The 111,817-nt window shown below is 62.3% G+C and carries 103 protein-coding genes, 6 pseudogenes and 1 riboswitch (1 of these 110 cut by a window edge); of the genes and pseudogenes, 62 read left to right on the forward strand and 47 right to left on the reverse strand.

Features of this window, described 5'->3' with window-relative positions:
• The 4 genes from E8F20_RS08770 to E8F20_RS08785 all read left to right on the forward strand — a co-directional run.
• On the forward strand, positions 1-1,159 hold a 1,159-nt coding region (locus E8F20_RS08770), incomplete at its 5' end, for an LLM class flavin-dependent oxidoreductase (RefSeq protein WP_218649258.1).
• 68 nt (positions 1,160-1,227) lie between these two features.
• Positions 1,228-2,319: an LLM class flavin-dependent oxidoreductase gene (locus tag E8F20_RS08775; protein WP_179060129.1), complete on the forward strand. Its 1,092-nt coding sequence runs from the start codon at positions 1,228-1,230 to the stop codon at positions 2,317-2,319.
• Positions 2,320-2,493: 174 nt separating this feature from the next.
• The gene (locus tag E8F20_RS08780) at positions 2,494-3,288 is read left to right on the forward strand and encodes an SDR family oxidoreductase (protein ID WP_280283409.1); all 795 of its coding nucleotides are present in this window, start codon (positions 2,494-2,496) and stop codon (positions 3,286-3,288) included.
• A 306-nt stretch (positions 3,289-3,594) separates the two neighbouring features.
• The gene (locus E8F20_RS08785; protein ID WP_280283410.1) at positions 3,595-4,545 is read left to right on the forward strand and encodes a LysR family transcriptional regulator; all 951 of its coding nucleotides are present in this window, start codon (positions 3,595-3,597) and stop codon (positions 4,543-4,545) included.
• Here E8F20_RS08785 and E8F20_RS08790 read toward each other — a convergent pair.
• From E8F20_RS08790 to E8F20_RS08830, 9 genes are all read right to left on the reverse strand, one after another.
• The gene (locus E8F20_RS08790; RefSeq protein ID WP_280283512.1) at positions 4,527-5,192 is read right to left on the reverse strand and encodes a TetR/AcrR family transcriptional regulator; all 666 of its coding nucleotides are present in this window, start codon (positions 5,190-5,192) and stop codon (positions 4,527-4,529) included. The genes E8F20_RS08785 and E8F20_RS08790 overlap by 19 nt on opposite strands.
• Positions 5,193-5,352: 160 nt before the next feature.
• A complete protein-coding gene (locus tag E8F20_RS08795; RefSeq protein ID WP_280283411.1) occupies positions 5,353-6,504 on the reverse strand; it encodes an acyl-CoA dehydrogenase family protein in 1,152 nt (383 codons plus the stop codon).
• A gap of 36 nt (positions 6,505-6,540) precedes the next feature.
• Positions 6,541-7,641, reverse strand: coding sequence for an enoyl-CoA hydratase/isomerase family protein (locus tag E8F20_RS08800; RefSeq protein ID WP_280283412.1), 1,101 nt, complete (start codon positions 7,639-7,641; stop codon positions 6,541-6,543).
• Between the two features lie 2 nt (positions 7,642-7,643).
• Positions 7,644-8,534, reverse strand: a complete 891-nt coding sequence (mmsB, locus tag E8F20_RS08805) for a 3-hydroxyisobutyrate dehydrogenase (RefSeq protein ID WP_280283413.1) — start codon at positions 8,532-8,534, stop codon at positions 7,644-7,646.
• Positions 8,535-8,566: 32 nt separating this feature from the next.
• Positions 8,567-9,340, reverse strand: coding sequence for an enoyl-CoA hydratase (locus E8F20_RS08810; protein ID WP_280283414.1), 774 nt, complete (start codon positions 9,338-9,340; stop codon positions 8,567-8,569).
• 48 nt (positions 9,341-9,388) lie between these two features.
• A complete protein-coding gene (locus tag E8F20_RS08815) occupies positions 9,389-10,894 on the reverse strand; it encodes a CoA-acylating methylmalonate-semialdehyde dehydrogenase (protein ID WP_280283415.1) in 1,506 nt (501 codons plus the stop codon).
• A 46-nt stretch (positions 10,895-10,940) separates the two neighbouring features.
• Positions 10,941-11,441 carry a hypothetical protein gene (locus E8F20_RS08820; RefSeq protein WP_280283416.1) on the reverse strand — a complete coding sequence of 167 codons (501 nt, stop codon included), beginning with the start codon at positions 11,439-11,441 and terminating at the stop codon, positions 10,941-10,943.
• Between the two features lie 439 nt (positions 11,442-11,880).
• The gene (locus E8F20_RS08825; RefSeq protein ID WP_280283417.1) at positions 11,881-13,212 is read right to left on the reverse strand and encodes a PAS domain-containing protein; all 1,332 of its coding nucleotides are present in this window, start codon (positions 13,210-13,212) and stop codon (positions 11,881-11,883) included.
• Between the two features lie 66 nt (positions 13,213-13,278).
• Positions 13,279-14,022 (reverse strand): dienelactone hydrolase family protein, encoded by a 744-nt coding sequence (locus tag E8F20_RS08830; RefSeq protein WP_280283418.1) that lies wholly within the window; start codon positions 14,020-14,022, stop codon positions 13,279-13,281.
• A 367-nt stretch (positions 14,023-14,389) separates the two neighbouring features.
• Between E8F20_RS08830 and E8F20_RS08835 the strand changes: the two are divergent.
• Positions 14,390-14,647, forward strand: a pseudogene (locus tag E8F20_RS08835) (transposase); the annotation flags it as partial.
• 529 nt (positions 14,648-15,176) lie between these two features.
• Here the strand turns inward: E8F20_RS08835 and E8F20_RS08840 are convergent.
• Positions 15,177-15,785, reverse strand: a complete 609-nt coding sequence (locus E8F20_RS08840) for a TetR/AcrR family transcriptional regulator (protein WP_280283419.1) — start codon at positions 15,783-15,785, stop codon at positions 15,177-15,179.
• Positions 15,786-16,090: 305 nt separating this feature from the next.
• Here E8F20_RS08840 and E8F20_RS08845 point away from each other — a divergent pair, with 305 nt between their 5' ends.
• Positions 16,091-17,227: an LLM class flavin-dependent oxidoreductase gene (locus tag E8F20_RS08845; protein WP_280283420.1), complete on the forward strand. Its 1,137-nt coding sequence runs from the start codon at positions 16,091-16,093 to the stop codon at positions 17,225-17,227.
• Between the two features lie 238 nt (positions 17,228-17,465).
• Here E8F20_RS08845 and E8F20_RS08850 read toward each other — a convergent pair whose 3' ends face one another.
• The 7 genes and pseudogenes from E8F20_RS08850 to E8F20_RS08880 form a co-directional block, all read right to left on the reverse strand.
• Positions 17,466-19,277 carry a GGDEF domain-containing protein gene (locus tag E8F20_RS08850; RefSeq protein ID WP_280283421.1) on the reverse strand — a complete coding sequence of 604 codons (1,812 nt, stop codon included), beginning with the start codon at positions 19,275-19,277 and terminating at the stop codon, positions 17,466-17,468.
• 431 nt (positions 19,278-19,708) lie between these two features.
• Positions 19,709-19,912, reverse strand: a pseudogene (locus E8F20_RS08855) (methyl-accepting chemotaxis protein); the annotation flags it as partial.
• A gap of 311 nt (positions 19,913-20,223) precedes the next feature.
• Positions 20,224-20,865, reverse strand: a complete 642-nt coding sequence (locus E8F20_RS08860; protein WP_280283422.1) for a hypothetical protein — start codon at positions 20,863-20,865, stop codon at positions 20,224-20,226.
• A gap of 1 nt (position 20,866) precedes the next feature.
• Positions 20,867-22,102: a nucleotidyltransferase gene (locus E8F20_RS08865; RefSeq protein WP_280283423.1), complete on the reverse strand. Its 1,236-nt coding sequence runs from the start codon at positions 22,100-22,102 to the stop codon at positions 20,867-20,869.
• Positions 22,093-23,277 (reverse strand): SAVED domain-containing protein, encoded by a 1,185-nt coding sequence (locus E8F20_RS08870; protein ID WP_280283424.1) that lies wholly within the window; start codon positions 23,275-23,277, stop codon positions 22,093-22,095. The genes E8F20_RS08865 and E8F20_RS08870 overlap by 10 nt, the downstream gene beginning before the upstream one ends.
• 344 nt (positions 23,278-23,621) lie before the next feature.
• Positions 23,622-24,869 carry a ribonucleotide-diphosphate reductase subunit beta gene (locus tag E8F20_RS08875; protein ID WP_280283425.1) on the reverse strand — a complete coding sequence of 416 codons (1,248 nt, stop codon included), beginning with the start codon at positions 24,867-24,869 and terminating at the stop codon, positions 23,622-23,624.
• Positions 24,870-25,068: 199 nt separating this feature from the next.
• Positions 25,069-27,960, reverse strand: a complete 2,892-nt coding sequence (locus E8F20_RS08880) for a ribonucleoside-diphosphate reductase subunit alpha (RefSeq protein ID WP_280283426.1) — start codon at positions 27,958-27,960, stop codon at positions 25,069-25,071.
• A gap of 711 nt (positions 27,961-28,671) precedes the next feature.
• On the opposite strand from E8F20_RS08880, the gene E8F20_RS08885 reads away from it, so the two are divergent.
• Together E8F20_RS08885 and E8F20_RS08890 are read left to right on the forward strand one after the other, a co-directional pair.
• Positions 28,672-29,394 (forward strand): response regulator, encoded by a 723-nt coding sequence (locus tag E8F20_RS08885; RefSeq protein ID WP_280283427.1) that lies wholly within the window; start codon positions 28,672-28,674, stop codon positions 29,392-29,394.
• A 39-nt stretch (positions 29,395-29,433) separates the two neighbouring features.
• Positions 29,434-31,050 (forward strand): ATP-binding protein, encoded by a 1,617-nt coding sequence (locus tag E8F20_RS08890; protein ID WP_280283428.1) that lies wholly within the window; start codon positions 29,434-29,436, stop codon positions 31,048-31,050.
• Between the two features lie 109 nt (positions 31,051-31,159).
• On the opposite strand, the gene E8F20_RS08895 is transcribed toward E8F20_RS08890, so the two are convergent.
• Positions 31,160-31,876, reverse strand: coding sequence for a 4'-phosphopantetheinyl transferase superfamily protein (locus E8F20_RS08895; RefSeq protein WP_280283429.1), 717 nt, complete (start codon positions 31,874-31,876; stop codon positions 31,160-31,162).
• Between the two features lie 410 nt (positions 31,877-32,286).
• Between E8F20_RS08895 and E8F20_RS08900 the strand changes: the two genes are divergently transcribed.
• The 3 genes from E8F20_RS08900 (at position 32,287) to E8F20_RS08910 (ending at position 34,995) form a co-directional block, all read left to right on the forward strand.
• Positions 32,287-32,892: a hypothetical protein gene (locus tag E8F20_RS08900; RefSeq protein ID WP_280283430.1), complete on the forward strand. Its 606-nt coding sequence runs from the start codon at positions 32,287-32,289 to the stop codon at positions 32,890-32,892.
• 61 nt (positions 32,893-32,953) lie between these two features.
• Positions 32,954-33,631 carry a response regulator gene (locus E8F20_RS08905; RefSeq protein WP_280283431.1) on the forward strand — a complete coding sequence of 226 codons (678 nt, stop codon included), beginning with the start codon at positions 32,954-32,956 and terminating at the stop codon, positions 33,629-33,631.
• A 17-nt stretch (positions 33,632-33,648) separates the two neighbouring features.
• Complete coding sequence (locus E8F20_RS08910; RefSeq protein WP_280283513.1) at positions 33,649-34,995, forward strand: ATP-binding protein; 1,347 nt, start codon at positions 33,649-33,651, stop codon at positions 34,993-34,995.
• A 105-nt stretch (positions 34,996-35,100) separates the two neighbouring features.
• On the opposite strand, the gene E8F20_RS08915 is transcribed toward E8F20_RS08910, so the two are convergent.
• Positions 35,101-36,099 (reverse strand): AraC family transcriptional regulator, encoded by a 999-nt coding sequence (locus tag E8F20_RS08915; RefSeq protein ID WP_280283432.1) that lies wholly within the window; start codon positions 36,097-36,099, stop codon positions 35,101-35,103.
• Between the two features lie 324 nt (positions 36,100-36,423).
• Here E8F20_RS08915 and E8F20_RS08920 point away from each other — a divergent pair, with 324 nt between their 5' ends.
• From E8F20_RS08920 to E8F20_RS08940, 5 genes are all read left to right on the forward strand, one after another.
• Positions 36,424-37,719: a dicarboxylate/amino acid:cation symporter gene (locus E8F20_RS08920; RefSeq protein WP_280283433.1), complete on the forward strand. Its 1,296-nt coding sequence runs from the start codon at positions 36,424-36,426 to the stop codon at positions 37,717-37,719.
• A 311-nt stretch (positions 37,720-38,030) separates the two neighbouring features.
• Positions 38,031-39,170, forward strand: a complete 1,140-nt coding sequence (locus E8F20_RS08925) for an acyl-CoA dehydrogenase family protein (RefSeq protein ID WP_280283434.1) — start codon at positions 38,031-38,033, stop codon at positions 39,168-39,170.
• Positions 39,171-39,261: 91 nt separating this feature from the next.
• A complete protein-coding gene (locus tag E8F20_RS08930) occupies positions 39,262-40,089 on the forward strand; it encodes an amidohydrolase family protein (protein WP_280283435.1) in 828 nt (275 codons plus the stop codon).
• Between the two features lie 52 nt (positions 40,090-40,141).
• Positions 40,142-41,779 (forward strand): AMP-binding protein, encoded by a 1,638-nt coding sequence (locus E8F20_RS08935; RefSeq protein WP_280283436.1) that lies wholly within the window; start codon positions 40,142-40,144, stop codon positions 41,777-41,779.
• A 29-nt stretch (positions 41,780-41,808) separates the two neighbouring features.
• Positions 41,809-42,990 carry a CaiB/BaiF CoA-transferase family protein gene (locus E8F20_RS08940; protein ID WP_280283437.1) on the forward strand — a complete coding sequence of 394 codons (1,182 nt, stop codon included), beginning with the start codon at positions 41,809-41,811 and terminating at the stop codon, positions 42,988-42,990.
• Positions 42,991-43,125: 135 nt separating this feature from the next.
• Here E8F20_RS08940 and E8F20_RS08945 read toward each other — a convergent pair whose 3' ends face one another.
• The 3 genes from E8F20_RS08945 to E8F20_RS08955 form a co-directional block, all read right to left on the reverse strand.
• Positions 43,126-43,617, reverse strand: a complete 492-nt coding sequence (locus E8F20_RS08945; protein ID WP_280283438.1) for a SprT family zinc-dependent metalloprotease — start codon at positions 43,615-43,617, stop codon at positions 43,126-43,128.
• 127 nt (positions 43,618-43,744) lie between these two features.
• Entirely contained in the window at positions 43,745-44,344 is a 600-nt protein-coding gene (locus E8F20_RS08950) for a Yip1 family protein (RefSeq protein WP_028628964.1), read from the reverse strand.
• Positions 44,345-44,499: 155 nt separating this feature from the next.
• Positions 44,500-45,099: a DNA-J related domain-containing protein gene (locus tag E8F20_RS08955; RefSeq protein ID WP_280283439.1), complete on the reverse strand. Its 600-nt coding sequence runs from the start codon at positions 45,097-45,099 to the stop codon at positions 44,500-44,502.
• Positions 45,100-45,199: 100 nt separating this feature from the next.
• Between E8F20_RS08955 and ttcA the strand changes: the two genes are divergently transcribed.
• From ttcA to E8F20_RS09045, 18 genes are all read left to right on the forward strand, one after another.
• Entirely contained in the window at positions 45,200-46,024 is an 825-nt protein-coding gene (gene ttcA, locus E8F20_RS08960) for a tRNA 2-thiocytidine(32) synthetase TtcA (RefSeq protein ID WP_028628966.1), read from the forward strand.
• 81 nt (positions 46,025-46,105) lie between these two features.
• The gene (locus E8F20_RS08965; protein WP_280283440.1) at positions 46,106-46,777 is read left to right on the forward strand and encodes a DNA-3-methyladenine glycosylase I; all 672 of its coding nucleotides are present in this window, start codon (positions 46,106-46,108) and stop codon (positions 46,775-46,777) included.
• Between the two features lie 42 nt (positions 46,778-46,819).
• Complete coding sequence (locus tag E8F20_RS08970) at positions 46,820-47,584, forward strand: NAD-dependent deacylase (RefSeq protein WP_280283441.1); 765 nt, start codon at positions 46,820-46,822, stop codon at positions 47,582-47,584.
• 69 nt (positions 47,585-47,653) lie between these two features.
• Complete coding sequence (locus tag E8F20_RS08975) at positions 47,654-48,274, forward strand: C40 family peptidase (RefSeq protein WP_280283442.1); 621 nt, start codon at positions 47,654-47,656, stop codon at positions 48,272-48,274.
• A gap of 143 nt (positions 48,275-48,417) precedes the next feature.
• Positions 48,418-48,945 carry a C40 family peptidase gene (locus tag E8F20_RS08980; protein WP_280283443.1) on the forward strand — a complete coding sequence of 176 codons (528 nt, stop codon included), beginning with the start codon at positions 48,418-48,420 and terminating at the stop codon, positions 48,943-48,945.
• Between the two features lie 7 nt (positions 48,946-48,952).
• Positions 48,953-49,603 (forward strand): O-methyltransferase, encoded by a 651-nt coding sequence (locus tag E8F20_RS08985; protein ID WP_280283444.1) that lies wholly within the window; start codon positions 48,953-48,955, stop codon positions 49,601-49,603.
• A 5-nt stretch (positions 49,604-49,608) separates the two neighbouring features.
• Positions 49,609-49,929 (forward strand): hypothetical protein, encoded by a 321-nt coding sequence (locus E8F20_RS08990; protein ID WP_280283445.1) that lies wholly within the window; start codon positions 49,609-49,611, stop codon positions 49,927-49,929.
• Between the two features lie 46 nt (positions 49,930-49,975).
• A riboswitch (cobalamin riboswitch) is annotated at positions 49,976-50,189 on the forward strand.
• A 68-nt stretch (positions 50,190-50,257) separates the two neighbouring features.
• Positions 50,258-52,126, forward strand: a complete 1,869-nt coding sequence (gene btuB, locus E8F20_RS08995; protein WP_280283514.1) for a TonB-dependent vitamin B12 receptor — start codon at positions 50,258-50,260, stop codon at positions 52,124-52,126.
• Positions 52,127-52,136: 10 nt separating this feature from the next.
• Positions 52,137-52,748 (forward strand): cob(I)yrinic acid a,c-diamide adenosyltransferase, encoded by a 612-nt coding sequence (gene cobO, locus E8F20_RS09000; RefSeq protein ID WP_280283446.1) that lies wholly within the window; start codon positions 52,137-52,139, stop codon positions 52,746-52,748.
• 66 nt (positions 52,749-52,814) lie between these two features.
• Complete coding sequence (locus E8F20_RS09005; RefSeq protein ID WP_280283447.1) at positions 52,815-54,143, forward strand: cobyrinate a,c-diamide synthase; 1,329 nt, start codon at positions 52,815-52,817, stop codon at positions 54,141-54,143.
• Positions 54,140-54,790 carry a 5,6-dimethylbenzimidazole synthase gene (bluB, locus tag E8F20_RS09010; protein WP_280283448.1) on the forward strand — a complete coding sequence of 217 codons (651 nt, stop codon included), beginning with the start codon at positions 54,140-54,142 and terminating at the stop codon, positions 54,788-54,790. Before E8F20_RS09005 ends, bluB begins: the two co-directional genes overlap by 4 nt.
• Positions 54,787-55,695, forward strand: a complete 909-nt coding sequence (cbiB, locus tag E8F20_RS09015; RefSeq protein WP_280283449.1) for an adenosylcobinamide-phosphate synthase CbiB — start codon at positions 54,787-54,789, stop codon at positions 55,693-55,695. The genes bluB and cbiB overlap by 4 nt, the downstream gene beginning before the upstream one ends.
• A complete protein-coding gene (gene cobD, locus E8F20_RS09020; RefSeq protein WP_280283450.1) occupies positions 55,688-56,680 on the forward strand; it encodes a threonine-phosphate decarboxylase CobD in 993 nt (330 codons plus the stop codon). Before cbiB ends, cobD begins: the two co-directional genes overlap by 8 nt.
• A complete protein-coding gene (locus E8F20_RS09025; protein ID WP_280283451.1) occupies positions 56,677-58,173 on the forward strand; it encodes a cobyric acid synthase in 1,497 nt (498 codons plus the stop codon). Before cobD ends, E8F20_RS09025 begins: the two co-directional genes overlap by 4 nt.
• A gap of 12 nt (positions 58,174-58,185) precedes the next feature.
• A complete protein-coding gene (gene cobU, locus E8F20_RS09030; protein ID WP_280283452.1) occupies positions 58,186-58,707 on the forward strand; it encodes a bifunctional adenosylcobinamide kinase/adenosylcobinamide-phosphate guanylyltransferase in 522 nt (173 codons plus the stop codon).
• Positions 58,704-59,759 carry a nicotinate-nucleotide--dimethylbenzimidazole phosphoribosyltransferase gene (gene cobT / locus E8F20_RS09035; protein ID WP_280283453.1) on the forward strand — a complete coding sequence of 352 codons (1,056 nt, stop codon included), beginning with the start codon at positions 58,704-58,706 and terminating at the stop codon, positions 59,757-59,759. Before cobU ends, cobT begins: the two co-directional genes overlap by 4 nt.
• Positions 59,756-60,322, forward strand: coding sequence for an alpha-ribazole phosphatase family protein (cobC, locus tag E8F20_RS09040; RefSeq protein ID WP_280283454.1), 567 nt, complete (start codon positions 59,756-59,758; stop codon positions 60,320-60,322). Before cobT ends, cobC begins: the two co-directional genes overlap by 4 nt.
• Positions 60,319-61,050, forward strand: a complete 732-nt coding sequence (locus E8F20_RS09045; protein WP_280283515.1) for an adenosylcobinamide-GDP ribazoletransferase — start codon at positions 60,319-60,321, stop codon at positions 61,048-61,050. Before cobC ends, E8F20_RS09045 begins: the two co-directional genes overlap by 4 nt.
• A gap of 48 nt (positions 61,051-61,098) precedes the next feature.
• On the opposite strand, the pseudogene E8F20_RS09050 reads toward E8F20_RS09045, so the two are convergent.
• Positions 61,099-61,215, reverse strand: a pseudogene (locus E8F20_RS09050) (DUF559 domain-containing protein); the annotation flags it as partial.
• A pseudogene (locus E8F20_RS09055) lies at positions 61,213-61,893 on the reverse strand (acyl-CoA dehydrogenase family protein); the annotation flags it as partial. The pseudogenes E8F20_RS09055 and E8F20_RS09050, both read right to left, overlap by 3 nt.
• Positions 61,894-62,064: 171 nt before the next feature.
• Between E8F20_RS09055 and E8F20_RS09060 the strand changes: the two are divergent.
• The 3 genes from E8F20_RS09060 to E8F20_RS09070 all read left to right on the forward strand — a co-directional run bounded on the left by E8F20_RS09060 (position 62,065) and on the right by E8F20_RS09070 (position 64,453).
• The gene (locus tag E8F20_RS09060; RefSeq protein WP_028628987.1) at positions 62,065-62,478 is read left to right on the forward strand and encodes a MarR family winged helix-turn-helix transcriptional regulator; all 414 of its coding nucleotides are present in this window, start codon (positions 62,065-62,067) and stop codon (positions 62,476-62,478) included.
• 44 nt (positions 62,479-62,522) lie between these two features.
• A complete protein-coding gene (locus E8F20_RS09065; RefSeq protein ID WP_280283455.1) occupies positions 62,523-63,728 on the forward strand; it encodes an MFS transporter in 1,206 nt (401 codons plus the stop codon).
• Between the two features lie 170 nt (positions 63,729-63,898).
• Complete coding sequence (locus tag E8F20_RS09070; protein ID WP_280283456.1) at positions 63,899-64,453, forward strand: redoxin domain-containing protein; 555 nt, start codon at positions 63,899-63,901, stop codon at positions 64,451-64,453.
• A 57-nt stretch (positions 64,454-64,510) separates the two neighbouring features.
• Here E8F20_RS09070 and E8F20_RS09075 read toward each other — a convergent pair whose 3' ends face one another.
• From E8F20_RS09075 to E8F20_RS09095, 5 genes are all read right to left on the reverse strand, one after another.
• Positions 64,511-65,779 carry a TonB-dependent receptor gene (locus E8F20_RS09075; RefSeq protein WP_280283457.1) on the reverse strand — a complete coding sequence of 423 codons (1,269 nt, stop codon included), beginning with the start codon at positions 65,777-65,779 and terminating at the stop codon, positions 64,511-64,513.
• Between the two features lie 181 nt (positions 65,780-65,960).
• Positions 65,961-66,440 (reverse strand): hypothetical protein, encoded by a 480-nt coding sequence (locus E8F20_RS09080; RefSeq protein WP_280283458.1) that lies wholly within the window; start codon positions 66,438-66,440, stop codon positions 65,961-65,963.
• A 241-nt stretch (positions 66,441-66,681) separates the two neighbouring features.
• Complete coding sequence (locus E8F20_RS09085) at positions 66,682-67,536, reverse strand: sulfurtransferase (RefSeq protein WP_280283459.1); 855 nt, start codon at positions 67,534-67,536, stop codon at positions 66,682-66,684.
• A gap of 105 nt (positions 67,537-67,641) precedes the next feature.
• Positions 67,642-68,817, reverse strand: a complete 1,176-nt coding sequence (gene metC / locus E8F20_RS09090) for a cystathionine beta-lyase (protein WP_280283460.1) — start codon at positions 68,815-68,817, stop codon at positions 67,642-67,644.
• 203 nt (positions 68,818-69,020) lie between these two features.
• Positions 69,021-69,497: an Lrp/AsnC family transcriptional regulator gene (locus tag E8F20_RS09095; RefSeq protein WP_028628994.1), complete on the reverse strand. Its 477-nt coding sequence runs from the start codon at positions 69,495-69,497 to the stop codon at positions 69,021-69,023.
• Between the two features lie 126 nt (positions 69,498-69,623).
• Here E8F20_RS09095 and E8F20_RS09100 point away from each other — a divergent pair, with 126 nt between their 5' ends.
• Positions 69,624-70,433 (forward strand): lysophospholipid acyltransferase family protein, encoded by an 810-nt coding sequence (locus tag E8F20_RS09100; protein WP_280283461.1) that lies wholly within the window; start codon positions 69,624-69,626, stop codon positions 70,431-70,433.
• 130 nt (positions 70,434-70,563) lie between these two features.
• On the opposite strand, the gene E8F20_RS09105 is transcribed toward E8F20_RS09100, so the two are convergent.
• The gene (locus E8F20_RS09105) at positions 70,564-71,625 is read right to left on the reverse strand and encodes an SMP-30/gluconolactonase/LRE family protein (protein WP_280283462.1); all 1,062 of its coding nucleotides are present in this window, start codon (positions 71,623-71,625) and stop codon (positions 70,564-70,566) included.
• Positions 71,626-72,040: 415 nt separating this feature from the next.
• Between E8F20_RS09105 and dapA the strand changes: the two genes are divergently transcribed.
• The 6 genes from dapA (at position 72,041) to E8F20_RS09135 (ending at position 77,246) form a co-directional block, all read left to right on the forward strand.
• A complete protein-coding gene (gene dapA, locus E8F20_RS09110; protein WP_280283463.1) occupies positions 72,041-72,895 on the forward strand; it encodes a 4-hydroxy-tetrahydrodipicolinate synthase in 855 nt (284 codons plus the stop codon).
• Positions 72,896-73,006: 111 nt separating this feature from the next.
• Entirely contained in the window at positions 73,007-74,134 is a 1,128-nt protein-coding gene (gene rnd / locus E8F20_RS09115; protein WP_280283464.1) for a ribonuclease D, read from the forward strand.
• Positions 74,135-74,181: 47 nt separating this feature from the next.
• Positions 74,182-74,475: a YcgL domain-containing protein gene (locus E8F20_RS09120; protein ID WP_137820839.1), complete on the forward strand. Its 294-nt coding sequence runs from the start codon at positions 74,182-74,184 to the stop codon at positions 74,473-74,475.
• A complete protein-coding gene (locus tag E8F20_RS09125; protein WP_280283465.1) occupies positions 74,475-75,404 on the forward strand; it encodes a D-2-hydroxyacid dehydrogenase in 930 nt (309 codons plus the stop codon). Before E8F20_RS09120 ends, E8F20_RS09125 begins: the two co-directional genes overlap by 1 nt.
• Positions 75,405-75,496: 92 nt before the next feature.
• Complete coding sequence (locus E8F20_RS09130) at positions 75,497-75,946, forward strand: YcgN family cysteine cluster protein (protein ID WP_280283466.1); 450 nt, start codon at positions 75,497-75,499, stop codon at positions 75,944-75,946.
• A gap of 76 nt (positions 75,947-76,022) precedes the next feature.
• On the forward strand, positions 76,023-77,246 hold the full coding sequence (locus E8F20_RS09135; protein ID WP_280283467.1) for a hypothetical protein: 1,224 nt from the start codon (positions 76,023-76,025) through the stop codon (positions 77,244-77,246).
• 142 nt (positions 77,247-77,388) lie between these two features.
• Here E8F20_RS09135 and E8F20_RS09140 read toward each other — a convergent pair whose 3' ends face one another.
• Complete coding sequence (locus E8F20_RS09140; RefSeq protein ID WP_280283468.1) at positions 77,389-78,084, reverse strand: type 1 glutamine amidotransferase domain-containing protein; 696 nt, start codon at positions 78,082-78,084, stop codon at positions 77,389-77,391.
• A 41-nt stretch (positions 78,085-78,125) separates the two neighbouring features.
• Positions 78,126-78,500, reverse strand: a complete 375-nt coding sequence (locus tag E8F20_RS09145) for a YajD family HNH nuclease (RefSeq protein ID WP_280283469.1) — start codon at positions 78,498-78,500, stop codon at positions 78,126-78,128.
• A gap of 133 nt (positions 78,501-78,633) precedes the next feature.
• On the opposite strand from E8F20_RS09145, the gene E8F20_RS09150 reads away from it, so the two are divergent.
• Positions 78,634-78,960 (forward strand): hypothetical protein, encoded by a 327-nt coding sequence (locus E8F20_RS09150; RefSeq protein WP_280283470.1) that lies wholly within the window; start codon positions 78,634-78,636, stop codon positions 78,958-78,960.
• Positions 78,961-78,963: 3 nt separating this feature from the next.
• Here the strand turns inward: E8F20_RS09150 and E8F20_RS09155 are convergent, their stop codons facing one another.
• Positions 78,964-81,003, reverse strand: a complete 2,040-nt coding sequence (locus E8F20_RS09155) for a S9 family peptidase (RefSeq protein ID WP_280283471.1) — start codon at positions 81,001-81,003, stop codon at positions 78,964-78,966.
• A gap of 95 nt (positions 81,004-81,098) precedes the next feature.
• On the opposite strand from E8F20_RS09155, the gene E8F20_RS09160 reads away from it, so the two are divergent.
• From E8F20_RS09160 to E8F20_RS09175, 4 genes are all read left to right on the forward strand, one after another.
• The gene (locus tag E8F20_RS09160; protein WP_280283472.1) at positions 81,099-81,578 is read left to right on the forward strand and encodes an MFS transporter; all 480 of its coding nucleotides are present in this window, start codon (positions 81,099-81,101) and stop codon (positions 81,576-81,578) included.
• A gap of 128 nt (positions 81,579-81,706) precedes the next feature.
• Entirely contained in the window at positions 81,707-82,480 is a 774-nt protein-coding gene (locus tag E8F20_RS09165; protein ID WP_280283473.1) for a class II glutamine amidotransferase, read from the forward strand.
• 18 nt (positions 82,481-82,498) lie between these two features.
• Positions 82,499-83,023, forward strand: coding sequence for a DUF2937 family protein (locus E8F20_RS09170; RefSeq protein WP_280283474.1), 525 nt, complete (start codon positions 82,499-82,501; stop codon positions 83,021-83,023).
• Positions 83,024-83,060: 37 nt separating this feature from the next.
• The gene (locus tag E8F20_RS09175; RefSeq protein ID WP_280283475.1) at positions 83,061-83,369 is read left to right on the forward strand and encodes an NIPSNAP family protein; all 309 of its coding nucleotides are present in this window, start codon (positions 83,061-83,063) and stop codon (positions 83,367-83,369) included.
• Positions 83,370-83,471: 102 nt separating this feature from the next.
• Here the strand turns inward: E8F20_RS09175 and E8F20_RS09180 are convergent.
• Positions 83,472-83,633 (reverse strand): annotated as a pseudogene (locus E8F20_RS09180) (PLP-dependent aminotransferase family protein); the annotation flags it as partial.
• A 62-nt stretch (positions 83,634-83,695) separates the two neighbouring features.
• Here E8F20_RS09180 and E8F20_RS09185 point away from each other — a divergent pair.
• Positions 83,696-83,836: a hypothetical protein gene (locus E8F20_RS09185; protein ID WP_280283476.1), complete on the forward strand. Its 141-nt coding sequence runs from the start codon at positions 83,696-83,698 to the stop codon at positions 83,834-83,836.
• A gap of 465 nt (positions 83,837-84,301) precedes the next feature.
• On the opposite strand, the gene E8F20_RS09190 is transcribed toward E8F20_RS09185, so the two are convergent.
• Entirely contained in the window at positions 84,302-85,336 is a 1,035-nt protein-coding gene (locus E8F20_RS09190) for an aldo/keto reductase (protein ID WP_280283477.1), read from the reverse strand.
• Positions 85,337-85,383: 47 nt separating this feature from the next.
• Positions 85,384-86,256 (reverse strand): alpha/beta hydrolase, encoded by an 873-nt coding sequence (locus E8F20_RS09195; RefSeq protein WP_280283478.1) that lies wholly within the window; start codon positions 86,254-86,256, stop codon positions 85,384-85,386.
• A 206-nt stretch (positions 86,257-86,462) separates the two neighbouring features.
• On the opposite strand from E8F20_RS09195, the gene E8F20_RS09200 reads away from it, so the two are divergent.
• Positions 86,463-87,341 (forward strand): LysR family transcriptional regulator, encoded by an 879-nt coding sequence (locus tag E8F20_RS09200; protein ID WP_280283479.1) that lies wholly within the window; start codon positions 86,463-86,465, stop codon positions 87,339-87,341.
• Between the two features lie 47 nt (positions 87,342-87,388).
• Here E8F20_RS09200 and E8F20_RS09205 read toward each other — a convergent pair.
• Both E8F20_RS09205 and E8F20_RS09210 read right to left on the reverse strand, forming a co-directional pair.
• A pseudogene (locus E8F20_RS09205) lies at positions 87,389-87,523 on the reverse strand (GrpB family protein); the annotation flags it as partial.
• A gap of 141 nt (positions 87,524-87,664) precedes the next feature.
• The gene (locus E8F20_RS09210) at positions 87,665-88,327 is read right to left on the reverse strand and encodes a hypothetical protein (protein WP_280283480.1); all 663 of its coding nucleotides are present in this window, start codon (positions 88,325-88,327) and stop codon (positions 87,665-87,667) included.
• Positions 88,328-88,646: 319 nt separating this feature from the next.
• Between E8F20_RS09210 and E8F20_RS09215 the strand changes: the two genes are divergently transcribed.
• Together E8F20_RS09215 and E8F20_RS09220 are read left to right on the forward strand one after the other, a co-directional pair.
• On the forward strand, positions 88,647-89,318 hold the full coding sequence (locus E8F20_RS09215; protein ID WP_280283481.1) for a DUF3313 domain-containing protein: 672 nt from the start codon (positions 88,647-88,649) through the stop codon (positions 89,316-89,318).
• 330 nt (positions 89,319-89,648) lie between these two features.
• Complete coding sequence (locus E8F20_RS09220) at positions 89,649-90,674, forward strand: sterol desaturase family protein (protein WP_280283482.1); 1,026 nt, start codon at positions 89,649-89,651, stop codon at positions 90,672-90,674.
• A 37-nt stretch (positions 90,675-90,711) separates the two neighbouring features.
• Here E8F20_RS09220 and E8F20_RS09225 read toward each other — a convergent pair whose 3' ends face one another.
• The 3 genes from E8F20_RS09225 to E8F20_RS09235 form a co-directional block, all read right to left on the reverse strand.
• On the reverse strand, positions 90,712-91,206 hold the full coding sequence (locus E8F20_RS09225; protein WP_280283483.1) for a PaaI family thioesterase: 495 nt from the start codon (positions 91,204-91,206) through the stop codon (positions 90,712-90,714).
• Positions 91,207-91,287: 81 nt separating this feature from the next.
• Entirely contained in the window at positions 91,288-92,466 is a 1,179-nt protein-coding gene (locus tag E8F20_RS09230; RefSeq protein ID WP_028629021.1) for a VWA domain-containing protein, read from the reverse strand.
• Between the two features lie 140 nt (positions 92,467-92,606).
• Entirely contained in the window at positions 92,607-93,452 is an 846-nt protein-coding gene (locus E8F20_RS09235; protein ID WP_280283484.1) for a MoxR family ATPase, read from the reverse strand.
• A gap of 220 nt (positions 93,453-93,672) precedes the next feature.
• On the opposite strand from E8F20_RS09235, the gene cysK reads away from it, so the two are divergent.
• Entirely contained in the window at positions 93,673-94,647 is a 975-nt protein-coding gene (gene cysK / locus E8F20_RS09240; RefSeq protein ID WP_280283485.1) for a cysteine synthase A, read from the forward strand.
• A 282-nt stretch (positions 94,648-94,929) separates the two neighbouring features.
• On the forward strand, positions 94,930-96,015 hold the full coding sequence (locus tag E8F20_RS09245; protein ID WP_280283486.1) for a polyamine ABC transporter substrate-binding protein: 1,086 nt from the start codon (positions 94,930-94,932) through the stop codon (positions 96,013-96,015).
• A gap of 149 nt (positions 96,016-96,164) precedes the next feature.
• Here E8F20_RS09245 and E8F20_RS09250 read toward each other — a convergent pair whose 3' ends face one another.
• From E8F20_RS09250 to E8F20_RS09260, 3 genes are all read right to left on the reverse strand, one after another.
• On the reverse strand, positions 96,165-97,073 hold the full coding sequence (locus E8F20_RS09250) for a DMT family transporter (protein ID WP_280283487.1): 909 nt from the start codon (positions 97,071-97,073) through the stop codon (positions 96,165-96,167).
• A gap of 233 nt (positions 97,074-97,306) precedes the next feature.
• Positions 97,307-98,038: a TorF family putative porin gene (locus tag E8F20_RS09255; protein ID WP_280283488.1), complete on the reverse strand. Its 732-nt coding sequence runs from the start codon at positions 98,036-98,038 to the stop codon at positions 97,307-97,309.
• 102 nt (positions 98,039-98,140) lie between these two features.
• Positions 98,141-99,883, reverse strand: coding sequence for an amidohydrolase (locus E8F20_RS09260; RefSeq protein WP_280283489.1), 1,743 nt, complete (start codon positions 99,881-99,883; stop codon positions 98,141-98,143).
• A 105-nt stretch (positions 99,884-99,988) separates the two neighbouring features.
• Here E8F20_RS09260 and E8F20_RS09265 point away from each other — a divergent pair, with 105 nt between their 5' ends.
• Entirely contained in the window at positions 99,989-100,906 is a 918-nt protein-coding gene (locus tag E8F20_RS09265; protein WP_280283490.1) for a LysR family transcriptional regulator, read from the forward strand.
• Between the two features lie 156 nt (positions 100,907-101,062).
• On the opposite strand, the gene E8F20_RS09270 is transcribed toward E8F20_RS09265, so the two are convergent.
• On the reverse strand, positions 101,063-101,794 hold the full coding sequence (locus E8F20_RS09270; protein ID WP_280283491.1) for a TorF family putative porin: 732 nt from the start codon (positions 101,792-101,794) through the stop codon (positions 101,063-101,065).
• 104 nt (positions 101,795-101,898) lie between these two features.
• Positions 101,899-103,641, reverse strand: coding sequence for an amidohydrolase (locus E8F20_RS09275; RefSeq protein ID WP_280283492.1), 1,743 nt, complete (start codon positions 103,639-103,641; stop codon positions 101,899-101,901).
• Positions 103,642-103,748: 107 nt separating this feature from the next.
• On the opposite strand from E8F20_RS09275, the gene E8F20_RS09280 reads away from it, so the two are divergent.
• From E8F20_RS09280 to E8F20_RS09300, 5 genes are all read left to right on the forward strand, one after another.
• Positions 103,749-104,663, forward strand: a complete 915-nt coding sequence (locus E8F20_RS09280; protein ID WP_280283493.1) for a LysR family transcriptional regulator — start codon at positions 103,749-103,751, stop codon at positions 104,661-104,663.
• Positions 104,664-104,741: 78 nt separating this feature from the next.
• Positions 104,742-106,478 (forward strand): bifunctional isocitrate dehydrogenase kinase/phosphatase, encoded by a 1,737-nt coding sequence (aceK, locus tag E8F20_RS09285; protein ID WP_280283494.1) that lies wholly within the window; start codon positions 104,742-104,744, stop codon positions 106,476-106,478.
• Between the two features lie 5 nt (positions 106,479-106,483).
• Positions 106,484-107,503: an AraC family transcriptional regulator gene (locus E8F20_RS09290; RefSeq protein ID WP_280283495.1), complete on the forward strand. Its 1,020-nt coding sequence runs from the start codon at positions 106,484-106,486 to the stop codon at positions 107,501-107,503.
• A 347-nt stretch (positions 107,504-107,850) separates the two neighbouring features.
• Positions 107,851-108,891, forward strand: a complete 1,041-nt coding sequence (locus E8F20_RS09295) for a histone deacetylase family protein (protein WP_280283496.1) — start codon at positions 107,851-107,853, stop codon at positions 108,889-108,891.
• Positions 108,888-109,973, forward strand: coding sequence for an extracellular solute-binding protein (locus E8F20_RS09300; RefSeq protein ID WP_280283497.1), 1,086 nt, complete (start codon positions 108,888-108,890; stop codon positions 109,971-109,973). Before E8F20_RS09295 ends, E8F20_RS09300 begins: the two co-directional genes overlap by 4 nt.
• Positions 109,974-110,089: 116 nt before the next feature.
• Here E8F20_RS09300 and E8F20_RS09305 read toward each other — a convergent pair whose 3' ends face one another.
• Positions 110,090-111,280, reverse strand: a complete 1,191-nt coding sequence (locus E8F20_RS09305; protein ID WP_280283498.1) for a YbfB/YjiJ family MFS transporter — start codon at positions 111,278-111,280, stop codon at positions 110,090-110,092.
• Between the two features lie 109 nt (positions 111,281-111,389).
• On the opposite strand from E8F20_RS09305, the gene E8F20_RS09310 reads away from it, so the two are divergent.
• Positions 111,390-111,817 carry the start of a LysR family transcriptional regulator gene (locus E8F20_RS09310; RefSeq protein ID WP_028630404.1) on the forward strand. 442 nt of this gene lie beyond the right edge of the window, so 428 of the gene's 870 nt are visible here — the first part of the coding sequence; it begins with the start codon at positions 111,390-111,392; the stop codon falls past the right edge of the window.

Raw genomic sequence — 111,817 nt, forward strand, 5'->3', positions numbered from 1 at the left:
CGCAATGAAGTTTCATTTGATGCAAACAGGTGTGATCGGTCGTCGTTATGAGCTGGAAGCGGGTATGGCTGGGCAGCGTCCTGAGTTGTATCAGCGCTTTCTATCCGAAGTGCGTGATTACGTTCGTCTGGCGGATGAGCTTGGTTATGCAGGCTATTGCCAGCCTGAGCATCACCTGCAGATCGAAGGTTTTGAGATCAACAACCATCCCGGCATGTTCAGTCTCTATGTGGGCCTGCATTCCAAGCGGATGAAGGCCGGCATCATGGGGTACACCCTGCCGACCCATAACCCGGTGCGTATCGCTGAAGAAATCGCCACCCTTGACCACATGCTCCAAGGGCGCCTGATGGTTGGTTTCACCCGTGGCTACCATGCGCGCTGGGTCGACTCCTATGCTGCGCGTCCGGGTGTCAGCGCCACTACGCCGGACAACGCCAAGGCCCGCGACGAGCAAGATGCGCTGAACCGCGAAGTCTTCGAGGAATCGCTGCAGGTCATCAAGAAGGCCTGGGCCAACGACGTGTTCAGCCACAAGGGCAAACACTGGGAGTTTCCGCCAAATGGCGGCTCTGCCGGTCACCCGGCCTATGCCAGCATGGGCAAGGGCATGGATGCAGATGGCATCGTGCGCCAGATCGGCATTGCGCCGAAGTGCTACCAGAGTCCCCACCCGAAAATTTACGGCGGCTTTGCCGGCAGCATGCGCACCGTCGACATGTGGGCCCGGGAAGGCGGCAAGCCAATCGTGCTGGCTTCCGACCTGGACTTCTGTGATGCCCTGTGGACCCGCTATGCCGATACCGCACGCCAGCACGAGCGGGAGGTTGCCCGTGAGGATGTTGCTGCCTGGGGTGGTTTCCTGATGCTGACCGATGACAAGGACAAGGCCAAGCAGTTGATGGCCGAGCACAAGTGGTTCTGGGACAAGTGGTTCATCCCGTTCGGCCAGAAAATGCCGAACGTGCTGATCGGCTCGGCTGACGAGATCGCCGATCAGATCGGCCGCGCCCATGACCGCCTGGGCTTCAACGAGCTGTTCCTGATGTTCGGTCAGGGTCACCTGGACCCGGAGCAGAACAACGAGGAACTGGAAAAGTTTGCCAGCCTGGTGGCTCCTCGCTTCGCGACCAAGGATGCCGAAGGCACGTTGGTTTAAGTGATTGCATGGCTGGTTTGCCTGGCAAGCCAGTCTGACAGGCTAAACAATAACAAGAGGTAATGACTATGCAATGCGGATTTTTCCATACTCCCTATAATCTTCCTCACCGCACTGCGCGGGAGATGTTCGATTGGTCTCTCAAGCTGGCACAAGTCTGTGATGAGGCGGGTTTTGCCGATTTCATGATCGGTGAGCATGCGACTCTGGCTTGGGAAAACATTCCCTGTCCGGAGATCATCATCGGTGCCGCAGCGCCGATCACCAAAAACATCCGTTTTGCGCCGATGGCGCACCTGCTGCCCTATCACAACCCGGCTAGTCTGGCGATTCAGGTTGGTTGGCTGTCACAGATTCTTGAAGGTCGCTATTTCCTTGGTGTGGCGCCCGGTGGACATCACACCGATGCCATCCTGCACGGTTTCGAAGGCATTGGCCCGCTGCAAGAGCAGATGTTTGAGGCGCTGGATCTTATGGAGAAGGTCTGGGCGCGCAAACCTTTCATGGAGAAGGGCAAGTTCTTCCAGGCCGGCTTCCCTGGGCCGGATACCATGCCCGAATATGATGTGGAGATCGCGGACAACAGCCCCTGGGGTGGCCGCGAGGCACTGGAAATTGCCGTTACCGGTCTGACCAAAAACTCCTCGTCGCTGAAGTGGGCCGGTGAGCGCAACTACAGCCCGATCTCCTTCTTCGGTGGTCATGAGGTTATGCGTTCTCATTACGACACTTGGGCCACAGCTATGCAGTCCAAGGGCTTTACTCCGGAAACGTCGCGCTTCCGTGTGACGCGGGAGATCTTCATTGCCGACTCCGATGCCGAGGCCCGCCGGCGCGCCAAGGCCAGTGGCATGGCCAAGACTTGGGAGCACTATCTGTTCCCGATCTACAAGAAGTTCAATCTGTTCCCAGGCATCATCGCGGATGCTGGTGTGGATATTGATCCCAGTCAGATAGATATGGACTTCCTTGCCGACCATGTCTGGCTCTGTGGTTCGCCGGAAACCGTGACGCGAAAGATCGAGGCAATGATCGAGCGCACTGGGGGTTGCGGTCAGGTCATCGTCAACTCGCATGACAATATCGACAACCCGGAACCCTATTTCGAGTCGCTGCAGCGACTGGCGCAAGAAGTGATACCCCGCGTCAAAACATCGTAAGAACGAAAGGCTAGGTGGTGGTCTCCTCCGCCTAGCTTTGCCAGTTCTAATCAAAGCAGGTCGCACTAAGGATCAAGTTGCGTTGTTTTTGCTGTATTGATCCGGCCGCAAATGGCTGCTGTTTGGCAGCCATTTCACATCTTGTAGTACTCAACTGACAAGGAGCTCAGATTTATGTCTTGGAATGACATATCTGGATTGTTTTCCGTCGCCGGAAAAACAGTATTGGTTACAGGTGGGGCCAAGGGCATCGGTGCAATGATTACCCGCTGTCTGGTAGCGGCAGGCTGCCGGGTGATGGTCGCTGGGCGCGACCGTGCTGCGGCAGACAGTCTGAACAATGAACTGGCAGAGTACGGGGGGTTCGAATTCATTGAGTGTGACCTTGTGCGCGATGATCATCTGGCCGATTTGTTTCGCACCGTGCAGGCCCGCTGCTCCCTGCTGGACGCGCTGGTTAACAATGCCGGTGTATTTCATGCGCCGCCACTGGGCTCTGTCACAGAGAAAAACTGGTCTGCGGTGATGAGCCTCAACCTGCAATCGCCGTTTCTCCTGATCCAGGCACTGTGTCCCCTGCTGGAGAAGGCCGGCACAGCTGACGATCCGGCGCGCATAATCAATATCGGTTCAGTGGGTGGCATTCTCGGAAAAAGTTTCGGGGGCGCCTATGCCTATGGTTGCAGCAAGGCTGCCATTCATCAGCTTAGCCGTACGCTGGCATCAGATTTACGTTCGCGGAACATCAACGTTAACGCCATTGCCCCGGGTTTTTTTCCAAGCGACCTGACCGCCGGGGTCATCGCTGATGCTGAAGTTGAGCGCGCAGTGTTGGATGGTATACCTGCTCATCGGTTTGGCAGTGCAACTGATATTGGCGGCACTGCCATCTATTTAATCTCCCGTGCAAGCGCCTATCTTACTGGGACGGTTATTCCCCTTGACGGTGGTCTGATAGTGGCCCCGTGAACCTTATACGGGGCGGTCAAGCGTTCGGATGGTCGAGCCCTAGTTCGGTAATGTGTGAGGGGGCGAGTCCCTGGCCTTGCCAAGAATACGGCGCAGCTAGTGATGCTGTTCAACGCCCTCAGAACATCTCAATCTGTTTGAACTCGCGTGTAGGTTCCCGCTGCGGCTGCCGCCGTTCGGTCGGACTTGATTTTTTGGTCTATATGGTGTAAAGGTTCTCTCTAGTCAACATAAGTGTTGATAAGGGAGGCGCGACTGCTGTCGGTCGTGCTAGCTAAGCCCCGATCGTGCGAACTGGAGGAAAATATGCCAAATCGCGCCAGCCTTGAGCGTCTAAATTGGGATGACCTGCGCTTTTTCTTAGAAGTGGCGCGCACCGGTACCGCCAGTGCTGCTTCTCGAAGGCTGGGCGTTGACTACACCACAGTCTCGCGTCGAATCCGTGTTCTGGAGCAGAACCTGGGTGCACTGCTATTCGAGAAATCTAGGTCTGCGGGTTTTGTGCTCACGCTCGAAGGGCAGCGCATGCTGAGTTACGCCGAGACTCTTGAAAGCACCCTACAGGCAGCCTGCGAGCAAGTTTCAGGCGCTGGCTTGGAACTGTCTGGGCATGTGCGTATCGGTTGCACTGAGGGATTCGGCTCCAGTTTCATTACTCAACATATGAGTCGATTCCAGGACCGCCATCCACACATCTCATTGGATATTCTCCCGGTGCCACACTTCGTGAGCTTGTCTAGGCGCGAGGCTGATATCGCTATCACGCTGGAGCGTCCGCAACGGGGGCCGTATGTCTGTTCTAAGCTTTGCGACTACCGTCTTCGCTTGTATGCCACTCCTGGGTACTTGGCCAATCATGCGCCGATTCTCAGCCTCGAAAGCTTGGCCGGGCACACGTTCATCTCCTACGTTGAAGACTTAGCCTTCAGCCCCAAGCTTCTCTACTTGAATGACCTTGTACCCGGAGCGGTACGCCAACTGCGTAGTACTAGTGTGATTGCTCATTACCATGCAGCGCTGGAGGGAAGAGCGCTTGCAATTCTTCCCTGCTTTCTAGCAGGACAGAATCAGGGTCTGTGCGAAGTTCTTCCGGGTGAGATCGAGGTAGTGCGGCAGTTCTGGATCTATTATAGCGAGGATCTACGTAAACTCCGCCGTATTACTCAGGTAGCCGAATATCTGCGGGGCTGCGTCGAGCTTAACCAGCCGCTACTGATGGGCGAGTCAACATCGATGAGCTATCTGCCACCGGTTTGAGCTACCGAGTTAGCTATACGCTGGGTGGCCTGGAGCACGCCTCGTATGGATCCAATAATCATTTCGCGTAGCATCTCAAACTTTGCCGTATTGCCAGTTGGTGCCTCTCCGAACCAAGCCGGTAACTGGTTAAGCTGTGAAACGATGCTAGCTAGGCCGGCACGTCGGAGCATGCATGCTGGCTCTCCAGTTAGTTGCTCCACGGTTTCTATTAGCACTGCCTCATAGAGTTGGCGCAACTTTAGGATCCGCTCCTGGTGATCGTTATTGAGGTAGTGTACGTCGTACTCCGCCAGACGGAAGTGTGCGCCCATACCGTTGTGTAGTTGGAGATGGGTTTCAGTGAGGAGAAGCAGTCGTGCTGTGGGGGAGACGTCCCGGTGGGTCAATTCCAGCGCGCCATCTAGCAACTGCTCATATAGTTCCTCGATTAGCTCGAACAGCAAGGCTTCTTTGCTTTCGATGTGGTTGTAGAGAGAGCCGGCACGAATGCCCATGAACTCTGCCAAATCGCGCATGCTAACTCGGCTATAGCCACGCTTAGCGAATAACTCCAGAGCTTTCTCACGTGTTTGGTGATAGCGTTTTGGGGAGCCAGTAGTACTTATAGTTTGGCTGAGAGTGGATGGCTGCAGCTCGTCAAACAAAGTAATGGACATGGACATTAGATCTTCATCGATGTGGCTACAGCTAACGTTGTTATTCGCCGCCAGAGGTACTGCTTCTAGCGACTCTTGGATATTTGTCATAATCGTGGGTGCATAGTTGGGGCGCTTGTGGGCACCGCTGAGGCGCCCACAAGAGGTTCTATAAAGTGTAATTAGCCATTTCCCGAGCGATCAGCAGCCGCTGCACTTCACTGGAGCCTTCGTAGATCTGGGTGATGCGCGCATCGCGGTAGTACTTCTCCACCGGGTAGTCCTCCAGGTAGCCGTAGCCGCCGTGGATCTGGATAGCGCTGGAGCACACCTGCTCGGCGATTTCCGAGGCGAACAGCTTGGCCTGGGACGCCTCCGAGAGGCAGGGCAGGCCGGCGCTCTTCAGGCGGGCGGCGTGGAGAATCATCAGCCGCGCGGCGTTGAGGCGGGTGTGCATGTCCGCCAACAGGTTGCCGATGCTCTGGTGCTCGATGATCGGCTTGCCGAACTGAACCCGCTCCCGCGCGTAGCCCAGCGCCGCCTCGAAGGCCGCACGGGCGATGCCGAGGGCCTGGGCGGCGATGCCGATGCGCCCGCCTTCGAGGTTGGACAGGGCGATGGCCAGGCCTTTGCCGCGCAGGCCCAGCAGGTTCTCTTCGGGGATGCGACAATCGCTCAGGGTGACGGCGCAGGTATCGGAGGCCTTGATCCCCATCTTGTGCTCGCTACGGTCCACCACGAAGCCGGGGGTGTCGGTGGGGACCAGGAAGGCGGAGAGGCCCTTCTTGCCCAGCTCCGGATCGGTCACGGCGAAGACGATGGCGAGCTTGGCACGCTTGCCATTGCTGACAAACTGTTTGGCGCCGTTCAGCACCCACTGGCCGTCCTTGAGCTCGGCGCGGGTGCGCAGGTTGTGCGCTTCCGAACCCGCCTGGGGTTCGGTGAGGCAGAAGCAACCGATGGCGGTTCCGCTGGCCAGCTGCGGCAGCCACAAGTCCTTCTGCGTCTGGCTTCCGTAGTTGAGGATGGGCCCGCAGCCCACGGAGTTGTGGATACTCATCAGGGCGCCGAGAGCACCGTCGCCGGCGGAGATTTCCTCCACCGCCAGGGCATAGGCCACATAGTCGATGTAGGTGCCGCCCCAGGTCTCGGGCACCACCATGCCGAGCAGGCCCAGTTCGCCCATCTGCCGCACCAGGTCGTCGTCGATCCAGCCGGCCTTTTCCCAGGCCTGCGCCTGAGGCGCGACTTCGGCGCGGGCGAAGTCCCGCGCCATGTCGCGGATCATGCGTTGTTCTTCGGTGAGTTCGATATCGTGCATTAAAGGTCTCCAGCGGATCGGTCGTGCCTGGCGCTATTAAGTTTCTGGCCGTTTAGCAGCTATTGCAGGGGTTCGACGGGTATGGAAGCCTGCAAAAAAGGCTTTCACCCGTTCATCCTGTAACTCCTCAAGGTTCGGTGGGTTCCAGCGTGGGTTTTTGTCCTTGTCGATGATCAGGGCGCGAATACCCTCTATCAGGTCGCCCTTGTCGAACCACTGGCGGTCAAGATGCAGCTCAAGATCGAAACAGTCAGCCAGACTAAGGCATCGACCGCAGCGCAGTAGCTTGAGGGTCACAGCCATGGCGAGGGGGGAATTTTTGTTGAGCAGGCGAAGCGTTTCCTCTGCCCAATCTTGTACACCGGGCCGGGTGTCGGACTGCAGCGCCGTGCGGATCTCCTTGAGATTGGGAAGTGAAAAAATTTCGTCGATAACTTGGCGATAGGCCTTCAGCTCCGATCCGGGAATGCGCTCGGTGGCTAGGCCGGCCAGCAGCTGGTGGAGGTTTTCCTGCGGCGCGTAGCTCCAGTGCAAGTTATCCAGCGCCCGGTCTAGTTCGACAATGCGCTCGCTCGGCAGACAGTAGTCGGCCAGTCCGGTGTAGAGGGCATCGGCGGCGCGCACCTGGCGGCCGGTGACGCCCAGGTAGACGCCCAGTTCACCGGGCAGGCGCGGCAGGAAGTAGCTGCCGCCTACATCCGGGAAGAAGCCGATGCCGACTTCCGGCATGCCCATCCGCGTGCGCTCGGTGATGACCCGCAACGAGGCGGACTGGGCCAGGCCCATGCCGCCGCCGAGGACGAAACCGTCCATCAGCGCCAGCACCGGCTTGGCGTAACCGTGCAGGTACTCGTCCAGGGCGTATTCCTCCTCGAGGAACAGCTCGTGCTGGTTGTCGCCGGCCGCATGGCTCTCGTAGAGCATGCGGATGTCGCCACCGGCACAGAAGGCCTTCTCGCCGGCACCACGGATCACCACTGCGGCTATTTCCGGGTCCAGTTCCCAGGCCCAGAGGTGCCGATGAAGCAGGCGCACCATGGGCAGGGTCAGGGCGTTCAGCCCGTCCGGGCGGTTGAGGGTGAGGTGGCCGACGCGGTTGCGCACGCTGGCCAGGACCGGTGCCTCGTGCTCGCTCATGCTCAGGCTTCCCGACGGAACAGGTTGATGATCGCGGAGAAGTCCAGGCCGCCATGCCCCTGCAGGCTGAAGGTCTGGTAGAGCTGCTGGGCCGCGGCGCCGAGCACCACCGGCTGCTTCGCGTGGCGGGCAGCCTCGGTGGCCAGGCCCAGGTCCTTGAGCATCAGGTCGGTGCCGAAGCCGCCGCTGTAGCCGCGGGAGGCCGGTGCATTCTCCAGCACGCCGGGGAAGGGGTTGTTGATCTCCGAGCTCCAGCAGCGGCCGCTGGAGGTGTTGATGATGCCGGCCAGCACTTTAGCGTCCATGCCGAGGGAGACGCCCAGGGCCATGGCTTCGGCGACGCCGACCATGGAGATGCCCAGCAGCATGTTGTTGGCGATCTTGGCCACCTGGCCGTTGCCGGTGTCACCGCAGTGGACGATGTTCTTACCCATGGCGGCGAGCAGCAGGTGGGCCTGGTCGAAGGCGCTGACGGTGCCGCCGACCATGAAGGTCAGGGTGCCGGCTGCGGCGCCGCCAGTGCCACCGGAAACCGGCGCGTCGAGCATGGGATTGCCCTGGGCGGCAGCGGCCTTGGCCACTTCGCGGGCGCTGAGCGGGTCGATGGTGGAGCTGTCGATCAGCAGCACCCCCTGGCTGACGTTGGCCAGCAGGCCCTTGGCGCCCAGGTAGACATCCTTCACGTGGGCCGCGGTGGGCAGCATGGTGATGATTGCGGCGACGCCATCGCGGGCCAGCTCCGCCGGGCCGTTGGCGCTGCGGGCGCCGAGCTCCACGAGAGCGGCGGTGGCGATCGGCGAGGGATCAAACACGGTGAGGCTGTGGCCGGCCTTGAGCAGGTTGCGGGCCATGGGGCCGCCCATGTTGCCGAGGCCAAGGAATCCGATATGCATGTTGGCGTCCTCCAGAGGTCGGGCCAGAAATTTCAGCGGTGAATAAAGCGGGGAGCACGCTTTTCAACGAAGGCACTCATGCCTTCCCTTTGATCCGCGTTGGCAAAAGTGGAGTGGAATACTCGGCGCTCGAACCGGATACCTTCCGCCAAGCTGCCTTCGAAGGCGCGATTAACCGACTCCTTGATCAACATGGCTGCCGGCATAGATTTCTCTGCTATGGCTGCAGCGCTTTTCAGCGTTTCCTCGAGGAGGAGCTCAACCGGTAGTACGCGTGCAACCAAGCCAGCGCGCTCTGCCTCTTGGGCATCCATTTGTCGACCACTTAGGCACATCTCCATGGCCTTGGCCTTGCCAATGGCACGAGCCAAGCGTTGGGTTCCGCCGATCCCGGGTAAAACACCAAGGGTGATCTCTGGCAGGGCAAAACGAGCGTTGTCAGCTGCGTAGATGAAGTCGCACATCAGCGCCAGCTCGCAGCCGCCGCCCAGCGCATAGCCAGCAACAGCGGCGATCAGGGGTTTGCGCCGGGCTGCAATGCGATCTGCTGCAGAGAAGAAGTCATCAAGGAAAACTTGCGGATAGGCCATGTCGACCATTTCCTTGATGTCGGCGCCGGCCGCGAAGGCCTTGGAAGAACCGGTAATCACCATGCAACCGATGTTGGGATCGCTATCCAGGCCGTCTAATGCTCGGTTGATTTCGTCTATCAGATTGACGTTTAACGCATTGAGCGCTTTGGGTCGGTTTAGTGTAATCAGGCCAACGCGGCCATGGACTTCAACAAGTAGAGATTCGAATGCCATCTAGAGGTCTCCTGAATCAGGGGCGGTTCATAGCCCGCCCCTGAAGCCTCACTTGAGGGTAATGGTGGTGTTCACTGCGCCGCCGACATCGCTTTCGTCGAACCAGCGCTGGGTGATGGTCTTGGTCTGGGTGTAGAACAGCACGACCTGCTTGCCGTAGGGACCGAGGTCGCCCAGCTTGGAAGCGCGCGAACCGCTGAAGGAGAACAGCGGTACCGGCACCGGAATCGGTACGTTGATACCGACCTGGCCAACGTCGATTTCTTCCTGGAAGTGCCGTGCGGCGGCGCCGGAACGGGTGAACAGGGCGGTACCATTGCCGTTCGGGTTGGCATTGATGAAGGCGATGGCCTCGTCCAGGGTGGCGGCGTTCACCACGCAGAGCACCGGCCCGAAGATCTCTTCGCGGTAGATGGTCATCGAGGGGGTTACGCCGGAGAAGATGGTCGGGCCGACGAAGTTGCCTTCCTGGTAGCCGGGCACACTCGGGTTGCGGCCGTCCAGGACCAGCTTGGCGCCTTCCTCGATGCCGGTGGCGATCAGGCCGCTGATGCGGTCCAGCGCCGCGCAGGACACCACCGGGCCGATATCGGTACCCGGCTCGACGCCGGCATTGACCTTGAGGGTCTTGGCCTTTTCCACCAGCTCCGGCAGCCAGGTCTGCGCCTCGCCCACCAGGATCACCACCGGCAGGGCCATGCAGCGCTGGCCGGCGGCGCCGAAGGAAGCGCCTAGCAGGTTGTTCAGGGTCTGCTGCTTGTGGGCGTCGGGCAGGACGATGGCGTGGTTCTTGGCGCCCATCATGCATTGGGCGCGCTTGCCGTTCAGGGTGGCGCGGTTGTAGACGTGGGTGCCCACCTTGGTGGAGCCGACGAAGGACACGGCTTTGATGTCCGGGTGGTCGCAGATCAGGTTCACCGCATCGACGCCACCGTGGATCACGTTCAGCACGCCTTTCGGAATGCCGGCTTCCAGGGCCAGTTCGGCGAGGCGCATGGTCACCAGCGGGTCCTGCTCGGAGGGCTTGAGGACGAAGGTGTTGCCGCAGGCGATGGCCATGGGGAACATCCACAGCGGGATCATCGCTGGGAAGTTGAACGGGGTGATGCCGGCGCACACGCCGATCGGTTGCAGCAGGGTGTAGGTGTCCACGCCATTGGCCACGTTGTTGGCCAGCTCGCCCATCTGCAAGGTGCCGATGTTGGCCGCGTGCTCCACCACTTCCAGGCCACGGAACACGTCGCCTTCAGCATCCGGCAGGGTCTTGCCCTGTTCGGCGGTGAGCAAGGCGGCCAGCTCCTTCATGTTTTCGCGGATCAGCTGCTGGTACTTGAGGAAGATGCGGGCGCGGGCACCGATGGGGGTCTTGCGCCAGGTCTTGAAGGCTTCCTGGGCGGCGGCGACGGCAGCATTCATCTCATCCTGGGTGGCGAAGGGCACGCTGGCCAGGACTTCCTGGGTGGCTGGGTTGACCACGTCACGCCACTGGGTGGTTTTCGATTCAACAAATTCGCCGTTGATTAAGAGCTTTACTTTAGGAGTTGAAGCGCCCATGTATATGTTCCTGTGGGTGGTTTATAAAGAAGTTGATTGATCACTCTTACAGCCAGGTTTGACTTCGTGTACTTGGTAGAGAAGGGACTAGGTAAAAGGGGAGCGGTGAATCCGAGTAGGCCGGTAAGTTGTCGCTATCAATATAGCGATGAGGTTCGGCAATCGGCAGCACTTGTGAACGAAGGCTATTGTGATTGAGCTTTCCAAGGTCCGGAGACGTGACGAAGTTTGCTCGGAGAAGCAAGCCTAAAAGGCGCAGAGTGATCTTGGGCAGATATGGAAATTTCCACCCCCAAGTCAGCAGTCGTTGCTCATGAATGGAGGAGACCGTGCCTATCAGATGACCGATGACCTCATCTGCATAGGCGGCGAAGGCAGCTAAGGTACCTTGCAAAGGAATGGGGAGTTTTTTGAAGAATAGGGCGGCATCGGTGCTGAAAAGAAGGAATTCGTGCCATCCAATAGTCGTGCTCTCCATGCTGGAAAGGCCATCGCCGCGGTATTGCTTTGGATTACCCTGGGCACTATTAAGAGCTACGTCGCTCATGGCTGGTTCTCTTGTTGTTTTGCGTGGCCGGTACGTCATTCATCGACGAGCTAGCTGAATCGAGTATAGGGATGCAGGCATTTAGGATGAAATAAGCAAAAAAACCTGTGCGATGTGCATTAAAAAATACCCTGTCTGTAAATGCCGGTTGGGTGGCTCGATGCTATCCCTAAGCATGTGATGCGCTTAGATTGAAGGTCGCAGTCGATGTGATGAGTGAGTTTTGAGATTGCACAGCCAAGTGCTGGTTTTTTTTGGTGTTGGAGCGACGGTGTGCACCTTCGTCGTATAGTTTTGCGACATATGATTTATTCAGATAATTTGTTGTATAGGGTGCGCAATTTTGGCGCTAAGCAAGTCGCTAGCGTTGCTGTGATGCTTGGGGCGCCTTGTGGTAAAATTTTTACTGTTTCGGAATGTATTGCCCGTAAGAGGGGTTTTAATTGTTATTTTGCGTGGCAAGCATTTCGGCCGCCTGTTGAGTGGCCTCGCTTGTTCGTGTCGCAAGTTTTCGGACTTCATCAGCAACTACTGCAAATCCTCGTCCAGCCTCACCAGCGCGTGCGGCCTCAATTGCCGCATTGAGGGCGAGTAGATTTGTGCGGCTAGCGATGGCTTGGATAGCACTAACAATCTCGGTAAGCTTACTTAGGTTTCGTTCTATGAGTTTACCCTGCAGTTCCCGCTCCTCACGCAATTGTTCCTCTTGGTACTGGGAGTGCATGTCTACCAACGCTCCCGCTATCCGGAGCGGCTTTCCGTCAGTGCTTCGTAGTGTCTTGCAGCGGGAGCTGAACCAGCGATACTCGCCGCTTTTCAATTTTATCCGGTAGGTCGCCTCAAACGGGGTGCCACCGCTGCTGTCGTTTATGTGTGCGCCAAACAAATCGGACACATTTTGTCTGTCGTCTGGATGGATGCGAGAAACCCAGCTTTCGAGAACATTGGGAAATTCATCTGGATCTTCGAAACCAAGCATCTGAAGGAATTGTTGCGACCACCATAGGGGATTGTGAGGATTCAGTGGGTTGCCGCCTCTCACCTCCATATCCCAGAGGCCGTCGCTGATTATCTCCCTGGCAATCTCGAATCGCTCAAGCGTCCGCTCCAGTTCGCAATCACGTTCGCGCTGTACTTGTACGTCACGTATAGTGCCGGCCATGCGTATCAGTACACCTTTCGCGTCACGCCAGGCCCTTGCGTTTACCTCAACTTTTACATAATCGCCCGTGGCATTACGTAGTCGGTATTCAGTACGAAAAGTAACGTCGTCTCGGCTATCTTTCAGATATTTGCTCAATGCATCCGTTGTAGGTTTCAAATCTGCGGGATGTATGCGCTGAATCCAAGTTCCTAGTTGTACGGATAGATCATTTTCGTCATCCAGCCCAAGTAATGTGCGAAACCGTGTTGAGCACCAAAGGGAGTTATTTGGATTCACGGGGTCTCCATTTTTCACCGGAAGATCCCAAAGTCCTTCGTTGCTGGCTAGGCTAATTAGTTCGATGCGCTGATCGACATGAAATTTTTCGGTCGTGGTAGTGGTTTGCTGCTGAGTTAACGAAATTATCTGGCTGGCGAGGGCAATCTGTTGTTGCTGCTTATGATCTTGCGCTTGCACATGTTCGCGCAATGCGCGGTGAGCACGCTTAACTAGGGGAGGGGTAGTTAAATTCTCTTCTGGTGCGTTGGATGTGGAGTGTCCTTCCAGCGCATCAATTAGATGCATAAGGCATTCAGTTGTAGCTCTGCGGCTTTTAGATTTCAGCATGTGAGCGCCCGTTGCAATTAAGGTTGGTCGTCTTGTGCCTACTAAAAAATGATTACATTGTGGCTATTAAATAATAAGTGTCGTTTCAAGCAAGCCAAAAAGTTCGCGCCAATGGCGCTCGGCAGCTTCTTTCTTGAATTCTTGAAAGTCAGGTACGGCGAAACCGTGTAGGGCCCCTGCATAGGTTTCACATCGGTGATCTACGCCCGCCTCTAACAGCGCTTTCTCCAGACGCCTCGCCATTTGTGGTGAGTAGTAGTCGTCTCTATCGGCACTGGCGACATAGACTCGCGCCTTGATTGATGGCGCCAGTAAATGAGGGCTGGTTTCAGCATCCGTAGCAAGATTGCCTCCATGGAAGCTCGCTGCAGCCAAAATTCGATCCGGGTATGTGCCTGCAATGGAGAGAGAAATGCCACCACCCATGCAATATCCGGTTGTCCCGATATTGGGACTAGCAACATCGGTGCGGGTGTCCAAGTAGTCTATGAATGCCTGCGCATCTCGTGCCGCCTTGTGATTGTCCGTTGAGGCGAGGAGGTGGCCGATTGCGCCCATGACATCGCGGCTTCTGAAAATCTCTGCAGGCGCCAATGGCCCATAGCGGCCAGCTCGATAAAACAGGTCAGGTAGTAATACGACATAGCCGCCTTGTGCGAGCCGCCTAGCCATTTGGAACAATGTGGGACGGATGCCAAAGCCATCCATGCAAAAGATCACGGCGGGCCAGGGGCCCTGACCCTCTGGCTTGAAGATGTGCGCCTGACACTTGCCATCGTGTGTTTCTATTGAAACCTGTTCGTGATTCAAGGCGATGCAACCCTTGTTGTTATTTAATTGTCTGCATTCGAATCCGACCAACGCCAATTAACGCGTTGGTTCCAGGAATAGTGCCTTTAGCGAGCTTTTAAGGTGCTGCCGGAGAGCTGGATCAAATTGCTCGGGCAGGTTCGCTTACCATTCCGTTGAAGAGTTTTGCGACGACGGCCGCGTGTGGAATCTTCGTCGAGCACCCTAGCATCGACTTTCCTCCTTGGTCAACACGTGTGTTGATATGTGGCGCGTATCGAAGGGACGTGAACTCCGATCGTTGGCGGTGCTGGATGTGGGACGAAGCAGGCAGTCGATGGGGCCATTTCTTCGCATTTGCGTTGTACAAGGGCCATCGCTTCTCCGCGGCAACAGCCGTAAGGCGATCTTGCTGTTCTTCGAACTGCTCGGCGAGTGGTGCCAACAGTTCGAGTCAGTGGCTATGGACATGAACACCGCCTTCGATATGGAAGTGAGATGGCATTGCCCACGCGCGGAGGTGGTATGCGACCTGTTCTATGTCTTCGCCCGCTATGGCCGCGAGGTGCTCGACCGGATCCGCGTTGATCAGGCCAATGCCCTGTGCCATGACAAGCCGGCGCAACTAGTGGTCAAGGGCAGCCGCTAGTTGCCGCTGCGCAATCGGGAGATGCTAAAAGACAAGCAGGCTGCGCTGGTCGGCATGAAGCGCATCTTGAAACCGGAATGCTGTGCTAGCCACTCCTTAAGAGGGTGTAGACAAAATCAGGTAATCCATTGGTTCCTTCCCGAGGGCGAGCCGATGACCAGGGCTGGACGGCCGTCGAGAATTTCCGCGGAGAAACACCCACTTCTCGTTCAACTGGCCCTGACGCGCAAGCTTTCCAGTCAGGCTGAGTTAATGGAGCTTTTATGGGCGGCAATCGGTATCGCCAGTCACCCAGCGACTTTAGGCCGTGCTGAAGTTAGCGGGATGGTGCGGGGCAAGCCCAAGCTCAGGCGTGAGTTCGAGCCACTGCCGCCACGCCGTTCGCGACGGCAAGATCCCGGTATCGACCAGTTTTAATACAATTGGCGTTACTGGCCGTGCCATGTAAGCGCTTAATCCATGATGAAAGTGCGCGCAGTAAAATAAAAAGTAAAACTATCCAGATGCTCAAAAGGTCCGTCTAAATCTATTGGATTTTATTTGAAAACAACGCGTTAAGGACTATATCCACCATCCTCTCTTGTAATGCTGGGTAACTTTCTTGCTCTTCATTTTTTTTGATGGATGTAAAGCAAGCTGTTCCCAGTGTACCTATCCATAATAATTGAACGGCTTCATGAGCGGGGCAATTCAGGACACCTTCTTCATTTAGCCGCGATAGGTCGTTCTCTACCGTGCGCAGCGTTTCCGCAACGGTAGCAGGAGGCTCGCCGGCTAGGATTTGTTGGATAACTATCCTGCACATAAGTGGCTCTTGATGAGCAAAGTGATTAAAAGCGCCCCAGCCGTTTCTCAACCCTTGCTGGGGGCCGCGCTCATTCGCTCCCTGTTGATAGGCTTCGGCTACTTGCACATAGGTTTCATCAATGGCAGCCCGGTGCAGCCCTGTCAGATCGCCGAAGTAATGATAGATCGTTGGTGCGCCGACCCCTGCCAGGGCGCAGATTGCGCGTGAGCTTGCCCCCTCGCGTCCCTCTGTACTCAGTAGGTGCCGAGCTACCTGCAGCAAGCGCTCCTTCACTTCGAGAGTGTCGCTGGGGCGATCCTTAATGCTGGGAGAAACCATCGATTTCATCTAATAAACCTGTGCATAAAACTCAATAAAATCCCTGAGCCGATTTGGGTTAATCCTGGTGGACAAAAGGTATCGTCAGGGTTCTTCCTCGTCGCTCCCGCTCGTGTGGTATTTGGCACCAGACACGATCTAGGAGCGCCAGGGGTCCAGCTTAGCGAATGCTGGGGTGACAAGCATTAAAAATTCATCAACGCGATGGTTGACTGGTCTCTATAACGCCGTTATAGTCGCCTCTGCTGGCACCTGCCGGCAGACAGAGGCTAATGCCTCCCTTGCCTATTCCCCATCTAGAGGAGACAACAATTATGGCAATGGAAACTGGTTTGATCTTTCATCCCTACATGCGTCCTGGCCGGACAGCCAAGCAGACCTTTGATTGGGGTATCCAGAGTGCCGTGCAGGCGGACAGCGTCGGTATCGATTCAATGATGATCTCCGAGCACGCCTCGCAAATCTGGGAAAACATCCCCAACCCTGAACTTTTAATCGCCGCTGCAGCCTTGCAAACCAAGAACATAAAGTTCGGGCCTATGGCCCACCTGCTGCCGCATCAGCATCCAGCAAAACTAGCGACCATGATCGGCTGGTTGTCACAGATTCTGGAAGGCCGTTACTTCCTCGGTATTGGTGCTGGCGCCTATCCGCAGGCCTCCTACATGCACGGAATTCGCAACGCCGGCCAGTCCAACACGGCTAGCGGTGGAGACGAAACCAAGGACCTGAACGACATGGTGCGAGAGTCGCTGTTTATCATGGAGAAGATCTGGAAGCGTGAGCCATTCTTCTATAAAGGTAAGTACTGGGATGCGGGGTATCCGGAAGAGCTTGAAGGTGCCGAGGGTGATGAACAGCATAAGTTGGCGGATTTCAGCCCTTGGGGGGCAAAGGCACCTGAGATCGCGGTAACCGGTTTCAGCTACAACTCGCCGTCCATGCGTCTGGCCGGTGAGCGCAACTTCAAGCCGGTTTCGATCTTTTCTGGTCTTGATGCATTGAAGAAACACTGGGAAGTCTATTCCGAAGCGGCCATTAAAGCGGGCCATACCCCGGAGCGTTCGCGTCATGCGGTATCCCACACTGTGTTTTGTGCTGAAACCGACAAGGAAGCCAAGCGCTTGGTGATGGAAGGACCGATCGGCTACTGCTTCCAGCACTACCTGATCCCCATCTGGCGTCGATTCGGCATGATGGATGGGTATGCCAAGGATGCAGGTATCGATCCGGCTAATGCTGATCTTGAGTTCTTGGTGGATCACGTCTTCCTGGTCGGTTCGCCAGATACCGTGAAGGAGAAGATCAATGCGCTGTTTGAAGCAACAGGTGGTTGGGGGACGCTACAGGTAGAAGCACATGATTACTATGATGATCCGGCGCCCTGGTTTCAGTCGCTAGAGTTGATCGCTAAAGAGGTCGCTCCCAAGATTGCGCTTCCTAATCGCTGAACCTAGCGCTAGCAGGCTATCCTAATCGTGTCCCCTGAGGCTTCGCTCAGGGGGCTTTTCGATTTGATGGACTGAGAGTTAAGAGCTACTTATTACCGCTCGAATTGTGGGCAATATCTTTATATCGAAACCATCCGGTTTCCAGAGTTGCGCCTTTCTTTCGAAAAAATTGCCACCTCTTCCGACTCTTCGGTCTCAGGGGGCAACGTCCCCTTTTCAAGCGACTTGGTTGTTACCTCTAAAATAACTTCCATTTAGAGTGCTCCAACCAATCTCCGAAAGCTTCCGCTGGCATTGGCGCTCCTATGTGGTAACCTTGAACTACATCGCACCCCATCTTCACGAGGCGCTCCCAAGCCTCTTGGTTTTCAACACCCTCAGCAATTACCTCTAAATTCAATCTGTGCGCTAACTCAATCGTAGAGTGAACAATAGCAGCTGCCTTCGGGTGCTCGGCCATTTGCTTAACGAAAGACTGATCGATCTTAATTGCATCTATCGGCAGATTTTGTAGGTAGCTCAAGCTGGAATAGCCAATTCCAAAATCATCGACAGCAAGCTGAACCCCTATTTCTTTCAATTTTCGCAGTGTTTCTAGCGCATTAGTTGGGTCCTCCATGAGCGCACTTTCAGTAACCTCAAACTGAATCCAATTCGACTTCGCCCCCCAAGTGGCCATCAACCCTTCGATCTTGGTGACTAGCCTAGTGTCGCATAAGTCTTGCGCCGAAAGATTTATGGACAATGGAATGTTTAAACCTGACTCATTCCATGCAAAGCATTGTCTAAATGCAGCTTCGAGAACCCAAAAGGTGAGTGTGGTAATCAGTCCGGTGAATTCAGCAAGTGTCACAAACTCGCTTGGAGGCACCATGCCTCTAACCGGATGCCGCCAACGCACTAGTGCCTCAGCTCCACATAGATGCGAGCAAGCTAAACTGAATTTAGGCTGGCAATAGAGTATTAGCTGGCCAAGCTTGATCGCTTCACGCAAGTCCGACGTCAGTAATAACCGGTTGGTGCATGCCTCATCAAGGCTATGCGCGAATACCACATAGTCGCGTCCTGTGCGCCTCGCCTCGGACATGGCAGCTCGTGCATGCCTAAATAATGCATCCGGCTCAACACCATGGCCGGGGAATAACGCAATTCCTATCGTCACCCTTGTATAGTGGGTTAGTCCAGAAGAGTCAGGCGCACAATGAAATAGTGTATTAAGCTTGTGCGCCATTTGAATAGCCAATTCTGCGTCCGCATGAGGATAAAGAATAGCAAATTCGGCCTCGCCTACGCGAGAAACAAATCCACTTGAGAGTATTGTCGCGCAGAGCTGGTTGGCGATCTCCTGTAGTAACTTGTCTCCCTGTATGTATCCAAAGGTGTCCTTGATTTCGTGATAATTTTTGGCCTTTAGAAGCAATACTGCGAGCGGGCGATTTTTCTCTCTGAGCTCTATAATGGCTGACTTGATTTTGTCATAAAACATCTCTCGATTAGGTAGTCCGGTAAGTGGGTCGTAGTAAGCCATTTGATGAATTTTTATTTCTGCAGCTTGATGCTTTGCACGTATGCGTAAATTTTCTATCCCGAACGCCAGATCATCAGCCAACTCACCTAACAAAGAAACTTCAGACTCATCAAATACGTCAGGTTCGGTAGCAGTGATGCACAGAGATCCTACGACAACTGAACCTACCCGTAATGGAAAGGCAGTAACCGATCCATAACCAAGACGAACCATGTCTTCGCGCCATTTAGCGTGGTCAGGGTCGGTAAGAAGGTTGCGGCCGACACAGGCTTTACCTGTAATGACAGCGATAGCTGCGGCTCCTCCCCTTTCTGGATTTGCCCACGAAAGCGAAATACTTTTAAAAAAATCAGCCTCCTGAAGGCTATGTGAAGAGCTGAGTGCATACGCCATATGGACTAGGGGATAGCCATCGTCGTTTAGCGCACTCCAAACACCGGCATAGCGATAATAGCCTTTTCCTACTATTACGCGGCACATGCCGTTCAGTAGTTCTTGCTCATTTGAGCAGCGCAGAAGCATACGATTGCCTGCACTAAGGGTCTCGAGCGTTCGGTTAAGTCGCTCCAGCTCCCGAAGACTGCAGCCTGCCTCCGCTGCCACTGAGGCACCATCTGCGCGAGTGTCTTTGCTAGGGGTAGCCATTAGAGATTGGCCCTAAGGGAATACACTCAGCTTAGACCCGTATGTGGCCCCTGCTACGTATCGATCGGCCGCCGCTCGTCATCAGCTTTCATTGCATCCGTAAAGACCTGGACTGGAGCAAGACCCCATTCTGTGCCAGGGACTACGCCGATGAATAGGGCGTGCGCCCATGACTTATCCACACCTAACCCCCCGGCGCGAACTGCGACTGCTTTGTCTGCTGGTCCCGTCGCGAACTCGCGAAGAGCGCTCCCTCCTGATCTTTGTCCTGCGAGCACTGCCACTCCGCTCGGATATCAAAGGTGGCTGACTTCGTCAGCCACTACTGCGAAGCCGCGTCCCTGCTCACCGGCGCGAGCCGCCTCGATAGCCGCGTTGAGTGCCAAAAGATTGGTCTGCTCGGCCACCATCTTGATGACGTCCAAGACTCCGCCAATGCGTTCACTGCTTTGGTGAAGGTCCCTGATTACATCAGTGGATGACTTCACGTCGTTCGCAAGGTGGCCAATTTGCTCCGCGCTTTGCCATTGCTCGGAAATATGTCATCACCGACGCTTCCATTTGCCCAGCAGGCATCTCAATGATGCCCAATTTGTAGAGTCGGAGAACAGTCAGTCTTGGAGTCGTAAGCTATCGTGTACCGCGAACTTTTCGGCGCCGGTGGCGAGCAGGGCGTAGGCCTTCAGGGTGGTGGTCACCTAGCGCGTGCGGGGTGCGGCAGGTTGCCCCGTCGTTACAGCCACTAGTTGCTGGATGATGCTGCTGCCCCCCTGGAAAGTTCAGACTCCGTGGTTGGTGGCCCATATCTCTAGAGGGTACCGGCCTAAATTTCTGCAAGTGTGTCCTTCAATAACCTCTTAGGAACAGCAACTCGGAGCGCTACCATTGTGTTGTGAGTTCGGCATTTCACTAACTTTCTGCCGCAGTTGCAGGGGCAGCGCTTCTTGTTTGCTAATCGTTTCTTTTGAATCAGAGTCTGGAGGTAGCGTTGCACCTCAGTCCTAGACGAGCAGCTGAATAGTTTGATGTAGTCCTCCACCAACCCCATGGCCCCATGTGCAAGTTCGCCAAGCTTGAATCTCTCGTGTCCCTTCTCGGCAAGCGATATTGCATAGAGAAATGGAATGACACATCGATCTATGAACTTGGCGAGCGTGAAGCTTTTGCCGAGAATCATGTGGAGTCGAATGGGGGCTCCAAGGCAAATGGTGCCGTTTGGATTGATATGGTGGTTGCCGTCGCTGGGTATTCTTCCTCCAATCTCATACACCTCTGGCAGTTGATCTTTGATCTGCTGCGAGATTTTGATATGCAGCTGAAAACTGTCGACTACCGTAGGGGACCCCTCGTATGAGGCAGAAAATCTCAGTCGGCCCTTGATATGGACACAGCCATCCTGAGATGGCTTAAGAGCCATCCCAGGTTGGCTGTGAAGGAAGGCCTCAAGATCGTCCAGCCGAGACATCTTAGTCGCGACCCCACGGGCGAGGCGCATCTTGGGGGATGTGCACATGTGGCGCCTGGATGATGCTGGCGGCATTCTGCAGGCCAACTTTGCTCTCCAGCGTTGTAGCGGAGAATCGGACACCCAACTTGTCTTCGAGCTGCTCAGACAGCTCGGTGCTGTTTACGAGATCGCCTAGTCGGGGGATGTCGATGGCTGCTTGGCGTACCCAGAGGTGGAAATTTTCCTTGAGATGGAGGCACTGTCCTTCGGGTGTGAACCAGCGATCGGCGAAATTCTCACTTGGGTTGGCAGGGTTCAGGACTTCATTGGAGTTTGATGCGCGGAAGTCGATAAGGCTCTGAAGCACCTGGTCCATTGCCCCGGCTAGGGCCGGACTGCCCGTATAGCCGCGCGCAGCAAGCGTCGTGATGATAATCGAGATCGGCTTGGACTCGGAATTTGCCTTGAACATCAGATCTCGATGTCGCTTGAGTAACTGGATGCAGCGTTGCAGGTGCGTTTTCCTGCGGTACAGAGGCACATCTTCAACCTGGGCGCGAGCTTCAACCAAGCCCATCAAACCCTCTCCCAGCTGGCGTGACTTGAACCACTCGATGTAGCCCTCGGGGTTGCTAACCTGCCAGCTCAGATCTCTGACTCTGTAGTTCGGCGCGCGGTCGTCGGTGATGTTCACCGAGTCGTCTGCTACCGTGCTGGCCAGGGCTTTATCTAGCCCCCGGCTCTCCAGTGCAGCAGTTAGCTGCTGCCTGTAGCCGAGATCAGTGGGAATGCAGGGCACGACATCCATGTGGAAGCTCAAGCCGTCCTGGTACTCAAGCCGCCAGCAACGGTGCTTTTCCTCAAGAGGGCAGGAGATACGGCGAGCCTCGCGGTAGCTCTCGAGCTCTTTCCCCACCATCTGCTTCAGGTTGTACTGACTGTGAGTCGCTTTGGTCACTCCTGTACGCAGTTTGCAAGCCAGATCGAGGTCATAGCTTTCACCATCGAGCAGCGGCCGGATGGCAGTGCCTAAGGCAAAGGACCCTTGGGCGAAAACATGCGGATCGTTAGCATCTATCGAGGACTCGGGGCGGCCGAACCATGCCCCCAGGTCTTGGTAGCGGCTGATCGCCTTTTCATAGGCACTTTCCGGGAGCTCCAGAGCTTCCACGGCCAGTTTGAGCGTCTTCTCGTAGCGGTCGGCAGCCATGTTCTCCACACTACCGCGCTTGGTCTGTTCGTTGCTCATGAGCATTGCTGGGCCTCCTGGGCATGCGGGCCCAAATGCAGTGTTGGCTTGAACTGGTTCTGGCTATCTCTATCCCGATCAAGGATCAGGTACGGATGCTGATGTTGCGTGGTGAGCAGGGCGCCAAACTCGATAGCAAGGGCGGCCGGAATCGCCGCAAAAACATGGATCGTTTTCGGGGTCTGAGCCTCGAGTTGGCTGAGATGTATCTGGAGCGCATCGCGGAACGCATGAATCACCCGCCGGTTCTGGACCATCGTGTAACTGGGCTCCGGAATGGTCAGCTCGGCGATGCGGGCGCCAGGTAGGGCTTCGTACACATCGCGATGCGGGATCTGGGCTGAGATGGACAGCACCAGCGCTAGCGGCGCATCGTCATCTGGTGGGGAAGTGAACAGAAACGCTGGCGGCTCAGCAGCTTGATCGGGCCAGCGCAGGCGATGCTCGCGATTGAAGGAAAAGAGCAGGCGTTTAGAGCGGTCGCCTATGGCCTGTCCCAATAGCATCAGCGCTGGAATGTCAGCCACACCCACCAAGGCCAGCGCAGGCGCGTCGCCATAGGCGCCCCCTCGGCGTTTCAGTTGCTGTTCCAAGTCGTGCTGGATGTCGTCCTTGATTTTCTGCCAATAGAACGTATCCCTGCCACGAGGTCCGGGAGGCGAGAACGTGATCTTGATGGGATGGTCGAAGGCCGTTAGTCCCTCGGAAGACATTGCAGTCAGCAGATCGCGAACGGAAATGTCATTGCTCGTTGCGAAATGCTGGCTCTGCACGATTACGGGTACTGCCCGGCCGCCATCGGGCGTTGTCGCAGCGAGGCGGATACGTTCGAGGTAGGCTTGATGCAGGCCACTCAAGTCATTTTCCGGGTAGCCATCCGCGTCACGATCAATCTTCTTGTGACAGCTTGGGCAGAGGAGCATGAGGTTGGCGCTGTCGTTGGTGAGCCCCTGCGCCTTTGCTTCGTCATGGTCCTTACGCCCCCGCGGACCTTGGGGGCTGGCCGGTAGGATGTGGGCTACCTCGCCCCACTTCATTGGCTTGCCTGCGCGGTAGTCGAATGTGAGATCGGTGCCGCATAGCTCGCAGTGACCGGCAGCCTGAGTCCAGACGATTCGTTTCGTTTCGTCGTTGGTGTCGTACCGCCCATTTGCGGGCTTGGTCTTTCCTTGTTCGTCCAATTCGGCGTACCCCCTGGTACATCGATGATCCTGGCTTGTGATGGCCAGACGGAATCAAACTGAGGTTGTAAGTTACACGGGAAGGTGACGGCTGCTTTTCCCCCAAGGCGGAACTGTCCCGCCAGTAAAAAAGGCCAGCGAGCAATGCTCGCCGGCCCTGTTGTTTACTCTTTGCTGCCCTCTATTCCTTCGGGGCCAATGGTCTCGACCTAACAGCGAAAGCCAGCCTTGGATGGCTGTCGCCGCTGCCTCCCCAGGCAGCGGCTATGCACCGTCTCGGTGCATTCGTTTCAACATTCAGTGAAAAAGTTTCAGTGTTTGTTGAAAAACTACGTGACCCGGACTCAATCCCAGCTCAGCGCGCCACCAGTTTGGTATTCAATGACGCGCGTCTCGAAGAAGTTCTTCTCTTTCTTCAGGTCCATGATTTCGGACATCCACGGGAACGGGTTGCTGGTGCCCGGGTATTCCTCTTTCAGGCCGATCTGGGTCAGGCGGCGGTTGGCGATGAATTTGAGGTAGTCCTCCATCATCGCGGCGTTCATGCCCAGTACGCCGCGCGGCATGGTGTCGCGAGCGTATTCGATCTCCAGCTGGGTGCCCTGCAGGATCATCTGGGTGGCTTCGTCCTTCATCTGGGCATCCCACAGGTGCGGGTTTTCGATCTTGATCTGGTTGATCACGTCGATGCCGAAGTTCAGGTGCATGGATTCGTCGCGCAGGATGTACTGGAACTGCTCGGCGGTGCCGGTCATCTTGTTGCGGCGGCCCATGGAGAGGATCTGGGTGAAGCCGCAGTAGAAGAAGATGCCTTCCAGTACGCAGTAGTAGGCGATCAGGTTGCGCAGGAACTGGCGGTCGGTCTCCGGGGTGCCGGTTTTGAACTCGGGGTCGGAGATCGAGCGGGTGTACTTGAGGCCCCAGGACGCTTTCTTCGCGACGCTCGGAATCTCGTGGTACATGTTGAAGATCTCGCCTTCATCCATGCCCAGCGACTCGATGCAGTACTGGTAGGCGTGGGTGTGGATCGCCTCTTCGAAGGCCTGGCGCAGGATGTACTGGCGGCATTCTGGGTTGGTGATCAGGCGGTACACGGCCAGCACCAGATTGTTGGCAACCAGGGAGTCGGCGGTGGAGAAGAAGCCGAGGTTGCGCATCACGATGCGGCGCTCGTCTTCGGACAGGCCTTCCTTGCTCTTCCACAGGGCAATGTCGGCGTTCATGTTCACTTCCTGCGGCATCCAGTGGTTGGCGCAACCATCCAGATACTTCTGCCAGGCCCAGTCGTACTTGAAGGGTACGAGCTGGTTGAGGTCGGCGCGGGCGTTGATCATCTGCTTGTCGCCAACCTGTACGCGCGCGGCGGAGCCTTCGAGGTCGTCCAGGCCTTCCTGGATGTCGAGGGCGTCGAGGGCCTTCTTGGCGCGGGCGACGGCGTCGGAGTCGTCGGCCGATACGGCGCGGGCGTCTTCAACGGAGCCGGCGGCTTCGTCGTCGAGCTTGTCGATGTTCTTGGCGGCGGCCTGGGCAACGGCGGGGGCTGCCTTGGCTTCGGTGGGGTCTTCTTTGTCGAATTCGTCCCAGCTGAGCATGGTTCCTCTCCTGGTATCTGGATGCGTGAATGATGGTGCACGCTAAAGCGGTGGTTCATGGCCGGGCGGTGAATTGCCCTGGCTTGTGCACACCCGGTTTGTGGGTGTGGTTGTTCGGATATCGGTGCTGGCTGAGTTTTCCCTCACTCCCGGCCCCTCTCCCAGAGGGAGAGGGGAGGGAGCGACCCCGTGCGATGCGTTATTGGCAGGCTTCGCAATCCGGGTTATCGATGGAGCACGCGCTGGGCACCGGAGCCGGTGCCGGCGCTGCAGCAGGAGCGGCTTGCAGGGTTTCGCTGCCACCTGCGGATACCGCGTTCAGCTTGCCGGTGTTGATGGTCGACTTCTCGGTGCTGGTGGCGGCCAGGGCGCGGAGGTAGTAGGTGGTTTTCAGGCCACGGTACCAAGCCATGCGGTAGGTCACGTCCAGCTTCTTGCCCGAGGCGCCGGCGATGTAGAGGTTCAGGGACTGGGCCTGATCGATCCACTTCTGGCGGCGGCTGGCGGCGTCGACGATCCACTTGGTTTCGACTTCGAACGCGGTGGCGTACAGGTCTTTCAGGTCTTGCGGGATACGCTCGATCTGCTGCACGGAGCCGTCGTAGTACTTCAGGTCGTTGACCATGACCGGGTCCCACAGGCCACGGGCTTTGAGGTCGTGTACCAGGTAGGGGTTGATCACGGTGAATTCGCCGGAGAGGTTCGATTTCACGTAGAGGTTCTGGTAGGTCGGCTCGATGGACTGCGATACGCCGGTGATGTTGGCGATGGTCGCGGTCGGCGCAATGGCCATGATGTTCGAGTTACGAATACCTTTCTTGACGCGCTCGCGAACCGGGGCCCAGTCCAGGGACTCGGTCAGGTCGACGTCGATGTACTTCTGGCCACGGGCTTCGATGAGGATCTGCTGGGAGTCCAGCGGCAGGATGCCCTTGGACCACAGGGAGCCGTCGAAGGTCTCGTAGGCGCCGCGCTCGTCGGCCAGGTCGCAGGACGCCTGGATGGCGAAGTAGCTCACCGCTTCCATGGACTTGTCGGCGAACTCGATGGCCGCGTCGGAGCCGTAGGCGATGTGCTGCAGGTACAGAGCGTCCTGGAAGCCCATGATGCCCAGGCCTACCGGACGGTGCTTGAGGTTCGAGTTGCGAGCCTGCGGGACCGAGTAGTAGTTGATGTCGATAACGTTATCGAGCATGCGCACTGCGGTCTTGACGGTCTTCTCGAGCTTGGCGGTGTCCAGCTTGCCATCAACGATGTGGTTGACCAGGTTGATCGAGCCCAGGTTGCAGACCGCGATCTCGTCCTTGTTGGTGTTCAGGGTGATCTCGGTGCACAGATTGGAGCTGTGGACCACGCCCACATGCTGCTGCGGGCTGCGCAGGTTGCACGGGTCTTTGAAGGTCAGCCACGGGTGGCCGGTCTCGAAGAGCATCGAGAGCATCTTGCGCCACAGGTCTTTGGCCTGGATGGTCTTGAACAGCTTGATCTTGCCGTACTGGGTCAGGGCTTCGTAGTACTCGTAGCGCTCTTCGAAGGCCTTGCCGGTCAGGTCGTGCAGGTCCGGTACTTCGGACGGCGAGAACAGGGTCCACTGGCCATCGTCGAATACGCGCTTCATGAACAGGTCCGGAATCCAGTTCGCGGTGTTCATGTCGTGGGTACGGCGACGGTCGTCACCGGTGTTCTTGCGCAGCTCGATGAACTCTTCGATGTCCATGTGCCAGGTTTCGAGGTACGCGCAGACGGCGCCCTTGCGCTTGCCACCCTGGTTCACGGCTACCGCGGTGTCGTTCACGACTTTCAGGAACGGAACCACGCCCTGGGACTTGCCGTTGGTGCCCTTGATGTAGGAACCCAGCGCACGGACCGGCGTCCAGTCGTTGCCCAGGCCACCGGCGAATTTCGACAGCATGGCGTTGTCGTGGATCGCGTTGTAGATGCCCGACAGGTCGTCCGGCACGGTGGTCAGGTAGCAGGAGGACAGCTGCGGACGCAGGGTGCCGGCGTTGAACAGGGTCGGGGTCGAGCTCATGTAGTCGAAGGACGACAGCAGGTTGTAGAACTCGATGGCGCGTTCTTCTTTCTGCTTCTCTTCGATGGCCAGACCCATGGCCACGCGCATGAAGAAGACTTGCGGCAGTTCGAAGCGGATGCCGTCCTTGTGGATGAAGTAGCGGTCGTACAGGGTCTGCAGGCCGAGGTAGGTGAACTGCTGGTCGCGCTCGTGGTTGATGGCCTTGCCCAGTTTCTCCAGGTCGAAGGTTTTCAGTTGCGGATCGAGCAGCTCGAACTCGACGCCTTTTTCCACGTAGGCCGGCAGGGCCTTGGCGTAGAGGTCGGCCATCTCGTGATGGGTGGCGCTCTCGGCAACGCCGAGGAAGCCCAGGGCTTCGGCGCGTAGGGTGTCCATCAGCAGGCGGGCGGTGACGTAGGAGTAGTTCGGCTCGCGCTCTACCAGGGTACGGGCAGTCATCACCAGGGCGGTGTTGACGTCCTTCTCGGCTACACCGTCGTAGAGGTTCTTCAGGGTTTCACGCTCGATCAGCGAGCCGTCGACTTCGGCCAGGGCTTCGCAGGCTTCGCTGATGATGGTGTTCAGGCGGCCCATGTCCAGCGGCTGCTGGCTGCCGTCGGCGCGGGTGATGCGGATGCTCGGGTGCGGTTGGGCGACGTCGCTGGCGGCGCTGCGCTTGGAGCGCTCCTGGGCGCGGGATTCGCGGTAGATCACGTAGTCGCGGGCGACCTTCTGCTCGCCGGCGCGCATCAGGGCCAGCTCGACCTGGTCCTGGATTTCTTCGATGTGGATGGTGCCACCGGAGGGCATGCGGCGCTTGAAGGTCGCGGTGACCTGTTCGGTCAGGCGCGCGACGGTTTCATGGATACGCGAAGAAGCAGCGGCAGTACCGCCTTCCACGGCGAGGAACGCTTTGGTGATGGCAACGGTGATTTTGTCGTCGGTGTACGGGACGACGGTGCCGTTGCGTTTGATCACACGCAGCTGGCCGGGCGCAGTGGCGGCCAGATCCTGGTTGGAATCTGCTGCCTGCGGCGCTGCGGCCTGCGGGTTCTCGCGAGTGGTGTCGGTCTGCATGGGGTTCTCCATGTTCTGTATTTATGTAAGGGCGCCCGAGTCGCCTTCATTCCTTTTCACAACGCGATACGCACGGCGAGGTGCCGAGCGCGAAACGTGGTGCTACGAGGCAGAAGGACAGGACTCAAGTGCCTTCCTGGCCCTACAAGTCAAACGTCACGGTGTTAAACCGCCGTGACAACACAATACCTAGTGGTGGGCGCTGTTCGCGCCGCACCGGCTTCCGGCCCCCAGTCACGTTCTTTGTGTCCTGGGCCGGCACCACTCGCCTGGGGCGGATGGTGGGTGAAATACCGCAATTGACTCACCGGTGGTCAGGCTCTGAAAAAGCCTTTGGCGCTTGATTCTAGTTGTGTCCGGTGGTACGCCCTCACCCCAATATGTAGGGGCTGGGCTCGATGGGGGTACAAGATAATGCGCTATTGGGGGCATTGCAAGGCGACCCACTACATCTAGCCTGTGGATAAACTGTGGGTGATTTGTGGGTGACTGCGGGGTAACGGAAGCAAAGGCCCGGTGGCTCTAGGCTCTGCCGTTCGTCGCCGCCAAATGGTGTGTTTTTTGGCGGCGGCGGTGCTGTAGACGGTGTCGCAAGCTAACACAATATCTTGTGTTTTAGCCTTCATTTGGCATGCGCTGTGCTATCGAGCCGGCATTGCTACAATGCGAGCCCTTTTTCGATGGTCCTGACGCTGTCTGCGGGAGTGTGTGGTGGAGCAAGAAGCCTGGCGAATCCTCATAGTCGAAGACGATCAGCGACTGGCCGATCTGACGCGCGAATACCTGGAAGGCAACGGCCTGCAGGTGGCCATCGAGTCTGATGGTGGCCAGGCCGTGGCGCGCATTCTCAGGGAGCGCCCGGACCTGGTGGTGCTGGACCTGATGCTGCCGGGCGAGGATGGCCTGTCCATTTGCCGCAAGCTGCGCGGCCAGTACGAGGGGCCGATCCTGATGCTCACGGCCCGCACCGACGACATGGACCAGGTCCTTGGCCTCGAGCTGGGCGCCGATGACTATGTCTGCAAGCCGGTGCGCCCGCGTGTGCTGTTGGCGCGCATCCGCGCCCTGTTGCGACGCAGCGAAGCGGTGGTCGAAGCACCGGTGGTGGAAAACCAGCGCCGGCTGGTGTTCGGTCCGCTGGTGATCGACAACGCCATGCGCGAAGCCTGGCTCAACGAGCGCAGCATCGAGCTGACCAGCGCCGAGTTCGACCTGCTGTGGCTGCTGGCGGTGAATTCGGGGCGCATCCTCTCCCGCGAGGAGATTTTCAACTCCCTGCGCGGCATCGAGTACGACGGTCAGGACCGTTCCATCGACGTACGCATTTCGCGAATCCGCCCGAAGATTGGTGATGACCCCATGCACCCGCGCCTGATCAAGACAGTACGCAGCAAGGGCTATCTATTCGTAAGAGAGGCCGCCGAGGGCCTCTGACGGACCGGCTGACGGTCCACAGCTCCCGGGCAACAGTCCATGAATTCGATCTTTCTGCGCATCTATGGCGGCATGCTGGTCACCTTGGTGCTGGTGGCGCTGCTTGGCGTCTTTACCATTCATCAGGTCAACCAGGTGCGCTCCGACCAGTACCGCGAGAGTCTGGCGCGGGGCACGTTCCGCCTGATGGCCGATAATCTCCAGCCCATGAACGAAGTGGAGCGCCGCCGCGCCGTGGTGCTCTGGGGGCGGCTGTTGGGCATACCCCTGGAGCTGCAGCCCATGGAGGGCTCGAAGCTGGACAACAGCGCCCGCAACCGGCTGATACGTGGCCAGGTGCTGGTGGAGGAGACTGGCCCCCATGCCGCGCGGGTTTTCGGCCTGGTCAGCGTGAGCGAGCGGCTGATGCTGACCGGCGAGGTCGAGCAGATCAGCGAACAGCTGGCGCGTGCCACGGTTTACCTGTTGATGGACGAACTGGTGCGCTTCCCGGTGAATGAGCAGCCGCAGCGCCTGGCGTCCATCAAGGACAACAAGCAGTTCGGTTTCGACCTGCGACTGATCCCGCTAAGGGAGGCGGACCTCGACGCCGATCAACGTCGTCGAGTGGACGAGGGTGATACCGTGATGGCGCTGGGTAAGGATGGCGACTCCATCCGCGTATTCGCCGGCATGGTGGACACGCCCTGGGTACTGGAAATGGGCCCGCTGCACCAGATGAACCCTTATCCACCGCAGATGCTGGTGCTGATCGGCTTTCTTGGTCTGACCCTGATCGGCCTCACCGTCTACTTTCTCGTGCGCCAGTTGGAGCACCGGCTGATGGAGCTGGAAAGTGCCGCCACCAGCATTGCCCAGGGCAAGCTGGATGCGCGGGTTCCGGCCAAGGGGGCTGACTCGGTGGGTCGCCTGGCGGCGGCTTTCAACGGCATGGCCGAGCAGTTGCAGCGGCTGTTGATGCTGCAACGGGAGCTGATTCGCGCCGTATCCCATGAGCTGCGTACCCCGGTGGCGCGACTGCGTTTCGGCCTGGAAATGATTGCCGACGCTGAAAGCGAGAGTGCCCGGCGCAAATACATGGACGGCATGGACGGCGACATCCAGGAGCTGGACAAGCTGGTGGACGAGATGCTGACTTACGCGCGTCTGGAGCAGGGGGCACCGGCCTTGCATTTCCAGCGCGTGGACCTGGATGCGCTGTTCGATCAGGTGATCGCCGAGCTTTCTCCGTTGCGTGCCGCCGTACGCATCGAGCGCGGTCTGTGCCTGAACGTCGGCAGCGACGGTGCCTGGGTGGAGGCCGAGCCGCGCTACCTGCACCGTGCCCTGCAGAACCTGGTGAGCAACGCCATGCGCCATGCGGAGTCACGGGTGCAGTTGAACTATCAGATCGGCCACAAGCGCTGCCGCATCGATGTCGAAGATGACGGCCCCGGTGTGCCGGAGAGTCAGTGGGAGAAGATCTTCAAGCCCTTCATGCGCCTGGACGACAGCCGTACCCGCGCTTCGGGTGGTCATGGCCTTGGCTTGTCCATCGTGCGGCGGATCATCTATTGGCACGCCGGCCGCGCGCAGATCGGCCGCAGCGAAACCTTGGGTGGAGCGCGCTTTAGTCTGGTCTGGCCGCGCCGGCAGAGCGAGGCGGAAACGTTGTAGGTTCGTCGGGGGATTGCTTTTATGTGGGCGAATTCATTCGCTTAGCAAACCTAACATTTCTCCCACAGATGATTGAGTCAGCTGCGCTGCCCAGGGTTCTCCACCCGCCTCAGGCAGCGATTGCGACAAGGCTCAGCACCCGCCCCTGGAATTCGCAGTACCAACCCGCCAGTTCACTCCCCGCGGACCATTCCGCCGACAGGTCGATCAGCAGCCGCAGGCGCGCTTGTGCGTCGTTGCAGGCCACCAGTTCCGCGTCATGGAGGTAGAAGCGCTTGCGCACCAGCGGATAGAGCGCCTTGAACAGGCTCTCCTTGACGGAGAAGGTCAGGGTGATGCGTTCGGCTTGCTGTTCGGGCGTGAGGCCATCCAGCCGTTGCAGTTCGGCCGGGGTGAGGATTTCTTCCGCCAGGCGCAACGCCCGGTCGCTGGCCAAGGGTTCTTCCAGATCCAGGCCGAGGCCGCTCCACTGCCTGCTATCCGCAACCAGTGCAGTGGCCAGCCCGTGGCTGTGGCTGATGGAGCCGCTGACGCCGGCCGGCCAGACCGGTGCGCGATCTTCACCCAGGGCGGGCACGTCGGCGCGGCCGGTGAGGGCGAGGAGGGCTGTGCGGGCACAGAGGCGGCCGGCAAGGTATTCCGCCTGCCGCTTGGCCACCGAGCGCAGGATGTTGGCTGGCGCGGGAATGGCACTGCGAGGGAAGTCTTCGGCGACGAGCAGGGCCGGATCGAAGCGGCATGAGCGCATGACTACGCCAGGCAGGGCTTCAGCGAAGGGCCAGGTGGAGTCGAAGGGGCTGCAGCAGGCGGGGTGGTTCGAAGTCATCGCGGCATTCTGCCCGGCGTCGGTGGAATCGGCCAGCGGCGCGTCCGTTTACATATGTTTGCAAATGGCAAACAAAGCGAAACGGAACCCGGACCGTGCTTTTTGCCAGACTAGCCCGGCGTTTCTTCTGGAACGCAGGTGAGGTTGTAGTCTGGAACCTTGGCAATGCCGGTTTCGGACATTTTCTCTGAATTGAGTGCGGGAGCCCGGATGGGCTCCCGTTTTTTTTGCCTGTACTTCAGGCGCAGATGGCGAGTGGGCTGAAGCCAACCCTACAAAAATGTCTTAAGACGATGTAGGGCATTTCGTTCAGCTCAGGTTCAAGGAGGGTTCAGGAGCGGTTCAGTGGTCGGCGGGCAATCTAGCCCCGAGTTCAGCCAATCACTCGATCACTCGAAGAGGAACATCCCATGAGCCACACTCTGAGCCGTATCGCCCTCGCTTCCGCCCTGGCCTTTGCTGCTGTTGGTGCCCAGGCCGCAGGTAACTTCGTTGGACTGACCTGGGGTCAGACCAACAACAACATCCAGAAGTCCGATTCGCTGAACGCGAACCTGAACAACCCCAGCCTGGACAAGGTCATCCACAAGACCGATACCTGGGGCGTACGTGCCGGCCAGCAGCACGACAGTGGCCGTTACTACATGACCTACGAGAACTTCTCCGATACTGACAGCGGCTACAAGCTGCGCCAGCAAAACCTGCTCGGCAGCTACGATGTGTTCGTGCCGGTGGGTGACTACAACACCAAGCTGTTCGGTGGCGCCACCCTCGGCCTGGTCAAGCTGGAGCAGGAAAGCAAGGGCATGAGCCGCGACAGCAACATCAACTACGCGGCTGGCCTGCAGGCCGGTATCCTGCAGGATCTGAGCAAGAACGCCTCGATCGAAGCCGGTTACCGTTACCTGCGCACCCATGTCAGCACTGACATGGGTGAGCACGGCGGTCCCCGCCTGGGCTCCCTGGACCTGCACAGCAGTGGGCAGGCTTACCTCGGCGCCAACTACAAGTTCTGAGTCGTCCTTAACAGCAGGCCGGGCATTTGCCCGGCCGCCTTATTGAAAGGGGGAACAGCCCATGAAACTGCTGGTTGTGGAAGACGAGGCGTTGCTGCGCCACCATCTCTACACCCGCCTGGGCGAGCAGGGCCACGTGGTAGACGCTGTGCCCAACGCGGAGGAAGCGCTCTATCGCGCTGCGGAGTACCACCATGACCTGGCCGTTATCGACCTTGGCCTGCCCGGCATCAGCGGGCTGGATCTGATCCGCCAGCTGCGCAGCCAGGGCAAGAGCTTCCCCATCCTCATTCTCACCGCCCGCGGCAACTGGCAGGACAAGGTCGAAGGCCTGGCCGCCGGCGCCGACGACTATGTGGTCAAGCCGTTCCAGTTCGAGGAGTTGGAAGCGCGGCTCAATGCGCTGCTGCGGCGCTCGTCCGGCTTTGTCCAGTCCACCATCGAAGCCGGGCCGTTGTTGCTGGACCTGAATCGCAAGCAGGCACAACTCGATGGCGAGCCGATTGCGCTCACCGCCTACGAATACCGCATCCTCGAATACCTCATGCGTCATCACCAGCAGGTGGTGGCCAAGGACCGGCTAATGGAGCAGCTGTATCCCAATGACGAAGAGCGTGATCCCAACGTGATCGAAGTGCTGGTCGGCCGCCTGCGTCGCAAGCTGGAAGGCAGCAGCGGCTTCAAGCCGATCGACACGGTGCGCGGCCAGGGTTATCTGTTCACCGAGCGCTGCCGATGACTCGCAGTTGGCGCAAGCTGGGATCGTCGCTGCGCTTGCGGCTGATGCTCGGCGCCGCCGTGATGGCGGTGCTGTTCATGCTCGCCCTGCTGCCAGCCCTGCGTGGGGCCTTCGTGATCGCCCTCGACCAGTCCATTCAGCAGCGCCTGGCCGCCGACGCCAGCGCGCTGATCGCTGCCGCCCGGGTGGAGAACGGCCAACTGGAGATGCCCGACAAGCTGCCGAACGAGGAATTCGACAACCTGGAAGCCAGCCAACTGGGCTACATCTACGACAGCGAAGGGCGGCTGGTCTGGCAGTCCCTTTCGTCGCGGGATGAGCGCGTGGAGTACAGCCCGCGTTACGACGGCCAGGGGCACGAATTCCTCCGGGTCGCGGACGCCAGGGCGCGCGAATTCTTCGTCTATGACGTGGAGGTGGACCTGCTGCGCGGGCAGAAGGCCGCCTACAGCGTCGTCACCATGCAGCCGGTGAGCGACTACCAGTCGATGTACGACGGCTTCCTCAAACAGCTCTACGTCTGGTTGGGCGGTGCGTTGCTGGTGCTGCTGGGCCTGCTTTGGTTCGGCCTGACCTGGGGCTTCCGCAGCCTGCGTGGGCTCAGCGCCGAGCTGGATGAGGTGGAGTCCGGCAACCGCGACAGCCTGAGTGACGAACACCCTCGCGAACTGTTGCGCCTGACCCAATCTCTCAACCGCCTGCTGGACAGCGAGCGCCGTCAGCGCGAGCGCTACCGCAACTCCCTTGATGATCTGGCCCACAGTCTGAAAACTCCGCTCTCGGTGCTGCAGGGCGTCAGCGAGAACATTGCCGTCAGGCCAGATGATCGCGATCAGGCGCGGGTGCTGCAGAGCCAGATCGAACGCATGAGCCAGCAGATCAGCTATCAGCTGCAGCGCGCTTCCTTGCGCAAGAGCGGCCTGGTGCGCCATCGGGTACAACTGGCGCCGTTGCTGGACACCCTCTGCGATGCGCTGGACAAGGTCTACCGGGATAAGCGCGTGCACGTGGAACGGGATTTCGACAAGGCCCTGATGATCCCCATGGAGCAAGGCGCCTTGCTGGAGTTGCTTGGCAACCTGCTGGAGAACGCCTTCCGCCTCTGTCTGGGCGAAGTCCGCGTCAGCGCCCGTGTGCGCGATGGCAACTGCGAACTCAAAGTGGAAGACGACGGCCCCGGCGTACCGGAGGACCAGCGCGATCGCATCCTCAAGCGGGGCGAACGCCTGGATGCCCAGCATCCCGGGCAGGGCATTGGTACCGCCGTGGTCAAGGACATCATCGAAAGCTACGACGGCGAGTTGTTCCTTGACGAGTCACCCTTGGGCGGGGCGGAGTTCAGGATTCGTTTTCCGTTGCTTTGAGCGAGTCTGCCGCTTTTCTGTGGCGGCGAATTCATTGTAGGAGCTGCCCACAACACGTAACGCAGACTGCAGGTCTGCCATTCGCCCCTACAGGAAAAACGCGGCTCAAGCCTCTTGCGCCCGATACGCCCCTGGCGTCAGTCCCGTCCATTTCTTGAAGGCTCGATGGAAGGCCGAAGGTTCGGAGAATCCGAGCTGTTCGGCGATGTCCTGGATCGACAGCTCGTCCCGGCCCAGGTGGTAGATGGCCAGGTCGCGGCGCAGGTGGTCCTTCAATTCCTGGAAGCTCGAGCCTTCCTCCCGCAGGTGCCGGCGCAGGGTCTGCGGGCTGATGTGCAGGTGCTGGGCCACCGCGTCCAGGTCGGGCCAGGTGCGGCAGTCTCGGCCGAGCAGGCGGCGGATCTGGCTCGTCAGGCTGTCGCCGCCGTCCGGGCGGGCCAGCAGGTCGGCCGGGGAATGCTCGAGGAAGTGCTTGAGGGTGCGCTCGTCCTGCAGCAGCGGCATGGCCAGGTAGCGGGCGTGGAAACGCAGGCTGATGCACGGCGCCCCGAAGCGCCGGTTGGTGGGGAAGAGCAGTTCGTACTCGCTGGCGTGGGCTGGTTCTGCGTAGCTGAAGGTGGCCTCTTCCAGGCGAATGCGTTGGCCGATCAGCCAACTGCCCAGGCGGTGCCAGATCACCAGCAAGCTTTCCACCAGAAAGTGATCCGGGTCCTGGAGCGTCGAGTCGTCCACCGTCAGGATGGCGAATTCGCCCTCTCGTTCCAGCCGGATGCGCGGAGCATCGGGGAACAGCCCATAGAAGAGGGTGCCCCGGCCCAGGGCCTTTTCCAGGGTGCGGCAGTGGATGATGGCGTGGCACATCATGGCGAAGGTGCCGCGTTTGCTTGGTTGCCGGCCAAAGCCCATGTACTCGTCGTCCAGCGCTTCCCAGAGCAATTGCATGAGCCGCGCGAACTGCTCGGGTGCCACCCGCGCCCGGGGTTCGTCCAGCAGTGCCGGCTGGATGCTGGCGGCGCTCAACAGGGGGGCGCAATCCACGCCATGACGTAGGGCACCGCGCAGGGCGGCACGAACGAAGTGGCTGGCGATGGTGCGCTCGCGCATAGGGGCTGTTCCGTGGTCGGGGAGGCCGATGGTAGGTCGCGGTCGAGCGCGGCCACAAGGGCGCACGTGGCGGAAATCCCCCCGGGGGCTTGGCGGAAACCCGCCTGAAGGGCCTGGCGAAGGTGAGGAGGTAATTTGTTAAGTTATTGAAAGCTAAGGGTTTTAATAAAATATTGAGATTGGCACAGCGGCTGCAATAGGGACATCGCCGTCCATTCGACTGGACCGCACAACAACAAAAGTCTCCCAGACAGGGAGATGTGTCGATCACGGTGACGCCAGGCCTTACGGAACGGGTCGGGATCACTTGAAAGGAACACTGCCATGTCCCGCCAACCGTTCTACAAGAGCCTGTACGTTCAGGTCATCGTCGCCATCGCCATCGGCATTCTCCTGGGCCACTTCTATCCGGAGACCGGTGTTGCGCTCAAACCCCTGGGCGACGGCTTCGTCAAACTGATCAAGATGGCCATCGCGCCCATCATCTTCTGCACCGTGGTCAGCGGCATCGCCGGTATGCAGGACATGAAGGCAGTGGGCAAGACCGGCGGCTACGCGCTGCTGTACTTCGAAATCGTTTCCACCATTGCGCTGATCATCGGCCTGGTCGTGGTCAACATCGTCCAGCCGGGCGTCGGCATGCATATCGACCCGGCCACCCTGGACACCAAGGGCATTGCCGCATTCGCCGCAGCCGGCGAGCAGCAGAGCACCATTGCATTCCTCCTCAACGTGATTCCCAGCACGATCGTTGGTGCATTCGCCAGCGGCGACATCCTGCAGGTGCTGTTCTTCTCGGTCATCTTCGCCTTCGCCCTGCAGCGCATGGGTGACTATGGCAAGCCGGTGCTGGAGTTCATCGACCGCATCGCCCATGTGATGTTCGGCATCATCAACATGATCATGAAGGTCGCCCCCATCGGTGCCTTCGGCGCCATGGCCTTCACCATCGGCCAGTACGGCGTGGGCTCGCTGGTGCAGCTTGGCCAACTGATGCTGTGCTTCTACATCACCTGCGTGTTCTTCATCCTGGTGGTGCTGGGCGGGATCGCTCGTGCCCATGGCTTCAGCATCATTCGCTTCGTCCGTTACATCCGCGAAGAGCTGCTGATCGTGCTCGGCACCTCGTCTTCCGAATCGGCCCTGCCGCGCATGCTGAACAAGATGGAGAAGCTGGGTGCGAACAAGTCGGTCGTCGGCCTGGTGATCCCCACCGGCTACTCCTTCAACCTGGATGGCACCTCCATCTACCTGACCATGGCCGCCGTGTTCATTGCCCAGGCTACTGACACCCCGATGGACATCACTCACCAGCTGACCCTGCTGGCCGTACTGCTGGTTGCCTCCAAGGGCGCCGCTGGTGTCACCGGTTCGGGTTTCATCGTGCTGGCCGCCACCCTGTCCGCTGTTGGCCACCTGCCTGTCGCCGGCCTGGCGCTGATCCTCGGCATCGACCGCTTCATGTCTGAAGCCCGCGCGCTGACCAACCTGATCGGCAACGGCGTGGCCACCATCGTCGTCGCCAAGTGGTGCAAGCAACTGGACGAGAATACCCTGCAGAACGAACTGGCGGCCGGTGGCAAGTCCGAAGTGGCGACCGCCCCGCAGACTGCTGCCTGATCGACAACTGCTACAGCGTTCTCCTCCTGGTGAGGAGACTTTCTCAAGCCCGGCCCCCGTAGCCGGGCTTTTTTTGCCTGGGGGATGGCTCCAAAGGAACCGCGCGACCGTAGGATGTTGAACCTGCGATCCCCATCAGCGCCTGCCGGCCGCATGTTCATCGCGCCGTTCCACTCATCCTGCTGGCTCTTGTAAGGCCGGTGCCCGCCTCTGAACGATTGAGTCAATTCGCACTGAGCGCTTGCGTCATTGAGGGCGCCCGGTGCTGGCGCCTAACCTGCGGCACGACTTCGGCCCAGGGAGGCAACGCCATGCAGCGCATTCATTTCGAGACTGAGCACAACTTGTTCCGCGAGGCCTTCCGTAGCTTCTTGCAGAAGGAGGTGGTGCCGCACCAGGACGAGTGGGAGGCCGCCGGTGTGGTCGACCGCGGTGTCTGGAAGAAGGCTGGCGAGATGGGCTTCCTGCTGCCTTGGGCAGACGAGGAGTACGGCGGCGCGGGGCTGAAGGACTTCCGCTACGAGCAGATCATGTGTGAGGAGCTCGCCTACATCAACGAGCCGGGCTTCATGATTCCTCTGCACTCGGCCCTTTGCGGTCCCTACATCGCCGAGTATGGCAACGCTGAGCAGAAGGCCCGCTTCCTGCCGGGGATCATCCGTGGCGAAACCATTCTCGCCGTGGCGATGACCGAGCCCAGCGCCGGCTCGGATCTTGCCGGCATGCGCACCACCGCCGTGGACAAGGGCGACCACTACCTGCTCAACGGCTCCAAGGTGTTCATCTCCAACGGCCTGCTGGCGGACGTGGTGATCGTCGCCGCCAAGACCGATCCTTCGAACAAGCACGCCATGGGCCTGTTCCTGGTGGAGCGGGGTATGGAGGGCTTCGAGCGCGGACGCAACCTTGAGAAGCTGGGCATGAAGAGCCAGGACACCGCCGAGCTGTTTTTCAACAACGTCAAGGTGCCGAAGGAAAACCTGCTGGGCGATGCCAGGGGCGGCTTCTTCTACCTGATGAACATGCTCGCCCAGGAGCGCCTGACCAACGCCTGCGGCGCGGTGGCCGGCGCCGAGGCTGCGCTGCTCACCACCCTCGACTACGTGAAGGAGCGCAAGGCTTTCGACCGGCCGATCGCGCACTTCCAGAACACCCGCTTCAAGCTGGCCGAGATGCGGACGCAGATCGACGTGGCCCAGGTGTTCACCGACCGCTGCGTGATGGACCACAACCAGAAGAAACTCACCCCGGAAGTCGCCGCCGAGGCCAAGCTGTTCACTACTGAACTGCTCTGCAAGGTAGTGGACGAGGGCGTGCAACTGCATGGCGGCTGGGGCTACATGTGGGAATACCCGATCTGCAAGATGTACGCAAACGCGCGCATCCAGCGCATCTTCGCCGGCACCTCGGAGATCATGAAAGAGATCATCAGCCGCGGTATGAAGCTCTGAGTCGTGTGCGCTTTGGGCTGATTCGCATGGGGCGGGCGCCGCACTGAGTGCGGCGCAGCCCATCTTACGAAGAACTGAGGAGGAGTCTCCCATGTCCAGATTCGGCGCCATCGACGCCTGGGCCCAACTGGCCACCGGTCGTACCCGCGAGCTGATACCTGAGGCCGTGCGGCTATTCGAGAAGTCCGGCACCACGGCCCTGCTCGACAAGGGCTTGAGTCCGGAAGAAACCGTTGCCGAGATGGATCGCGCTGGCATCGATAAGCTGATGGTCAGCGCCTGGTGCCGACCGGAGCGCTGGGTCAGCACCAACGACGAGGTGGCCGAATACATTCGTGTCTTTCCTGACCGCTTCGTCGGTGTTGCCGCGGTGGATATGAGCAAGCCCATGGCCGCCCTGCGCGAGCTGGACCGCGCGGTGAACGAGCTGGGCTTCAAGGCGCTGCGGGTGGTGCCCTGGTTGTGGAAGCTGCCGCCCAACCATCGGCTCTACTACCCGCTCTATGCGAAGTGCATCGAGCTGGACATCCCCTTCTGCACCCAGGTCGGCCACACCGGCCCGCTGATGCCTTCGGAAACCGGGCGGCCGGTACCCTATCTGGACGAGGTGGCGCTGGATTTCCCCGAGCTGCGCATCGTCGCCGGGCACATCGGCCACCCCTGGACCGAGGAAATGATCGGCGTCGCCTGGAAGCACGACAACATCTATATCGACACCTCCGCCTACCTGCCGCGCTACTACCCGCAGGCCTTGTTGCAGTACATGAAGACTTACGGCCAGGACAAGGTGCTGTTCGGCAGCAACTTCCCGCAGCTGTCGCTTTCCCGTTGCATGGAGCAGGTCGCCGAGATGGGGCTGTCGGACGAGGTACAGGAAAAATTCCTCCACGGTAACGCACGCAGAGTGTTCAAGCTCTAGAGTGTTGGGCTATCAGGCGGCGAGCCGATAACAACAATAAGAGGGCTGCAGGATGAGCGAAGTACTGCCGTTGCAACGTTTCTCCCACTGGGTGGCGACCACACCGGATCGCGTCTGGCTGCGCCAGCCGGTGGCAAGGACGTGGCATCCCATCACCTGGCGCGAGGCTGATGACCGCGCGCGGCGCCTGGCCAGTGCGCTGCGGGCCTTGGGCTGCGAGCCGGGAGACCGGGTGGCGATCCTGGCGAAGAACTGCGCCGAATGGATAGTGAGTGACCTGGCGATCATGCTCGCCGGGCTGGTCAGTGTGCCGCTCTATCCGCTGCAATCGGCCGAGAGCACCGAATACGTCCTGCGCCATTCCGCCTGCAAGGTGATCATCCTTGGCAAGCTGGACGACGCCGAGCGCCTTGAGCCGGGTATTCCGGCTGATGTGGTACGTATCGCGATGCCCTATCCAACCTTGCACGCCGACTACACCTGGGGCGAGCTGTTGGCTCGGCATGCGCCTCTGCGTGAGGTCCACGAGCAGCGCCCGGACGACCTGCTCAGCATCCTCTATACCTCCGGTACCACCGGCCAGCCCAAGGGCGTGATGCAGACGGCGCGAGCCTTCGCCTTCGCCTCCAGCCGCTCAGTGAGGGAGATGGGGCTGGGAGAGGGCGACCAATTCTTCTCGTACCTGCCGCTGTCCCATGCCGCCGAGCGCTTCCTGGTGGAAACCAACAGCCTCTATTGTGGATGCGGCATCGGCTTCGCCGAGTCTCTGGAGACCTTCGCCGAAGACCTGCGGGAAATCCGCCCGACCCAGTTCTTCTCCGTGCCGCGTTTGTGGACGCGCTTCCAGCAGGGGGTTCTGGAGAAGCTGCCGCAGCGTCGACTCGACCGCCTCCTGGCGGTTCCGCTGCTGGGCGCCCTGGTGGCGCGGAAAATACGCCGAGGCTTGGGGCTCGACCGCGCGCGGGTGCTGGTGAGCGGCGCCGCGCCCATTCCCGTGGCGCTTCTGGAATGGTACCGGCGCATCGGCCTGACCATCTGCGAGGGGTACGGCATGACCGAGAACTTCGCCTACGGCAACTTCAACCGGCCGGGGCAGGTGCGTTTCGGCACGGTGGGCCGGGTGATGCCGGACAACGAACTGCGCCTGGCCGACGATGGCGAGATTCTCTACCGCAGCCCGTCATTGATGACCGGCTACTATCTGGAGCCGGAAAAGACCGCTGAGACCCTGCGCGATGGCTGGCTGCACACGGGTGACAAGGGGCAGATCGACGCCGATGGCTACCTGCGTATCACCGGCCGGGTGAAAGACATCTTCAAGACCAGCAAGGGCAAGTACGTGGCGCCGGCGCCCATCGAAGGCGAGATCGCCAAGAACCTATGGGTGGAGCAGGTGTGCCTGATGGGCAGCGGCCTGGATCAGCCCCTGGCATTGATCGAGCTGAGCCCCGCCGCCCGTGGGCAGGCTCGCGCTGAGGTGGAAGCCGACCTGTTGGCCACCCTCGAGCAGCTCAACGGCAAGCTACTGCCTCATGAGCGAGTCAGCCACGTATTGCTGGTTCGAGATCCCTGGACGGTGGATAACGGTTCCATGACCCCCACCATGAAGATTCGCCGTAACGTGCTGGAAACTCGCTACGCCCCTGCGGTCGACCGCCTCGATGCGCTTCAGGCGCTGCATTGGGAATGACCGCCCGAACACACGCATCAGGAGTTGCCATGAAAGGCCCGCTGTCTTCGTTGAAAATCCTCGACTTTTCTACCCTGCTGCCAGGGCCCTTTGCCTCGCTATTGTTGGCCGATATGGGCGCCGACGTGCTGCGGGTGGAGTCGCCCACGCGCATGGACCTGGTGCGCGTACTGCCGCCCCACGACGGTGGCCAGTCCACCAGCCATGCGTATCTCAACCGCAACAAGCGCAGCATCGCCCTGGACCTGAAGCGGCCGGAGGCGGTGGAGCTGGTCAAGCAGTTGGTGAGCGACTACGACATCGTGCTGGAGCAGTTCCGCCCCGGCGTGATGGAGCGTCTGGGGCTTGGCTATGAGGCGCTGAAAGCGGTCAATCCGAAGCTGATCTACGTATCGATCACCGGCTACGGCCAGACCGGCCCCTACCGCGACCGCGCCGGGCACGACATCAACTACCTGGCCCTGGCGGGCATTGCCAGTTACACCGGGCGCCGCGACAGCGGGCCGCTGCCCTTGGGCGTGCAATTGGCGGATATCGGCGGTGGTTCCCTGCATGGGGTGATGGGGCTGTTGGCAGCGGTGATCCATCGCCAGGCGACAGGGGAAGGGCAGCACGTCGACGTGAGCATGACCGACTGCGCCTTCGCCCTGCACGGCATGGCAGGGGCGGGCTACCTGGGGGCCGGCGTGGAGCCGGACATGGAGAACCAAGCGCTCAATGGCGGAAGCTTTTACGACTACTACCGCACGCGCGATGGCCGCTGGTTCTCGGTGGGCAGCCTGGAACCGCAGTTCATGCAGCAGTTCTGTGCTGCTATCGGCCAGCCTGAGCTGGCAACCAAAGGCCTGTCGCCCAGGCCCGAAGACCAGCGCGAACTGAAGCGGGCGATCGAGATCGAGTTCGAGAAACGCGACTTTGCTGAGTGGGTGGAGGTCTTCGCCGCCCTGGATGCTTGCGTGGAGCCGATGCTGCCGCTGTCCGAGGCGGTGGAGCACCCGCAGATCAAGGCCCGCAATCTGGTGGTGGAGGTGCCGCGCGACGGCCTTGCGCCGCAGAAGCAGATCGCCTGCCCGATCAAATTCTCCGCAGGGCTGCCTGCACCGCGCCATACCGGCGGGGCCGTGGGGTCGCATACCACTGAAGTGCTGGCTGGACTGGGGTTGAGCGCAGAGCGGATCGAGGCACTGAAAGCCACGAAGGTGGTGGGGTAGGGAATGCGGGAGTCCTGTGGGGGCGAATGAATTCGCTCCCACGGGAAAAACACGACTCGTAGGATGGGTGGAGCTTGCGATACCTATCGATCCGGGCCGCATGGGTTTCGTGTCTCAACCCATCCTACAGCCCTCTTAAACCCGGCTCTGTTCCCCGCTGAACACCAGCGTTACCCGGCAACGCCGGCAGTAGTAGCGGCGGCCGCGTGCGACCAGGGCGTGGCGCTGGGCCGAGAAGGGGTGGCCGTCGGGACAGGCGCAGCGGTAGAGGTAGCGTGTTACCCGCCGCCGTTTCACCTCATAGGTGTGGCAGCGATTGGGCGGCAGTTCGTAGACCCCGCGCATGATCAGCTGCCACTCCTCGCCATGGGGCTGGATACGTGGGCCGAACAGTTGGTGGGCCACTAGGTGCGCGACTTCGTGCGCCACTGTCTGGCGCAGGAAGTCTTCCTGGTTTTCGCGGTAGAGCTGCGGGTTGAAGCGCAGCTTGTTCTCGTCCAGATGGGCGACGCCGGCCTTCTGCCCGCGGAGCTTGAAACTCACTTCGGGGCGGGGGAACCGGCATTTGAAAAAGGCTTCGGCCTGTTGGTAGCAGGCCTCGACGCGGGCAAGTAGCTGCTCGGGCATAGGGCACTCCGTTGGCGCGGAATTATGCCGCAAAGCGGTAGCTGCCCAAAGGTGGTGACGCCGAGCGGTCATTCCCGGCCAAAAAGGAAAGGCCGCCCGCAGGCGGCCTTCTGGTCAGCGAGAGTTTTCAGCTGGTATACACCGGCCCCAGGCCGAAGCCCCAAAGGATCACGGCGGAGGCGATCATCGCCACCAGCACTACCAGGCCCACGGCCAGCACCGAGCTGGAGAACAGGAAGCCTTCGTCTTTCGGAATGTTCATGAAGGTCGGTATGCCCACATAAAGCAGGTAGACCGTATAGCAGATGGCTAATGTGCCTACCGTTGCGCCGAACCAGAGGTGCGGGTAGAGCGCCGCGAGACCGCCGATGAACAGCGGGGTCGCGCAGTAAGCGGCAAACACGATGCACTCGGTAACGCTCGGATTGGCGTCGTAGGTACGCGCCATCCAGTGGATGAATCCGCCCATCACTGCCACCCCGGCGAGCATCGCCAGGTAGGACATGATGGACATTTGCAGGGCGCTGGCCTGGGTGAGCATCACGGGATCGCCCTTGCCCAGTACCCAGCCGACCTGGGTGGTGCCGATATAGGCAGAAATCACGGGAATTGCAGCAAGGATCAGGACGTGGGTGAGGTACATGTGGCTGACGCTTTCCTCTTCGCCACGGATCTCTTGCCACTCTTGATCGGGATGGGTGAAGAGCCCCCAAACGTGGTGGATCATGCTGAACACCTCCTCATTATTATGAGGTCGCCCCCCAGACAAGCGCCGGGGGCGCGTAGCCAGCGCCACCCGGTGCCCGGCCGACCTATGCGACCTTATGTCGCAGTATAGGCAGGCTGATCGGCGTCGCCTTAGAGCGAATCGAAGATTCAGCGTCAGCTGTAATAGCGTTGAAGTATTTCCATGGCCTTGTTGATCGATTGCAGGCGCGACGTGCTGCCACCGCGATCAGGGTGGTGCTGGCTCACCAGTTGCCGGTAGCGCTGCTTGATCACGGCCAGGCTGAGGGGCTGGCTGCCGTTGTGCAGGCCGAACAACTCCAGTGCCGCGAGCTTCTCTTCGCTGCCCTGCATGCGGGTCCAGAAGCTGGCCAGTAGGCGTTCCACGTCTTCTTCGGTCGTGTCCCGCAGGTTCTTCAGGTCCAGGTAATAGTCGCGCAGCGGGTCCAGCTCGCTGAGGGCGGAAGCGGTGCCGGGCTCATATGGCAGCAGTTGCACGCACAAAGGGCTGATGGCGAGCTGCGCCTGACCCGCGGCGTTGAGGTGGTCGCGCAGTCGGTAGAGGGCGTTGAACACCAGGAAGTGGGTGCGGAACAGCACCAGCCTGTCGGTGAGTTCCAGATGGGGAATGTGGGTGGAGTGGTGGGCCTTGAGTGCCTGGATCAGCTGATACTCGCTCAGGCCCTCAGGCGCCCCGCGCAATAGTTCGTGGAGCTGATCGCTCAGGTCTTGGTTGGGGTCGAGGTCGTGGCTCATCGGCGGGAGCCTAGCACAGGCTGATAATGGGGCTGGGGCCGCGCGCGCTTTGTGCGTAAAATAGCCAGCTTTTCGCATCTCCCCCGGATTTCAGAGCACCATGGGCACCCTTTCGGTCAACCAGAACAAACTGCAGAAACGCATCCGCCGCCTGGCCGGCGAAGCCATCGCCGACTTCAACATGATCGAGGATGGCGACAAGGTCATGGTCTGCCTGTCCGGCGGCAAGGACAGCTACACCATGCTGGACGTGCTGCTGTACCTGCAGAAGGTTGCGCCGATCAAATTCGAGATCGTCGCCGTGAATATGGACCAGAAGCAGCCCGGTTTCCCCGAGCATGTCCTGCCGGCCTATCTGGAATCCATTGGCGTTCCGTACCACATCATCGAGAAGGACACCTACTCGGTGGTGAAGGAGAAGATCCCGGAAGGCAAGACCACCTGCTCGCTCTGTTCGCGCCTGCGCCGTGGCACCCTCTACACCTTCGCCGACGAAATCGGCGCGACCAAGATGGCCCTGGGTCACCACCGCGACGACATCCTGGAAACCTTCTTCCTCAACATGTTCTACGGCGGAACCCTCAAGGCCATGCCGCCGAAGCTGCGTGCCGACGACGGCCGCAACGTGGTGATTCGTCCGCTGGCCTACTGCAACGAGGCCGACATCGAGGCGTACTCCATCCTCAAGGAGTTCCCGATCATCCCGTGCAACCTCTGCGGCTCCCAGGAAAACCTGCAGCGCCAGGTGGTCAAGGAAATGCTCAACGACTGGGAGCGCAAGTCCCCGGGCCGTACCGAGATCATGTTCCGCGCCCTGCAGAACGTGGTGCCCTCGCAACTGGCCGACCGCAACCTGTTCGACTTCGCCAACCTGCGCATCGATGAAACCGCGGCGCCGCGTACCCTTGACGTGGTCAATATCTGACCTGCCCTTGTAGGGGCGAGCGAAGGCTCGCCAGCAAGCTGGCTCCTACAGGGATTCGTTTCCGCATCGAAAGGACACCGCATGCGCGACTACCGTTGGCTCCACGAGTACTGCCTGAACCGCTTCGGCTCCGCCGAGGCCCTGGAGGCACGTCTGCCGCATCCGCGCAGCGAAGGCGAGCTGCGTGCGCTGAGTGACGACCGTTACCTGTCGCTGATGGCCTTGCGGGTGTTCCGTGCAGGGCTCAAGCACAGCCTGGTGGACGCCAAGTGGCCCGCTTTCGAAGAGGTGTTCTTCGGCTTCGACCCGGAGAAAGTGGTGCTGATGGGCGCCGAGCATCTGGAGCGTCTGATGCAGGACGCGCGACTGATCCGCCACCTGGGCAAACTCAAGAGCGTGCCGCGCAACGCGCAGTTCGTGCTGGACGTGGCTCGGGAGAAAGGCAGCTTCGGCGCGCTGATCGCCGACTGGCCGGTGACCGACATCGTCGGCCTGTGGAAGTACCTGGCCAAGCATGGCAACCAGTTGGGTGGGCTGTCGGCGCCGCGCTTCCTGCGTATGGTCGGTAAGGACACCTTCATTCCGACCGATGACATGGTCGCGGCCCTCAAGGCCCAGGACATCATCGACAAGGCGCCCACCAGCCAGAAAGACCTGGCCCAGGTCCAGGCGGCTTTCAACCAGTGGCATGCCGAAAGCGGCCGCCCGCTCTGCCAGCTGTCCGTGATGCTGGCTCATACCGTCAATCACTGAGCCGCGACGGGCGCTCGGCGCCGGCCGGCAGAGGAGGGGAGCATGTCGGATATCGAGCGCGTGGCATCAGCCATCAAGGCGGCCGAGCGAATCCTGGTGATCTCCGGAGCCGGGCTGTCAGCTGATTCGGGGTTGCCCACCTATCGTGGACTGGGCGGGCTCTACAACGGCGTGACAGAGGAGGGGTTGCCTATAGAGGAAGCGCTCTCTGGGCCGATGCTGCGGCGCGATCCGGCGCTCTGCTGGAAGTACCTCGCCCAACTCGGCCGCGCCTGCCTGGACGCCCGGCCGAACGCCGGTCATGAAGCGATTGCCCAGTTGCAGCGGCTCAAGCCCGAATGCTGGGTGCTGACCCAGAATATTGATGGCTACCACCGCCAGGCGGGCTCGCCGCTGGAGCGGCTGATCGAGATACATGGCGAACTGTCTCCGCTGTACTGCCAGTCCTGCGGGGTGGAAAGTTCTGACCTTGCCCGACATCTGGCAGGAGAAATGCCTCCCAAATGCCATGAATGTGGTGGTATTCTCCGCCCACCCGTGGTGCTGTTCGAAGAAATGCTCCCAGAGCAGGCCATCGACAGCCTCTACGCCGAGCTACGCAAGGGATTCGATGCGGTGATCTCGGTGGGAACCACGGCGAGCTTTCCTTACATCGTCGAGCCCATCATCCGCACCCGCCAAGCAGGCGGTTTCACCGTGGAGATCAATCCGGCGCTCACCGACCTCAGTCCCGTCGTCGATGTCCACCTCAGAGGAAAGGCCTTAGATGTTTTGCAAGGACTGCTGAGTCACATTTCGGGCGATTAAATTTGCAAATGGATTTGATAGAGGGCATAGTCGCGCCTTCATCAGAAACCATTCGACACGGTCGTGCCCATGCTGAAGCGCTTCGCACCCCTCGTGCCTCTTACCTTCGCTCTGTTTCTCGCCGCTTGCGCAGGCAATGTGCAGCAGCAACCGCAATCCCAGGCCCAGGCTCCCGTAGCCGACGGCGCACCCGATTCGCTGCTGGCGGATCGTGGGCCCACCGCCCTGGATCTTGCCAACCTCACTGACGACGAGCCCTACCAGATGCCGTCCCTGGCCGATGGCCTGCTTGAGCGCGGCTTCGAGCTGGTGGGTACTCCGTATCGCTTCGGTGGCCGCTCTATGAAGACCGGCTTCGATTGCAGCGGTTTCGTCGGTTACCTGTTCAAGGAAGAGGCTGGTATCCAGCTGCCGCGTTCCACTCGCGAAATGATCAACCTGGATGCTCCGGTGATCGCTCGTAGCGAGCTGAAGCCCGGCGACATCGTGTTCTTCAACAATCGTGGCCGTGGCCGCGTCAGTCACGCCGGCATTTATATCGGCGATGACCGCTTCATCCACTCCAGCAGCAGCCGCAGTGGTGGTGTGCGCGTCGACAGCCTCGACGACCGCTACTGGAAGGCCAGCTACATGGAAGCCAAGCGCGTCCTGGCCATGAATACCCCGACTCATCACCCGCTGCATCGCTGATCCAGACGGCGCGAGACGACAAGCCGAGGCGGCCCTAAGTGGCCGCCTCGGCTTTTTTCTGCCCGGTCGTGCAGCTTTCGCTTGCAATATCACTGTGAGATCAGCAAATTAGCGTGCATTCCTCAAGTCAGGACTGACTTGCCATGCTCGCACTGAACCGCCTCGCCATCACCACCCTGGCTGCGCTGCTCACCGCTTGTGCGAGCAAGTCCCCGCCGCCTTATTCCCCTCCCGCTGTCACCAGCCCTGCCCAGCCGTTCTCGCCCGTAGCCGAAGACGTGCTGTTCCGCGCCTTGGGCCTGGTGGGCACGCCCTATCGCTGGGGCGGCAACACCCCGGACAGCGGGTTCGACTGCAGTGGCCTCATCGGCTATGTCTACCGTGACGCCGCGGGTATCGCCTTGCCGCGCTCGACGCGCGAACTGATCTCCATGCGTACGCCCAGCATCGGCCTCAATGCCCTGCAAAGCGGCGACCTGGTGTTCTTCGCCACCAATGGCGGCGGGCAGGTCAGCCATGCTGGCATCTATGTGGGCGAGGGGCGTTTCGTCCACGCGCCACGCACGGGCGGAACGGTGCGTCTGGACAGCCTGTCGAACAGCTATTGGCAACGCAGCTATCTCAGCGCCAAGCGCGTAATCTTCGATCCACGCCTGGCCCAATCCCACTGAGGTTGTCATGACCAACCGTACGCTGAACCTCGACGACGCCCTCTACGGCTACCTCCTCGATGTTTCGCTGCGGGACACGCCGCTGTTGCAGCGGCTGCGCGCCGAAACCGTCGTCATGCCTATGGCGCGCTGGCAGATCGCCCCGGAACAGGGCCAGTTCATGGCCTTGCTGGTCAAGCTCACCGGCGCTCGTCGCATCCTCGAAGTGGGCACTTTCACTGGCTACAGCGCCTTGTGCATGGCCGCGGAATTGCCGGCTGATGGTCGGATGATCTGCTGTGACCTGCCCGGCGACTACAACGCCATCGCTCGTCGCTATTGGCAGGAGGCGGGGCTTGCTGAACGCATCGAGCTGCGCCTGGCGCCGGCACTGGATACCTTGGCGAGCCTGGAAGATGGCAGCCTCGACCTGATTTTCATCGACGCCGACAAGGCCAACTATCCGGCCTATCTGGAAGAGGCCCTGCGCCTGGTGCGCCAGGGCGGACTGATTCTTTTCGATAACGTGCTCTGGAGCGGTCGCGTGCTGGAAGCCGAGCCGGACAGCGCCGACACCCGCGCCATTCAGGCCCTGAACCTAAACCTGAAGTCTGATGAGCGCATTGACCTGTCGCTGCTGCCCGTGGGCGATGGCCTGACGCTCTGCCGCAAGCGCTGACGGGCATGCCCGAACCGATCCGCCTGCCGCCCCAGCCTGAAGCCTGCGAATTGTGTGGCCGGGCTGCCGCGCTCACCCGTCATCACCTGATCCCCAAGGCCCTGCACGACAAGCCCTACGTGCAGAAGCGCTACGCTAAAAACGAGCGCATCACCGCCACCCTCTGGGTGTGCAGGCCCTGCCACAATCAGATCCACAAGCTGTTCAGCGAAAAGGAGCTGGCCCTGAACTACAACAGCCGGGAGGCCCTGATGGGTGATGAGCGCCTGCGCACCTTCGTCGACTGGCTCGCCGCCAAACCCGCCGGCTTCAATCCGAGGCACTGAATGGCACGTGTCCGCTAGCATTTGACGCTACCCCGCGCACCCTCTAACCTTCGCCGCTGCCTCAGGTGCCCCGTGGTGTTGAACTACGGGGTGAAACAGGGAAGCCGGTCCATTCTGATGAAGATTCCGGCGCTGCCCCCGCAACGGTAGGCGAGTAAGAAAGTCGCAATCGGCCACTGTGCTCATGCATGGGAAGGCGCGGCACAGGAGCTCAACTCCACTCGCAAGCCCGGAGACCGGCCTGTCGCAACCTGGGCATCGCGGAGCCTTCCGCATGCAGTACCCTCTACAGATGTCGCGCGGGTGGCACGACGGAGATCCAACCTTGATTCGCAAGCCTTTCATCAGGCCGGCGGCGCTTGCGCTGCTCGGCGGTACGTCCGTTTCCCCTTTCCTGGCCGCAGCGCCCCTGACGCTGGATGAGCAGGTCGTCACCGCTATCCGCAGCGAGCAGCCGGTGCGCGCCAGTCTTGCTGCCACCACCGTGATCGATCGCGAAGAGATCGAGCGCAGCCAGGCACAGTCCGTCCCCGACCTGCTGCGCAAGGTGCCGGGCGTCACCCTCAGCAACAACGGCGGGCCGGGCAAGAACACCACGCTGTTCATGCGCGGCACAGAGTCCGATCACGTGCTGGTGCTGATCGATGGCGTCAAGGTCGGCTCGGTGAGCGCCGGCCTGACGGCCTTCCAGGACCTGCCCGTCGAGCTGATCGAACGCATCGAAGTCGTCCGTGGGCCGCGCTCCAGTCTTTATGGCTCCGAAGCCATTGGCGGCGTGATCCAGATCTTCACCCGCAAAGGCGGCAAGGAAGGGGCCAAGCCTTGGTTCTCCGCCGGCTACGGCACCCACGACAGCTATGAAGGCAGCGCTGGCGTGTCCGGTGGCGATGGCAAAGCCTGGTACAGCCTCGGCGTTAGCAGCCAGGACACCGACGGCATCAATTCCCGGCGTCAGGGCAGTGATTACTACGAGCCCGATGCCGACGGCTACCGCAACCTTTCCGGCAGCCTGCGCGCCGGTTATCGGTTCGAGAACGGCCTGGAACTGGACGGCACGCTGATGCGCGCCAAAGCCCACAACGACTACGACGACATCGACCAGTTCGGTTTCTTCCACCCGCTGGGCGGGCACAACGCCAATGCCGACAACCGCCAGGAGCTGTTGGGCGGTCGTGCGCGCTTCAGTCCGGTCGAGATCTGGGATGTGACCCTGCAGGCCGGGCGTAGCGAAGACAAATCCACCAGTTGGACCGACGGCGTGTTCGATGCGCGCTTCGATTCCAAGCGTGACAGCGCCTCTTGGCTCAACGACCTGACCCTGGCCGAAGGGCATGTACTGACCCTCGGCTACGACTGGCAGCGAGACCAGGTCAGCAGCTCCACGGCCTTCGATAAGGATTCGCGTGTGAACAACGGCTGGTTCGCCCAGTACCTGGGGGAATACGGCCGCCAGGATTGGCAGCTCAGCCTGCGACGCGACGACAATGAGCAGTTCGGCACCCACGACACCGGCAATGCCGCTTGGGGCTATGCCTTGACCGACGCGGTGCGCTTCAGCCTGAGCTACGGCACTGCCTTCAAAGCGCCCAGCTTCAACGAGTTGTACTACCCGGGCTACGGCAACCCCGACCTGGACGCGGAAACCTCGGAAAGCGTCGAAGCTGGCCTTGCTGGCCGGCACGGCTGGGGCCACTGGTCGATCAACGCCTACCGTACCCACGTGGACGACCTGATCGCCTACGACTCCACCCTCGGCCTCTATGGCGGCCCCAACAACATCGGCAAGGCGCGCATCGACGGCCTGGAGCTGGTACTGGGTAGCCAGTGGCTGGGTTGGGACTGGAACGCCAACGCCACCTTCCTCGATCCGCAGAACCGCGAGTCCGGCGCCAATTCGGGCAACGATCTGCCGCGTCGCGCGCGCGAGGTGTTCAATCTGGACCTGGACCGCCGCATAGGCCGCTTCGGCGTTGGCGCCACGCTGCACGCCGAGGGTCGAAGCTACAACGACCTGGCCAACCGCGAACGCGTCGCCGGCTACGCTACCGTCGACCTGCGCGGCGAGTACTGGCTGACCGAGGAGTGGCGCCTGCAGGCCAAGGTGACCAACCTGCTGGACGCCGACTATGAAACCGCTCTGGACTACAACCAGCCGGGGCAGGCGGTGTTCTTCACTGTCCGTTACCAGGCTCTCTGAGAGGATCCCCATGAGCGAATCCACCGAACGCGACGCCCGCCACAAGGCCCGCATGCAACGCAAGAAGGCCGTGGTCGACGAAAAGATCGCCCAGGCCCAGGACGAATACGGCCTGCTGCTGGTGCACACCGGCAACGGCAAGGGCAAGAGCAGTTCGGCCTTTGGCATGGTCGCCCGCGCCTTGGGGCACGGCCTCAAGGTGGGGGTGGTGCAGTTCATCAAGGGCGGCATGTCCACCGGTGAAGAGAACTTCTTCCGCCGCTTCCCCGAAGAGGTCAGCTACCACGTGATGGGCGAGGGCTACACCTGGGACACCCAGGACCGCCAGCGTGACATCGAGAAGGCCCGTGCCGCCTGGACCGTTGCCCGCAGCCTGCTGGACGACCCGCAGATCGGCCTGGTGGTGCTGGACGAGCTGAACATTGCCCTCAAGCACGGCTACCTGGAGCTGGACGAGGTGCTGCGCGACATCGAGTCCCGTCCCGAACACCAGCACGTGGTCGCGACCGGCCGGGGTGCGCCCCAGGGCCTGATCGACGCCGCCGACACCGTCACCGAGATGAGCCTGGTCAAACATGCCTTCAAGGCCGGTGTTAAGGCCCAGAAGGGCGTGGAGTTCTGATGACTGGCACCGTCGCTGCTTTTACCCCCTCTCCCTTCAGGAAGAGGGCCGGGGAGAGGGTCACCCATGGCTGACGAGAAATCCCTCACCCCCCTCCTGGCGGGAGAGGCGAGGCAATGTCCCGCCCTGCTGATCGCCGCCCCCGCTTCCGGCCAGGGCAAGACCACGGTTACTGCCGCGCTCGCACGCCTGCACGCCCGACAAGGCAAGCGGGTGCGGGTGTTCAAGTGCGGGCCGGACTTCCTTGACCCGATGATCCTCGCTCGCGCGTCGGGCGCACCGGTCTATCAGTTGGACCTGTGGATGGTGGGCGAGGCGGAAAGTCGCCGCCTGCTCTGGGAAGCCGCAGGGGAGGCCGACCTGATCCTGATCGAGGGCGTGATGGGGCTGTTCGACGGCTCGCCCTCGGCGGCCGATCTGGCGCGTCACTTTGGCGTGCCGGTGCTGGGTGTGATCAATGGCGCCGCCATGGCGCAGACCTTCGGTGCCCTGGCCGTGGGGCTGGCCACCTACCAGCCCGGCCTGCCTTTTGCCGGCGTGCTCGGCAACCGGGTTGGCAGCCAGCGCCACAGTGACCTTATCCGCAACAGCCTGCCGGACTGGATCCGCTGGTACGGCTCTCTGCCGCGCAGCGCAGACGTGGAGCTACCCAGCCGCCACCTGGGGTTGGTGCAGGCCGAGGAACTGGCCGACCTGGATGCGCGCCTCGACGCCGCCGCCAACGCACTGGCTGCCAGCGCGGAAGTGGCCTTGCCCCCGGCGGTGAACTTCAGCGCCCCCGAGCCACAGGCGCTGGGCGACGGCCTGGCCGGTGTGCGCATCGGCGTGGCGCGGGATACCTCCTTCGCCTTTCTCTATCAGGCCAACCTGGACTTGCTGCAGCGCCTGGGGGCCGAGTTGGTGTTCTTCTCGCCGCTGGCGGATGAGCGCCTGCCCGAGGTGGACAGTCTCTACCTGCCGGGCGGCTACCCCGAGCTGCACCTGCGCCAACTGGAAGGCAACCGCGCCATGGCAGAGGCCATCCGCGCCCACCATGAAGCGGGCAGGCCGATCCTCGCCGAGTGCGGCGGCATGCTCTACCTGCTGGAAGCCCTGACCGATGTGGCTGGCGAATCCGCTGAGCTGGTCGGCCTGCTGCCCGGACGCGCCACCCTGCAGAAGCGCCTGGCGGCCCTGGCCCTTCAGGAAGCGCCACTGCCGGAAGGCAGCCTGCGCGGCCACACCTTCCACCATTCGTTGCTGGATTCGCCGCAGGAGCCCCTGGTGCGGGGTCTGTGCCCGAACGACAAACCGGTGGCCGAGGCGGTGTTCCGCAGTGGCCGACTGACCGCCTCCTACATTCACTTCTACCTGCCGTCCAATCCACGGGCGGCCGTGGAGCTGTTCCGACCATGAGCGAGCATGCCTTCAGCCCTGACGAACGGGCAGCGGTCTACCGCGCCATTGCCGAACGCCGCGACATGCGCCACTTCAGCGGCGGTGAGGTTGCGCCCGAGGTGCTGGCCCGGCTGCTGGAGGCGGCGCACCATGCGCCCAGTGTCGGGCTGATGCAGCCCTGGCGCTTTATCCGCATTACCTCGCAAGGGCTGCGCGATGGTATTCACGCGCTGGTGGACGCCGAACGGATAAGCACCGCCGAAGCCCTGGGTGAACGCTCCGACGAGTTCATGAAGCTCAAGGTAGAAGGCATCCGCGATTGTGCCGAACTGCTGGTGGCCGCCTTGATGGATGGCCGTGAAGCCCATGTGTTCGGCCGGCGCACCCTGCCGGAAATGGACCTGGCCTCGCTCTCCTGCGCCATCCAGAACCTCTGGCTGGCCGCCCGCTCGGAAGGCCTGGGAATGGGCTGGGTTTCGCTGTTCGATCCCGCAGCCCTGGCTGACCTGCTCGGCATGCCCGCAGGCAGCAAACCCATGGCGGTGCTCTGCCTGGGGCCGGTCACCGAGTTCTACCCGGCGCCCATGTTGGCGCTGGAAGGCTGGGCCCAGCCGCGTCCACTGGCCGAGCTGGTGTTCGAGAATCTATGGGGGGAGCGCCCATGAGCCTGGGTTTCCTCACGCTCGGCGCTGTGGCGCTGGATGCCCTGTTCGGTGAACCCAGGGGCTGGCACCCGCTGGTGGCCTTCGGTAGGCTCGCCAACCGCCTGGAGCAACGCTTCAACACGGGTGGCCGTGGTTGGCGCAGCCATGGCGTGAGTGCTTGGGTACTCGCCGTGCTGCCGCTGACCTCCGCTGCCTGGCTGCTTTCGGAACTGCCCTATATCGGTTGGCTGGTGGGTGTCATTGCGCTCTACGGCGCCATTGGCCTGCGCAGCCTCAACGAGCACGCAGATCCGGTGGCCAACGCACTGCAAGCGGGGGACTTGCCGGAAGCACGCAAGCGCGTCGGCTACATGGTCAGTCGCGAAACCCGCGAGCTGAACGAAGCGGCCGTGGCCCGCGCTGCTACCGAGTCGGTGCTGGAAAACGGCAGTGACGCGGTGTTTGCTGCGCTGTTCTGGTTCGCCGTGGCGGGTGCGCCCGGAGTGGTGCTGTACCGCCTTTCCAACACGCTGGACGCCATGTGGGGTTACCGCAACGAGCGCTTCGAGCGCTTTGGCTGGGCCGCTGCGCGCATCGACGACGTCCTCAACTACATCCCGGCCCGGCTGGTGGCCCTGACCTACGCCGTGCTCGGCAAAACCGGCCTGGCCCTGCGTTGCTGGCGCCGGCAAGCGCCGCAGTGGGATAGCCCCAACGCCGGGCCGGTCATGGCCGCTGGCGCGGGCGCCCTGGGCGTGGCCCTTGGTGGCCCGGCGATCTACCACGGCGAACTGCACGACCGCCCGGTACTGGGCGAAGGTCCGGCCGCTCGCGCCGAAGACATCCGTCGCGCGATGGATTTGGTGCGTCAGGGCGTGATGCTCTGGCTCGCGGCGCTGATCATCGGAGGCTGGCTCCTTGCTTGAACATGGCGGACGGCTGCGCGCGGCGGCGCAGCGTTACGGTATTGCCGAAACCGACTGGCTCGACCTGTCCACCGGCATCGCGCCCTACGGTTGGGAATTGCCGGTCATTCCGGCGGCAGCCTGGGCGCGCCTGCCGGAGCTGGACGACGGCCTGGAACAGGCGGCTAGGCGCTACTACGGCTGCGCATCCTTGCTGGCGGTGGCCGGTTCCCAGGCGGCGATCCAGGCCTTGCCGCGACTTCGCGAGCGCAGCCGGGTCGGGGTGATCTCACCCTGCTACGCCGAGCACGCCCACGCCTGGCGCCGCGAAGGCCATGAGCTGGAAGAAATGGACGCCGACACGGCCGAGCGCGAGCTAGAACGATTCGATGTGCTGCTGGTGGTCAACCCGAACAATCCCACCGGAGAGCGACTGGCGCCACACACCCTGCTGGCCTGGCGTGCGCGTCTGGCAGAGCGCGGTGGCTGGTTGCTGGTGGACGAAGCCTTCATGGACTGCACCCCGGAACAAAGCCTGGCGCGCCATTGCCCCTTGCCAGGGCTGGTGGTGCTGCGCTCCTTCGGCAAGTTCTTCGGCCTGGCAGGTATCCGCCTGGGCTTTGTCCTGGCCGAACCTCAACAGCTGGATCGTCTCGCCGAGTGGCTCGGGCCCTGGGCGGTGAGCGGCCCTGCACGCGCCCTGGCCACTGCGTTGCTGCAGGACGAGGCGGGGCAGGCTCGCCAGCGGCAATCCCTGCTGCGGGACGGTCTGCGTCTGGCAGCCCTGCTGAGCGACTGCGGATTGCCGCCATCTGGTGGCTCGGCACTGTTCCAGCGACTGGTCCGTGATGACGCAACGGCCCTGCACGAATTCCTTGCCGCACGCGGCATTCTGACCCGGCTATTCAGCGTGCCGGCAAGCCTGCGCTTCGGCTTGCCGCCGGACGAGGCGGGTTGGGAACGGCTGCGGCGGGCCCTGATCGACTATTCCAAGGAGCGTCCATGACCACCCTGATGGTGCAGGGCACCACTTCCGACGCCGGCAAGAGCACCCTGGTGACAGCGATTTGCCGCTGGCTCAGGCGCCAGGGCGTGGCGGTGGTGCCGTTCAAACCGCAGAACATGGCCCTGAACAGCGCGGTGACCGCCGATGGCGGCGAAATCGGCCGCGCCCAGGCCGTGCAGGCTCAGGCATGTGGCCTGGCACCTCACACCGACATGAACCCGGTGCTGCTCAAGCCCAATACCGACATCGGCGCCCAGGTCATCATCCATGGCCGCGCCGTTACCAGCATGAATGCCGCCGCCTACCACGACTACAAGAAGGTCGCGATGGCCGCGGTGCTGGAATCCCACCAGCGCCTAGGCAACCAGTATCCGGTGGTGCTGGTGGAGGGCGCCGGCTCCCCGGCAGAGATCAACCTGCGTGCCAACGACATCGCCAACATGGGCTTTGCCGAGGCGGTGGACTGCCCGGTGATCCTGGTCGCCGATATCGATCGGGGCGGCGTTTTCGCCCATCTGGTGGGTACCCTCGCACTGCTCTCGCCCAGCGAGCAGGCGCGGGTGAAGGGCTTCGTCATCAACCGTTTCCGGGGCGATATCGGTCTGCTCAAGCCGGGCCTGGACTGGCTGGAACAACGCACCGGCAAGCCGGTGCTCGGCGTGCTGCCGTACCTCACCGACTTCCACCTGGAAGCTGAAGACGCCATCGACCAGCGCCAGTCCGCCAAGACTGGCGATGTGCTGCGGGTAGCGGTGCCGGTGTTGCCGCGCATCAGCAACCACACCGACTTCGACCCGCTGCGCCTGCACCCGCAGGTGCAGCTCAGTTTCGTTGGCCCAGGCCAACCCATTCCGCCGTCGGACCTGATCATCCTGCCCGGCTCCAAGAGCGTGCGCGCCGACCTTGCGCGCCTGCGTGAACACGGCTGGGACCAGGCGCTGCAGCGTCATCTGCGTTACGGCGGCAAGGTGCTGGGCATCTGTGGTGGCTACCAGATGCTCGGTCGCACCATCGCCGACCCCCATGGCCTGGAAGGGCCGGCAGGGGAGAGCGCCGGTCTTGGGCTACTGGACATCGACACGGTGCTGGAGCCAGAGAAGCAGCTGCGCAATGTCGCGGGCCACCTGCGCCTGGAAGACGCGGCGGTGAGTGGCTACGAAATCCATGCCGGCATCACTACCGGCATTGGCCTGGAAAAACCCATGGTCACGCTGGGCGACCGCCACAGCGATGGCGCCCGCAGCGCGGATGGCCAGGTCATGGGCACCTACCTGCACGGGTTGTTCGAATCCTCCGAGGCGTGCGCCGCCATCCTGCGCTGGGCGGGTCTCGCCGCCGTGCAAAGCGTCGACTACCACGCCCTGCGAGAACGCGATATCGAGCGCCTGGCGGACCAGGTGGAACAGCATCTGGATACGCGGAGGCTGCAGGTACTGTGCGGGCTGTCCCCTACGAGCATGCACTCGAACCACGGCGGAACGCCCCACGAATAACGAGGTTTACCGATGCCTGAACTCATCCTCGGCGGGGCCCGCTCCGGCAAGAGTCGGCTGGCAGAGAAGCTCGCCGCTGAAAGTGGCCTCAAGGTCATCTACATCGCCACCAGCCAGCCGCTGGACGGAGAGATGAGCGCGCGGGTCGCCCATCACCGCGCCCGCCGCCCGGACCAGTGGGGCCTGGTAGAAGAGCCGCTGGAGCTGGCCCGCGTATTGCTTGAGAGCGCTGCTGCCGACACCTGCCTGCTGGTGGATTGCCTGACCCTCTGGCTGACCAACCTGCTGATGCTGGACGATCCGGCGCGGCTCGATGCTGAGCGCGAAGCGCTGCTCGGTTGCATCGCCGAGCTGCCGGGCCGCGTGCTGCTGGTCAGCAATGAAACCGGCCTGGGCGTCGTGCCCTTGGGCGAGCTGACCCGCCGCTATGTCGACGAAGCCGGCTGGCTGCACCAGGCCCTGGCCGAACGCAGCGACCGGGTGATCTTCACCGTCGCTGGCCTGCCCATGATTCTGAAGGGAGTGCCCCTATGACGCTCGATTGGTGGTTGAAACCCTGCCAGCCGCTCGACCCGGTAGCCCGCGCCAAGGCCCAGGCCCGCCAGGACCAACTGACCAAACCGCGTGGCGCGCTCGGCCAACTGGAAGACCTGGCCATCACCCTTGCCGCACAGCAGGGCCGTGAGCGGCCGTGCATCGACCGCCCCTGGTTCGCGGTGTTCGCCGGCGACCATGGCGTGGTGGAGGAGGGCGTATCCGCCTACCCGCAGGCGGTGACCGGCGAGATGCTGCGCAATTTCGTCCGTGGCGGGGCCGCCATCAGCGTGCTGGCGAAGAGCCTCGGTGCCACCCTGGAGTTGGTGGATCTGGGCACCGCCGTGCCATTGGAGGCGCTGCCAGGCGTGCTGCATTTGCAGGTGGGAGCCGGCACCGCGAACTTTGCCCGAGAGCCGGCGATGACCGCCGCCCAGTGCCTGATCGCCCTGCAGGCCGGGCACTCCAGCGTTGAGCGCGCTCTGGAAGCGGGTGCCGACCTGTACGTCGGCGGCGAGATGGGCATCGGCAATACGACCACTGCAAGTGTCTTGGCGTGTGCCCTGTTGGGCCTGCCGGCCTCCTCGCTGGCTGGGCCTGGTACCGGGCTGGATGGCAAGGGCGTGGCGCACAAGATCCAGGTGATCGAGCACGCCCTAGCCCTGCACCGCGATCACTGCGACAGCCCGCAGGAAACCCTGCGTCGACTTGGCGGTTTCGAAGTGGCGGCGCTGACTGGCGCCTATCTCGCGTGCGCCCAGCAGGGCCTGCCGGCCCTGGTGGATGGTTTCATCTGCAGCGTCGCTGCGCTCTGTGCCGTACGCCTGAACCCCGCGAGCCGTGAGTGGTTGTTGTTCTCCCACCGTTCCGCCGAGCCCGGCCACATGGCCGTACTCGATGCGCTGGAAGCCCAGCCGCTGCTGGACCTGGGGCTGCGCTTGGGCGAAGGCAGCGGCGCGGCGATCGCCCTGCCCTTGCTGCGCCTGGCGTGTGAGCTGCATGACGGAATGGCCACGTTTGCCGAGGCTTCGGTATCGGACCGACCCGCATGAGGCTCGATCTTCTGCGTCATGGCGAAACCGAGCGCGGCGGCGGCTTTCGCGGCAGCCTGGACGACGCCCTGACCGATACCGGCTGGGCGCAGATGCGCTCCGGGGTCGCCGAGGCGGGCCCTTGGGATGTGCTGGTGAGTTCGCCCCTACAACGCTGCGCGGCCTTTGCCCGAGAGCTGGAGCAGCGCCTTGGCTTGCCACTGCACTTCGATGCCAATCTGCGCGAACTGCACTTCGGCCAGTGGGAAGGCCGCAGCGCCGCCGAGCTAATGGAAGGACACGCCGAGGGCCTGGGCCTGTTCTGGAACGACCCCTACAGCTTTACCCCGCCGGACGGCGAGACACTGCGGGACTTCGAAGCGCGGGTCATGGCCGCAGGCGAACGCCTGCATGAGCGGTTTGCCGGTCAGCGGGTGCTGCTGGTTACCCACGGTGGTGTGATCCGCATCCTGGTGGCGCGCGCACGGCAACTGCCGCGTGCCCAACTGATGCAGGTGGAAGTCGCCCACGGCGAACTTTTCCGCCTGACCGTCGACGAACGCGGCCTGCGGGAACGCCCATGACGCCCTTGCTGATCGCCCTGCAGTTCCTCACCCGCCTGCCCGTCCGCCTGCCGGGTATGCCCGAGCCGCGCGAAATCGGGCGCTCGTTATTGTGGTACCCGCTGGTCGGTCTGCTGATCGGGGGGCTGCTGCTGGGCGCGGCCTGGCTGCTGGACGGGCAGCCGACGCTGTTGTCCGCGGCGCTGCTGCTCGCGCTCTGGGTCGGGCTGTCGGGCGGCCTGCACCTGGACGGCCTGGCAGACACGGCGGACGCCTGGGTGGGTGGCTACGGCGACCGCGAACGCACCCTGACGATCATGAAGGACCCACGCAGCGGCCCCATCGCGGTGGTCGTACTGGTGGTGCTGCTGTTGCTCAAGTTCGCGGCGCTCGCAGCTGTGTTGCAGGCAGGGCAATGGCTGCCCCTCGTGCTGGCCCCCTGGCTGGCGCGCGGAATGCTGCCCTTGTTGTTCATGACCACTCCATACGTGCGCTCTGGTGGCCTGGGCCAAGCGTTGGCCGAACACTTGCCACGCCGGGAACTGCCGCTGTGGCTGGCTGCGCAGGGCGTGGCGATTCTGGTGCTGGGCTGGTCGGCGTGGATTGCCCTGGCCGCAGCGCTGGTGGTGTTCGGCTGGTTGCGCGGACGCTTCCTGCAGCGCCTGGGCGGGACGACCGGGGATACGGCGGGGGCGCTGGTGGAGTTGGTGGAGGTGGGGGTGCTGGTGGGGGTTGTGTTTGCTGGGTGAGGGTGGTTTGACTGAGAACTCCGGTTCCTGCGTCGCCAGCCAGATTGCTTCAAGCACGGCGTTCGTCTGTTGCAATACGTCGTGGTTCCAGAAGCGCAGTACGCGATATCCGTTCGTTACGAGCCAGGCATCGCGATGCTCGCTCGCAGCCCCATCACGGACGATGCCACGGGTACCCTTGGGCGCGTCGGGCAGGCGGGCGAGGACGATGTGCACTATGTTCTCGGTCAGGTCGTGCTCGCCGGAATAGATGAAAATCTTGGTGCCGGTCAGGGCGTAGCTGCCGTCGGGATTGGCTTCGGCACGGGTCTTCACCTGGCCCAGGTCGGTGCCGCACTGCGCTTCAGTGAGGCACATGGTGCCGCCCCAGCGGCCCTCGGTCAGGGGCGCCAAGTAGGTCTGCTTCTGCTCCTCGGTGCCGTGCTGCATCAGGGTATTCATGGCACCGAGGGAGAGGCCGGGGTACATGGAGAAGGGCCAGTTGGCCGTGCCGAGCATTTCCTGCTTCAGCGCACCCAGGCTCATCGGCAGACCCTGGCCTCCATATTCCACCGGGTGCGACAGACCCTGCCAGCCACCCGCCACATAGGCGTCGTAGGCCTCCTTGAAGCCTTTGGGAGTCCGTACGTCGCCGTTCTCAAGGTGGCAGCCCTCTTCATCGCCACTGTGGTAGAGCGGGGCGATCACCTCTTCGCAGAGCCGGGCGCATTCGCCGAGGATGGCTTCGACCATGTCCGGCGTTGCGTCACTGCCATTGGCCAGCGCGCGGTAATGGGTGGGGAAATCGAAGACTTCGTTGAGCAGAAAGCGCATGTCGCGCAGCGGGGCTTTGTAGCTGGGCATGGTGACCTCGGCGTGCGTTGTTGCCCGGTTTATACGGGGCGGGCAGGGCGCCGGCCTTGGCAGCGGCAACGAGGTGTTCTGGCAGTTGGGACAATCGGGGCCGTGCCGGCCGCCTGTCTTTGGCAGGAGTCGATTGACGTTCAGGGAGATGCGGGTATATACATGCAACCCATGTTGCCGACTCAATGCCTCTGTACCAAGCTGCGCCGCGCCACCCGTAACGTGACCCGGCTCTATGACGATGCCCTTGCCGGCGTCGGGGTGAATGTCGCCCAGTACTCGCTGTTGAAGAACCTGGCGCGGCTCGACCAACCGAGTATCACCAGCCTGGCCGAAGCCATGGGGCTGGACCGTAGCACCCTGGGACGCAACCTCAAGGTGCTGGAGGCCAAGGGACTGGTGTTGCTGGAGGGCGGCGAGGACCAGCGCAATCGGCTGGTATCGCTGACGCCGGCTGGCCGCAACAGCCTCGACCAGGCTTTGCAGGCCTGGGAGCGTGTGCAACAGGACATGGGGCAACGAATGGGGCCGGAGAAGCGGGCAGCGCTGATGGCGCTGCTGGACGATCTGGAACATATCGCCTGATATTTTCGCTGGAAAACGGGTATCTACCCGTAAAGGAATTTTCTATGACATCGGTATGGCGTACGAGTGGCTGGGTCCTCCTGGGGGCGTCGTTGATCCTGGCCTTGTCGTTAGGCATTCGCCATGGATTCGGCCTGTTCCTGGCTCCCATGAGCAGCGAGTTCGGTTGGGGCAGGGAAGTCTTCGCGTTCGCTATTGCCCTGCAGAACCTCATCTGGGGTCTGGCGCAGCCCTTCACCGGCGCTCTGGCCGACCGCTTCGGCGCGGCAAAGACCGTGGTCGTTGGTGGCGTCCTGTATGCCATTGGCCTGGTGCTGATGGGGTTCTCCGATTCGGCATTGTCGCTGTCCTTCAGCGCCGGCCTGCTGATCGGTATCGGCCTGTCGGGCACCTCTTTCTCGGTGATCCTCGGCGTGGTGGGCCGCGCCGTGCCGGTGGAAAAACGCAGCATGGCGATGGGGATCGCCGCAGCCGCCGGCTCTTTCGGCCAGTTCGCCATGCTTCCCGGCACCCTCGGGCTGATCGGCTGGCTTGGCTGGTCGTCGGCACTGCTGGCGCTGGGTCTGTTGGTTGCGCTGATCGTGCCGCTGGTGGGGTTGCTCAAGGACAATCCGCCGCCACCCCAGGCGCATGAGCAAAGCCTGGGCGATGCCCTGCGTGAGGCAGCGGGTCACTCAGGCTTCTGGCTGCTGGCGCTGGGGTTCTTCGTCTGTGGCTTCCAGGTCGTGTTCATCGGCGTGCATCTGCCGGCCTACCTGGTGGATCAGCACCTGCCGGCTGCGGTGGGCACCACGGTCTTGGCGTTGGTGGGGTTGTTCAACGTATTCGGCACCTACATCGCCGGTTGGCTGGGCGGCCGCCATGCCAAGCCCAGGCTGTTGACCGCGCTTTATCTGCTGCGCGGTGTGGTCATCGTCGCCTTTGTCTATTCGCCGCTGACCATCTGGAGTGCCTATGCCTTCGGCATGGCCATGGGGCTGTTGTGGTTGTCCACCGTGCCCCTGACCAACGGCACCGTCGCAACCCTGTTCGGCGTGCGCAATCTGTCCATGCTCGGTGGTATCGTTTTCCTGTTCCACCAATTGGGCGCCTTCCTCGGCGGCTGGCTGGGGGGCTACCTTTATGACCACACGGGCAGTTACGAACTGGTATGGCAGATTTCCATCTTCCTCAGTCTGCTCGCCGCCGTGCTGAACTGGCCGGTGCGGGAGCAACCAGTGGCGCGTCTGCAGCCCGCCGGGGCCGTATGAGCCAGCGTCTGGGCTGGGCGTTGGGGGCACTGGTGCTGGGCCTGCTGCTGGGCCTCGTCTGGTGGGGCTGGCAGCAGGGTGGACTGGCGTTGATGCAGTTGGGATTCAATTGCTAGGCGAGTCGCTTGGCAGTAGCGTAGACAGATCGCCCGATCGTGCCGGAGTTCGCCATGAAAGCTTTGCCCGCCCTGCCTCTGCTACTGCTCGCCCTGCTCGGCGGCCAGGTCATGGCCGCCGAGTGTCCCTCGTTGCTGCAGCATGAATTGCCGCAACTGCGTTCCAAGAACACCCTCGACCTTTGCCAGCGTTTCGCCGGCAAGCCCCTGGTGATCGTCAACACCGCCAGCCATTGCGGATTCACCCCGCAGTTCAAGGGGCTGGAGGCGCTCTACAAGCGCTACAAGGATCAGGGGCTTGAGGTGTTGGGTGTGCCCTCGGACGACTTCAAGCAGGAAGCCGCAAGCACCGAGGAAACCGCCAAGGTCTGCTATGTGAACTACGGTGTGACCTTCGCCATGACGCAGCCACAGCACGTGACCGGCGACGAGGCGACACCGCTCTACAAGGAACTGATCGCCCAGTCTGGGCAGACACCGCGCTGGAATTTTTACAAGTATGTAGTGGACCGCCAAGGCAAGGTAATTGCCCACTTTTCCAGCCTCACCAAACCGGATGACCCGGATTTGCTGAAGGCCGTGGAGCAGGCGCTGGCCAGCCAACCCTGAATGGCAGATGAAAGAAAGCCCGGACTTGTCCGGGCTTTCTTTTTTGCCGCTGACTGATCAGAAGCGATAGGTCAGTTGCGCACCCAGGCCATGGGCACTGTTCTTGTAGGTAGCGCTGTATGAACCCTTGATCGGGCTGGTCTGATCGATCTTGGCGTCGTCTTCCTTCAGGTAGGAGTAGGCCAGGTCGACGGTCACATCGTCGTTGGGACTCCAGGCGGCACCCAGGCTGAAGATCTTGCGATCGTCGGTGGGGATGCGCGGCGAGCGCAGCTCGTTGCGGGCCGGGGACTGGTCGTAGGCCAGGCCGGCGCGCAGGGTCCACTGCGGGTTCAGCTTGTAGGCGGCGCCGACGGCATAGGACCAGGTGTCGCGCCAGTCCTGTTCTTCGGTGATGGTGCCAAGGAACGGGCCGAGCAGGCCGCCAACCCCCTTGTTTTCCACCTTGATCTCTTCCAGGCGGCTCCAGCGGGTCCAGGTGCTGCCGGCGAAGAGTGTCCAGGTGTCGTTCAGGTCGTGGGTGACGGAGAAGTCGACGGACTCGGGGGTTTCCAGCTCCAGCGAAGCGTCGTACTTGCCAGCGGAGCTGCCCAGGATGGGGCCGCTACCGGAGATGGTGGTGTCACCGCGCAGCTTGTAGTCGACCTTGGAGTGGTAGGTCAGGCCGAAGCGGGTGCTTGCGTTCAGCTCGTAGAGCACGCCGGCGTTGAAGCCCAGTGCGGTGTCGTCGCCCTTGACCTTCACCTTGCCGTCATTGCTGCCAATGGACAGCGGGTTGAGCACGGCGGAAGTCAGTTCGCCGTCGATGCGGTTGATGGTGGGGCCGAAGCCGACGGACAGCTGATCGTTGATGCGGTAGCTGACGGTGGGCTGCAGGGTGATTACGCGTACTTCGCTCTTGTCGCCGTAGTAACGGCCGGCGAAGCCGGTTTCGTAATCGGTGATCAGGCCGAAGGGCACGTACATGCCGAAGCCGATGGCCCATTTGTCATCGATTGGCTTGACGTAGTAACCCATAGGCACGCCCACGGTGGGAACCATGTCGCCATCGTTGCTGCCGCGGAAGGAGCTGCGGGCGTCGTCGATGTCGGTCTTGGCGAAGATCGCGGCGGCGCCGACGCTGACCTGCTCGCGCTTGAGGCGGGCCATGCCGGCGGGGTTGCCATAAACGGTGGTGGCGTCATCGGCGGAGGAGGAGCGCCCGGCGAAGGCGGTACCCATGCCGCTGACGCTTTGCTCGTTGAGGGCGAAGCCAGCGGCCAGGCTGTAGCTGGAAGCGGCGCTGACGGCCAGGGCGAGGGCGGTCTTGAGGACTCTGCTGGTCACGGTGAACTCCTGAACGATGGTGCAAAAGGGCGGCACGCTAACAGGATTCAGGAGGGCTTTCCAGCCTGGAAAACTGTAAGGAAAATCCTTGTAAGATTGTCGAACAAAAGGCAAAACGATGGCATCTTCGCTGATCGTGTAGATCGCCTTGTACGCTCGTTCCTGACTGATTGGTCAGTGATCAGGCGGCCTGGCTGAGGTTGGCAACGTGACGCTGCCAGGCATCGATGAAGTCCCGCGGGCTGCCATCGGGCTGGAAGACCTGGCGCCAGATCATGGCCATGCCGACCAGGTCGTCGGCGGCGGGAAGCACCAGGACGCTCGACTCCACCAGCATCCACGCGATGGCGGTGGCGTAGCGCAGGTTGACGGTCAGTTCCAGGTGCGGTGAAGCGAGGAAGGCGTGCTGGCTGGCGAGCCCGCGCACCTGGCTGGCGAGTTCCGGGTCGCGGGCCAGGTGCTGGTCCCAGAGCTGCTGGTGGCGCTCATCGCTGATGCAATAGAGGCCGCGTCCCGTGCCGTCGTCCAGTGCCGCGCCGAGGGCCGACTGGCAGGCGGCAGCGCCTAGCAGCAGGCTTTCGGCGGTGGAGGAGGGGCGCTGCAGGTAGAGCAACGTCGGTCGTATCACATGTTGGCGGAGATCGCAGGCGGCAATTCCCATATGGCCCTCGCGAAAGGTGCCGGCGGGGCCGGGCGCTTTGGCAGCTTCTCATCGTTCTAAGGAAGGCCCCACCGGGAGCGGAGTTAGCCGCTCGATTTGAAGTCTAGTGGGATATTTGTGCTGTAAAGGTCTGTTTTTAAACTGTTTCAGGCTTCTGGTTATTGTCTATATAGCTGCCTGTGATTAAAAAGCAGCCAGCAGGGCGAGGCCGCCTAGCCCATCGCCCGCTGGCTTCTCGGTCTTATTCGCCTGTGGCCAGAGGGCGGGCGGGGTTGGTGATCCACTCGCTCCAGGATCCGGCGTAGAGCCGCGCGAGCGGGTACCCGGCGAGATTCAGGGCGAACAGGTTGTGGCAGGCGGTGACGCCCGAACCGCAGTAGGCCACCAGTTCGTCCAACGGGCGGTCGCCGATCATCGCGGCGAAACGTTGCTTCAGCGCCTCGGCCGGAAGGAAGCGGCCGTCGCTGCCGAGGTTGTCGGTGAAGGCTGCGCATTGGGCGCCGGGGATATGGCCGGCCACCGGGTCGATGGGTTCCACCTCGCCCTTGAAGCGCGGGAGGGCGCGGGCGTCCAACAGGGTGAGGCTGGCACTGCTCAGGCGTTGCTGGAGGCTGTCGGCGTCGATCAGCAGGCTGTCGTCGGGCTGGCCTGCAAAGTTGCCCGGCTGCACGGACGGCTCCACGGCAGTCAGCGACAGACCGGCATCGCGCCAGGCCTTCAGGCCGCCGTCCAGCAGGAATACGCCATCGCGCTTGCCCAGCCAGGCCAGCAGCCACCAGGCGCGGGCGGCAAAGGCGCCGGGGGCGTCGTCGTAGAGCACGATGGTGCTGTCGGCATTGACGCCCCAGTCGCGCAGCCTCGCGGCGAGTACCGCAGCGTCTGGCAGCGGATGGCGGCCGGTCACGCCCTTGCTCACCGGGCCCGAGAGGTCACGCTCCAGGTCGGCGAAGCGGGCCTTGGGAATGTGGCTTTCGGTGTAGCTGCGCTGGCCGTAGGCCGGGTCGTCGAGGGAGAAACGGCAGTCAAGGATGACCAGGCCCGGTTCATCCTGGCGGGCACTGAGTTGGGCAGGGCTGATGAGTTGCGCGAGCGACATGGCGGGGTCCTTGTCGTGACCATTGTTGTGGCGAGCATCATAAGGACACCCGCATGGCCTGTCGCGCGCTATTGGCGGCGGCGCGGAGCCCGCGCCGCCCGTGCGTCAGCGGCAGGCGCTGCGCAGGCGCTGGAAGCCGGCGTCGAGATCGGCGATCAGGTCGTCCGGATGCTCCAGGCCGATGTGCAGGCGCACCAGCGGGCCATTCGCCTTCCAGGTGGTGGCGCTGCGGTGGGCGCTGGGGTTGGTCAGCAGGATCAGGCTTTCGAACCCGCCCCAGCTGAAACCCATGCCAAACAGTTGCATGTTGTCGAGCATGGCGTGGATAGCCTGCTCGGGCATCGCCTTGAGGACCACGCTGAACAGGCCGCACGCGCCGCTGAAGTCGCGCTTCCACAATTCATGACCAGGGGCGCCGGGCCGTGCGGGGTAGAGGATTTGTTCCACTTCTGGTTGCTCGGCCAGCCACTGGGCGACCTTCTCCGCGTTGCGCTGGTGCCGCTCCAGACGGGTCGAAAGTGTGCGCAGGCCGCGCAGGGCCAGGTAGGCATCGTCGGCACTGACCGACAGGCCGAGCTGCTTGTAGAAACCACGCACCTGCGGGAACAGTGCTTCGGTGGTCATGATCACGCCCATCAGCACATCGGAGTGGCCGACGATGTACTTGGTCGCGGCGTGTATGGAGATGTCCACTCCGTGCTTGAAGGAGGCGAAATGCACCGGTGTGCCCCAGGTGTTGTCGAGCATCACCAGGGCGCCGTGGGCATGGGCGATTTCGGCGATGCTGGGCACATCCTGCACTTCGAAGGTGAGCGAACCGGGGGATTCGAGGAACACCACGCGGGTGTTGGGGCGCATCAGTTCGACGATGCCGCCGCCGATCAACGGGTCGTAGTAGGTGGTCTCGATGCCGAAACGCTTCAGGGTTTCGTCGCAGAAGGCGCGGGTCGGGTCGTAGACCGAGTCGGTCATCAGCAGATGATCGCCAGGCTTGAGCGTGGCCAGCAGGGCCGTGGTCAGGGCGCTCAGGCCGCTGGGGGTGAGCATGGCGCCGTAGGCACCTTCCAGCTCAGCCAGGGCGCTCTCCAGGGAGCGGGTTGTGGGGTTGCCGTGGCGGCCATAGGTATTGAGGGTGCCATTTTGCGCGTGCAGGGCTTCCACGGTGGGGAAGAGCAGCGTGGAGGCGCGGTAGACCGGGGTATTCACGGTGCCACCGACGCGGCCCCGTTCGCGGCCTTCATGGGCCAGCAGCGTTTCAACATGCAGCTTGCGGTCGTCCACCTGGGTGTTTCCTCTGAATCCGAATAACGAGATGGGGCGGTGCCTTCCGTTAGGAGAGGCAACTGGCGTGGGGGAAAGATTACCGATGGACGTGGGGAAATTCTTTGCTTTGATTTGCTGGGAAGGGTAGCTGTGTAGAAATAAAATCTACTGGGCGATGGTTATGTAGAAAAAGTTTGCGATTCGATGTCGTTGCGCGGAAATCATGGGTCGCCGGCTTGCTCCAGGTGACCGAGTGGCAGGGCCGTGGTGTGCTTGATCACTTCCATCGCAAAGCCGGAGCTGACGTCGGACAGGTCGGCCACGCGGATCAGGCGCTTGTACACCGCGTCATAGCCCTTGATGTCGGGCACCACGATCTTCAGCAGGTAGTCGACGTCGCCGGTCATGCGGTAGATCTCGACGATCTCGGGGATGTCGCGGGTGCCTTCGATGAACTGGCGGGTCCAGTCGTCGCTATGGCGGCTGGTGCGGATGGTGACGAATACGGTGACCCCGAGCTTGAGCCGTTCGGCATCGCAAAGCGCCACCTGCTTCTGGATCACACCGTCCTCGCGCAGCTTCTGCAAGCGCCGCCAGCAGGGCGTGGGAGAGAGGTTCACCGCCTCGGCCAGTTCCGCGAGGGAGATGGAGGCGTCCTGCTGCAGGAGGGCAATGATCTGCAGGTCTTTCTTGTCCATGGGCTGGGTCCGTGGCGGATGCGTTTGGTCGGGAGGCTGGCGGGCCAAGTGTGTCGAAACGATGACAATCGGCATCATAAGGTCGCCCGTGCATGAAGTCGCGCGGGCAGAAGATGGGAGCGCTCGATGCCAAGCCTGCAAATACTGAGTGAACGTGCCTCGCCGATCCGCCGTCTTGGCGTGATCCTGGGGACATTGTCGGTGGTTCTCTACTACTGCTGCCTGGTGCTGGTGCGCGCGCCGCTGGGGCGTCTCGACCGCGCCTGCGTGGACCGCTATACCCGCGCCATGTCACGCCTGCTACTGCGTCTGGTACGCATGGACCTGTCGGTGCACGGGGCGATTCCCGACTTCAACGATGGTCGCCGTTACCTGATTCTCTGCAGCCATTCCAGCCACTACGACATTCCGGCCAGCTTCGTCGCCCTGCCGGGCTCGATCCGCATGCTGGCGAAGAAAGAGCTGTTCCGCATCCCCTTCCTCGGCCCGGCCATGCGCGCAGCGGAGTTTCCCTCCATCGACCGGCACAATCGCCGCCAGGCCCTGGCTGACCTCGACACCGCCCGGCGCATGATGGAGAGCGGAATCGTCCTCTGGGCCGCGCCCGAGGGCACGCGCTCCGCTGATGGCCACCTGTTGAAATTCAAGAAGGGCTGCTTCCACCTGGCACTGGACACCGACGCGGTGATCATTCCCGTGTCCATCCGCGGCATCCACCGCGTGCTGCCGGCACGTACCTTCCGCCTGAACCTGGGGCAGAAGGTGGAAGTGCATGTGGGCGCGCCCATCGATGCCAGCCAGTACGGCCCGGAGCGGCTCGGTGAGCTGATGGCCGAGACTCGCGAGCGGATGGAGGGGTTGCTGGGGCAGCAGCTCGGTGACGCCACGAATCCTGTCGGCGTGACTTCTTACTCACCTCCGGCGCGAACCTTGTAGGAGCTGGCTTGCCAGCGAAACGGGGCCATTCGCTGGCAAGCCAGTTCCTACGGACAATGCAGCTGCTTGCAACATCTAATGCAGGCAAAGCCATTTCATTCGCCAAGCAGTGCAAGGCTCGCCTCGGTGTTCAACGAATCTTCAATTTCCCGATCCGGTCATTGTCCAGGCTGCCCAGGTAGAGGTAGTCCCCCACCGGCTTGACCGAGGTCACCATGCGCAGGTGAGTGCCGCTGGTGTCGTGCAGGCTGTGGACGATCTCGCCTTTCTCGTTCAGTTGCAGCACCAGGCCGTAGGGCACCGGCTTGGGCCAGAACATGCGCGGCAGTTTGGCGATCTGCGCCTTCAGCCAGGGTTGGGTGTGCAGGAAGTCGGCATCGGCCTTGCGCGGGGAGGGCAGTGCGACCCAGAAGGTGCCCTGGTGGTCACCCTGCAGGTTATCCGGCAGGCCCGGCAGGTTGTCGATGAACAGGTCGTGGGTCCCGGCCTTCTCGCCGCTCAGCCAGTAGCGGGTGATGCGGTAGCGGTAGGTCTCGTTGACCAGTACGAAATCCTCGTTGGCCGACAGCGCCACGCCGTTGGCGAAGTAGAGATCCTTGAGCAGCACCTCGGTCTTGCCGGTGGCCGGGTCGAAGCGCATCAGGCGGCCATGGGGGCGGGCTTCCAGCAGGTCCAGCAGGTAGTCCGGCTGCTGGAATTTGCTCGAGGCGTCGGTGAAATAGATGCGGCCGTCCTGGGCGATGTCCAGATCATCGGTGAAGCGGAAGGGCACGTCCTCGGCCTCGCTGGCGAGCACCGTGATCTTTCCTTGCGGGTCGATGCGCAGCAGGCCCTTGTAGGCATCGCCGACGATCAGGTTGCCGGCGGCGTCGAAATCCATGCCCAGCGGCCGTCCGCCGGTTTCGGCGAAAGTCTCGACCTGGCCGTTCTCGGCGATGCGCACGATGCGCCCGTCATGCAGGCCGGCATAGAGGCGGCCCTGGCCGTCGACGGCAGTGTCTTCCGGGCCATGCACCTGGCCCTGGGCGACCAGTTCGGCCTTCATCAGGGTGTCGTTGGGCTCCAACACATCGGTCATCTCCGGCGCCTTCGGTGCATCCCAGGCCAGCGGGTCGATGGGAGACGGCGTGATGGCGAGATAGACCGTCAGCGCGACGATCAGCAGGGCGAATACGCCCAGCAACTTCTTCATCTTCTTGTATCCATTCAGGTGAGGGGGTGGCCGGAGCCTTGTTCTTCTTCGCGCGGGCTTTTTAGCAGTCGTCCGCCCCCGGCGCCAGGGTTGAATGTTGTGGCATTAGACAGGCCGCAGTTGACAGGCGCCGGGTGGCTTTCGCAGTATCGGTGCCTTCGCTGCATTCAACCGAGCTTTCAATGCCCGCCATCGCCTCCAACGCCGTTCTTGCCCTGGACCTCCCGGCCCAGGTGTCGGCCATTGGCGTTGCCGCGGACAAATCGAAGAAACAGTCGCTCATTTGGCCGGGGCGCGCTGTCCCGTCAGATGGGCTGACAGGACAGTAGGCGCGAAGTAGGTCGATCCTTCCTCGAATCTCCCTCCCTGCATCCCTCCGACGGTGACTCTGACGGTCAGCCAAAGGAGATCTGCAATGCCTGTGTTTTCTGGAATCTGGGTTGCCCTGGTAACCCCCTTCAATGAAGGCTCCATCGATTTTCCCGCCCTGCGCCGTCTGGCCCGGCACCTGCTGGATGCCGGCGTTTCCGGCCTGGTGGCCTGCGGCACCACGGGGGAGGCGGCGGCCCTGTCCAAGGATGAGCAACTGGCGGTGCTGGACGCGCTGCTCGACGAGGTGCCCGGTGACCAACTGGTGATGGGCGTGGCAGGCAACAACCTGACGAACGTGCTGGCCTTCCAGCGCGAGGTGCAGCGCCGCCCCATCGCTGGCGTGCTGGTGCCTGCGCCTTACTACATCCGTCCGTCCCAGGACGGCCTGCTGGCCTGGTTCGGTGCCATTGCCGATGCCTCGACGGTACCGGTGATCCTCTATGACATTCCCTATCGCACGGGCGTGCGCCTGGAGCTGGACACCCTTCGCCAATTGGCCCGACACCCGAAAGTGGCGGCCATCAAGGACTGCGGCGGCAACCCGGAAACCACCCTGGCATTGATCGCTGACGGCGAGCTGGACGTGCTGACGGGGGAGGACGGGCAGATCTTCAACACCCTGTGCATGGGCGGTCGTGGAGCGATTGCCGCTTCGGCTCATATCCACCCGCAAGCGTTCGTGCGCATGGCCGATTGCATCGCCAACGGTGAACTTGACGCCGCCAGAGTGATCTTCCAGAAACTGCAGCCGCTGATTCGCCTGGCCTTCGCCGAGCCCAATCCAGCCCCGGTGAAAAGCCTGCTGGCCATGCAGGGGCTGATCGTGGATGAGCTGCGCCTGCCCATGCAGCGCAGTTCCGCAACGCTGCTGCAGCGCCTGCGTACCGAGCTGGCCTAGGCGCCGGCCCGCCCTGCGCCAATAAGTCGCGACGGGGCGGGAGCGATGCAAGGCGCGAAGCGAGGACCCGGTGCGATATATACTGCGCGCCACTGATTCTAGGAGAGCCCTGTGGCCATCGACATTATCTGGATTCGCGACGACGCTTCGCTGGCCAAACACTGCGCCGAGTGGCGGCGTCTGCCCTTCGTGGCCCTGGACACCGAGTTCATGCGGGTCGACACCTTCTACCCCAAGGCCGGCCTGGTGCAGGTCGGCGACAGTGAGCGGGCGTACCTCATCGACCCGCTGCTGATCGGCGATTGGTCGTCCTTCGCCGAACTGCTGGAAGACCACGCCGTGCTCAAGGTCCTGCATGCCTGCAGCGAGGACCTGGAAGTCTTCATGCGCTTGACCGGCGCCTTGCCACAGCCGCTGCTGGATACCCAACTGGCCGCCGGTTATCTCGGCATCGGCTATTCCATGGGCTATTCGCGACTGGTGCAGGCGGTGCTCGGCATCGAGCTGCCCAAGGACGAAACCCGCTCCGACTGGCTGCAGCGCCCGCTCACCGAGATGCAGGTGCGCTACGCCGCCGAAGACGTGCAGCACCTGGCCGAACTCTACGCCGCACTGGAGCCGCGCCTGACCGACCCGAAACGTGCCTGGGTGCTGGAAGATGGCGCGGAGCTGGTGGCCAACCTGCGCCGTGAAGTCCTTCCCGAAGAACTCTACCGCGAGGCCAAGCTGGGCTGGAAACTCTCTCGCGCCCAGCTCGCCGTGCTGCGCGAACTCTGCGCCTGGCGCGAGATCGAAGCGCGCCAGCGTGACCAGCCGCGCAACCGCATCCTGCGTGAGCACAGCCTCTGGCCCCTGGCGCGCTTCCAGCCGGACAACCTCGTGGCCCTGGCGCGAATCGACGACATGCACCCGCGGACCGTGCGCCAAGACGGCAATACCTTGCTTAAATTGATTCGCGAAGCCGCCGAAACGCCGCCTGAGCAGTGGCCCGAAAAGCTGCCCGAGCCGCTGCCACCCGAAGCCTCGCCGCTGCTGAAACAGCTGCGCGCCGTTGGCCAGGCCGAAGCCGAGCGCCTGGGCATGGCCCCGGAACTGATGCTGCGCAAGAAGCACCTGGAGGCCCTGCTCAAGACCGGTTTCCCCGACGGCCCCTACAGCCTGCCCGAGGGCCTGCGTGGTTGGCGCCGCGAGCTGATGGGCCAGGCCCTGCTGGACACCCTGGCCACGGCCGGCCAATGAACCCTTCCGCCGTGCCGCTTGGCACGGCTCGCCCCACGAGCCTGACCATGAAACGTATCTGCTCCATCTACAAAAGCCCGCGCAAGAACGAGATGTACCTCTATGTCGACAAGCGCGAGGCCCTGAGCCGCGTGCCCGAAGGCCTGCTCAGCGCCTTTGGCGCCCCTCAGCACACCTTCGATCTGGTGCTCAGCCCCGAGCGCCAACTGGCCCGCGAAGACATCGGCAAGGTGCTGGAGAACATCGAGAAGCAGGGCTATCACCTGCAGATGCCGCCGGCCCAGGATGAGTACATCGAGCACCTGCCGGAAGAGCTGTTGCGGATGAACGATCCCCTTTGATGAAAATCCTCATCGCCGAAGAAGAGTTCGCGCTTTACGCCGATCTGCTGCGCACCGAGGCTGGCCTGCAGCTGCATGGCGGCAGCGAGGCGGAGCGCCTGCTGGAGGCCGCGCGGGAATGCCCGGTCTGGTTGGGCCAGCCCGACCTGCTGGCGCAACTGTTGCGCCAGGGCTGCAAGCCGGAGTGGATGCAGTCCACCTGGGCCGGCATCACGCCGCTGCTGGCGGCCGACCTGCCCAACGACTACCAACTGACCCGTGCGGTCGGCATCTTCGGCCAGGTCATGGCCGAGTACGTACTCACCTACCTGCTGGCACACCAGCGGCAAACCCTTTCGCGAGTCGCTGCCCAGGCCGAGAAGCGCTGGGATAACCGCCTGCCGAGCAGCCTGGTGGGGAAGCGGGTGCTGATCGTCGGCAGTGGTGATATCGGTCAGAGCGTGGCGGGCTTCCTCGAACCCTTCGGCGTCGAACTTCACGGCATTGCCCGCGAGCCCCGTCAACTGGAGCCCTTCGAGCGGGTCTTCGGCATGGAGTCGCTGGCGGAGCAGGTGGGGTGGGCCGACTGCGTGGTGAATCTGCTGCCCGACACGCCGGCCACCCGCGATATCTACGATGCCGCGATTTTTGAGCGCATGCGCCCGACTGCGCTGTTCATCAACGCCGGCCGCGGCGTGGCAGTGGTGGACCATGACCTGGTGGCGGCGCTGCAGGCCGGGCAACTGGCCGGTGCCGTGATCGATGTCTGCCGTGAAGAGCCGCTGCCCGCCTGGCACCCGTTCTGGACCGCTCCCAACCTGCTGGTCACGGGCCACAGCTCGGCGCCAACGCTGCCCAGCGCCATGGCGCGGCTGTTCGTCGACAACCTGGGGCGCTACCGCGCCGGGGAACCGCTCAGGGGGCAAGTCAGCTTCGAGCGCGGCTACTGAGTTCGCCGCGCTGTAACCAATGGTCAGCTATGCTTGGCCGACACCCTGGACCCGACTAGACTACGCGCCCCCGAAATAACCCCCCGTACGCCATGGCCGCCAAAGTCGAACCCTTCTGGAAGCGCAAGACCCTCGATCAGCTCGATCAGGAGGAATGGGAATCCCTCTGTGATGGCTGCGGACTTTGCTGCCTGCAGAAGCTGGAAGACGAGGACGACGGCAGCGTCTATTACACACGCATCGCTTGCAAGTTGCTGGATCTGAAAACCTGCCGCTGCACCGACTACGCCAATCGCCGCCAGTTCGTTGCCGACTGCATCCAGCTCACCCCGGCCCAGGCCGACGAGTTCCGCTGGTTGCCGCCCACCTGCGGCTACCGCCTGGTGGCCGAGGGCAAGGACCTGCCGCCCTGGCACCACCTGGTCTGCAATGACCCCGAGGCGGTGCACAAGGCCGGCATCTCCCAATCCGGACGCATGCTCAGTGAAAGCAGCGTGGCCGAGGATGATTGGGAGGAGCATCTGATTTTTCGTGCAGGTTGAAGCTGGTCACGGATCAAACCACTGCCGTTCGAGTCTCAGGGACTGACTGTCACACCCACTAAGGAAACCATCCTCGATGTCCGCCCGTTCCCAGCTCCTGCTGTCCACCGTCCTGCTGACCCTGAGCGCCCCGCTGTGGGCAGCGAAGAAGGTCGATCTCGACTATCAGGTGCGCTTTCTGCCCGAGAGCGACCAGGCCGAAGTCAGCCTGGTACTGGAGAAAGGCGACGGCGTGCGCAGCCTGCGTTTCGATCTGGGCGACAAGGGTTACTACAGCGACTTCAAGGCCAGTGGCAGTTGGACCCAGGATGACCCGCAACACGGCACCTGGGTGCCTGGCAACGGCAAGGCCAGCCTGAGCTACAAGGTGCGTGTCAGTCACCCGCGTGGCGATGGTCGTTTCGATGCCCGCATGACGCCCGATTGGGCATTGCTGCGGGGCGATGACCTGGTGCCGGCAGCGCGCCTGGACATGGTGGATGGCATCGAGCTGGTGGCGCGCCTGCAGTTCGACATGCCCAAGGGGTGGAAGTCGGTGGAAACCGGCTGGCCACGTGTCGGCAAGAACCGCTTCCGCATCGACAACCCCGAGCGCATGTTCGACCGTCCCACCGGCTGGATCCTGGCCGGCAAGCTGGGTAGCCGCCGTGCCACCCTGGGGGCTACCGACGTCACCGTCAGTGCGCCGGTGGGCGAGGGCATGCGGCGCATGGACATCCTCACCTTGCTGACCTTCGTCTGGCCCCATGCCCAGGAAGTCTTCCCCCGCGAGCCGGGCAAGCTGCTGATCGTAGGGGCCAACGACCCCATGTGGCGAGGCGGCCTGTCGGCCCCCAACTCCTACTTCATGCACTCGGCGCGACCGCTGGTGAGCGAAAACGGCACCAGTTCCCTGGTGCATGAGCTGGTACATGTGCTCAGCCGGATCAGCGATACCGACAAGAGCGACTGGATCAGCGAAGGGGTAGCCGAATACTACGCCATCGAGCTGCTGCGCCGTGCTGGTGGCCTGAGCGATGATCGTTACGAGGCCATTCGCAAGCAGCTGCGCCAGTGGAGCAAGAAGGTCGACAGCCTGCGCGGCGAACAGGCCAGCGGCGCCGTCACCGCCCGCGCCGTGCTGCTGCTGCAGGATCTGGACAAGGAAATCCGCCTGCGCACTGACGGCCAGCGCTCCATGGACGACGTCGCCCGCGGCCTAATGCGCCTGGACAAGGCCAGCACCAAGGACTTCATCGAAATCACCGAGAACATCATGGGCGGCGCGTCGGACGTGCTGGATACCAAGCTGTTGCGTTGATTGCCTCGTCCACCGCGAACACCGCGTAGGATGAGTAGAGCCTGCGAAACCCTTCAATCCGGCGATGGGTTTCGCTGCGCTCTACCCATCCTACGAACTGGCCGGCGCGTTTGCCTGTAGGGGCGAATTTCCCACTGTCGGCCTACATTTCCCCCCGCCGCCCGCTCAACAGTTCCAGCATGGCTGCCGCCGTCGGCTCGGACGATGCCGGGTTCTGCCCAGTGATCAGGTTGCCGTCAGTGACCACATGGGGCTGCCAGTCCGCTACTTTGGAGTAATGGCCGCCGTTTTCCTTGAGCGCATCTTCCAGCAGGAAGGGCACCACGTCGGCCAGGCCCACGGCGGTTTCCTCGGAGTTGGAAAAGCCGGTCACCGCATTACCCTGCACCAGCGGCGCGCCGTCCGGCGCCCTGGCGTTGAGCAGCACGGCTGGGGCGTGGCATACGGCGCCCACCGGCTTGCCGGCGGCGTAGAAGCTCTCGACCAGCACGATGGAGTGCAGGTCGTCCACCAGGTCCCACATGGGGCCGTGGCCACCTGGGTAAAAGAGGGCGTCGTAGTCCCCCGGCACCAGCCCGGCCAGCATATGGGTGTTGGCCAGTGCACGGCGCGCCTCGTCATCCTCGCGGAACCGGTGGGTTGCCTCGGTCTGGGCGTCCGGGTCGTCGCTCTTCGGGTCCAACGGCGGCTGGCCGCCCCTGGGTGAGGCCAGTACCACCTCGGCGCCGGCATCGCGGAAGGCGAAGTAAGGCGCGGCGAACTCCTCCAGCCAGAAACCGGTCTTCTTGCCGGTGTTGCCCAACTGGTCGTGGGAGGTCAGTACCATCAGGATCTTCATCGTGATCTCCTTGCGGACTCGGTGACGAACGGCCCGGCGGGCTATTCCTCGCGCTTCAACAGGTTGCCGATGTCGGCGAACGCCTTGTAGGTGGTACGCGGACTCTGCCGCGCGCCGGGTTCTTCCTCGCTGTGCCACTGCTGGTCGGTGTAGCGGGCGTGCTCGTTGTCATGACAGTAGAGGCAGAGCAGCTCCCAGTTCGAACCGTCCGGCGGGTTGTTGTCATGATTGTGATCGCGGTGATGCACCGTAAGTTCGGACAGGCGCTTGCCGCTGAACTCGCGTCCACAACGGCCACATACCCAGGGAAACAGCTTCAGTGCCTGCTCCCGGTAGCTGTGTTCGCGCCGCTTGCGTTCGTCGGCGAGCAGTTTGTCCAGCTTGCTCGCTGGCGGTGCTGATCGCTCTGTGCCCATTGGTTGCGCTCCCGAGTCTGGATCTGTGAAAAGTCTAGTCCGGGCATGCCGGATCGCGGGTATCCCGTCGCACGGGGCGCCACGCCGGCCGTCGGGGTTTAGACTCAGACAAGGTATGAACCGGAGGCAGCCCATGAAGCTTTCGCACAGGTCATTGCTGCTGGCGCTGGCCCTGATCGCCGGCAGCGCGGCCGCGCAAAATCCACCGTTGCTGCGTGCACCCCTGCAGGCGCCGGCGGGATCGCCCGGCACCGTCAACCCGCAGCCCTACCCGCAAGTGACGCCGCGTGCGATCACCCGTCCGGCGCCGCAGAGCGGCAGCCCGCAGATGATGAAGCGGCCAGACCAGGAGCAGCGCCTGCGCGAATCCCTGGAGCAGCGCGACCAGCCGATCCCGGTGCTGGAGCAGCAACTGGAGCGTAACACCAAGGGACTCGGGACCGGCACCGGCAATCCCTGATCGTTACTGAGGCAGCCCCAGCACCTTGAGCAGGAAGGCGTACTCCAGCGCCACGTCGCGTAGCGCCTGGTAGCGGCCGCTCATGCCGCCATGACCGGCGCCGAGGTCGGTCTTGAGCAGCAGCGGGTTGCTGTCGGTCTTTGTCGCGCGCAGGCGGGCCACCCACTTGGCGGCTTCCCAGTACTGCACGCGGCTGTCGTTGTAGCCGGCCACCACCAGCATCGCCGGGTAGGCTTGGGCGCTTACGTTCTCGTAGGGCGCGTAGCCCTTGATCCGCGCGAAAACCTCCGGCTCGTTTGGGTCGCCCCATTCGTCGTACTCGGTCACGGTCAGCGGCAGGTCGGGGTTCTGCATGGTGTTCAGCACGTCCACGAACGGCACTTCGGCGATGGCGGCGGCGAACAGTTCCGGGCGCAGGTTCAGCACCGCCCCAATCAGCAGTCCCCCGGCGCTGCCGCCGCTGATGGCCAGTTGCGCGGAGGTGGTGTAGCCCTCGGCGATCAGGTGCTCGGCGCAGGCGATGAAGTCACCGAAGCTGTTGGTCTTGTGCTCCAGCTTGCCGGCGCGGTACCAGGCCTCACCCAGCTCGCCACCGCCGCGCACGTGGGCGATGGCGAAGACGAACCCGCGCTCCAGCAGGCTTAGCCGCGCATGGGAGAACCAGGGGTCGAGGCTCTCGCCATAGGCGCCGTAGCCGTAAAGGTAGAGCGGGGCGGGCTTGCCCAGCGTGTCGCGGTGCGCCACCAGGCTGATGGGGATGCGCGTACCGTCCGCTGCCGTCGCCCAGAGACGCTGGCTGACAAAGGCGTCCGCATCGAAGGGGCCTTCCACCGGCGTTTCCTTGAGCACCTGCTGCGCGCCTGTGGCCAGCTCCAGTTGGCGCACCTGTGCCGGGCGGTTGAGAGCCTCGTAGCGCAGGCGGACCACTGGGCTGTCGAACTCCAGGCTGTCCTGCACGTAGAGGCTGTAGGCTGCATCCGGCAGCTGGAGCGGGTAGGGCGTCGCGCCTTGCGGGTGCACCTGGATGATCGGCAGGCCCCCTTCGCGCAGGCTCAGGACGAAGCCGCCGGCATTCAGGCTCACGCCTTCCAGCATGCGCGCCTCGTCATGGGCGATCAGCGTCTGCCAGCGGGCGCGAGCGGGTACGGCTTCGGTGCTCTGGTAGAGCGCGAAGTTGATGCCGCTCTGGTTGCTGCGGATCAACCAGGCCCACTGGCCCTCCAGCTTGCCGTGGTCGATGTAGTACTCGTGCTCTTCTTCGCGCTCGGCCACGCAGGCCCAGGCACCTTCAGGGGTGTCGGCATCCAGCACCCAGGCTTCGCTGGTGGTCTTGCTGTTGAGCAGGAGGATCAGCTGGCGTTCGGAGCTGGCGCGGTAGCAATGCAGGAAAAAGCGTCCGTCGCCTTCCTCGAATACCAGGGCGGCGCCGGGCTCGCCCAGGCGCGTGCGGTACAGGCGGTGCGGGCGATGGGTGTCGTCCAGTTCACCAAAGAACAGCGTGGCGCTGTCGTTGGCCCAGGTCATGCTGCCGTCGCAGTGCTCGAAGGGCAGGGCGGTGATTTCTCCCGTGGCCAGCTCCTTGACGAACAGCTGGTAGATCTCGTCGCCGCTGGTATCCAGGCTGTAGGCCAGGCGTGCGTGGTCCGGGCTGATGCTGAAGGCGCCAATGGACAGGAAGCCGCCAGCGGCCAGCTCGTTCGGGTCCAGCAGCAGTTCTTCGCCGGTGTCGTCCAGGGTCAGGGAGCCGTCGGCCGGGCGCGGGCAGCGGTAGTGGCGCGGATACTCGTCGCCGGCAGTGGTGCGCTGGTAGTAGAGCCAGGGGCCCCAGGGCACTGGCAGGGACAGGTCGGTTTCGCGGATGCGGCCCTTGATCTCCTGGAACAGCGTCTCGCGCAGCGCCTTCTGATCGGCCAGCACGGTTTCCAGCCAGGCGTTCTCCGCCTCGAGGTGGGCGAGCACGTCGGGCGCATCGCGCTCCTCCAGCCAGCGGTAGGGGTCGTCACCGGGTTCGATGCGGGCGATGGGAGCTTGGGACATGGGCACTCTCGAAGGCAGGCGGGGCGGCGACGGCAGGAGCGCCGGAACCGTGAAAAGCGTTTATCATAAGCGCCCTTTTGCCAGCCTTGCCACGGACGCCAATGACTGAAAACGACTACCTGCTCGCCTGGGCTGCCTATGGAGTGGCCGCGCTCGGCTGCCTGCTGGTCTGGTTCCGCCTCACGGGCTGGATGTGGCGCTGGCTGCGTGAGCCGCTGCGACTGCTGGTGGCAGTGCTGTTGCTGACCCCCACCATCGTCGACCCGGCCAAGGACATGTTCGCCCCGGCCGTGGCCATCACCGCGCTGGATGTGCTGTTCAAGGTCGGCAACAACGCCTGGAAAGCTACCCTCGATCTGACCATGTACAGCATCATCGCGCTGGCCATTTATCTGGTATACGCCGGTATCCGCTGGCCCATCGAGAACAAGCTCAAGGCCCGCCGTGCCGAACGCGAAGCGGCCCAACAGGCTGAAGAAGAGCCGACCCTGCGCGAAGTCATGCGCGACAGCAAACCCGAAGCGGACACCCGCTACGACCAGAACGGCGACCGCCGCCTGCGCATCGAACCCCGCCTCTGATGCACCGGGCCTTGCGGCCCGGACACGGGACGTTCAGCATGGGCCACCCCGGCCCGGAACGTCCCTTCCACTTCCCGGTGCGGGAAGTCGACTCCTTCCAAGAACGCCTGACGCCAGAGTCCTGAACCATGTGCGAATTGCTCGGCATGAGCGCCAACGTCCCCACCGATATCGTTTTCAGCTTCACCGGCCTGATGCAACGCGGCGGCGGCACCGGTCCGCATCGCGACGGCTGGGGCATCGGCTTCTATGAAGGGCGCGGCCTGCGCCTGTTCCAAGACCCTGCCGCGAGCATCGAGTCCGAGGTGGCGCGCCTGGTCCAGCGTTACCCGATCAAGAGCGAAACCGTCATCGGCCATATTCGCCAGGCCAACGTCGGCAAGGTCTGCCTGTCCAACACCCATCCGTTCGTCCGCGAGCTCTGGGGCCGTAACTGGTGCTTTGCGCACAACGGCCAACTGACCGACTTCGAGCCGCCCAAAGGCTTCTATTGCCCGGTGGGCGATACCGACAGCGAAGCGGCCTTCTGCAACCTGCTCAACCGCGTGCGCGGTGCCTTTCCCGAGCCGGTGATGGCGGAAATCCTCCTGCCGGTGCTGATCCAGGCCTGCTTCGAATTTCGCCAGAAGGGCGTGTTCAACTGCCTGCTCAGCGACGGCGACTGGCTGTTCAGCTTCTGCTCCACCAAGCTGGCCCACATCACTCGCCGCGCGCCCTTCGGCCCAGCAAGGCTGAAGGACGCCGACCTGACCGTGGACTTCCAGGCCGAAACCACCCCCAACGACGTGGTCACGGTGATTGCCACCGAACCGCTGACCGACAACGAAAACTGGAGCATCTTCCAGCCTGGCGAGTGGATCCTCTGGCGCCGCGGCGAGATCGTCACCCAGGGCCGGGCCTGACAACTGGAGATACAGGGAATGTTGCGAAGCTACCTGCGCTTGATCCTGTTCACCCTGGGCTTGCTGGTCGGGGTGCAGGTGCCGGGCTTCATCGAAGACTACGCCCAGCGCGTCGACGCCCACCGGCTGGAAGCGGAGCAGGGCCTCAAGGGCTTCCGTGAAACCGCCCAGCGCTTCTTCGAGGGCGACCTCGACGCCCTGGTCGCCCACTACCGCGCAAGTGCCGACCCGGTCATGCGTAGCGACGCCGAGAGCGTGGCCCACCTCGTCACCCGCAACGACCTGATGCAACGTGAATGGCGCGCCCTGCAAGGCCCCTGGTACCAGCGTGCCTGGCATGTACTGGCAATGGCCAACCCCGAGTTGCGCCAGGAAACCCTTACCGCCTACAGCTACCAACTGCTGCTCAAACCCGAAGCCATCGCCTGGGGCCTGGCCTGTGGCCTGCTGCTGGCGTGGCTGGTGGAAAGCCTCCTCCTGCTCATCGGCGCCGCCGCTGGTGTTGGCCGCAGCAAGAAGGTGCAGCAGCGGCATTGGCGGTGACGCTCATGCCACCCATCCATTGCCAGAGAGGGAAGAAATGGTCACCTGTTACCTGAGATACGTCCTGGACCCGTACAAGCTCAGTGAGTTCGAGCACTACGGAAAACTGTGGATTCCGCTGGTGGAGAAGTTCGGCGGCCAGCACCACGGCTACTTCCTGCCATCCGAAGGCGCAAACAACATAGCGCTGGCAATGTTCACCTTTCCCAGCCTGGCGGACTACGAGCGTTACCGGCAGCAATCCATGAACGACCCGGAATGCATCGCCGCCTTCAAGTACGCGGAAGAGACCCAATGCATCCTCAGCTACGAGCGCTCGTTCTTCAGGCCCGTGTTTGGCGCGTAGAGGGCGCCGGCAGTGCTCCAGCGGAACGCCACCTGCCACATCCTATGCGTGGTACCTCTCGAATCCGTATGTTGCGGCTGAGTTCGATCCGCTGCCAGCCGATCACGTATCCACCGTTTCCACTTCCTGCCGCAATGCATCAGCCAATGCCTGGAAGGCCTCCAGCAGCCGCCCGTCGTCCCCGGAGGCATTGCTGACGCTGGCCCGCACGAACTGCGGCACCGCTGCCCGACCCACGGCAAAGGTTTCGGTTGTCGAGATCAGTAGTGCTTCAGCTTCCAAGCGCGTAATGACTCGGGGGCCTCATCATCTTCCCGGTGTTCGCCGTGCTGGTCGGTGCCTGGTACGAGAACCAGCCGATTGCCAGCGACTTCGCGCTGTACGCGACCACGTTGCTGATGGGCTTTGCGGTGACCAAGCTGCCGCTGGAAAGGCTGGTGCGCCGCCGGCCCGGTTTGCAGGGTTGAAACGCGGGCGCCGACGATTGAGACAGGTCGTCGGAGGTGCTCAGCGGCGTCAACGACCAAGCAATGATCGACATCGCCACCACGAACAAGGCCACCGGGCGGCTAGACGCGTTAGCTATCCGTGCAGATTGGATCTCCCCGATTGGGCCAGAAAAGGGGGGTGGGCTGCTTTCCACTCCCGGGTCGACGGCACCGGTTCGCAAAGGGGCAGGCCGTTACTGGTGTACGCCATCACTGCGCCGGGATGCCCAGCGAGGACGACTCGATTCGGCAGGGACGTGGGTGCTGTCCACCTTGGTGAGCGCCATGTCGAGCCGGTACGGATTGGCGTACGTGGATAGAACAGCGTCCGCTGTTGGCCGGAAGCAGCTGGTGGCAAAAGGCAGAAATCGGACAGAAGGAGGCATTCGTTTTTGGGCCAAAGGCGTGACGGACAATCACGCCTTTGGCCTCTACCACTCTAAGTCAACGAATAGCGCGGGTTGGCGCATCGATGAGTTCTGGCTTCCCACCAGCGAGCGCTGGCGCCGTCGCGGCTACCACGTCGTGCGGGAACCCGAGGGTGAAGGCGCTGGCAGCGTCCAGTCGTTCGAGCTGTGCCGACGTCAGCCGAACCTCTAGCGACGCAAGGTTGTCGGCGAGCTGGTCGGCGGTGCGCGGGCCGATGATCGGTAGTGTTCCCTTGGCGAGTACCCAGGCAATGGCGACTTGTCCCGGTGAATGCCCCGTCTCTTCGGCGATTGCCAGCACGGCATCGAGGGTCGAGGTCTTGCGCTGGTCGCTCTCGCCGTGGATGACAACACCCAACCCCTGCGCTCGCCCCGTTTCGCCATTGCGGTATTTGCCGGTGAGCAAACCGCCTCCTAGCGGAGACCAGCCGACCGCTCCCAGATTGAACCCGGCGGCCATCGGTAGAAGCTCACGCTCCGCCGACCTTTCCACCAGGCTGTACTCCAGCTGCACGGCCGAGATGGGCGACCATCCCCGCAACTCGGCCAGTGTGGCAGCGGTGGCCACACGCCAGGCCGGGAAATCCGATAGGCCGGCGTAGAGAACCTTGCCGGAACGGATCAGGTCGTCGAGGCCACGGGCGATTTCGTCGATGGGCGTTACTCCATCGGGCATGTGCACCCACAACAGATCGATGTGATCTGTCTTCAAGCGCTTCAGACTGGCTTCGACCGAGCGAAACATGGCCTTGCGGCTGTTGCCGGAACGCTGGAGGCCAGCATCAGGTGAGTCGCCTAGGGAGAATTTGGTAGCCAGCACGATGTCGTCGCGGTCGGCGGCGATGAAGTCGCCAAGCATCGCTTCCGACTGGCCAAATTGGTACTGATCGGCCGTATCGATGAAGTTGCCACCGGCCTCGCGGTAGCGGGTGTAGATCTTGCGAGCCTCTTCCTGATCGGCACCGTAACCCCAGCCCTTGCCGAAGTTGCCAGTGCCCAAGGCGAGTGACGATACCCGAAGGCCGGTATTGCCGAAAATGCGGTAACGCATGGCGTGTTTCTCCAAAGGGGGTGCTCAGTTGCCTGCACAGGATGTGGTTACTTGGACGTGCGCGCGATGAAATCGGCGATGTACTCCGCTGACAGCTCCGGATACTGGTGCTGCGGGCCATGCCCCGCTTCGGGATAGAAGACAAATTGCGCGTTGCGCAGTTGGCCGATGAGCGGGAACCAGTTCTGGCCGGCGGTACTGGTGTCGTTATCGCCACTGATGACCAGCATCGGCGTACGCGTCTGAGTCAGTCTAGCGCGGCGTCCCAGCGTGTCTTCGCCGAAGGCTTCGGCGGCCTTCAGGTACACCAGGAACTGCTCCATCTGCGAAGGAATCTTCGACACCACGTCGGGGCGGGCGTAGATGCGCTCATGAGAGGCCTTGGCCGCCGCGCGGCTGAACTCGGATTGTGGTTCGAAGAACAGCACTTCTTCGTCGTCCAGGTCGTTCACTGGCTTCATGGCGCGCTCGATGAACACCTGCTGGATCGGCAGTTGGCCCGGCCCCGGCGGATTGGTGCCCACCAGGATCGCATGGCTCACGCGTTCCGGTTGGTCGAGCAGCAGGGTCTGCGTGGTGAATCCGCCCCACGACCAGCCCAGCATGGCGAACTTGTCCAGCTTGATGGCCGTGGTGAAGTCGTTGACGAAGCTGGCAACCTGGCCCAGGTCGTCGGGTAGCGTGCCGCTCGAGTATCCAACGCCCGGATAGTCGAAGGTAATGACGGTGTGTCGTTCGGCCAGCTTGTCCAGGAACAGTGGATCCCAGGTGTCGAGCGTCCCGCGCATGCGGTTGGCCAGGACGATGGGGCTGCCTGAGCCGATGGAGCGGTAGGCGATAGTGTTGCCATTGACCTCCACGTACTGATTTTCAGCAGTAGCGGCAGTCTGTTCGAAGGGCGTGGCATGCAGGGTGCTCATGATCATTTTTCCTGTAGCGAGATAGAGGTCGAAGTAGTGGGGCGGGCCGTCCTGCCTGGACTCTGTTGCCGCTGATGCTGGCGCGGTAGTCATCCGATGGGGGCTTTTTACGCCTCGCGTGGCGTTGCTTAAATAGCTACGAGTGCAATCGCAAGTTGCAAAAAAGCAATACGATTGGCGCAACGCTTGCTCTGAGTGATAGCCCCATGAACTTCGACTGGAATGACATCCCACTGCTGCTGAAGCTCGCCGAATCCGGCAACATGGCCCAGACAGCACGCGAGCTTGGCTTGGTTACGTCCACCGTGAGCCGACGGGTCGCGGCGGCCGAGCATGCGCTGGGCATCCGACTCTTCATCCGTGACAACACCGGTTACCAGCCGACCGCTGGCGGAAAAATTCTCTTGTCCCATGCCGACACGATCGTTGACCGTGTCAAGACGATGCTCCTGGAAAGCCAGGAGGAAGCACAGGCCATCTCCGGTGCGGTCAATATCACCGCGATCGACGTTCTGCTCAGTTATTGGCTGGTGCGTCATGTGCCGGGACTGTTGACCAGGCATCCACGCCTTGAGTTGAACCTCATGGGAGATTTTCGTGAACTTTCGTTCACCCGGCGCGAAGCCGATCTCGCCATTCGCCTCAACAGACCCACTGCAGACGCCGCCCTACGAATGCGCAAGATCGGGACGCTGGGTTTCGCGGTTTACGGCGCCAAGAACTTCTCCGGCGCCTCGCGCAAGGACTGGCCAGCCCTGCCTTGGCTGTCATTTCCAGATGAGATGGCCCGGTTGGCGGAGATGCAATGGTTGGCCAAGATCGGACCGCTACAGAAAATACGGCTGACCAGCATTTCAATGATTGCTAGCGCCTGCGAAGCAGGGATTGGGATCGCACTGCTTCCCTGCATAGTGGGCGATCGCTTGGGGCTTGTCCGGTTACAACAGGAGCCAGAGTCACAGAGGGAGCTGTGGTTGCTCAGCCACAAGGATGCGGGTCAGGTAGCTCGGTTTCGCGCAGTATCTCAATGGTTGATCGAGCAGGCGGAGCAGGATTCGGAGCTGCTAGCCGGGAACGTTCAATAGGTTAGAAATCGCTGCTTGTGGCCGGTAGTTGCCCGTAACAAAGCGCACGGGACGGCTGTGCTGCCGACAGGGTGAATGGCGAGGCGTTCGGCCTCGAAGCCTTCCGCGATGCGTGCCTGCTCCGCGAGGAAGAGGGCAGGCCAATTTTCGTTGTAGCGGGTGATGGTGCTGGTCAGTGCCATGGTGCTTTCGTTGGTCCACTAACGATGCGTACGGGGGCCTCAATTCTTCGTTTTTTGTAAGCGCTGGCACCGGGGGGACGGGCGCGGCGTGTTGTGGGTAGTCCGTCCGTTGGACTTCGCTGCTTGTTTCAGACAATGCCATCACCCACCCAGCGCAATGATCGCGAATATCAGTGCCGTGCCGACGAGCGCCAACACCGCGCCTGTCGCCCAAGGGTTGCCGCCGGAATAGCGGGCCAGCAGCCAACCTGAAAGAAACAGCATTGCCAGCGACACCAGGTTGGACGTTCGAATCGCCGGTCCGGTCTGGTCTATCAACAGAAAAGGTATGACCAGGGGGAACGTTGCCAGCACGACCAGCAGGAAGGTGCCCAGTGCACCCGCGAAATCCCTCAGGCCCAACCGCGCGCGAAGAGGTTTGTCCGCGTTGGCCAGCACGCGCAAACGCAACAACTCCAGTCCGTCCGGGCCTGCCGCTTCGGAAATGCTCAGTGGCAAGGCGTCGGCAATCAGCTCCTGACCTTTGGCCGGACTTGCATCGCTTTGCAGGCGGACGAGCAATGTGCGGCTGCGAGTGCGTTCAGTCCAGGTACGCAGCAGATAGATAACGGCATCGGCCAGGCCCCATGCGAGGTTGCAGCCGAAAGCCGCGATCAGCATGGTTCTTGCCTCTTCACGGCCTGCCGTGGCAACGCTCAGCGATCCAATGAAGGTCATTGCCATCAGCAGGCCGAATATCACTTCCGTGATGCGGTCGATGGGTTCGAGTATTCGCTGCCGGGTACCTCTTTCCTCGTGTTCCATCGCAGATCCTCGCTCTATCAGCTTCGCGAGAGAAGTGTAGGCAAGACGTCAGGTCCGCGCGGGTTTCAGGGGCGACCCAGACCGGCTTCCTGCCCGCACTCGCGATCCCGTGGTCGCCCTTGATTAACGTGTGATCCGCACTGGAATTCGGCATGGCGCCAACTAGGCTTGAGCCTGTCCCCACGGTGGGGATCGCCCTGACTCCCGACCTGAAAGCGGGAGCAGAAGCGAGGAGTCCGATTCTCTTTTTTGCACTTTGCATTCTGCTTTCCAGGCAACTGGAGGGCGGATATTCAGATTTTTCCATCGGGGGTTCACCATGCGTTCTCACTTGATTGCTGTAACGGTCGCTGCACTTCTGGCTACGGGGGGATGCTCGAGCACAATGGTCGAGCCGGCCAATTACTCGGGGTTTCTTCCGAACTACCAGGTCCTGGAAAAGCAGGAGTCCGCCAGTGGGGTGAAGGTAGCCCGCTGGATAGATCCCGACATCGACCTGTCGCGCTATAGCAGCATTTATCTGGAGCCCAGCCAGTTCTACCCGCGCCCCCAGCCCAGCTCGCAGATACCCCAGGCCACGCTGGATGACATCACCCGGTACTACGATGCGGCGCTCAGGCGAGAGCTCGGATCGGTGGTGAGGATCAGCGACTCGCCCACGGCCGACAGTGTCATCGTGCGCCCGGCCATTACCGCTGTTTCGACGTCCACCGAGGGGCTCAAGCCTTACGAGGTGATTCCCATTGCGCTTGTCGTCGCCGCGACATCCACAGCGATTGGCGCCCGGGACCAGCAAGTGGAAATTGCCACCGAAGCGATGTTCCTCGATGGAGGCGATTCCAAACTCCTGGCGGAGGTGGTGCGCCAAGGCACCGGCGAAAGTTTGGAGAACAAGGAAGCGGTGCTTTCGGTGAAGAACATCCAGCCCGTAATCGACGGTTGGGCAAACGACATGAGACTCGCCTATCTCCAGTTACACAAACGTCCCTGACTCAGGCCGGCTGTCGCAAGGTGAGCTGACCAGGGAGCACTGTCAGCTGGGCGCAGCGCTTTCTCGCACGCATAAATAAGGCCCGCCATAAGGCGGGCCACAAGCCGTCCAGCAAAAATTCAGCAGGCGTCGTGCAAACCATCGTCGAGGGTGATGTCTTTTGCTCGCATCTGCTTGATCCGGAGAAAAAGGGGACCGGTCAATGGGGGCCCCTTTTTGCTCCGCTCGTTCCCTCCAGCCCGCTGGGATGCAATTTGATCGCGGGATGCAGCAGCGGATGATTCCCGTTTTGATCTAGAATGCGCATCCTTCCGTCGAGGCCAGCCATTCATGGATGTTCTCTTGTACGTCCATGAGCGCGTGGCCAAGTGGACGATCGATCCCGTAATCACGCAGTTCGCCGGCATTTTCGATCTGAATGGCCGCTTCGGCGCCTTGTTCCTGTGCATTTCCTACTGCATCGCCTACGCGCTGTTCCGATTCAGGAAGCACCGCGGGCTGACCGGGGCGAGCTCGTTTTGGCAGTTCATCGGTGGCAGCCGAGTGTATTTCCACAGGTCGGCGTGGCTGGATTACCGCTACTACTTCGTGCGGGCGGTGCTCAAGGTGGCGCTGGTGGTGCCCATTGTCGCCCTGGTTGACCCGTACATTCTGAAGTCGGGGGACTACATCGCCTTTTTCACCAACCTCTGGGGCGAGCGCCCGCGACTGGGTGAGAACCTCTCGCTCTCGCTGCTCTACGGGTTGGGCGTGTTCCTGGTGAAGGACTTTGTGCACTACTGGGCGCACCGGGCCTTTCATTCCCGCTGGCTCTGGGCGTTTCACAAGGTCCATCATTCGGCGCCCGTGCTGGTGCCGGCGACGGCGAGCCGGGTGCACTTCGTGGAGAAGATCGTCGAGAAACTGAGCACTGGCGTCTTGCTGGGCCTTTACGCCGGCACCTTCTGGTATGCCTGCGGTGGAGAGATCAGCCGCTATACGTTGTTCGGCGTTACCTACCTGGTGTTTATCTGCAATGCCCTGGCGGCCAACCTGCGGCACAGCCATGTGTGGCTGTCGTTCGGGCCTGTGGTCGAGCATGTGCTGAACAGTCCGGCCCAGCATCAGATTCACCACAGTGACGCGCCCAAGCACTTCAACAAGAACTTCGGCACCAACCTGTCGATCTGGGACTGGATGTTCGGCACGCTGTACGTGACCACCTCGACGCCCGAGGACATCCGCTTCGGCACCCTGGAAAAGGACCACGACCGCTACCTCACGATCTACAGCCTGATCGTCACGCCATTCGTGGATACCGCGCGCAAACTCGGCAGGCTGAAACGCCCGCAGCGATTTCCGCTGCGCAATGGCTGAGCCGATTGGCTGATGGTCGGTTGGGCTCCCGCGTTGCTCAAGACTCGCGACCGTGGGCCGACGCTGCCAACTGCCCGGTGTCCACCCGCACGAACACGGAATCGCCGACGGCGGTCAGCAGTTCTCCCGCATAAACCTCACAGATCACCCGGGTCTTGCGGCCCAGTTCGCCCTCCAGCCGGGCGCGCAGCAGCAGCGGCACGCCCATGGGCGTCGGCTTGATGAACTTGATGCCGAGGTTGCCGGTGACGCACTCGATGCGCGGCAGGCTACCCGGCTCGCGGCCCTCGGCGAGGTAGTGGTAGGCCATGGCGGTCCAGTTGGAGTGGCAGTCCACCAGCATGGCGATCAGCCCACCGTAAACCAGGTCCGGCCAGCCGCAGTACTTGGCATCCGGCATGTGTTCGGCCACGACATGGACGCCGTCCTCGTGCCAGTGGCTCTTGATGTGCAAGCCGTGATGGTTGCGACCGCCGCAGCCATAGCAGACGCCATCCGGCGCGGCGGCGTCCTGCAGGGAGATGTCGTGCATGATCGACTCGCTTCGAAGGAATACGCGCCAAGCCTAGCGGCTTTGGCAACAAAGCAGAACGGGCCCCGCAGGGCCCGTTGTTCATTTCGACAGAAACTTCATCCCGTCTTCCAATCCCCGCAGGGTCAGCGGGTACATCTGGTCGTTGATCAGTTCGCGGACGATGTTGGTAGAGGCGGTGTAGTTCCAAGTGTCTTTGGGGTAGGGGTTGATCCAGATGAGCTTCTTGTACTTCTCCATGAAGCGCTTCATCCAGGCGTAGCCCGGTTCTTCGTTCCAGTGTTCGACGCTGCCGCCGGCCTGGGTGATTTCGTAGGGGGCCATGGCGGCGTCGCCGACGAAGACCACTTTGTAGTCCGGGCCGTACTTGTGCAGCAGGTCCATCGTGGCGGTGCGTTCGGAGGTGCGGCGCAGGTTGTTCTTCCACACGGATTCGTAGACGAAGTTGTGGAAGTAGAAGTATTCGAGGTGCTTGAACTCGGTCTTGCAGGCCGAGAACAGCTCCTCGCAGACCTTCACGTGGGCGTCCATGGAGCCGCCGATGTCCAGCAGCAGGAGCAGCTTTACGGTGTTGCGGCGTTCCGGGCGCATCTGGATGTTGAGCAGGCCGGCGTCCTTGGCGGTGTGGTCGATGGTGCCTTCCAGGTCCAGTTCTTCCGCAGCGCCTTCGCGGGCGAACTTGCGCAGGCGGCGCAGGGCAACCTTGATGTTGCGGGTGCCGAGTTCCACCTGATCGTCGAGGTTCTTGTATTCGCGCTGGTCCCAGACCTTCACGGCCTTGCCCTGGCGCTTACCGGCATCGCCGACGCGAATGCCTTCGGGGTTGAAGCCGCCGGAGCCGAAGGGGCTGGTGCCGCCGGTGCCGATCCACTTGTTGCCGCCGGCGTGACGTTCCTTTTGCTCTTCGAGGCGCTTCTTGAACTCTTCGATCAGCTTGTCCAGGCCGCCGAGGGACTGGATCTGCGCACGCTCTTCATCGGTGAGCATGCGTTCGAATTCCTTGCGCAGCCATTCCTCGGGAATCAGCGCCTGGAGGTAGTCGTCGAGCTTTTCCAGGCCCTTGAAGTAGGCGCTGAAGGCCCGGTCGAACTTGTCGAAATGGCGCTCGTCCTTGACCAGAACCGTGCGGGCGAGGAAGTAGAACTCGTCCATGTCGGCGAACACCACGTTGTGCTTCAACGCGTTGATCAGGTCCAGCAGCTCGCGGACCGAGACCGGTACCTTGGCTGCACGCATTTCGTTGAACAGGTTGAGCAGCATTTATGCGCCCTCATCAATAACCGTAGGGTGGGTTAGCCGCGTAGCGACGTAACCCACCTTCGATGCCACAGGCATCGTTTTGGCCAGCCTGGCGGCTGGTTGGTGGGTTACGCTTCGCTAACCCACCCTACAAGCGCTTCTTAGCGGCTGGCGCGGCGGCTCATGAAGGCCAGGCGTTCCAGCAGTTGCACGTCCTGCTCGTTTTTCACCAGGGCGCCAGCCAGCGGCGGGATGGCCTTGGTGGGGTCGCGCTCGCGCAGCACGGCTTCGCCGATGTTGTCGGCCATCAGCAGCTTCAGCCAGTCCACCAGTTCGGAGGTGGAGGGCTTCTTCTTCAGGCCCGGCACCTTGCGCACGTCGAAGAACACGTCCAGCGCCTCGGCCACCAGCGAGTTGCTGATATTCGGGTAGTGCACGTCGACGATCTTCTGCAGGGTGTCGCGATCAGGGAAGGCGATGTAGTGGAAGAAGCAGCGGCGCAGGAAGGCGTCCGGCAGTTCCTTCTCGTTGTTCGAGGTGATGATGATGATCGGGCGCTGCTTGGCCTTGATGGTTTCGTTGGTCTCGTAAACGTAGAACTCCATCTTGTCGAGTTCTTGCAGCAGGTCGTTGGGGAACTCGATGTCGGCCTTGTCGATCTCGTCGATCAGCAGGATGACGCGCTCTTCGGATTCGAACGCCTCCCACAGCTTGCCTTTCTTGATGTAGTTGCGAACGTCGTGGAACTTGTCGGAATCCAGCTGGGAATCGCGCAGGCGGCTGACGGCGTCGTATTCGTACAGGCCCTGGTGCGCCTTGGTGGTGGACTTGATGTGCCAGGTGATCAGTTTGGCGCCGAAGGAGGCGGCCAGTTGCTCGGCCAGCATGGTCTTGCCGGTACCCGGTTCACCCTTGACCAGCAGCGGGCGCTGCAGGGTGATGGCGGCATTCACCGCGAGCTTGAGGTCGTCGGTGGCGACGTAGGACTGGGTGCCTTCGAACTTCATCAGTGAATCCTCGGACGTGAGACTCCGGTTGGAAAACCGGGCGGTTCAGTATTTGGGAAAACGCTGACTATAACGCGCGCACGAGTCGACTGTGAACGCAGACGATTCATTCAGTCACTGAATGGCAGGAATGCCCTCAAACCGCCCCCGTGGAGCGCTGGACGCTCCTGAGGATGGGTCGTAGGCTTGGGCACTTTTCCGCCATGACAAGGATTCCGCCATGAGCCGCTTTTTCGCCGACAACTCGCAAGCCATTGGCAACACGCCCCTGGTGCGTATCAACCACCTGGGGCCGCGCGGTGTGACCATTCTCGCCAAGATCGAGGGTCGCAACCCCGCCTACTCGGTGAAGTGCCGCATTGGCGCCAGCATGATCTGGGACGCAGAGGCTTCCGGCCGACTCAAGCCGGGCATGACCCTGGTGGAACCCACCTCCGGCAACACTGGCATCGGCCTGGCTTTCGTCGCCGCCGCCCGTGGCTACAAGCTGATCCTCACCATGCCGGCGTCCATGAGTCTGGAGCGGCGCAAGGTGTTGAAGGCGCTGGGTGCGGAACTGGTGCTCACCGAGCCTGCCAAGGGCATGAAGGGCGCCATCGAGAAGGCCAATGAACTGGCCGCCTCCAATCCCGAGCAGTACCTGCTGCTGCAACAGTTCGAGAACCCGGCCAACCCGGCGATTCACGAGAAGACCACCGGCCCGGAAATCTGGAACGACACCGATGGCGCGGTGGATGTGCTGGTGGCCGGCGTCGGCACCGGCGGCACCATCACCGGTGTGTCCCGCTATATCAAGCAAACCTGTGGCAAGCCGATTCTTTCGGTCGCGGTGGAGCCGGTGTCTTCGCCGGTGATCAGCCAGACCCTGGCCGGCGATGAAGTGAAGCCCAGCCCGCACAAGATCCAGGGCATCGGCGCCGGCTTCGTGCCGAAGAACCTCGACCTGACCATGGTCGATCGCGTCGAGCAGAGCACCGATGACGAAGCCAAGACCGTGGCCCTGCGCCTGATGCGCGAAGAGGGCATCCTCTGCGGCATCTCTTCCGGAGCTGCAATGGCAGTCGCCGTGCGCATGGCTGAGCGTCCGGAAATGCAGGGCAAGACCATCGTGGTGATCTTGCCGGACTCGGGCGAGCGCTACCTGTCCAGCATGTTGTTCGACGGTCTGTTCACCGAACAGGAGCTGCAACAGTAATTGGATGGACTCGCCCTCGCCGAGGCGTCGAGCGCAGCGAAACCCAACATGGGCATCCGTGCCACTGGCGTCGGGTTTCGCTCCGCTCTGCCATAACCTGCGTAGGTTCCTGGCGCTTGGCGCACCCCTGCGGCAAGCGGGGTGGTCCGTCTTCGGCCTATGGCCTGGTTTCCTCGCGGGCACGCTGGGACTTGTCGCGCATTGTCACTGACGGCGGTGATGGAGAAGCTGGAACCCCGCACGACGGGGTCTCGATCCACAAGCAGCCAGGACAAAACGACAATGACACGTTCCTTCGCGCCCCTCCTTCTGACGCTGGCCATGTCCGCCGCCGCCCAGGCGGCCGATACGGTGAAGATCTACAACTGGAGCGAGTACATCGCCCCGGACACCGTGGCCAACTTCAGCAAGGAAACCGGCATCCAGGCCAGCTACGACGTCTACGACAGCAACGAGACCCTCGACGGCAAACTGATGACCGGTAAAACCGGCTACGACGTGGTGGTGCCCTCCAACCACTTCATGGCCAGGCAAATCCAGGCCGGTGCCCTGAAGAAGCTGGACAAGGCCCAGCTACCCAACTGGAAAAACCTCAACCCGGTGCTGCTCAAGGCGCTGGAAGTGAACGACCCGGGCAACCAGTACGGCTTCCCTTACCTTTGGGGCAGCACCGGTATCGGCTACAACGTCGACAAGGTGAAGGCGGTGTTGGGCGACAACGCCCCGGTGGATTCGTGGGACCTGTTCTTCAAGCCGGAGAACATGGAGAAGCTGGCCAAGTGCGGCGTCGCCGTACTCGACAATGGCCCGGAGCTGCTGCCCATCACCCTCAACTACCTGGGGCTGCCGCACCACAGCCAGAAGCCGGATGACTACAAGACGGCTCAGGCCGAGCTGCTGAAGGTGCGCCCCTACATCACCTACTTCCATTCCTCGAAGTACATCAGCGACCTGGCCAATGGCGATATTTGCGTGGCGGTCGGCTTCTCCGGCGACATCCTCCAGGCGGCCACTCGCGCCAAGGAAGCAGGTAACGGTGTGAATATCCAGTACTCCACGCCCAAGGAAGGCTCGCCCATGTGGTTCGACATGGTCGCCATGCCCGCCGACGCGCCGGATGAAGCGGCCGGCTACGCCTTCCTCAACTACCTGCTGCGCCCGGATGTGATGGCCGGCATCAGCAACTCGGTGCATTACGCCAACGGCAACGCGGCGGCGGACCCGCTGGTGGAGGCCGCGATCAAGGCCGACCCGGCCATCTACCCGCCGGCCGAGGTGATGAAGAACCTGTTCGCGCTGGAGTCCATGCCGCAGAAGATCGACCGCGTGCGGACCCGTACGTGGAATGCGGTCAAGACGGGGCGTTGATCAGGCGTTCGCCTGAAAGCGCCTTGTGGGGGCGAATTCTTTCGCAAAGCAGGCCGTAGGCCTGCCCTTGGAGCTGCCAAGCGGGCTGCTGCGCAGCCCATAGCGAATGAATTCGCTCCCACAGGGTTATGGAGGATTTTTGTTGGACCTTACCCCGCCGATTTCACCACAGCCGGCACCGCCGCCGGCTTGAGCACCAGCCACAGTGCCAGGGCGATGAGCACGCCGCCTTGCAGGTGCGCCATCGACACCGATTCATCGAGCAGCAGCACTCCCCAGAACACGCCGAAGGGTGGGATCAGGAAGGTCACGGTCATGGTCTTCACCGGCCCGACGTTGGCGATCAGGCGGAAGTAGAGGATGTAGGCGAACGAGGTGCAGACGAAACCCAGAGCCGCCAGGGCCAGCCAGGTCGTGGGGTGTAGCAGGGGTTCCAGCGGCATGCTCGGGGCTTCCCAGGCGAATGCCGGCACCAGGCAGAGCGTGGCGCCGATCTGGCAGCCGAGGGCCACCATGCCGCTGTCCATGCCGCCGGCCTCGGTGATCCAGCGCTTGGTCATGAAGCCGGCGAAGCCATAGCAGGTGGTGGCCACCAGGCAGGCTGCCGCGCCCCAAAGCAATTGAGCGTCGAAGGCCACCGGCCCGGTGCGGGTCAGCACCGCCACTCCGGCCAGGCCCATGAGCACGCCAGCGGCCTTGGCGCCTGTGAGTTTCTCGGTGAAGAACAGCGCGCCGATCAGCACGCCCATCAGCGGCGTGGTGGCATTGAAGATGGCGGAGTAACCGGCCGGCAGAACCTGCGCCGCCAGGGCGTACATGGCGGCCGGAACCCCGGAGCTGACGATGCCGATCACTAGCGTCTTGCCGAGCTTGCCGCGAAAGTCCCAGTTGCTGCGCAGCACCGCAAGAATCACCGCCAGGCCGATGGCCGAGAGCAGTACCCGCAGGAAGGCCGTTGGCAGCGCACCGATGTCCGGCACCAGCATGCGGATGAACAGGAAGCTGGCGCCCCAGATAGCGGCAAGGCTCAGCAGGCGGATGAGGTCGGCGGGTTTCATGGCGGGCTCCAGGCAGCGGAGCCGGCACGATGCGCCGCCGCGAAGGGCGGCGCAATCCACAACTTGCTTTCAAATTGGCGGAACAGTTTGGCTGTGGCGGAATCGATGGCCCTGTCTGCATTACGTGTTGCTAGAAGCCGTATTTCCCGTAGGAGCCGGCTCTTGGCCCGATGGTAAATCTCGTACAACAGCTAACGCAGACATAGCCAATGAATTCGACCCTACAAGATCCATCAGAAGCGCTTGCTCACGCTGGCCACCCAGGTCGCCGTGCAGACATCGGTGAAGCCGTAGTTGCTGGCGCACTCGGACTCGGAGAGGTCGGTGTCGACGTAGGCGATGCCCCAGGTGGCGCCAATGAAATCGCGCGTCAGCTTGGCTTGCCACTCGCGGTAGTCGTCGGAGCTGGTGCCGTTGTTGGACCAGAACATCGGGTCCTTGAAGTCCACGCGCCCGTAGCGTAGTTCCAGGCCGACTTCCAGCGGCAGAGTGGTCTGATAGCCGACGTAGGTATAAAGAGAATCCTGGTCTTCGCCGAACACGGTGGATGCGTCGTTGGAGTAATACGCACCCGCCTGGAAGCCATAAGCGCCGAGGATGGCGTACACCTCGCTCATGTTGAATTGGCTTTCCTTCGGGTAGCTGTATTTGATGTAGCCCAGGTCCAGGTTCACATCGTCGGTGGCCGGCCAGTACCAGCCTGCGTAGTAGTCCACTTCCTGGCGGGTCTTGAGGCCGAAGCCGAAGTCCACGTTCGAGGTCCAGGCGCCGGCGTACAGGCCGCTGCTGTGGAGCAGGGTGGCGCCACCTTGGGCCGTCGGATCGTTCTGGGTCTGGGAAATGCCGCGGGTGCGGTAGTCGCTGGCCAGGGTCAGGTCGACCTGCAAGGCGAAATCGTCGGTCAGTTGCACGGCCTGGCAGGCGAGGGGGGCCAGGGTCAGGGCGAGGAGCGTGATGCGGCGCATGGGATGTTCCGTTGTTGTGGTTGTTATGGCAGATGCGGGCAAGGCTCCGCCCGGCCCCCGCCATGCGGCGGGAGCTGAGCGTGGAGCGGAGGTTTCGTGTGGTTAGAGGTCGGCGCTGAAGACTTCGCGACCGGCGAACCAGGTCTTGAGGACGCGAGTTTCGGCCAGGTCCTTGTCGGGGACACTGAGTACATCGCGGTCGAGCAGGATGAAGTCGGCCTGCTTGCCGGGGGTGAGGGAGCCGATCTGCTTGTCCAGGCCGATGGTGCGGGCGGCATTCAGGGTGTAGGCCTGGAGCATGGTTTCCCGGTCGATGCGCTCGTCGGCATTGAGTACGCCTTTCGGACCATCACGGCTTACGGCCTGGTAGATCGCCAGCCACGGGTTGGGCGACGACACCGGCCAGTCACTGGCGCCGGCGATGGTGGCGCCCTGGCTCAGCAGCGAGTGGGCCGGGTACTGGTAGCGGAAGGCGAAGGCGCTGACGTAGGGCTTGACCAGGTCCAGTGTGTAGTCGTCGCCGGAGGCCCAGAGCAGCTGCATCGAGGCCGTCACGTCAAGCGGCTTGAAGCGCGCGAATTCCTTGGGGTTCACCAGTTGCAGGTGGGTGATGGAGTGGGTGATGCCGCTCTGTCGGTCCTTGCGTGCCTGTTCGATACCGTTGAGCGACTCGCGCACCGCACGGTCGCCGATGGCGTGGATATGCACCAGCCAGCCACGGGCGTCGGCGGCGCTCACTAGCTCACCAAAGTGCGCCGGGTCGATCAGCAGTTCGCCGCGCTTTTGCGAGTTGTTGTACGGGTCGATCAGTGCCGCGCTCTGGGCTGGGTACTCCAGCACGCCATCGGCGAAGACCTTGATGCCCGGCAGGCTGAGGTTGGGGATGCCCTGGAATTGCTGGCGCACCTTGTCCAGCGTTACGAGGTCGGCGGGGCGGCTCTTCGGGTTGGCCACCAGCAGTGCGGCGACGTGGGCGTTCAGTTCGCCTTTGTTGGCCAGGGCCTTGTACACCGGCAACACACCCACCGTCTTTTCCGTGGGCTTGAGGGCGAACAGCGCCTCACCCGGCGCAGCGTTGGCGGCCGGGTCCATCCAGGCAGTGATGCCCTGGCTGTTGTTGAACTTCACTGCCGATTCGCCGGCGCGCAGCAACTCTTCGGCGCTGGCGGCTGGTATTACAGCGGCCAGGCGGTCCCAGCCGGCGTCCACGGCAAAGCCGTTGGGCTGGCCGTCCTTGCTCACGCCCAGGGTGCCGCGCTCGGCTTCCGGCAGGGAGGCGGCCAGCTTCGCGTCGATGCCGGCGCGGTCCAGCATGGCCTGGTTGGCCCAGCCGGTGTGGTGGTCGCTGCCACTGAACACCACCGGCACCTTCGCCCATTCGCCGTTGTTGAATACCTGGCGCAGCTCTTCGGCCTTGCCCCAGTAAGCGGAACTCATGCCGGCGATGTTCAGCACATCACCGTGGCGGGCGCTGCCGTCGTCGCGCCAGGTGCGCAGGCGCTTCTCCAGTTCGGCAAGCTCGACCACCTCGTCCTCCATGTTGGCGGACATCATCTCCAAACCGCCGAAGATGGCATGGGAATGGGTGTCCACCAGGCCCGGCAGCAGACGCTTGCCGGCCAGGTCGATGATCTGGGTGGAAGCGTCGGCCAGGGCCTTGATCTCGGCGTCGGTGCCCACTTTCAAGACCTTGCCGTCAGCCACCGCCATGGCTTGCGCGTCGGGTTGGGATGGGTCGGCGGTGTACAGCTTGCCGTTGAGCAACACCAGGTCGGCGGCTGCCATGGACGCCGTCGAGGAAAAAGCCAGTGCCACGGCCAGGAGGGTGGGCGTGAAGCCTTTCATTGGTAAACCCCTTGTTTTTATTGATCTGGCAGCGAGACTAGCGATTGGCCCGGGCTGGCAGAACGCCCGAATCGTGCAAAACCCTTTTTCCTGAATGGAAAAACCATGGATAAGCTCGGCGCTATCAGCATGTTCGTTGCCACGGCGGAACACGGCAGTTTCAGCCGGGCTGCCGAGCAACTGGGCAAGACTCCTTCGGCCCTGACCAAGGCCGTTACCCATCTGGAAGATGAACTGGGCGTGCGGCTGTTCGAGCGCAGCACGCGACGCACGGTGTTGACCGAGGCCGGGCGGGTCTACCTGGAAACCGCGCGCCAGGTACTCCAGCGCTTGCATGAGGTGGGCGAGGAAGTGGGGCAGTTGCAGCATGGTTTGTATGGCAATCTGCGGCTCACTGCGCCACTGGCCTTCGGGCGGGCCTTTCTAGATGAAGTCTGCGCCGGCTTCCTCGCCGAGTACCCGCAGATTCGCCTGAGGGTGGACCTCAGCGACTCGTTCGTCGATCTGGTGGAAAGTGGCTATGACCTGGCCCTGCGCGAGGGCCGTGGCGACCAGTCGGGGTTGATCGCCAAAGTGGTCGGGCGCAATCGCCTGGCGTTGTGCGCCAGCCCGGCCTATCTCGCACGCAAACCCCTGCCGGTTACCCCGGAAACCCTTGACCAGCATGACTGGCTGCTCTACCGCCACGCGGTGCTGAGTCGGACGTACTGGTGGGTGGAGAAGGACGGACAGCGCCTGAGCCTCTTGCAGCCTGCAGTACCGCGCCTGGAAAGCGACAACTACGACCTGCTGCTGGCCAACGCGCTGGCCGGTGCGGGCCTGTTCCATGCGCCATTGTGGAGTGGCGCGCCGTACTTCGCCGACGGCCGTCTGGTGCGATTGATGGCCGACTATGAAATCGACCCGGATGCCTTCGGCCCGCAGATCCTCGCTGTCTACCCCAGCCATCGCCGCGCGACCGGCAAGGTGCTTGCGTTCATCGATTATCTGGCTTGTTACCTGGAGGAGCGGGGGTTGGCGTGAGTCCCGTCTCGTTGTGGGGAATACCCTTGTGCGGCACAACATAGTGGGGGCGAATTCATTCGCTAAGCAGTCCGCAGGACTGCCCTTGTGGCTATCAATGGGGCCGCTGCGCAGCCCTTAGCGAATGAATTCGCCCCCACAGTGGATTGCGCGGCGCTAGAAACGCTTGCTCACGCTGGCCACCCAGGTCGAGCTGCACACATCGGTGAAGCCGTAGTAGCTGGCGCACTCGGACTGGGACAGGTCGGTATCGACGTAGGCGATGCCCCAGGTGGCGCCGATGAAATCGCGCGTCAGCTTGGCTTCCCACTCACGGTAGTCGTCAGAGCTGGTGCCGCCGGTGGACCAGAACAGCGGGTCCTTGAAGTCGTTGCGCCCGTAGCGCAGTTTCAGGCCCACCTCCAGGGGCAGGGTGGTTTCGTAGCTGACGTAGCTGTAGAGCGTGTCCTGCTTCTCGCCGAAGAAGTTCTTCGCATCGTTGGAGTACTGGGCGGCGAATTTGAAACCGTAGGCGCCGAGGATGGCGTAGACCTCGCTCTGGTTGAACTGGCCTTCCTTCGGGTAGCTGTACTTGATGTAGCCGAGGTCCAGGCTCACATCGTCGGTGGCCTGCCAGTACCAGCCGGCGTAGTAGTCCACCTCCTGGCGGGTTTTCAGGCCGAATCCGAAGTCGACGTTCGAGGTCCAGGCACCGGCGTACAGGCCGCTGCTGTGGAGCAGGGTGGCGCCGGCTTGGGCAGCGGGGTCGTTCTGCGTCTGGGAAATGCCGCGGGTGCGGTAGTCGCTGGCCAGGGCCAGGTCGACTTGTAGGGAAAGATCGTCGGAAAGTTGCACGGCCTGGCAGGCGAAAGGGGCCAGGGCAAGGGCGAGGAGGGTGAAGCGCTTCATCGAGGGGTTCCCGTTGTTGTGATTGTTCGGGCAGGTGCAGGCAAGGCTCCGCCAGACCCCCGCAGGAGGCGGGAGCTGGACGCGGAGCAGGGACTTTCTTGTGGTTAGAGGTCTGCGCTGAAGACTTCGCGGCCGGCGAACCAGGTTTTCAGCACACGCGTGTCACGCAGGGCTTCGGGCTGCACCTGGAACACGTCGCGGTCCAGCAGGATCAGGTCGGCCTGTTTGCCGGGGGCGAGGGAGCCGATCTCCTTCTCCAGGCCCATGGTGCGGGCGGAATTGAGGGTGTAGGCCTGGAACATGGTTTCCCGGTCGATTTCCTCGTCGGGGTTCAGCACGCCTTTCGGCCCCTTGCGGCTGACGGCCTGGTAGATCGCCTTCCAGGGTTCGGGCGTGGTCACCGGCCAGTCGCTGGCGCCGGAAATGGTGGCGCCGTTCTTCAGCAGAGAGCGGGCGGGGTACTGGTACTGGAAGGCCATGGCGCTGATGTAGGGCTGCACCAAGTCCATGGTGGAATCGTCGGCGCTGGCCCAGTAAAGCTGCATGGAGGCGATGACATCCAGCGGCTTGAAGCGGGCGAACTCCTTGGGGTTGACCATCTGCAGGTGGGTGACCGAGTGGGCGATGCCGCTCTGGCGGTCCTTGCGCGCCTGCTCGATGCCATTGAGGGCTTCGCGCACTGCGCGGTCGCCGATGGCATGGACATGCACCAGCCAGCCACGGCCATCCGCCGCGCTGATCAGTTCACCGAAATGCGCCGGGTCGATCAGCAACTCGCCGTACTTCTTCGAGTTCTTGTAGGGCTCCAGCAGGGCGGCAGTCTGCGCGGGGAACTCGGGCACGCCGTCGGCGAAGATCTTGATGCCCGGCAGGGTCAGATTGGGCAACCCCTGGAACTGCTGGCGCACCTGATCGAGCGTTGCCAGGTCGGCCGGGGTACTGCGCGGGTGGGCCACCAGCAGGGCGGCGACATGGGCGGTCAGCTCGCCTTTCTCGGCCATGGCCTTGTACACCGGGAGGATGCCGAGCGTTTGGGCAGTGGGCTTGAAGTCGAACAGCGGCTCGCCCGGCGCGGCGTTGGCGGCCGGGTCCATCCAGGCAGTGATGCCCAGGCTGAGGTTGTAGCGCAGGGCGGCGCGGCCGGCTTCCAACAGTTGCTCGGCGGTGGCCTGCGGGAACTGCGCCAGTACCGGGTCGAGGCCTGCATCGGCGAGAAAGCCGTTGGGGCGTTTGTCTTCATGGTGGCCGATGGTGGCCAACTGTTCGCCCTTGAGGGCTTTCACGGTTTCGGCGTTGATACCCGCCCGCTTGAGCATGGCTTGGTTGGCCCAGCCGGTGTGGTGGTCCCAGCCGACGAACACGATGGGCTCATCCGCCCATTCGCCCTGATTGAAGCGTTGCTCGAACTCCGCAACCTGGCTCCAGTAGGCCGAGGGCAGGCCACCGACGCTGAGGATGTCGCCATGGCGCGCCTTGCCGTTGTCGCGCCATTCGCGCAGCCGCTGCTCCAGCTCGGCCATGGGGAGGAGCTGCGTGTTGACGTTGGCCGCGGCGAGCTCCAGCCCGCCCATCACGGCGTGGGAGTGGGAGTCCACAAAGCCCGGCATCAGCACCTTGCCGTCGAGGTCGATCACCCGGGTGGTGGACTCCTTCAGTTGCAGCACCTCGGCGTCGTTGCCGACGGCGCGGACTTTGCCGTCCTCGACTGCCACAGCCTGTTGCAAGGGTTGGCCGGGTTCGGCGGTGTAGACCTTGGCGTTATGCAGAATGAGATCGACAGCCGCCATGCTTTCCATCGAGGAACAAGCCAGCGCGGTGGCCATCAGGGTGGGGACGAAGGTTTTCATCGGGTTGTTTCCGGTTCTTGTTGGTCTGGAGCAGAGCCTAACCAAGCCGGTCGTGCGGCAGAATGCTATGTTCTCGCACAACTTTTGTGCCGATCCGGAATAGGTCAATGGACAAGCTCAGCGCGCTCACCATGTTCGTCGCCACCGCCGAGCACGGCAGCTTCAGCCGTGCCGCCGAGCAATTGGGCAAGACGCCCTCCGCGCTGACCAAGGCGGTGGGCCATCTGGAGAGCGAGCTGGGCGTGCGTCTGTTCGAACGCACCACCCGACGCATGGCGCTCACAGAAGCTGGGCACATCTACCTGGAAGGCGCGCGCCAGGCGCTGATGCAGTTGCAGCTGGCCGGAGAGGAGGTGGACCAGTTGCAGCACGAGCTGCGCGGCAGCCTGCGCCTCACGGCACCGCCGTCGTTCGGGCCGGCCTTTCTCAATGAGGTCTGCTGTCGTTTCATGGTCGAGCACCCCCAGGTGCGCCTGGAGGTAGACCTGAATGACGCCTTCGTCGATCTGATCGACGGCGGCTACGACCTGGCCCTGCGCGACGGGCCAACGGACCTGCCGGGGCTGATTGCCAGGCCGTTGACGGAGAACCGTATCCTGCTTTGCGCCAGCCCGGACTATCTGCAACGCAAGGCAATGGACGTAAGCCTGGAAAATTACGAGCAGCACGATTGGCTGGTATTCCGCCACCCGTTGCTCAACCGCCACTTCTGGTGGGTGCGGCTGGGCGAAGAGCGTATCCGCCTGCAACAGCCGGCACCCAGGCTGGCCAGCGACAACTACGACTTCCTGCTCGCCTGCGCGCTTCGCGGCAAGGGCCTGCAGTTCCTCCCGCAATGGAGCGCCGCCCCATACCTGGAGCGAGGCGAGCTGGTGCGGCTGTTGCCCGATTACCTTCTCGAGCCGGATGCCTTTGGCCCCTGGGTGCATATCCTCTACCTGGCCCATCGCCGTCGTACCCGCAAAGTGCGGGTATTCATCGAGATGCTGGAGGGGTACATGCGGGAGCGGGGGATCGCCTAGAAAGGCGAAAGGCCTCTACAACCCAGGATTTTTTATGGCTAAGCTCGCCTTTCCCGTTCCGCAGCCGAGACATCCCACATGGCGCAGCAATGGCCGGCCGAAGGCATCGCCCGACTGATCCTCGAAGGCTTCGACGATTACCGTGAGCATTTCCGCCAGATCACCGACGGCGCCCGCGCCCGCTTCGAGCTGGCGCAGTGGCAGGCCACCCAGCAGGCGGCAGCCGAGCGGATTGCCTTGTATGAGGTGAAGGTCAGCGAAACCAGCGAGCGACTGCGCGCGGCCTATGCGATGGATGAGTTGCTGGACGTACAGCTCTGGCCTCTGGTGAAGAGCGCCTATATCGGCCTGATCGATGTGCGCCTCGACGATGAACTGTCCGAGACCTGGTACAACTCGGTGTTTTGCAGCCTGTTCAGCCATGACCTGATCAGCGATGGTTGCATGTTCATCCATACCACCCGGCCTTCGTTGCGCGCCCATGAGCGCGCGCCCCAGACCCGCAATTACCGACCCGAAGGGCGGCTGCACGCGGCGCTCTCGGCGATACTCGACGACTTCCGCTTCGAGGTGCCCTACGACGACCGTGCCGGTGACCTTGAACGCCTCGAAACCCAGCTGCGCGAAAACCTGCCGGACTGGGTGTGCAAGGACCCGGAGATGCGCATCGAGCTGTTCGCCGCGCCATTGTTCCGCAACAAGGGCGCCTACCTGGTCGGCCGCATCTACACCCGCGACGAACAGTGGCCGCTGGTGATCCCGCTGTTGCACCGCGAGGACCGCGGCATCCAGGCCGACGCCATGATCACCGACGAAGCGGAAGTGTCGATCATCTTCTCCTTCACCCGGTCCTACTTCATGGTGGACGTGGCGGTACCCGCCGAGTTCGTCGGCTTCCTCAAGCGCATCCTGCCCGGCAAGCACATTGCCGAGTTGTACACCTCCATCGGTTTCTACAAGCACGGCAAGTCGGAGTTCTACCGTGCCCTGATCAACCACCTGGCCAACACCGACGACCGCTTCATCATGGCCCCCGGCGTGCGCGGCATGGTGATGAGCGTGTTCACGCTGCCGGGCTTCAACACCGTGTTCAAGATCATCAAGGACCGCTTCGCCCACGCCAAGACGGTGGACCGCAACACCGTGATCGAGAAGTACCGGCTGGTGAAGACCGTCGACCGGGTAGGGCGCATGGCGGACACCCAGGAGTTCGCCGACTTCCGTTTCCCCAAATCCAAGTTCGAGCCGGAGTGCCTGGCCGAGCTGTTGGAGGTGGCACCGTCCACCGTGGCACTCGAAGGCGACGTGGTGCTGATCCGCCACTGCTGGACCGAACGCCGCATGACGCCGCTGAACATCTACCTGGAAAGCGCCAGCGAGGCCCAGGTGCATGAGGCGCTCTACGACTACGGCCTGGCGATCAAACAGTTGGCGGCGGCCAATATCTTCCCCGGTGACATGTTGCTGAAGAACTTCGGTGTCACCCGCCACGGCCGCGTGGTGTTCTATGACTACGACGAGATCTGCTACCTCACCGAGGTGAACTTCCGCGTCATCCCGCCGCCGCGCTACCCGGAAGACGAAATGTCCGCCGAGCCTTGGTACTCGGTGGCGCCCAACGATGTGTTCCCCGAGGAATTCCCGCGCTTCCTTTTTGCCGATATCGGCCAGCGCCGCTTGTTCAACAAGCTGCATGGCGACCTCTACGAAGCCGCGTACTGGAAGTCCCTGCAGGATGCGATCCGCTCCGGCAAGGTTATCGACGTCTTCCCCTACCGGCGACAGGAACGGGAACTCACGGAGGCTATCCAGTAAAGGCCATGGTCGAGCACATCTTTTCCCGCGCCACCTGGCTCAACTCCCTGCACATGTCGGCGCTGACCGTGGCGCTGCTGCGGGAGGAGGGCATCGACGCGTGCGACGTGCTGGCGGGCAGCGGCATCAGCGAGCAGGATCTGGTCGAGCTGCAAAAGCTGGTCAACCCCGAGCAGGAGCAGCAGGTCTACGCCAACGCCGTGCGCCTGGCGCCGCGCGTGGCCCTGGGCCTGACCCTTGGCCTGCGCACGCGTATTTCCGCCTATGGTTTGCTCGGTTACGCGATGCTTTCAGCGCCCACCTTCGGCGAGGCACTGCGCGTGGGCTTGAACTACCCGGTGCTGTTGGGCACCTATTTCCGTCTGGCGCTGGAGCAGGACGGCGATACTGTCTGGCTGACTGCCGCCGGCTATGGCGAAGAGGAGTCGCTGCGGGCTTTCAATACCGAGCTTTGCCTGGGCTCGCTGAAAGTGATCTTCGCCGACCTGCTGGGCCAGCCCCTGCCGTTGCACTCTGTGCAGCTGGATTACCCGAGCAGCAGCGGCATGGCGCGGCCCTACGCCAAAGGGTTCGGCTGCCCGGTTACCTTTGGCGCGGCTCACAGCGCCATCGGATTCGATGCTGCCTGGCTGGCCCGGCGCCTGCCCCTGGCAGACCCGGTGACCCACAAGGAAATGCTCGAACAGTGTCGCCGGCAAAACGTCGAATTCGCTGCTCGCCGCGCCTGGCTGGAGCGGGTGCGAGGTCTGCTTGCCGCCCGACTGCAGGACCCGCCGGGGCTGGAAGAGTTGGCGCGGCAGATGAACTGCTCCTCGCGTAGCCTGCGCCGCCACCTGGCTCAGCAGCAGACCAGCTACCAGCAGTTGCTCGATGAACTGCGCTTCACCCGTGCCAAGGAAATGCTCCAGAAAGGCGACATCCCCATCTACCGCATCGCCGAAGAACTCGGCTTCAGCGAAACCGCCAGTCTGCGCCATGCCTTCCAGCGCTGGAGCGGCCAGCCGCCGAGCCATTTCCGGGGGTAGTGGAAGGGCACTGGAACCTGTGGGGGCGATTTCAATCGCAAAGCGGACCGCAGGTTCGCCCTACGTGGCGTCAGGGGGCAGCTGCGCTGCCCTTGGCGAATGAATTCGCCCCCACAATGCTGCCACGCCGCAGTGCCGTAGCCCGGATGCAGTCCGGGAGCCGGGCGGGCCATTTCCCGGATTTCATCCGGGCTACATGCCGTAAGGCGCGAGCCAGGGGTAGAGGGTTGATCGGCCAGGAAACTTGGCCATATCGATCTCCTATTGGCCGTCGCCACCACTGCGCAACCCACCCCTGTCCCGCGCAGAATCCACCTATCAATAACAAGACCGATGAGGTGCTCCCCATGCTGACCGTCTATAGCGACGATCACCGTCTCCACTTTGGCCAGTCGGAACTGGTCGATGGCAAGCTCCAGCCCTGCTTCGAAATGCCCAGCCGCGCGGACACCGTGCTGGCACGGGTTCGCCAGCAGGCAATCGGTGACGTGATCGAGCCGAAGGACTTCGGCCTGGAGCCCGTCCTGCGCGTGCATGACGCGGCTTATGTGGAGTTCCTCAAGGGCGCCTGGGACCGCTGGGCCGCCGAAGGCCATAGCTGCGACATGCTCCCCACCACCTTCCCGGCACGTCGCCTGCGCCGCGATGGCCCCATCCCCACCGCGCTGCACGGCCAACTCGGTCACTACTGCTTCGACACCGAGGCGCCCATCACTGCCGGCACCTGGCAGGCCGTGTACAGCTCCACCCAGGTGGCGCTGACCGCCCAGGACCACATGCGCCAGGGCGCCAACACCGCCTTCGCCCTTTGCCGTCCGCCGGGACACCACGCCGGCAGCGACTTCATGGGCGGCTACTGCTTCTTCAACAATGCCGCCATCGTCACCCAGGCCTTCCTCGACCAGGGCGCCAAACGCGTGGCCATCCTCGACGTCGACTATCACCACGGTAATGGCACCCAGGAGCTGTTCTACGATCGCAGCGACGTGCTCTTCGCCTCGATCCACGGCGACCCGCTGGTGGAATACCCCTACTACCTAGGGCATGCCGATGAGCGCGGCGAAGGTGAAGGTGCCGGCTATAACCACAACTACCCGCTGCCCCATGGCACCGGTTGGGACGGCTGGTCCGCTGCCCTCGACGACGCCTGCCGGAAGATCGCCGCGTACGCGCCGGATGCGCTGGTGATCTCCCTGGGCGTGGACACCTACAAGGACGACCCCATTTCCAAGTTCAAGCTGGACTCGCCCGACTACATCCGCATGGGCCAGCGCATTGCCGCCCTCGGTCTGCCGACCCTGTTCATCATGGAAGGCGGCTACGCGGTGGAAGCTATCGGCGTGAATGCGGTGAACGTGTTGCAAGGCTTTGAAGGAGCTGCGCAATGAAGGCGCGCATCCTGCTGGCGGGGGCCTTGCTGGGCGCCTCGCTGAGTGCCGTGGCCGAGCCCCAGGTACGCATCTACAACTGGTTCGACTACATCGGTCCGGACACCCTGAAGAACTTCCAGGCCGACAGCGGCATCAAGCCCCAGTACGACGTTTACGACAGCAACGAAGTGCTGGAGGCCAAGCTGCTTTCCGGCAATTCCGGCTACGACCTGGTGGTGCCCAGTGACAGCTTCCTGCCCAACTACATGAAGGCCGGGGTGTTCCAGCCGCTGGACAAGAGCAAGTTGCCCAACTGGAAGAACCTCAACCCGGCGCTGCTCAAGGTCCTGGCCGCCAAGGACCCGGGCAACCAGTACGTGATGCCTTACATGTGGGGCACCAATGGCATTGCCTACAACGTCGACAAGGTGAAGGCGGTACTGGGGGAGAACGCCCCGGTTGATTCCTGGGAGCTGATCTTCAACCCGGACAATCTGGCCAAGCTCAAGCAGTGCGGCGTGGCCTTCCTCGATTCGCCCACCGAGGTGATTCCGGAAGTGCTGCACTACCTGGGCCTGTCGCCCAATAGCCACAACCCGGACGACTACAAGAAGGCCGAGGAGCTGCTGGCGAAGCTGCGGCCTCACGTCAGCTATTTCAGCTCCTCGAAGTTCGTCACCGATCTGGCCAATGGCGAAGTCTGTGTGGCGCTGGCCTGGTCCGGTGGCGCGATGCAGGCGGCAGCGCGGGCGCGTGAGGCCGGCAACGGCGTGAAGGTGGAATACCGCATTCCCAAGGAGGGCACTGCAGCCTGGTTCGATGTGCTGGCCATTCCGAAGGATGCGCAGAATGTCGAGCAGGCCCACGCCTTCCTCAACTACCTGCTGCGCCCGGAAGTGGTGGCGCCCATCTCCGACCATGTGGCCTACGCCAACCCCAACCAGGCGGCGGATCAGTTGACCTCTGCGGAGCTGCGCGACAACCCCAACGTCTACCCGCCGGCCGAGGTGCAGGCCAGGCTGTTCTCGGTGGAAATGCTGCCGCCGAAGCTGGAGCGCATCCGGACCCGCACCTGGACCAAGGTCAAGACCGGCACCTAGCGCCGGCACGTTTTAGGATGGTGCGGGCGGCGTGCCGCTTGAGCGAAGCGAAACCCATCAGCGCGTATCGATGGGTATCGCAGCGCTCTATCGCATCCTGCAGGCCGGGTTCCCAGTCAGTTCCCGCAGGGCAGGCCTTTGGCCTGCTTGGCGAATGAATTCGCCTTTACAGGGCTGGCGCCCGGACGAGCCATCAGCCCTCCCGCCAGCACCAATCCCACCCCCGCTACATAGAGCGCCGGTTGCAGGCCACCGCCGAGGTGGCTGCTGACCGCTGCCAGCAGTGGGCCGAGCAGCTGCCCAAGGGCGAAGGCGGCGGTCAGCAGCCCGACATTGCGCGAATGGCCGTGTGGGTCCAGCTCCCGTGCGTACTGCATCACCAGTTGCATGCCGGCAAGGAAGGGACCGCCGCTAAGGATCACGCCCAGGGTCAGTCCAGCCATGCCCGGCAGGGTACAGGCGAGGGTGCCGAGCGCCTGAAGCCAGAGCGCTACCACCATCCAGCGCCGTGCACCGCCGGGGCTTTGCCGACGCAGGCTGACCAGTACTACACCCAACGCTGCTGCCAGGCCGAAGGCCGGCCAGAACAGGTCTGCCTGCCATTGTCCGTGGAAGCGCGCGGCTGCCATCTGTGAGAGGAAGGTGGCTGGGATGATGTAGCCCAAGCCCACCAGTCCGTATGCAACCAGCAAGGCGTAGAAGGCTTTTGGCCGGGCGCGGGCCGGTGTTTCCATCTGCGGCGCTGCTGTCGGTGGGGAGGGCAGCAGTGGCTGCGTCAGCAGGGTCAACACGAGTGCCAGTGCGCCGAAAGCCAGCCAGAGTGCGGCAGAGCCTTGGCGTTGCAGGTTCAGCTCCAGGGCCAGAAACCCGGTCAGCATGACGCCAAAGGCTGGGCCCGCGAACACCAGGCTGCCCAAGCGTGGCCGATTGGCATCCGCTGCAATGCGCTGGCTGAGGCCGGTGACCACCACCAGCACCCAGGCGCTGGCGACGCCCAAGGCGAAGCGCAGCAGGACGTGGGGCCAGAGACCTTCCGCCGGCACCGAGGCCAGGGTCAACAGCGCAGTGGCCCAGAGTCCGATCACCAGGCGCAGGCGAGCCTGGCCCGGCGACCTGACATTAAAGGCATCCAGTGCGCCGATCAGGTAGCCCAGGTAGTTGGCGGCGGCCACCAGGCCGGCACCGGTCAGGCTTACCTGGCCTTCGGCAATCAGGTGTGGGAGTTGCGGGGTGAGGGCAAAGCGGCCGACACCCATGGCAACGAGCAGGGCCAGAAAGCAGGCGAATAGTCGGATCAGCGTGGGCATGGGAGTTCTCCGGTGCTGGTCATCGGGATTTCCATGCTAGGGGCTGGTTGTATTCATTAAAAACGAATAAAAATGAACGCGTATGTTCTCTTTTATTGAATGGTTTGCCATGGAACTCAGCCAGCTCCGCATCTTCCAGGCCGTTGCCGAGGAAGGCTCCATCACACGCGCTGCCACTCGCATGCATCGTGTCCCCTCCAACCTCTCGACGCGCTTGCGCCAGCTCGAGGATGCGCTGGGTGTCGAGCTGTTCCTGCGCGAACGGCAGCGCCTGACGTTGTCTCCTGCGGGCAAGGTGCTGTTGGGTTACGCCGAGCGCATGTTCGCCCTGCAGGCCGAGGCTGAGGCGGCCTTGCGTGGCGGTGAGCCGGCTGGGGACTTCGTGATCGGGTCCATGTTCAGCACCGCCGCCATCCACCTTCCACCCATGCTGGTGCGCTACCACCGCACCTGGCCTGCGGTGAACCTGCAGGTGCAGACCGCACCCAGTGGCGAGCTGCTGGAAGGCCTGCTCGGTGGCCGGCTGGATGCCGCCCT

Source organism: Pseudomonas sp. BN415, from assembly GCF_029871195.1.
In the GTDB taxonomy this organism is placed as follows: Bacteria; Pseudomonadota; Gammaproteobacteria; order Pseudomonadales; family Pseudomonadaceae; genus Metapseudomonas; species Metapseudomonas resinovorans.

Coding starts and splice junctions, on each gene's coding strand:
- E8F20_RS08775 (WP_179060129.1), top strand. CDS start 1,228: ATGCAATGCGGATTTTTCCATACTCCCTATAATCTTCCTCACCGCACT.
- E8F20_RS08780 (WP_280283409.1), top strand. CDS start 2,494: ATGTCTTGGAATGACATATCTGGATTGTTTTCCGTCGCCGGAAAAACA.
- E8F20_RS08785 (WP_280283410.1), top strand. CDS start 3,595: ATGCCAAATCGCGCCAGCCTTGAGCGTCTAAATTGGGATGACCTGCGC.
- E8F20_RS08795 (WP_280283411.1), bottom strand. CDS start 6,504: ATGCACGATATCGAACTCACCGAAGAACAACGCATGATCCGCGACATG.
- E8F20_RS08800 (WP_280283412.1), bottom strand. CDS start 7,641: ATGAGCGAGCACGAGGCACCGGTCCTGGCCAGCGTGCGCAACCGCGTC.
- mmsB (WP_280283413.1), bottom strand. CDS start 8,534: ATGCATATCGGATTCCTTGGCCTCGGCAACATGGGCGGCCCCATGGCC.
- E8F20_RS08810 (WP_280283414.1), bottom strand. CDS start 9,340: ATGGCATTCGAATCTCTACTTGTTGAAGTCCATGGCCGCGTTGGCCTG.
- E8F20_RS08815 (WP_280283415.1), bottom strand. CDS start 10,894: ATGGGCGCTTCAACTCCTAAAGTAAAGCTCTTAATCAACGGCGAATTT.
- E8F20_RS08820 (WP_280283416.1), bottom strand. CDS start 11,441: ATGAGCGACGTAGCTCTTAATAGTGCCCAGGGTAATCCAAAGCAATAC.
- E8F20_RS08825 (WP_280283417.1), bottom strand. CDS start 13,212: ATGCTGAAATCTAAAAGCCGCAGAGCTACAACTGAATGCCTTATGCAT.
- E8F20_RS08840 (WP_280283419.1), bottom strand. CDS start 15,785: ATGAAATCGATGGTTTCTCCCAGCATTAAGGATCGCCCCAGCGACACT.
- E8F20_RS08845 (WP_280283420.1), top strand. CDS start 16,091: ATGGCAATGGAAACTGGTTTGATCTTTCATCCCTACATGCGTCCTGGC.
- E8F20_RS08850 (WP_280283421.1), bottom strand. CDS start 19,277: ATGCTTCTGCGCTGCTCAAATGAGCAAGAACTACTGAACGGCATGTGC.
- E8F20_RS08860 (WP_280283422.1), bottom strand. CDS start 20,865: ATGTCTCGGCTGGACGATCTTGAGGCCTTCCTTCACAGCCAACCTGGG.
- E8F20_RS08865 (WP_280283423.1), bottom strand. CDS start 22,102: ATGCTCATGAGCAACGAACAGACCAAGCGCGGTAGTGTGGAGAACATG.
- E8F20_RS08875 (WP_280283425.1), bottom strand. CDS start 24,869: ATGCTCAGCTGGGACGAATTCGACAAAGAAGACCCCACCGAAGCCAAG.
- E8F20_RS08880 (WP_280283426.1), bottom strand. CDS start 27,960: ATGCAGACCGACACCACTCGCGAGAACCCGCAGGCCGCAGCGCCGCAG.
- E8F20_RS08890 (WP_280283428.1), top strand. CDS start 29,434: ATGAATTCGATCTTTCTGCGCATCTATGGCGGCATGCTGGTCACCTTG.
- E8F20_RS08895 (WP_280283429.1), bottom strand. CDS start 31,876: ATGACTTCGAACCACCCCGCCTGCTGCAGCCCCTTCGACTCCACCTGG.
- E8F20_RS08900 (WP_280283430.1), top strand. CDS start 32,287: ATGAGCCACACTCTGAGCCGTATCGCCCTCGCTTCCGCCCTGGCCTTT.
- E8F20_RS08905 (WP_280283431.1), top strand. CDS start 32,954: ATGAAACTGCTGGTTGTGGAAGACGAGGCGTTGCTGCGCCACCATCTC.
- E8F20_RS08915 (WP_280283432.1), bottom strand. CDS start 36,099: ATGCGCGAGCGCACCATCGCCAGCCACTTCGTTCGTGCCGCCCTGCGC.
- E8F20_RS08920 (WP_280283433.1), top strand. CDS start 36,424: ATGTCCCGCCAACCGTTCTACAAGAGCCTGTACGTTCAGGTCATCGTC.
- E8F20_RS08925 (WP_280283434.1), top strand. CDS start 38,031: ATGCAGCGCATTCATTTCGAGACTGAGCACAACTTGTTCCGCGAGGCC.
- E8F20_RS08930 (WP_280283435.1), top strand. CDS start 39,262: ATGTCCAGATTCGGCGCCATCGACGCCTGGGCCCAACTGGCCACCGGT.
- E8F20_RS08935 (WP_280283436.1), top strand. CDS start 40,142: ATGAGCGAAGTACTGCCGTTGCAACGTTTCTCCCACTGGGTGGCGACC.
- E8F20_RS08940 (WP_280283437.1), top strand. CDS start 41,809: ATGAAAGGCCCGCTGTCTTCGTTGAAAATCCTCGACTTTTCTACCCTG.
- E8F20_RS08945 (WP_280283438.1), bottom strand. CDS start 43,617: ATGCCCGAGCAGCTACTTGCCCGCGTCGAGGCCTGCTACCAACAGGCC.
- E8F20_RS08950 (WP_028628964.1), bottom strand. CDS start 44,344: ATGATCCACCACGTTTGGGGGCTCTTCACCCATCCCGATCAAGAGTGG.
- E8F20_RS08955 (WP_280283439.1), bottom strand. CDS start 45,099: ATGAGCCACGACCTCGACCCCAACCAAGACCTGAGCGATCAGCTCCAC.
- ttcA (WP_028628966.1), top strand. CDS start 45,200: ATGGGCACCCTTTCGGTCAACCAGAACAAACTGCAGAAACGCATCCGC.
- E8F20_RS08965 (WP_280283440.1), top strand. CDS start 46,106: ATGCGCGACTACCGTTGGCTCCACGAGTACTGCCTGAACCGCTTCGGC.
- E8F20_RS08970 (WP_280283441.1), top strand. CDS start 46,820: ATGTCGGATATCGAGCGCGTGGCATCAGCCATCAAGGCGGCCGAGCGA.
- E8F20_RS08975 (WP_280283442.1), top strand. CDS start 47,654: ATGCTGAAGCGCTTCGCACCCCTCGTGCCTCTTACCTTCGCTCTGTTT.
- E8F20_RS08980 (WP_280283443.1), top strand. CDS start 48,418: ATGCTCGCACTGAACCGCCTCGCCATCACCACCCTGGCTGCGCTGCTC.
- E8F20_RS08985 (WP_280283444.1), top strand. CDS start 48,953: ATGACCAACCGTACGCTGAACCTCGACGACGCCCTCTACGGCTACCTC.
- E8F20_RS08990 (WP_280283445.1), top strand. CDS start 49,609: ATGCCCGAACCGATCCGCCTGCCGCCCCAGCCTGAAGCCTGCGAATTG.
- cobO (WP_280283446.1), top strand. CDS start 52,137: ATGAGCGAATCCACCGAACGCGACGCCCGCCACAAGGCCCGCATGCAA.
- E8F20_RS09005 (WP_280283447.1), top strand. CDS start 52,815: ATGGCTGACGAGAAATCCCTCACCCCCCTCCTGGCGGGAGAGGCGAGG.
- bluB (WP_280283448.1), top strand. CDS start 54,140: ATGAGCGAGCATGCCTTCAGCCCTGACGAACGGGCAGCGGTCTACCGC.
- cbiB (WP_280283449.1), top strand. CDS start 54,787: ATGAGCCTGGGTTTCCTCACGCTCGGCGCTGTGGCGCTGGATGCCCTG.
- E8F20_RS09025 (WP_280283451.1), top strand. CDS start 56,677: ATGACCACCCTGATGGTGCAGGGCACCACTTCCGACGCCGGCAAGAGC.
- cobU (WP_280283452.1), top strand. CDS start 58,186: ATGCCTGAACTCATCCTCGGCGGGGCCCGCTCCGGCAAGAGTCGGCTG.
- cobT (WP_280283453.1), top strand. CDS start 58,704: ATGACGCTCGATTGGTGGTTGAAACCCTGCCAGCCGCTCGACCCGGTA.
- cobC (WP_280283454.1), top strand. CDS start 59,756: ATGAGGCTCGATCTTCTGCGTCATGGCGAAACCGAGCGCGGCGGCGGC.
- E8F20_RS09045 (WP_280283515.1), top strand. CDS start 60,319: ATGACGCCCTTGCTGATCGCCCTGCAGTTCCTCACCCGCCTGCCCGTC.
- E8F20_RS09060 (WP_028628987.1), top strand. CDS start 62,065: ATGTTGCCGACTCAATGCCTCTGTACCAAGCTGCGCCGCGCCACCCGT.
- E8F20_RS09065 (WP_280283455.1), top strand. CDS start 62,523: ATGACATCGGTATGGCGTACGAGTGGCTGGGTCCTCCTGGGGGCGTCG.
- E8F20_RS09070 (WP_280283456.1), top strand. CDS start 63,899: ATGAAAGCTTTGCCCGCCCTGCCTCTGCTACTGCTCGCCCTGCTCGGC.
- E8F20_RS09080 (WP_280283458.1), bottom strand. CDS start 66,440: ATGGGAATTGCCGCCTGCGATCTCCGCCAACATGTGATACGACCGACG.
- E8F20_RS09085 (WP_280283459.1), bottom strand. CDS start 67,536: ATGTCGCTCGCGCAACTCATCAGCCCTGCCCAACTCAGTGCCCGCCAG.
- E8F20_RS09095 (WP_028628994.1), bottom strand. CDS start 69,497: ATGGACAAGAAAGACCTGCAGATCATTGCCCTCCTGCAGCAGGACGCC.
- E8F20_RS09100 (WP_280283461.1), top strand. CDS start 69,624: ATGCCAAGCCTGCAAATACTGAGTGAACGTGCCTCGCCGATCCGCCGT.
- E8F20_RS09105 (WP_280283462.1), bottom strand. CDS start 71,625: ATGAAGAAGTTGCTGGGCGTATTCGCCCTGCTGATCGTCGCGCTGACG.
- dapA (WP_280283463.1), top strand. CDS start 72,041: ATGCCTGTGTTTTCTGGAATCTGGGTTGCCCTGGTAACCCCCTTCAAT.
- E8F20_RS09120 (WP_137820839.1), top strand. CDS start 74,182: ATGAAACGTATCTGCTCCATCTACAAAAGCCCGCGCAAGAACGAGATG.
- E8F20_RS09125 (WP_280283465.1), top strand. CDS start 74,475: ATGAAAATCCTCATCGCCGAAGAAGAGTTCGCGCTTTACGCCGATCTG.
- E8F20_RS09130 (WP_280283466.1), top strand. CDS start 75,497: ATGGCCGCCAAAGTCGAACCCTTCTGGAAGCGCAAGACCCTCGATCAG.
- E8F20_RS09135 (WP_280283467.1), top strand. CDS start 76,023: ATGTCCGCCCGTTCCCAGCTCCTGCTGTCCACCGTCCTGCTGACCCTG.
- E8F20_RS09140 (WP_280283468.1), bottom strand. CDS start 78,084: ATGAAGATCCTGATGGTACTGACCTCCCACGACCAGTTGGGCAACACC.
- E8F20_RS09145 (WP_280283469.1), bottom strand. CDS start 78,500: ATGGGCACAGAGCGATCAGCACCGCCAGCGAGCAAGCTGGACAAACTG.
- E8F20_RS09150 (WP_280283470.1), top strand. CDS start 78,634: ATGAAGCTTTCGCACAGGTCATTGCTGCTGGCGCTGGCCCTGATCGCC.
- E8F20_RS09160 (WP_280283472.1), top strand. CDS start 81,099: ATGACTGAAAACGACTACCTGCTCGCCTGGGCTGCCTATGGAGTGGCC.
- E8F20_RS09165 (WP_280283473.1), top strand. CDS start 81,707: ATGTGCGAATTGCTCGGCATGAGCGCCAACGTCCCCACCGATATCGTT.
- E8F20_RS09170 (WP_280283474.1), top strand. CDS start 82,499: ATGTTGCGAAGCTACCTGCGCTTGATCCTGTTCACCCTGGGCTTGCTG.
- E8F20_RS09175 (WP_280283475.1), top strand. CDS start 83,061: ATGGTCACCTGTTACCTGAGATACGTCCTGGACCCGTACAAGCTCAGT.
- E8F20_RS09190 (WP_280283477.1), bottom strand. CDS start 85,336: ATGCGTTACCGCATTTTCGGCAATACCGGCCTTCGGGTATCGTCACTC.
- E8F20_RS09195 (WP_280283478.1), bottom strand. CDS start 86,256: ATGAGCACCCTGCATGCCACGCCCTTCGAACAGACTGCCGCTACTGCT.
- E8F20_RS09200 (WP_280283479.1), top strand. CDS start 86,463: ATGAACTTCGACTGGAATGACATCCCACTGCTGCTGAAGCTCGCCGAA.
- E8F20_RS09210 (WP_280283480.1), bottom strand. CDS start 88,327: ATGGAACACGAGGAAAGAGGTACCCGGCAGCGAATACTCGAACCCATC.
- E8F20_RS09215 (WP_280283481.1), top strand. CDS start 88,647: ATGCGTTCTCACTTGATTGCTGTAACGGTCGCTGCACTTCTGGCTACG.
- E8F20_RS09220 (WP_280283482.1), top strand. CDS start 89,649: ATGGATGTTCTCTTGTACGTCCATGAGCGCGTGGCCAAGTGGACGATC.
- E8F20_RS09225 (WP_280283483.1), bottom strand. CDS start 91,206: ATGCACGACATCTCCCTGCAGGACGCCGCCGCGCCGGATGGCGTCTGC.
- E8F20_RS09230 (WP_028629021.1), bottom strand. CDS start 92,466: ATGCTGCTCAACCTGTTCAACGAAATGCGTGCAGCCAAGGTACCGGTC.
- E8F20_RS09235 (WP_280283484.1), bottom strand. CDS start 93,452: ATGAAGTTCGAAGGCACCCAGTCCTACGTCGCCACCGACGACCTCAAG.
- cysK (WP_280283485.1), top strand. CDS start 93,673: ATGAGCCGCTTTTTCGCCGACAACTCGCAAGCCATTGGCAACACGCCC.
- E8F20_RS09245 (WP_280283486.1), top strand. CDS start 94,930: ATGACACGTTCCTTCGCGCCCCTCCTTCTGACGCTGGCCATGTCCGCC.
- E8F20_RS09250 (WP_280283487.1), bottom strand. CDS start 97,073: ATGAAACCCGCCGACCTCATCCGCCTGCTGAGCCTTGCCGCTATCTGG.
- E8F20_RS09255 (WP_280283488.1), bottom strand. CDS start 98,038: ATGCGCCGCATCACGCTCCTCGCCCTGACCCTGGCCCCCCTCGCCTGC.
- E8F20_RS09260 (WP_280283489.1), bottom strand. CDS start 99,883: ATGAAAGGCTTCACGCCCACCCTCCTGGCCGTGGCACTGGCTTTTTCC.
- E8F20_RS09265 (WP_280283490.1), top strand. CDS start 99,989: ATGGATAAGCTCGGCGCTATCAGCATGTTCGTTGCCACGGCGGAACAC.
- E8F20_RS09270 (WP_280283491.1), bottom strand. CDS start 101,794: ATGAAGCGCTTCACCCTCCTCGCCCTTGCCCTGGCCCCTTTCGCCTGC.
- E8F20_RS09275 (WP_280283492.1), bottom strand. CDS start 103,641: ATGAAAACCTTCGTCCCCACCCTGATGGCCACCGCGCTGGCTTGTTCC.
- E8F20_RS09280 (WP_280283493.1), top strand. CDS start 103,749: ATGGACAAGCTCAGCGCGCTCACCATGTTCGTCGCCACCGCCGAGCAC.
- aceK (WP_280283494.1), top strand. CDS start 104,742: ATGGCGCAGCAATGGCCGGCCGAAGGCATCGCCCGACTGATCCTCGAA.
- E8F20_RS09290 (WP_280283495.1), top strand. CDS start 106,484: ATGGTCGAGCACATCTTTTCCCGCGCCACCTGGCTCAACTCCCTGCAC.
- E8F20_RS09295 (WP_280283496.1), top strand. CDS start 107,851: ATGCTGACCGTCTATAGCGACGATCACCGTCTCCACTTTGGCCAGTCG.
- E8F20_RS09300 (WP_280283497.1), top strand. CDS start 108,888: ATGAAGGCGCGCATCCTGCTGGCGGGGGCCTTGCTGGGCGCCTCGCTG.
- E8F20_RS09305 (WP_280283498.1), bottom strand. CDS start 111,280: ATGCCCACGCTGATCCGACTATTCGCCTGCTTTCTGGCCCTGCTCGTT.